Source organism: Paenibacillus litoralis (assembly GCF_046244365.1).
Lineage (GTDB): Bacteria > Bacillota > Bacilli > Paenibacillales > NBRC-103111 > Paenibacillus_V.
Map to the genome: position 1 here is coordinate 6413736 of NZ_CP176395.1, position 115343 is coordinate 6529078.

Annotated in this window: 99 protein-coding genes and 1 pseudogene (1 of these 100 only partly in view); 28 read left to right on the forward strand and 72 right to left on the reverse strand. The window is 53.9% G+C overall.

What is annotated here, in order from left to right; all coding sequences use genetic code 11:
* The 21 genes from ACKGJP_RS27105 to ACKGJP_RS27205 all read right to left on the reverse strand — a co-directional run.
* Positions 1 to 1760, reverse strand: the 5' portion of a protein-coding gene (locus ACKGJP_RS27105; RefSeq protein ID WP_409341900.1) for a putative baseplate assembly protein. 1288 nt of this gene lie to the left of the window's left edge; the window shows 1760 of its 3048 coding nt (coding positions 1-1760); the start codon lies at positions 1758 to 1760; the stop codon falls past the left edge of the window.
* A gap of 98 nt (positions 1761 to 1858) precedes the next feature.
* Positions 1859 to 2260: a GPW/gp25 family protein gene (locus ACKGJP_RS27110; protein ID WP_409341901.1), complete on the reverse strand. Its 402-nt coding sequence runs from the start codon at positions 2258 to 2260 to the stop codon at positions 1859 to 1861.
* Positions 2261 to 2316: 56 nt separating this feature from the next.
* The gene (locus ACKGJP_RS27115) at positions 2317 to 3042 is read right to left on the reverse strand and encodes a phage baseplate assembly protein V (protein WP_409341902.1); all 726 of its coding nucleotides are present in this window, start codon (positions 3040 to 3042) and stop codon (positions 2317 to 2319) included.
* Complete coding sequence (locus ACKGJP_RS27120; protein WP_409341903.1) at positions 3039 to 4130, reverse strand: phage late control D family protein; 1092 nt, start codon at positions 4128 to 4130, stop codon at positions 3039 to 3041. The genes ACKGJP_RS27115 and ACKGJP_RS27120 overlap by 4 nt, the downstream gene beginning before the upstream one ends.
* A gap of 4 nt (positions 4131 to 4134) precedes the next feature.
* The gene (locus ACKGJP_RS27125) at positions 4135 to 4764 is read right to left on the reverse strand and encodes a peptidoglycan-binding protein (protein ID WP_409341904.1); all 630 of its coding nucleotides are present in this window, start codon (positions 4762 to 4764) and stop codon (positions 4135 to 4137) included.
* A 69-nt stretch (positions 4765 to 4833) separates the two neighbouring features.
* Positions 4834 to 10737, reverse strand: coding sequence for a cell envelope integrity protein TolA (locus ACKGJP_RS27130; RefSeq protein WP_409341905.1), 5904 nt, complete (start codon positions 10735 to 10737; stop codon positions 4834 to 4836).
* On the reverse strand, positions 10734 to 11204 hold the full coding sequence (locus tag ACKGJP_RS27135) for a phage tail protein (protein WP_409341906.1): 471 nt from the start codon (positions 11202 to 11204) through the stop codon (positions 10734 to 10736). Before ACKGJP_RS27135 ends, ACKGJP_RS27130 begins: the two co-directional genes overlap by 4 nt.
* An 8-nt stretch (positions 11205 to 11212) precedes the next feature.
* Positions 11213 to 11389: a DUF6760 family protein gene (locus ACKGJP_RS27140; protein ID WP_409347262.1), complete on the reverse strand. Its 177-nt coding sequence runs from the start codon at positions 11387 to 11389 to the stop codon at positions 11213 to 11215.
* Between the two features lie 20 nt (positions 11390 to 11409).
* The gene (locus ACKGJP_RS27145) at positions 11410 to 11787 is read right to left on the reverse strand and encodes a phage tail assembly protein (RefSeq protein WP_409341907.1); all 378 of its coding nucleotides are present in this window, start codon (positions 11785 to 11787) and stop codon (positions 11410 to 11412) included.
* Between the two features lie 607 nt (positions 11788 to 12394).
* Positions 12395 to 12829: a phage tail protein gene (locus ACKGJP_RS27150; protein ID WP_409341908.1), complete on the reverse strand. Its 435-nt coding sequence runs from the start codon at positions 12827 to 12829 to the stop codon at positions 12395 to 12397.
* Positions 12830 to 13213: 384 nt separating this feature from the next.
* Positions 13214 to 14962, reverse strand: coding sequence for a phage tail sheath family protein (locus ACKGJP_RS27155; protein ID WP_409341909.1), 1749 nt, complete (start codon positions 14960 to 14962; stop codon positions 13214 to 13216).
* 603 nt (positions 14963 to 15565) lie between these two features.
* A complete protein-coding gene (locus ACKGJP_RS27160; protein WP_409341910.1) occupies positions 15566 to 17452 on the reverse strand; it encodes a hypothetical protein in 1887 nt (628 codons plus the stop codon).
* 383 nt (positions 17453 to 17835) lie between these two features.
* Positions 17836 to 19101 (reverse strand): hypothetical protein, encoded by a 1266-nt coding sequence (locus tag ACKGJP_RS27165; RefSeq protein WP_409341911.1) that lies wholly within the window; start codon positions 19099 to 19101, stop codon positions 17836 to 17838.
* Between the two features lie 130 nt (positions 19102 to 19231).
* Positions 19232 to 23356, reverse strand: coding sequence for an S-layer homology domain-containing protein (locus ACKGJP_RS27170; protein ID WP_409341912.1), 4125 nt, complete (start codon positions 23354 to 23356; stop codon positions 19232 to 19234).
* A 331-nt stretch (positions 23357 to 23687) separates the two neighbouring features.
* Positions 23688 to 24593 carry an AraC family transcriptional regulator gene (locus ACKGJP_RS27175; RefSeq protein ID WP_409341913.1) on the reverse strand — a complete coding sequence of 302 codons (906 nt, stop codon included), beginning with the start codon at positions 24591 to 24593 and terminating at the stop codon, positions 23688 to 23690.
* A 36-nt stretch (positions 24594 to 24629) separates the two neighbouring features.
* Positions 24630 to 25427 carry a hypothetical protein gene (locus ACKGJP_RS27180; RefSeq protein ID WP_409341914.1) on the reverse strand — a complete coding sequence of 266 codons (798 nt, stop codon included), beginning with the start codon at positions 25425 to 25427 and terminating at the stop codon, positions 24630 to 24632.
* Between the two features lie 33 nt (positions 25428 to 25460).
* Entirely contained in the window at positions 25461 to 26033 is a 573-nt protein-coding gene (locus ACKGJP_RS27185) for a DUF4255 domain-containing protein (RefSeq protein WP_409341915.1), read from the reverse strand.
* 12 nt (positions 26034 to 26045) lie between these two features.
* Entirely contained in the window at positions 26046 to 28331 is a 2286-nt protein-coding gene (locus ACKGJP_RS27190; RefSeq protein ID WP_409341916.1) for an ATP-binding protein, read from the reverse strand.
* Positions 28332 to 28644: 313 nt separating this feature from the next.
* Positions 28645 to 29412 (reverse strand): sporulation protein, encoded by a 768-nt coding sequence (locus ACKGJP_RS27195; protein ID WP_409341917.1) that lies wholly within the window; start codon positions 29410 to 29412, stop codon positions 28645 to 28647.
* An 84-nt stretch (positions 29413 to 29496) separates the two neighbouring features.
* On the reverse strand, positions 29497 to 30645 hold the full coding sequence (locus ACKGJP_RS27200) for a DUF4157 domain-containing protein (RefSeq protein WP_409341918.1): 1149 nt from the start codon (positions 30643 to 30645) through the stop codon (positions 29497 to 29499).
* Positions 30646 to 31064: 419 nt separating this feature from the next.
* Positions 31065 to 31226: a hypothetical protein gene (locus tag ACKGJP_RS27205; RefSeq protein WP_409341919.1), complete on the reverse strand. Its 162-nt coding sequence runs from the start codon at positions 31224 to 31226 to the stop codon at positions 31065 to 31067.
* 165 nt (positions 31227 to 31391) lie between these two features.
* Here ACKGJP_RS27205 and ACKGJP_RS27210 point away from each other — a divergent pair, with 165 nt between their 5' ends.
* The gene (locus tag ACKGJP_RS27210; protein WP_409341920.1) at positions 31392 to 31943 is read left to right on the forward strand and encodes an ANTAR domain-containing response regulator; all 552 of its coding nucleotides are present in this window, start codon (positions 31392 to 31394) and stop codon (positions 31941 to 31943) included.
* Positions 31944 to 31970: 27 nt separating this feature from the next.
* Here ACKGJP_RS27210 and ACKGJP_RS27215 read toward each other — a convergent pair whose 3' ends face one another.
* From ACKGJP_RS27215 to ACKGJP_RS27240, 6 genes are all read right to left on the reverse strand, one after another.
* Positions 31971 to 32606 (reverse strand): DUF2238 domain-containing protein, encoded by a 636-nt coding sequence (locus ACKGJP_RS27215; RefSeq protein WP_409341921.1) that lies wholly within the window; start codon positions 32604 to 32606, stop codon positions 31971 to 31973.
* Between the two features lie 372 nt (positions 32607 to 32978).
* Positions 32979 to 34127, reverse strand: coding sequence for a metallophosphoesterase (locus ACKGJP_RS27220; RefSeq protein ID WP_409341922.1), 1149 nt, complete (start codon positions 34125 to 34127; stop codon positions 32979 to 32981).
* 60 nt (positions 34128 to 34187) lie between these two features.
* Positions 34188 to 34727, reverse strand: coding sequence for a hypothetical protein (locus ACKGJP_RS27225; protein ID WP_409341923.1), 540 nt, complete (start codon positions 34725 to 34727; stop codon positions 34188 to 34190).
* Positions 34724 to 35845: a nitric oxide synthase oxygenase gene (locus ACKGJP_RS27230; protein ID WP_409341924.1), complete on the reverse strand. Its 1122-nt coding sequence runs from the start codon at positions 35843 to 35845 to the stop codon at positions 34724 to 34726. The genes ACKGJP_RS27225 and ACKGJP_RS27230 overlap by 4 nt, the downstream gene beginning before the upstream one ends.
* A gap of 228 nt (positions 35846 to 36073) precedes the next feature.
* The gene (locus ACKGJP_RS27235; protein WP_409341925.1) at positions 36074 to 37006 is read right to left on the reverse strand and encodes a manganese-dependent inorganic pyrophosphatase; all 933 of its coding nucleotides are present in this window, start codon (positions 37004 to 37006) and stop codon (positions 36074 to 36076) included.
* A 162-nt stretch (positions 37007 to 37168) separates the two neighbouring features.
* Positions 37169 to 37912 (reverse strand): SDR family NAD(P)-dependent oxidoreductase, encoded by a 744-nt coding sequence (locus ACKGJP_RS27240; RefSeq protein WP_409341926.1) that lies wholly within the window; start codon positions 37910 to 37912, stop codon positions 37169 to 37171.
* 239 nt (positions 37913 to 38151) lie between these two features.
* Here ACKGJP_RS27240 and ACKGJP_RS27245 point away from each other — a divergent pair, with 239 nt between their 5' ends.
* Positions 38152 to 39369 (forward strand): MFS transporter, encoded by a 1218-nt coding sequence (locus ACKGJP_RS27245; RefSeq protein ID WP_409341927.1) that lies wholly within the window; start codon positions 38152 to 38154, stop codon positions 39367 to 39369.
* A 97-nt stretch (positions 39370 to 39466) separates the two neighbouring features.
* Here the strand turns inward: ACKGJP_RS27245 and ACKGJP_RS27250 are convergent, their stop codons facing one another.
* From ACKGJP_RS27250 to ACKGJP_RS27280, 7 genes are all read right to left on the reverse strand, one after another.
* Positions 39467 to 40174, reverse strand: coding sequence for a DNA alkylation repair protein (locus tag ACKGJP_RS27250; protein ID WP_409341928.1), 708 nt, complete (start codon positions 40172 to 40174; stop codon positions 39467 to 39469).
* Between the two features lie 138 nt (positions 40175 to 40312).
* Positions 40313 to 40621 (reverse strand): hypothetical protein, encoded by a 309-nt coding sequence (locus ACKGJP_RS27255; RefSeq protein ID WP_409341929.1) that lies wholly within the window; start codon positions 40619 to 40621, stop codon positions 40313 to 40315.
* A 74-nt stretch (positions 40622 to 40695) separates the two neighbouring features.
* Positions 40696 to 42297, reverse strand: a complete 1602-nt coding sequence (locus ACKGJP_RS27260) for a hypothetical protein (protein WP_409341930.1) — start codon at positions 42295 to 42297, stop codon at positions 40696 to 40698.
* A 113-nt stretch (positions 42298 to 42410) separates the two neighbouring features.
* The gene (locus ACKGJP_RS27265; protein ID WP_409341931.1) at positions 42411 to 43298 is read right to left on the reverse strand and encodes a carbohydrate ABC transporter permease; all 888 of its coding nucleotides are present in this window, start codon (positions 43296 to 43298) and stop codon (positions 42411 to 42413) included.
* A gap of 39 nt (positions 43299 to 43337) precedes the next feature.
* The gene (locus tag ACKGJP_RS27270; protein ID WP_409341932.1) at positions 43338 to 44291 is read right to left on the reverse strand and encodes an ABC transporter permease; all 954 of its coding nucleotides are present in this window, start codon (positions 44289 to 44291) and stop codon (positions 43338 to 43340) included.
* Between the two features lie 109 nt (positions 44292 to 44400).
* Entirely contained in the window at positions 44401 to 46110 is a 1710-nt protein-coding gene (locus tag ACKGJP_RS27275) for a sensor histidine kinase (protein ID WP_409341933.1), read from the reverse strand.
* On the reverse strand, positions 46107 to 47705 hold the full coding sequence (locus ACKGJP_RS27280) for a response regulator (protein WP_409341934.1): 1599 nt from the start codon (positions 47703 to 47705) through the stop codon (positions 46107 to 46109). The genes ACKGJP_RS27275 and ACKGJP_RS27280 overlap by 4 nt, the downstream gene beginning before the upstream one ends.
* A gap of 230 nt (positions 47706 to 47935) precedes the next feature.
* Here ACKGJP_RS27280 and ACKGJP_RS27285 point away from each other — a divergent pair, with 230 nt between their 5' ends.
* Together ACKGJP_RS27285 and ACKGJP_RS27290 are read left to right on the forward strand one after the other, a co-directional pair.
* Positions 47936 to 48514 (forward strand): TetR/AcrR family transcriptional regulator, encoded by a 579-nt coding sequence (locus ACKGJP_RS27285; RefSeq protein ID WP_409341935.1) that lies wholly within the window; start codon positions 47936 to 47938, stop codon positions 48512 to 48514.
* Between the two features lie 8 nt (positions 48515 to 48522).
* A complete protein-coding gene (locus tag ACKGJP_RS27290; protein WP_409341936.1) occupies positions 48523 to 49884 on the forward strand; it encodes an MATE family efflux transporter in 1362 nt (453 codons plus the stop codon).
* Between the two features lie 503 nt (positions 49885 to 50387).
* On the opposite strand, the gene ACKGJP_RS27295 is transcribed toward ACKGJP_RS27290, so the two are convergent.
* A complete protein-coding gene (locus ACKGJP_RS27295) occupies positions 50388 to 51281 on the reverse strand; it encodes an AraC family transcriptional regulator N-terminal domain-containing protein (protein WP_409341937.1) in 894 nt (297 codons plus the stop codon).
* A 224-nt stretch (positions 51282 to 51505) separates the two neighbouring features.
* Here ACKGJP_RS27295 and ACKGJP_RS27300 point away from each other — a divergent pair, with 224 nt between their 5' ends.
* A complete protein-coding gene (locus tag ACKGJP_RS27300; RefSeq protein WP_409341938.1) occupies positions 51506 to 52357 on the forward strand; it encodes an aldo/keto reductase in 852 nt (283 codons plus the stop codon).
* A gap of 274 nt (positions 52358 to 52631) precedes the next feature.
* Here ACKGJP_RS27300 and ACKGJP_RS27305 read toward each other — a convergent pair whose 3' ends face one another.
* The 4 genes from ACKGJP_RS27305 to ACKGJP_RS27320 form a co-directional block, all read right to left on the reverse strand.
* Positions 52632 to 53087 (reverse strand): DinB family protein, encoded by a 456-nt coding sequence (locus ACKGJP_RS27305; RefSeq protein ID WP_409341939.1) that lies wholly within the window; start codon positions 53085 to 53087, stop codon positions 52632 to 52634.
* 73 nt (positions 53088 to 53160) lie between these two features.
* Positions 53161 to 53400: a YdcF family protein gene (locus ACKGJP_RS27310; protein ID WP_409341940.1), complete on the reverse strand. Its 240-nt coding sequence runs from the start codon at positions 53398 to 53400 to the stop codon at positions 53161 to 53163.
* A gap of 106 nt (positions 53401 to 53506) precedes the next feature.
* Positions 53507 to 54952 carry an MFS transporter gene (locus ACKGJP_RS27315; protein WP_409341941.1) on the reverse strand — a complete coding sequence of 482 codons (1446 nt, stop codon included), beginning with the start codon at positions 54950 to 54952 and terminating at the stop codon, positions 53507 to 53509.
* Between the two features lie 470 nt (positions 54953 to 55422).
* Positions 55423 to 55917, reverse strand: a complete 495-nt coding sequence (locus tag ACKGJP_RS27320; RefSeq protein ID WP_409341942.1) for an alpha/beta fold hydrolase — start codon at positions 55915 to 55917, stop codon at positions 55423 to 55425.
* Positions 55918 to 56310: 393 nt separating this feature from the next.
* On the opposite strand from ACKGJP_RS27320, the gene ACKGJP_RS27325 reads away from it, so the two are divergent.
* Positions 56311 to 58581, forward strand: coding sequence for a hypothetical protein (locus tag ACKGJP_RS27325; RefSeq protein WP_409341943.1), 2271 nt, complete (start codon positions 56311 to 56313; stop codon positions 58579 to 58581).
* A gap of 111 nt (positions 58582 to 58692) precedes the next feature.
* Here the strand turns inward: ACKGJP_RS27325 and ACKGJP_RS27330 are convergent, their stop codons facing one another.
* The 6 genes from ACKGJP_RS27330 to ACKGJP_RS27355 all read right to left on the reverse strand — a co-directional run bounded on the left by ACKGJP_RS27330 (position 58693) and on the right by ACKGJP_RS27355 (position 67403).
* On the reverse strand, positions 58693 to 59511 hold the full coding sequence (locus ACKGJP_RS27330) for a helix-turn-helix transcriptional regulator (RefSeq protein ID WP_409341944.1): 819 nt from the start codon (positions 59509 to 59511) through the stop codon (positions 58693 to 58695).
* A gap of 168 nt (positions 59512 to 59679) precedes the next feature.
* The gene (locus ACKGJP_RS27335) at positions 59680 to 62022 is read right to left on the reverse strand and encodes a DUF4838 domain-containing protein (protein ID WP_409347263.1); all 2343 of its coding nucleotides are present in this window, start codon (positions 62020 to 62022) and stop codon (positions 59680 to 59682) included.
* A 115-nt stretch (positions 62023 to 62137) separates the two neighbouring features.
* A complete protein-coding gene (locus ACKGJP_RS27340) occupies positions 62138 to 63691 on the reverse strand; it encodes an extracellular solute-binding protein (RefSeq protein WP_409341945.1) in 1554 nt (517 codons plus the stop codon).
* Between the two features lie 50 nt (positions 63692 to 63741).
* Positions 63742 to 64617: a carbohydrate ABC transporter permease gene (locus ACKGJP_RS27345; protein WP_409341946.1), complete on the reverse strand. Its 876-nt coding sequence runs from the start codon at positions 64615 to 64617 to the stop codon at positions 63742 to 63744.
* Between the two features lie 15 nt (positions 64618 to 64632).
* Positions 64633 to 65550: an ABC transporter permease gene (locus tag ACKGJP_RS27350; protein WP_409341947.1), complete on the reverse strand. Its 918-nt coding sequence runs from the start codon at positions 65548 to 65550 to the stop codon at positions 64633 to 64635.
* Positions 65551 to 65585: 35 nt separating this feature from the next.
* Positions 65586 to 67403 carry an FAD-dependent oxidoreductase gene (locus tag ACKGJP_RS27355; protein ID WP_409341948.1) on the reverse strand — a complete coding sequence of 606 codons (1818 nt, stop codon included), beginning with the start codon at positions 67401 to 67403 and terminating at the stop codon, positions 65586 to 65588.
* Between the two features lie 270 nt (positions 67404 to 67673).
* Here ACKGJP_RS27355 and ACKGJP_RS27360 point away from each other — a divergent pair, with 270 nt between their 5' ends.
* Complete coding sequence (locus tag ACKGJP_RS27360; RefSeq protein WP_409341949.1) at positions 67674 to 68321, forward strand: helix-turn-helix domain-containing protein; 648 nt, start codon at positions 67674 to 67676, stop codon at positions 68319 to 68321.
* Positions 68322 to 68362: 41 nt separating this feature from the next.
* On the opposite strand, the gene ACKGJP_RS27365 is transcribed toward ACKGJP_RS27360, so the two are convergent.
* The 5 genes from ACKGJP_RS27365 to ACKGJP_RS27385 form a co-directional block, all read right to left on the reverse strand.
* Positions 68363 to 69199: a PIG-L deacetylase family protein gene (locus ACKGJP_RS27365; protein ID WP_409341950.1), complete on the reverse strand. Its 837-nt coding sequence runs from the start codon at positions 69197 to 69199 to the stop codon at positions 68363 to 68365.
* Positions 69200 to 69228: 29 nt separating this feature from the next.
* On the reverse strand, positions 69229 to 70380 hold the full coding sequence (locus ACKGJP_RS27370; protein WP_409341951.1) for an ROK family transcriptional regulator: 1152 nt from the start codon (positions 70378 to 70380) through the stop codon (positions 69229 to 69231).
* Positions 70381 to 70497: 117 nt separating this feature from the next.
* Positions 70498 to 70716, reverse strand: coding sequence for a hypothetical protein (locus ACKGJP_RS27375; protein WP_409341952.1), 219 nt, complete (start codon positions 70714 to 70716; stop codon positions 70498 to 70500).
* Between the two features lie 529 nt (positions 70717 to 71245).
* A complete protein-coding gene (locus ACKGJP_RS27380) occupies positions 71246 to 71590 on the reverse strand; it encodes a hypothetical protein (RefSeq protein ID WP_409341953.1) in 345 nt (114 codons plus the stop codon).
* Positions 71591 to 71735: 145 nt separating this feature from the next.
* Positions 71736 to 72326 carry a sulfite oxidase-like oxidoreductase gene (locus ACKGJP_RS27385; RefSeq protein ID WP_409341954.1) on the reverse strand — a complete coding sequence of 197 codons (591 nt, stop codon included), beginning with the start codon at positions 72324 to 72326 and terminating at the stop codon, positions 71736 to 71738.
* 221 nt (positions 72327 to 72547) lie between these two features.
* On the opposite strand from ACKGJP_RS27385, the gene ACKGJP_RS27390 reads away from it, so the two are divergent.
* Positions 72548 to 73111, forward strand: a complete 564-nt coding sequence (locus ACKGJP_RS27390) for a hypothetical protein (RefSeq protein ID WP_409341955.1) — start codon at positions 72548 to 72550, stop codon at positions 73109 to 73111.
* 65 nt (positions 73112 to 73176) lie between these two features.
* Here the strand turns inward: ACKGJP_RS27390 and ACKGJP_RS27395 are convergent, their stop codons facing one another.
* The 5 genes from ACKGJP_RS27395 to ACKGJP_RS27415 all read right to left on the reverse strand — a co-directional run bounded on the left by ACKGJP_RS27395 (position 73177) and on the right by ACKGJP_RS27415 (position 77570).
* Positions 73177 to 74193 (reverse strand): aldo/keto reductase, encoded by a 1017-nt coding sequence (locus tag ACKGJP_RS27395; RefSeq protein WP_409341956.1) that lies wholly within the window; start codon positions 74191 to 74193, stop codon positions 73177 to 73179.
* A gap of 188 nt (positions 74194 to 74381) precedes the next feature.
* Complete coding sequence (locus ACKGJP_RS27400; protein WP_409341957.1) at positions 74382 to 75743, reverse strand: anti-sigma factor domain-containing protein; 1362 nt, start codon at positions 75741 to 75743, stop codon at positions 74382 to 74384.
* A complete protein-coding gene (sigI, locus tag ACKGJP_RS27405; RefSeq protein WP_409341958.1) occupies positions 75736 to 76545 on the reverse strand; it encodes an RNA polymerase sigma factor SigI in 810 nt (269 codons plus the stop codon). The genes ACKGJP_RS27400 and sigI overlap by 8 nt, the downstream gene beginning before the upstream one ends.
* 95 nt (positions 76546 to 76640) lie before the next feature.
* Positions 76641 to 76934, reverse strand: a complete 294-nt coding sequence (locus tag ACKGJP_RS27410) for a hypothetical protein (RefSeq protein WP_409341959.1) — start codon at positions 76932 to 76934, stop codon at positions 76641 to 76643.
* A gap of 207 nt (positions 76935 to 77141) precedes the next feature.
* Positions 77142 to 77570 carry a hypothetical protein gene (locus ACKGJP_RS27415; RefSeq protein ID WP_409341960.1) on the reverse strand — a complete coding sequence of 143 codons (429 nt, stop codon included), beginning with the start codon at positions 77568 to 77570 and terminating at the stop codon, positions 77142 to 77144.
* A gap of 196 nt (positions 77571 to 77766) precedes the next feature.
* Between ACKGJP_RS27415 and ACKGJP_RS27420 the strand changes: the two genes are divergently transcribed.
* Complete coding sequence (locus tag ACKGJP_RS27420; protein ID WP_409341961.1) at positions 77767 to 78030, forward strand: DUF2164 domain-containing protein; 264 nt, start codon at positions 77767 to 77769, stop codon at positions 78028 to 78030.
* A gap of 79 nt (positions 78031 to 78109) precedes the next feature.
* Here ACKGJP_RS27420 and ACKGJP_RS27425 read toward each other — a convergent pair whose 3' ends face one another.
* From ACKGJP_RS27425 to leuB, 4 genes are all read right to left on the reverse strand, one after another.
* Positions 78110 to 79447: a hypothetical protein gene (locus tag ACKGJP_RS27425; protein ID WP_409341962.1), complete on the reverse strand. Its 1338-nt coding sequence runs from the start codon at positions 79445 to 79447 to the stop codon at positions 78110 to 78112.
* Between the two features lie 134 nt (positions 79448 to 79581).
* Positions 79582 to 80001 carry a glycine cleavage system protein H gene (locus ACKGJP_RS27430; RefSeq protein WP_409341963.1) on the reverse strand — a complete coding sequence of 140 codons (420 nt, stop codon included), beginning with the start codon at positions 79999 to 80001 and terminating at the stop codon, positions 79582 to 79584.
* A gap of 80 nt (positions 80002 to 80081) precedes the next feature.
* Positions 80082 to 80630, reverse strand: a complete 549-nt coding sequence (locus tag ACKGJP_RS27435; protein ID WP_409341964.1) for a peroxiredoxin — start codon at positions 80628 to 80630, stop codon at positions 80082 to 80084.
* Between the two features lie 317 nt (positions 80631 to 80947).
* Positions 80948 to 82027: a 3-isopropylmalate dehydrogenase gene (gene leuB / locus ACKGJP_RS27440; RefSeq protein ID WP_409341965.1), complete on the reverse strand. Its 1080-nt coding sequence runs from the start codon at positions 82025 to 82027 to the stop codon at positions 80948 to 80950.
* Positions 82028 to 82220: 193 nt separating this feature from the next.
* Here leuB and ACKGJP_RS27445 point away from each other — a divergent pair, with 193 nt between their 5' ends.
* From ACKGJP_RS27445 to ACKGJP_RS27465, 5 genes and pseudogenes are all read left to right on the forward strand, one after another.
* The gene (locus ACKGJP_RS27445) at positions 82221 to 83114 is read left to right on the forward strand and encodes a lysostaphin resistance A-like protein (protein ID WP_409341966.1); all 894 of its coding nucleotides are present in this window, start codon (positions 82221 to 82223) and stop codon (positions 83112 to 83114) included.
* A 226-nt stretch (positions 83115 to 83340) separates the two neighbouring features.
* A complete protein-coding gene (locus tag ACKGJP_RS27450; RefSeq protein WP_409341967.1) occupies positions 83341 to 84540 on the forward strand; it encodes a PLP-dependent aminotransferase family protein in 1200 nt (399 codons plus the stop codon).
* A 455-nt stretch (positions 84541 to 84995) separates the two neighbouring features.
* Positions 84996 to 85223 (forward strand): annotated as a pseudogene (locus ACKGJP_RS27455) (hypothetical protein); the annotation flags it as partial.
* Positions 85224 to 85225: 2 nt separating this feature from the next.
* Positions 85226 to 85663 (forward strand): AAA family ATPase, encoded by a 438-nt coding sequence (locus tag ACKGJP_RS27460; protein ID WP_409341968.1) that lies wholly within the window; start codon positions 85226 to 85228, stop codon positions 85661 to 85663.
* Positions 85664 to 85833: 170 nt separating this feature from the next.
* The gene (locus ACKGJP_RS27465) at positions 85834 to 86223 is read left to right on the forward strand and encodes a hypothetical protein (RefSeq protein ID WP_409341969.1); all 390 of its coding nucleotides are present in this window, start codon (positions 85834 to 85836) and stop codon (positions 86221 to 86223) included.
* Between the two features lie 230 nt (positions 86224 to 86453).
* On the opposite strand, the gene pyrH is transcribed toward ACKGJP_RS27465, so the two are convergent.
* A complete protein-coding gene (gene pyrH / locus ACKGJP_RS27470) occupies positions 86454 to 87194 on the reverse strand; it encodes a UMP kinase (protein WP_409341970.1) in 741 nt (246 codons plus the stop codon).
* Positions 87195 to 87678: 484 nt separating this feature from the next.
* Between pyrH and ACKGJP_RS27475 the strand changes: the two genes are divergently transcribed.
* Positions 87679 to 87858, forward strand: a complete 180-nt coding sequence (locus ACKGJP_RS27475; RefSeq protein ID WP_409341971.1) for an H-type small acid-soluble spore protein — start codon at positions 87679 to 87681, stop codon at positions 87856 to 87858.
* Between the two features lie 110 nt (positions 87859 to 87968).
* Here the strand turns inward: ACKGJP_RS27475 and ACKGJP_RS27480 are convergent, their stop codons facing one another.
* The 5 genes from ACKGJP_RS27480 to ACKGJP_RS27500 all read right to left on the reverse strand — a co-directional run bounded on the left by ACKGJP_RS27480 (position 87969) and on the right by ACKGJP_RS27500 (position 93058).
* On the reverse strand, positions 87969 to 89468 hold the full coding sequence (locus tag ACKGJP_RS27480) for an IMP dehydrogenase (RefSeq protein ID WP_409341972.1): 1500 nt from the start codon (positions 89466 to 89468) through the stop codon (positions 87969 to 87971).
* Positions 89469 to 89708: 240 nt separating this feature from the next.
* Positions 89709 to 90164 carry a chemotaxis protein CheX gene (locus tag ACKGJP_RS27485; protein WP_409341973.1) on the reverse strand — a complete coding sequence of 152 codons (456 nt, stop codon included), beginning with the start codon at positions 90162 to 90164 and terminating at the stop codon, positions 89709 to 89711.
* 215 nt (positions 90165 to 90379) lie between these two features.
* Positions 90380 to 91204 carry an ABC transporter permease gene (locus ACKGJP_RS27490; protein WP_409341974.1) on the reverse strand — a complete coding sequence of 275 codons (825 nt, stop codon included), beginning with the start codon at positions 91202 to 91204 and terminating at the stop codon, positions 90380 to 90382.
* Positions 91188 to 92045 (reverse strand): ABC transporter permease, encoded by an 858-nt coding sequence (locus ACKGJP_RS27495; RefSeq protein ID WP_409341975.1) that lies wholly within the window; start codon positions 92043 to 92045, stop codon positions 91188 to 91190. The genes ACKGJP_RS27490 and ACKGJP_RS27495 overlap by 17 nt, the downstream gene beginning before the upstream one ends.
* Positions 92042 to 93058, reverse strand: coding sequence for an ATP-binding cassette domain-containing protein (locus ACKGJP_RS27500; protein WP_409341976.1), 1017 nt, complete (start codon positions 93056 to 93058; stop codon positions 92042 to 92044). The genes ACKGJP_RS27495 and ACKGJP_RS27500 overlap by 4 nt, the downstream gene beginning before the upstream one ends.
* A gap of 400 nt (positions 93059 to 93458) precedes the next feature.
* Here ACKGJP_RS27500 and ACKGJP_RS27505 point away from each other — a divergent pair, with 400 nt between their 5' ends.
* From ACKGJP_RS27505 to ACKGJP_RS27530, 6 genes are all read left to right on the forward strand, one after another.
* Positions 93459 to 94250, forward strand: a complete 792-nt coding sequence (locus ACKGJP_RS27505) for a TIGR01457 family HAD-type hydrolase (protein WP_409341977.1) — start codon at positions 93459 to 93461, stop codon at positions 94248 to 94250.
* Positions 94251 to 94493: 243 nt separating this feature from the next.
* On the forward strand, positions 94494 to 96086 hold the full coding sequence (locus ACKGJP_RS27510; RefSeq protein WP_409341978.1) for a response regulator: 1593 nt from the start codon (positions 94494 to 94496) through the stop codon (positions 96084 to 96086).
* 35 nt (positions 96087 to 96121) lie between these two features.
* On the forward strand, positions 96122 to 97927 hold the full coding sequence (locus ACKGJP_RS27515) for a histidine kinase (protein ID WP_409341979.1): 1806 nt from the start codon (positions 96122 to 96124) through the stop codon (positions 97925 to 97927).
* 428 nt (positions 97928 to 98355) lie between these two features.
* Positions 98356 to 99216: an ABC transporter permease gene (locus ACKGJP_RS27520; RefSeq protein ID WP_409347264.1), complete on the forward strand. Its 861-nt coding sequence runs from the start codon at positions 98356 to 98358 to the stop codon at positions 99214 to 99216.
* Positions 99210 to 100070: a carbohydrate ABC transporter permease gene (locus tag ACKGJP_RS27525; RefSeq protein ID WP_409341980.1), complete on the forward strand. Its 861-nt coding sequence runs from the start codon at positions 99210 to 99212 to the stop codon at positions 100068 to 100070. The genes ACKGJP_RS27520 and ACKGJP_RS27525 overlap by 7 nt, the downstream gene beginning before the upstream one ends.
* Before the next feature lie 90 nt (positions 100071 to 100160).
* The gene (locus ACKGJP_RS27530; protein WP_409341981.1) at positions 100161 to 101711 is read left to right on the forward strand and encodes an extracellular solute-binding protein; all 1551 of its coding nucleotides are present in this window, start codon (positions 100161 to 100163) and stop codon (positions 101709 to 101711) included.
* Between the two features lie 1237 nt (positions 101712 to 102948).
* Here the strand turns inward: ACKGJP_RS27530 and ACKGJP_RS27535 are convergent.
* Positions 102949 to 103581 carry a YcnI family protein gene (locus ACKGJP_RS27535; RefSeq protein WP_409341982.1) on the reverse strand — a complete coding sequence of 211 codons (633 nt, stop codon included), beginning with the start codon at positions 103579 to 103581 and terminating at the stop codon, positions 102949 to 102951.
* Positions 103582 to 103859: 278 nt separating this feature from the next.
* Here ACKGJP_RS27535 and ACKGJP_RS27540 point away from each other — a divergent pair, with 278 nt between their 5' ends.
* Together ACKGJP_RS27540 and ACKGJP_RS27545 are read left to right on the forward strand one after the other, a co-directional pair.
* On the forward strand, positions 103860 to 104603 hold the full coding sequence (locus tag ACKGJP_RS27540) for a response regulator transcription factor (protein ID WP_409347265.1): 744 nt from the start codon (positions 103860 to 103862) through the stop codon (positions 104601 to 104603).
* A complete protein-coding gene (locus ACKGJP_RS27545) occupies positions 104593 to 106068 on the forward strand; it encodes an ATP-binding protein (protein ID WP_409341983.1) in 1476 nt (491 codons plus the stop codon). Before ACKGJP_RS27540 ends, ACKGJP_RS27545 begins: the two co-directional genes overlap by 11 nt.
* A gap of 133 nt (positions 106069 to 106201) precedes the next feature.
* Here the strand turns inward: ACKGJP_RS27545 and ACKGJP_RS27550 are convergent, their stop codons facing one another.
* The 3 genes from ACKGJP_RS27550 to ACKGJP_RS27560 all read right to left on the reverse strand — a co-directional run bounded on the left by ACKGJP_RS27550 (position 106202) and on the right by ACKGJP_RS27560 (position 108557).
* Complete coding sequence (locus ACKGJP_RS27550) at positions 106202 to 107038, reverse strand: VanW family protein (RefSeq protein WP_409341984.1); 837 nt, start codon at positions 107036 to 107038, stop codon at positions 106202 to 106204.
* 13 nt (positions 107039 to 107051) lie between these two features.
* Positions 107052 to 107462 carry an NUDIX hydrolase gene (locus ACKGJP_RS27555; RefSeq protein WP_409341985.1) on the reverse strand — a complete coding sequence of 137 codons (411 nt, stop codon included), beginning with the start codon at positions 107460 to 107462 and terminating at the stop codon, positions 107052 to 107054.
* A 228-nt stretch (positions 107463 to 107690) separates the two neighbouring features.
* On the reverse strand, positions 107691 to 108557 hold the full coding sequence (locus ACKGJP_RS27560; protein WP_409341986.1) for a sugar phosphate isomerase/epimerase family protein: 867 nt from the start codon (positions 108555 to 108557) through the stop codon (positions 107691 to 107693).
* Positions 108558 to 108759: 202 nt separating this feature from the next.
* On the opposite strand from ACKGJP_RS27560, the gene ACKGJP_RS27565 reads away from it, so the two are divergent.
* Positions 108760 to 108981 (forward strand): cysteine-rich CWC family protein, encoded by a 222-nt coding sequence (locus ACKGJP_RS27565; RefSeq protein ID WP_409341987.1) that lies wholly within the window; start codon positions 108760 to 108762, stop codon positions 108979 to 108981.
* 114 nt (positions 108982 to 109095) lie between these two features.
* Here ACKGJP_RS27565 and ACKGJP_RS27570 read toward each other — a convergent pair whose 3' ends face one another.
* Entirely contained in the window at positions 109096 to 109941 is an 846-nt protein-coding gene (locus ACKGJP_RS27570) for a YitT family protein (RefSeq protein ID WP_409347266.1), read from the reverse strand.
* A 19-nt stretch (positions 109942 to 109960) separates the two neighbouring features.
* The gene (locus ACKGJP_RS27575; RefSeq protein ID WP_409341988.1) at positions 109961 to 110212 is read right to left on the reverse strand and encodes a hypothetical protein; all 252 of its coding nucleotides are present in this window, start codon (positions 110210 to 110212) and stop codon (positions 109961 to 109963) included.
* A gap of 169 nt (positions 110213 to 110381) precedes the next feature.
* On the opposite strand from ACKGJP_RS27575, the gene ACKGJP_RS27580 reads away from it, so the two are divergent.
* The 4 genes from ACKGJP_RS27580 (at position 110382) to ACKGJP_RS27595 (ending at position 114117) form a co-directional block, all read left to right on the forward strand.
* Entirely contained in the window at positions 110382 to 111077 is a 696-nt protein-coding gene (locus ACKGJP_RS27580; protein ID WP_409341989.1) for a hypothetical protein, read from the forward strand.
* Positions 111074 to 112156, forward strand: a complete 1083-nt coding sequence (locus tag ACKGJP_RS27585; protein WP_409341990.1) for an NAD(P)H-dependent flavin oxidoreductase — start codon at positions 111074 to 111076, stop codon at positions 112154 to 112156. The genes ACKGJP_RS27580 and ACKGJP_RS27585 overlap by 4 nt, the downstream gene beginning before the upstream one ends.
* Positions 112157 to 112308: 152 nt before the next feature.
* Complete coding sequence (locus ACKGJP_RS27590; RefSeq protein WP_409341991.1) at positions 112309 to 113211, forward strand: LysR family transcriptional regulator; 903 nt, start codon at positions 112309 to 112311, stop codon at positions 113209 to 113211.
* Between the two features lie 99 nt (positions 113212 to 113310).
* Positions 113311 to 114117, forward strand: coding sequence for a histidinol-phosphatase (locus ACKGJP_RS27595; RefSeq protein ID WP_409341992.1), 807 nt, complete (start codon positions 113311 to 113313; stop codon positions 114115 to 114117).
* Between the two features lie 57 nt (positions 114118 to 114174).
* Here ACKGJP_RS27595 and ACKGJP_RS27600 read toward each other — a convergent pair whose 3' ends face one another.
* A complete protein-coding gene (locus tag ACKGJP_RS27600) occupies positions 114175 to 115263 on the reverse strand; it encodes a GGDEF domain-containing protein (protein ID WP_409341993.1) in 1089 nt (362 codons plus the stop codon).
* Positions 115264 to 115343: the final 80 nt, after the last annotated feature.

Sequence of the window (115343 nt, forward strand, 5' to 3'; positions counted from 1 at the left end):
TGCAGCGTGCCGCTCTGCGTCAGCCCGTTCGTTTCGTCATACACCTTCAGAGGGCGCCATTCCTTTTCTCCCTGCCGTCCGCCGAAATATTCCCACTCGAAGAACGGGGCATGCGCTTCCGTCACCTTCATCGATTTTATCGAAACGTAAAGATGGATCGGCCCTTTGACCGGAGGCGAGGTGAAGCCCAAGTAAAGCGAAGGATACTTACAATCAAGCTGATGGAACGGCCGGATGGTCGTGCCCTCGCGGTTCATGCCGGAGCTGGCGTCAAGCAGCAGCGTATTGTTCAATGCGGCCAGCCGTTCGGGCGCCAGCAGCTTATTCCCGTAGCCGTATGCGAGCGCAACGCCTTCGATCCACGGCGACAAGTAAGCGGAGCCGGGATTGTACAGGTTCTCGATTTGCAAAATGCGCGCGCGAATCCAATAATTGTACTCGCCGTTGACATACGTTTCCTCGAGATCGGACGGGCATTCGAATTGCAGCGTTCGCTCGCCTTCCTCCGGACGGTAAAACATCGTTTCTTCAGGCTTGCCTACAGGTAAACGAACCCATGCGTTCCCGTTCCAGTACTCCCAGAGGACGTTCGAAACGGATACGGGCTCGTGCGTTTGCTTATCGAACTTCGACTTTTTCATGATCAGCTTCCACTCGATTTGCGGTTCCTGCTCGGGAGAGAGCCGATTCTCGACCGCCTTCATGCGAAACCGAACCGTAATGCGTCCCTCTCTTTTGCTGAACGCTTCGCGGCTGGCCATATAGAAGGTACCGTACGGCACGAAAAACTCCCCGAACGGATACATACCGGCTTGTTCGCCTTGCACGTCGCCTGCAAAGAGCCTGTCGGGAGCGAAACCGCCCTCCGCCTCCAAATCCGTATACTCCGCTTTGGCTTTAACCGTATCGAAAGAAACATTCCCCGAAAGAATCGCGGAAGCGGCCGGCTTCAGCCGGCAAGCGATCCAGTGTGCGCGGAAGCCCGCAATCTCCCGTTCCGCGATAGCTCCGATACTTTTTTTGCGCAGGATGATCCGGTTGTCCAAGCAAACGCTCTCGTCAAAGGGCGTCCAGCCGGTTGCCGAGGCGTATACCCATTCCGCCAAATGCGGATCCGTCATCAACCGGCACATTTCCTGTTCGCGGTAGCGCATGAGCGAATTGCCGAATACAAGATCGACGGTTGCCGCATTCTCGATCAAGAACAACCTTTCGTGTCCGATAAACAGGACATGCTCCTGCAAATTGTCCGTGCCGTCAAACCGGAACAATGCCGTCGGCTGATCATCGCCGCGCTCGGATGCTTCCAGAAACGAATCCGGCAGCTTGCGGATGATATCGTGACGGTTGCTCACTTCATAGACCGCGGCAAGCTTGGCAGGCGTAAGCAGTACGCTTCGTTCGGTTTCGAACACGATCTCGCCGTCATCCGCGGCTGCCGCAAGCTGCGTCCCGGATGCTACCCACACCGGTTCCTTGACGCCCTCGCTAAGCCGAAACGTCGCTTGGGCACGAGCAGGCCGGGCAGGAAGCTGAGATACGTTAAGCATATTGAGAAAGGCGATAAAGTTTTTGTAAGGCACCCGGTTCAGCCGCTGCAGATTGTCTTGATACATGTCGGCAAACAGCAGGAACATCGCCGTTCCCGGATCGGGATCTTCAGGCGTGAAGCGCCATTCCGGCGTATAAAAAGGCGCCATTTCTTTCATTTGCTGGATGAGCGCTTTTTCGTCGCGCCGGTCGATCTTGGGAGGCAACACGCTTGAACCCCCTCCGCAATGGAATTGGAATCGGAATTGCTGCTAGTCCAGTCAACGGCGAAAGACGTCGTCCCTGTTGACATGGAAGCAAACGAAAACTATTTCGAGCCTTCGTATAAATAGAACGGATACACCTGGTTATACAAATTGTTCGTCGTCCGGACCGCGTAACCGACATGGATAAACAGCTTGCCGGGCTCGCGGGCGTCGGGCTCGGCACGAATGTCGAGCTCATGCACGCGGGGCTCCCAGATGCGGATCGCCTCGGCGATGCTCGCTTCCAGCAGCCGGAGCGTCGTATCGTCGGTTTGTCCGAAGACGAATTCGTTCGCTCCGCAGCCGAAGTCCGGCCGCATCACCCGTTCGCCCTTCGACGTGCCGAGGATAATCCGAATCGCTTCGGCGATATCCTCCTCGTACTCGGACATTTTGATCCGTCCCGTCGTCGCGTCCACCTCTACGGGAAATTTCCAGCCCCGTCCCAAAAAAGCTTCGCTCATGCCGCCACCTCATCCCGTTTCGCGCAAAAAGCCGGTACGTCCGGCCGCACGACATGTCAGTTGATTTTGACCATGCTGCCTTTTATATTGATAATTCCGTCCGATTTGATATCCAGGGTGGCGCCGGCCTTCAGGCCAAGCGTCGCCTTCGCTTCGATATTCACCTGTGTGGACGAAATTTTGATTTCCTTGTTGCTCGTAAGCGCGATATCGCCCTTAGCGTTCATCGTAATGGTCGTTGCCGAGCTTTTTACCGTTATTTCGTTGGCGCTGCCGCCTTTAATTTCAATGGAATTGTTGCCGCTTTGCTCGGCGATCGTAATCGAATCGTCCTTGTCGGCCATCTCGATTTTTTGGCCCTTTTTGGTCTTGATCGTAATGGTTCCTTGGCTGTCGTTGTCGTCGAAAATAATTTCATGCCCGGAGCGCGTCTTGATTTTGCGAATATCATTCTTGTCGTTGCCCTTCGGCGCAGCCTGCTTCTGGTTCCACAAAACGCCGATGACGAACGGCTCCCGCACCTCGCCCAAATGGAAAGCGACGAGCACTTCGTCGTTTACCTCGGGGATGAAGAGGCTTCCCATGTCCTTGCCCGCCATGAGCGTCGCGATGCGTACCCAATCGGTCTCCGTTTCCACCTCGCGCAACGGCAGCTTCAGCTTGACTCGGCCGAGGCCGTCCGGATCCTTGTTGTTCGTCACGATGCCGACCATTACCCCGTTTACGGACGGATTCATGCCGCCGGAGTAGGACGGAGCGAAGCGATCCGAAAAATTCATCATATCGCATTCCCCTCCAGTTGAAATCGCGTTACGTACCCGTCCTTGTCGATCAAATGCGTCGCCGAAACGATATAGTAGGGTTGGCTCAGCTTTTTGCCGACGCCCGCCAGTTTGATGTAGCGGCCTGCCCGAATTTCCGGGATCCCGATGCTTTCCCCGCTCCCCGTAATCAGCTGCATGGAGCGCTTATTCATCAGTGCGTTCGCCTTCCCCTCGGCCTCCGCCTTCGAATCGATGTTGGCCTGCACGAACTCGGTGTACTTGCCGAGCGTTTTCATGATGTCTTGTCCGGTTTTGGAATTGCCCCCGAGCTTCGCAATCGAGCCGGACTCGCCGATGACCGTCTTCTGTTCCTTCGGATCCCAGCCGCGGACGGTTACGCCGGTGATTTGCTCGGCGATGTTGACATCGACCGTCAAGCTGCGCAAGGACTGTCCCCACTGCAGCGTGATGACAGGCGTCTTCTCGGTCAGCGGCTTGCGAAAATACAACGTTTTGCCTACGACGAAAAAGTCGTAATTGACGATCCCGGCCAAATGCTCGATAAAGTGGTAATCGTCGATTTGATTTTGCGCAATCGTGCCGATGACCTCCGCCGTAGCGTCGACCTTCGTCTTCGCTCCGTGCTTTTTGGCGATTTCCGAAACGACGTCGCTGTACTTCTTTTTCTCCCACGAATTCGACTTGGCGCCCTTCATCATCAAAAAGGACAAGTCCATGCCGCGGACGATAATGACGGGCATTCCGTCATCCGGAAAGTCGCAAACGACGGATGTGATGTAGCCGTTGAACACCGGAACAAGCTTATCCAAATACCCCGTCTTAATGAGAATCGTTAGGCCGGCGTTGAACGTATCCAGCCATTTGAACTCGCTCTTGTCCAGCTCGAAAGCGTTCGTTACCTGGAAGGAGAAGGACTCCGACTTCGATTCAATCGTCGTCTCCACCCGCAGGTCGGTTATCGCGATATCGTCGCTGATTTTACTGCCGTTCACGCTGATTTCAAATATGGGGGCAAAAAATTGGCTGTATTTGTCGGCCATGCTTTCAAACTGGTATTCTTTCGAATCGAGAATGACGTCGCTCACCTTATCACTCCAGCCTCGGTACGGTTATTTTGCGTCCGCCCTGCAGCTTGCGCGGATTGTCGATGCCGTTCGCACGGGCGATTTCCCGCCATTTGCCCGGATCGTCGTACTCCTCCGCCGCTACCATCCATAGCTCCTCGCCCTGGTTCAGCATTTTTTGCTTCGTGCGGTCGGCGGAATGGCGCGGAATGTGCTGCAGCTGCTCCTTCTTCGTGTACCAGGATTTGAACGATACGCGCAGCGTGGCGCGGACGGGAATGCCCGATTCGAGAAACATCGTATATTTGGACGACACCTTCTCCACGACGCCCTTGAAATTAAGCGATCCCCAGACGAACTGGCAAACCGGAGGCGCGTGCAGCTCTTTTTCGATATCGAGCAGACCGACGATTTTTTTCGTATGGTCGCGAACGTCCGTCCCTTTCTCGTACGTATCGAAAAACATGTCCATCGTCAAGGTCGAGGACTCGCCGTTGACGAATTGCCCGATCGGATAGGAAAGGCCGGGTATTTTTTTCCACCTGTAATAGTTCCCGCTTTCCAGCGAGTACTCGTTCGGGTTGAACATCACGTCGATCGTCTCTTTTTTGCCTTTGCCCTTGTCGATGATGATCATCGCCTTTTTCAGTGCCACGCTGCATGCTCCTTCCGTGCCGACATGTCTTTATCGCCAAGCAGGTACAAAAACGGAAAACCTATATCGCTACAAACCTCTGCGCTGCTGTTCGAATTTCAGCCGCTTTTCGATTTCGCGGTACACCTTGTCGGTCATCCGGCCGACATCGAATTGCGGCAGCTGTTCGATCAGCTCCTGCAGCTGCTCGATGTTGATTTCTTTCAAACCGGAGCCGTGCTCGATGCGGACCGGAGCGGCTTCTTCAACCGCCGCCTGCACGCGCTGGCGCAAAAAATCGAGCTGCAAGGCGTCATCGTCCCCGAAATCGCGCATTTGCGGCGCGGCATCCTCGGATGACTCCTGGCGCATGAACGGCAGCTTATGCGCGAGCTCAACCTCCGGCTGCGCCATCCATTCGGGCTCCTCGCCAGCCGCAGTCCGTCCGGCGGCAGCCGAAACCGACATGTCCGCTTGCAGCTGCGTCATCGGCAGCTTAGCCTGAGCAGGCGCTTGGACGGGCCAAGCGGCCTCGGTTGTATGCTCGCCGGCTGTGCCAGCGGGACCGGGACGCTTCAGCGCGGCCGGCCTTGCCGTCACGCGCGTGCCCGTATGGGCGGCCGATCGTTCGCCGCCGCTTGACCGCGCGAGCGCTGCCGCATGTGCGGCGCGAGCCGGCGGCTGCGCGACGGCGCCTGGCGCGCTTGCCCGGCGCTGCGCCGGCAGCGCGGCGGCCGGGCCGGCGGCTTGCGCCGGGCCCTCAGCCGCCGCAGGCGCTTGCGCAGCGCGGTCCGCGGTGCGCTGCTGCGCTGCCGCCAGGCGCAGGCCGGGCGCAGCTGCGGCGCGCCGGACGGCTGCGCTTGGCGGCGCGGGTGCGGCCGCTTGCGCGGCACGGGCCGGCGCCTGCGCGGCTGCGCCGGGCGCGCTTGCGCGGCGCTGCGCCGGCTGCGCGGCTGCCGGGCCAGCGGCTTGCGCCGGGCCCTCAGCCGCCGCAGGCGCTTGCGCAGCGCGGGCCGCGGTGCGCCGCTGCGCTGCCGCGAGGCGCAGGCCGGGCGGCGCTTCGGCGCGCCGGGCGGCTGCGCTTGGCGGCGCGGGTGCGGCCGCTTGCGCGGCGCGGGCCGGCGGCTGCGCGGCGGCGGCGGGCGCGCTTGCGCGACGCTGCGCCGGCAGCGCGGCGGCCGGGCCGGCGACTTGCGCCGGGCCCTCAGCCGCCGCAGGCGCTTGCGCAGCGCGGGCCGCGGTGCGCCGCTGCGCTGCCGCGAGGCGCGGGCCGGGCGCAGCTGCGGCGCGCCGGGCGGCTGCGCTTGGCGGCGCGGGCGCGGCCGCTTGCGCGGCGCGGGCCGGCGTCTGCGCGGCGGCGCCGGGCGCGCTTGCGCGGCGCTGCGCCGGCAGCGCGGCGGCCGGGCCGGCGGCTTGCGCCGCAGCCGCAGGGCCGTTTGCGGCGCTGGACGCGGTGCGCAGCCGTGCCGACGCTCGCGGCGCTTCCTGCGGCAGTCCCGCGTTTGCCACACCGAGTCCGCTAACTCGGAAGCGTGTCAGCTGCCGAGCGGATCCTTTCGCCGCCCGAGCTCTTCCTTCGTCCTCCCCGAGCTTGCCGGATATTGTGTCGGCGAAACGCATTTGGGCTGTCGGGTCGCCAAGGGAGCCGGTGACAAGAGTTCCGGCTCGAACGGCCGTCGCAGATCCGGATAATGTGCCGAATGACTGCTTTTCTTCGAACTCCCGATCCGCTCCAACCGTTTCGAAACGTTTGCTTCGCTCATTCCAAATCAAAGGCATGCGATCCGAACGAAGCCTTTGCACAGCATGCGCTCTGACATTCACCGCCGCACTTTCCGTATAAGCGGCATCCTGTATCGGTTCCGATCCACCGTTATCCGTTCGGCTACTTTGCACGTTTGGCAAAGCGCTTTGAACGGCGGACCGCCTAGCAGGCAAACGGCCTATTGTACGGCCGCTCCTTTCGCCCGCGAAGGCTTCTGAACCGGAGCTTATTTCCGCCGTCCCGTCAACGGCCATTTGTACGGCTGTTCGACGTGCAAGCCGCTGTGCACCTATTTCAGCATAGTTTTCGTTGCGACTGATGACCGTTGCCGTAGCTTTCATAGGAAAACCCGATCCTGAAAAGGCTTGTCCGTCCCTTTCAATTTCGCGTTGCACGATCCCATTGGAAATCCGTTTTGCCGCCGGTGTATACAAACTCGCTCGACTGTAGGCCGGATCGGAAGCCTTGCCGTTCGCCTCAGCTTGAAGTTTGCCGGCATACTTTTGACTAACAAGGAATGCCTCCGTCTTACGATCATGCCCCCTTCGAAGGAGGCTTCCCGTCGACGAAACGCTTTGCTGCATGGTTCTCAACCTTGCATTCCCGGGATAGGAAGCTCGCTCTCCGTCATGCCATCTGCCTGCCTCTTCTTGTTCGGTAAGAGTTGCGTTCCCCTTCGAAGCCGCTCTTCTGCCATGCACGGGCTTCACGGCATCCTCACGGAGAACCGCCGTACGCGTTCCTTGGACAAGGCTCGGATTATAGGCTGGTCTCTCAGCTTCCTTAGACTCGGAGGCGCCGGCAAAAGCCTGCGCGACACGAGCAAGTCCCCCGACATTCGACGGCAGCACTGTTGTGCCGCTCCGAATAACGATAGTTTCGGCCGGAGAAGCTTGCGCTTGCTGCACCAAGATTCGCGATCCCTCGGCTTGCGTTTGACTTAACTGTGCGAATGGAATGGAAGTCCATCCCAACTCTCCGTCTCCTGTATCCGATGCTCCACTTTTCCGCTGAACGGCCTGCATAATCAGGGTGGGAAAGCCCCGTTTAACGACTTTTGCCGGAAAGCCGGGTATCTGCATTCCCCTAAAACGATCCTGCACATTTGGGCCACTCTCGCCGGACGGTTCCCCGACAAATGATTTTCTCCATAGCGGAGCTGACCTGCTGAACGCCGCTGCCGTTTGCCTCGGTACGTTCTCCCTTCCTTCATTGCTCGAAAAAAAGCCAAAGGAGGTACGCTTACCTGCTTCATCCCGGGAATCCCCGGATCTTACGTTCCCGGATGCTTTCCCGAGCGGGTTAACGGCTGGAGCGAAACGACCGGAGGCGCCATGGCCGTGTTCCGACTCATAATCGCCGGTTGCGAAACGATCCTTCCCGTTAGCCGGCCGCCGTGTACTTGGCATTTCGAGACTCGGTTCTGCAAAACGAGAAGCAATTGTACGTACAAACGACTCTTTACTCCCCATTGGGCTTGAGCTTTGAAGCCATTCGTCTGCCGGATTTCGAGCGACATAAGCTGAAGCTGACTCCGATTGCTCTTGCCGGGTCGCATTCTGACGCCTTCCCGCTCTCCCCAAAAACATCGAAGGGGCCGTCAACCTGCTCGGCTGGAGAAACGACTGCGCCTCCGAGCTTCCGTCAAACCGTTCGTTCCAGTGCTTTGGCCCAAGTAAGGGGCTAGCCATTCCTTTGACACGGGTATCGGCTGTATGTAGGGAACGCTCTGCCACATAAAGCAAAAACGGCTTCTGCTTCTCTGTCTCCGAAATTGCCTTATGGCTAGCGACTCTTTTCCGGGTTGCATTTCGGATAAGGTTCGGCTCATCGGTTTCTTTATCGGATAAAGAAGACCAAGTTTCGCCGTTAAGCGGCTCGAAAGCCGGTCTTGCCGAATGCTCGGCAGCCATTTGGTTTGAAGCAGTTATTTCACCCGTCCTACCGGCAGAATCAGATAGCTGCTTTGAGTTGGAAGCACGGGTTTCGAATCGCTTGTCGCTGTCGGCTGCTTGCGTTGAAGGGAATGCCGGCTTATGGACGGATGAACCGTCTGACTCTCCGCCCTGCGAACTTCTTTTTACTGCCAACCGATCGGTTGTCGTCGGATCGGCAGCAGTCGATCTAAGCGCAGGCTGCTTGTTCTCAGCAAACGTATTGACCTTCTCGATGCCTTTTTCTCGAAGCCTATCTTGCCTCAACTGCAGACGAATCGACGCCCATGTGACGGGAGAATGGGCAGCATCCATCCCGCCCATCGCATACTGCCGTGACACCGCAGCTTCGCCATTTATGGTCGAACGGCCGGCGACCGGCTTTGGCTCTGCTTTAACGACCGGTTTGCCGATAACGGACCGAGTCGTTCGGAGGTCCGTATTCTCTTGCCCTGTTCCAGTCTCGCCAGCCTCCGGCAAACGACCGGCTGCATCTATTGCTGCTGGAACTTCGCGTAACCTTCGATGCGCAAGGGCGAGATCCCGCAGCTGCGGATACTGCGGCACTCCGAAATCCATAGGATCTTCGGATATGCTTGGAGATCCGGGGAGCTGCGGCAAGCTTGCTTTTGCAAATGCAAGTATCGCGTCGCGCTTTTTAAAAAAGCGTTTCGAGCTTTTAGGTACAGCTTTATGTGGAAGCATGACGCCGGAATCCGAATTTTGCGATTGCAGCGAGCTCGCTTCCAAGGCCTCGGAAGGAACGCTAGCCGCAGCCTGACCGGAACGTTTGGATGAACGCCTCTTTGCTGCGCCCTCTGCCTGAACGCTCCGGTTCGGCAGCTCGAACATGCCGTTCGCTTCTTCGCTCCGTCTCTTACGAAAATGCCGCACTATAGGCAGCACGTCCTGAATCGTTCGGTAAGACGGGTCGTGATCGCGCGCATTCGCCCATTCCGGCGCTATGCCGTCTTTTCTAATTTCAGGATTAGTCCGAGCCGAAGCTAGCTCCTTCGGTCCCAACCTCGAGTCGTCCACTAGAGCGCCTGCTAGATTCGAAAAAGCATGTTGATCATCAAGCCGGCCTTTTCGTTCGCGTCCTGCCTCTCTGGCAGTCGTATTCCCCGTGTCGGAGGACAGCAGACGATCAGACGGCTTTTCTACAGTTGAATTATGCGCTGATGACTCATTTCTTTGATGCACATGCCTAAATTTTTGCTCTTGCTCTAGGGAGAGTTCCAAAGGCGATCTTTTACCTTTAGCACTTCGTTCACTGCCGGTAAGATTGGCTTGGGCCGCTTTCCTTGCGGTTGTCTCACGCGCTTGCGGTCCAGGACCTGCGGCGTGCTTCATGCCTCTGCCGCTCATTTTCGCTAACTGATCCAACAAAAAACGTTTACTTGCAAGTAATCCTGCTTGCTCGCTCTGAAGCGTTCTTACTTGTGCTTCCAGACTCGTCCACCCAAAAGCTTCATCGTCTTGATTCTCGGCTTGATCTTCGCCCATGCGAAAAACTAGCTCCAGCCTGCCCATAAACGCGTTCCGAAAAAAGCCGTATTTGCCTAAAATACGATCGGCAAACAACCGGTTTTCTCCTGTCACCATTGCCGCCGGCGGTTTATCCGCTTTCACCTGCAGCATCGGCTTCGTCGCGCTTGCTTCGTTCACGCCCGCGTCCTCGCGCGACGCTCCGCGCTTCCGCTTCGCTCCCGCCTCCGGCTTCGCCGCGCTTGCTTCGCTCACACCCGCGTCCTCGCGCGACGCTCCGCGCTTCCGCTTCGCTTTCGCTTCCGACTTCGCCGCGCTTGCTTCGCTCACGCCAGCGACCTCGCGCGACGCTCCGCGCTTCCGCTTCGCTTTCGCCTCCGGCTGAGCCACGCTTGCTTCGCTCACGCCCGCGTCCTCGCGCGACGCTCCGCGCTTCCGCTTCGCTCCCGCCTCCGGCTTCGCCGCGCTTGCTTCGCTCACACCCGCGTCCTCGCGCTGCGCTCCGCGCTTCCGCTTCGCTCCCGCCTCCGGCTTCGCCGCGCTTGCTTCGCTCACGCCCGCGTCCTCGCGCTGCGCTCCGCGCTTCCGCTTCGCTCCCGCCTCCGGCTTCGCCGCGCTTGCTTCGCTCACGCCCGCGACCTCGCGCGACGCTCCGCGCTTCCGCTTCGCTCCCGCCTCCGGCTGCGCCGCGCTTGCTTCGCTCGCGCCCGCGTCCTCGAGCGACGCTCCGCGCTTCCGCTTCGCTCCCGCCTCCGGCTTCGCTTCGTTCCCCTTATTATCGCCGCGCCGCGAATCGCTCTTTTTCATTCCAACAACCCCATTACCTTCCACAGCTTGCTATGAATTGTTTTAAGGCCGTTATGCACGATTTCGATCGATTCGATCGCCACATTATTGTTGGCAGCATGAAAGTCCGGGCCCATCCACTTCACCGGATAAGCATCAAAAAAATTCCACCGGCAAACCTCATGTCCCGAACGGCTGTACATAATAACGGAGCCGTTTTTGCGTTTTACTTTCCCGGCGACAACGCCCTCGTACCATTCCCAAAGCTCGCTCGAGCCCGTCAATCCGCGCTTTAGAACGATTTTCGGAAATTTCGTTTGTTTGGGCAGCTGATGTATATAGTTGTTCACGCCGCCTTCCTGATACTCTTGGAGGGTCGTTTCCGCTTGCAGCCCCGATACTTCGGAAAAACCGCCGACCAAAAGCCCGTCCAGTTCGACCTTGAAACGAAATGCGCCGTTTACATTATGAAATTTGGAATTCAACATTTGCGTTGTCACCTCTTGCCGAACACGTCGAACGGATTATCCGACCTATTTCCATCGTCGTTTAAGCTGCGGTTGATTCTAGATATTTCTTCGCACCATTTGCGGCGGTCGCGATGCTCCATTGACATGATTTCGTCGTGCGGCCAGTGATAATAGTAGGCGATAAAACCGGCTTCCTCATAAATCTTATCAACGGGATAACCGACTAGACCACCGCTGTTTCGGTTAAAAAAGGCAGCTCAACCTCGTGCTCATGCTCGCATTTAGGACAGATGACGTGCGCCTTGAGCGGCTCGATATCGTTGATATGCCGATAATAATTTTGCAGAAACGCCAGGTCCGCCGTAAATAAACGTTCCACTACACGCGTGTCGATCGCGCGCAGGTCGCCAAGCTTCGTAATGACGCGGGTTAACAAAATGATCGTCAAATATCCAGGATTTTGCTGCACCCGTTGATCCCGCATCGGCAAAATTTCGTCCGCAGCCGTCGCCAGGCGCATAACGCCGCGCTTATGCAGCGTCCCGTTTTCGTCCACATATCCTCTTGGAAGCTCGAATTCGAATTCCGTCGTAAAAGCCACTATAAACCCTCCCAGCGTACTTAAAAACCTATTAGAAAATGTGCTTCGATAGCCGACATTCTGCATTCTAGCTAATATATTGAATTTAGCTTCACTATTAGTGAACGTAAATTCACTAAAACGATTGGTTATAGCCTTTTTGTTCTCAATAGTGAAGTTAGATTCACTATTAGTGAACCTTAAGTCCAAATAGTTACCTCTAGTTCACTAAACGATGTAAAAATGAAAAAACAGAAGTAATAGTGAAGTTTGGTTCATTATTAGTGAATCAAAGTTCACTATTCCGTATCTCAACAAAAAAACTACTTCTATTTAATGAAATTACATTTTATGGAATTTGACTATTGATCATTTATACTTAAGTCTCATATTCTTGTGTTCCTGCATTTCCTGCATTTCCTGCATTTCCTGCATTCCCTGCATTCCCTGCATTCCCTGCATTACCCGCATTACCCGCACTCCCTGCACTTCCTACAACTCCCGCTCTTCCATCCGCTCTCATAATCCAGCGTTTACCATAAACTAGCGACATAAGACGAAAACAAGAGATGCGAAAGGAGAGATCCCCTCATCCGTCTCTTGTTTTCAGTCTTGTCGCTGCGGAACGCTACTTCGTGCGGGTCATGCCCTCGTGAGCCAGTTCGAGTACCTCGATGGCCACTTCGGAACCGGTTCCGTTAAAGTTAGGAGCCGTATATTTGGTCGGCCACGCCTCGATGACCTGCCAGGTCGCGACGTCTCCGCCTTCTTCATTGATGGCGATGATGGTTACGGTTTTCCGCTGGATTTTGCCCTGGATCGCTTCCGCAAGCCAGTTGTACATGTCCATCGAATCCGTTACGCCCCATTTGAGCGTAATGTTGCCGTACTTCGTAAGACCGGGCAGCTTGCGCGGCGTAGTCGTTTCGTTGCCTTCCCGGTACTCGATAACCGATACGGAAGCATCGAAGCCGGACACTTCGCTGAAGCCCGCTTGCTGAATGCCTTCCACCTCAACCCGAAATCTAAAATTTCTATATGGATCTCTACGTTCGCCAGGCATACTATTCCCCTTCCCTTGAATCGTTCAAAAAAGTCCCTGCCGTTCGCATCACAGCTGCGTGCGCAGCGCGTCCGAGGCTTTTGCGGATCCCTAGACCCCAGCCAAGCTTTCCTACCGACCGACAGAAGATTCGATTTGAACCCGAATATTATTTAGTGATAGCTCAAAAAGTCACCTTATGATCACGAAGATTATCGAGAAGCAGATTCGACATCGAATCTTGTATACAACTACGAAGGCTTATGCTTCCGATGCCGCTTTCCTAACGAAAAGCGGGGAGATGCTCATTTAGGTTTTACCTAAACTCCGCTCATCCTTCTTCGACGGGATCAAACCTTCTCAGTACGGACAAGTCGACTTTTTGAAGCCAATATTAGTCATTCCCTACTCTTCGCGCGTTTTTTGCGTGATGCGGAAGATGACGAACTCGGCCGGCTTGACCGGCGATACGCCGATAACGCAAATGAGACGTCCGTTGTCGATATCGTCCTGCGTCATCGTGCTGCGTCCGATGTTGATGTAGAACGCTTCGCCCGGGCTTCCGCCCATCAGCGCGCCATCGCGCCAAACGCGGGTCAGGAAAGCGTCGATCGTACGGTGGACGCGAGCCCAAAGCTGTTCGTCGTTCGGTTCGAACACGACCCAGTTCGTGCCGTTCTTGATCGATTCTTCGAGGAAGATGAACAACCGGCGAACGTTAATATATTTCCACAGCCCGTTCGAGGAAAGCGTCCTTGCGCCCCATACGCGAATGCCTTGACCGGCAAAGAAGCGGATCAGGTTGACGCCGAGCGGGTTCAAAATATCCTGCTCGCCCTTGTTGTACTGGACGTCCAAGCCTACGCAGCCGCGAACGACTTCGTTCGCAGGCGCTTTATGTACGCCGCGCGACTGGTCCGAACGGGAGTAAATACCTGCCATCGATCCGGATGGAGGAATGAAAATGTTCCGTTTATCGTGCGGATCGAATACGGAAAGCCAAGGGTTGTACATAGCCGCATATTGAGAGTCAAAAATGTTGCGGTGCGTCAGTACGTCCTGCACTTTCGTTTTGTCCCGCGGAATATCGAGAATGGCAAAGCGGCTGCCGAGGTTTTCGCAGTGCGCGACTAGCGCAAGCTGTACGTTCGGATCGGTAACGCCCGGAATCGCCATGATGCTGACAACGTCGTTGTCGATGAAAGACTGAATGCCCGTTCTTTTTCCCGGGCCGCGGTCCACGCCCATAAAATCGCTTGCAGCCAAATTCGCTACGGAACCGTCGCTGCCGGCGGAAAGGGCGATTTGGAATTTGCCTTCCGTCTCGCTCAAGCCGGAGAGAAGCTCGAATGGCGCAACCGAGCCGAGATCGCCGAGCTCTCTGCTGACGTCTTCAACCTTGATGATGTTGGAGCGCGATACGATCTTGTCGATATGATTGGCGGCCATTACGTTAAGCGACAGACGCTCGAATGTTTCCGCTTCGTCGCCGTAGAAGACGTGCATCGTAAACTCGCAAGTCGTGAGAACCTTGGCCGGCAGCAGGTTTTTGTCGATAACATCGTCTTCGCCCTCAAGAGGAGCCGCCAGCTCGATGATGTTGTCCTGCGAGGAGATGATTTTGTTGTATTGCTTAGAGCCGCCGTTCTCGAAAGCGACGACGTCGCCTACGTTGAAGCCGGCGTTGTTCTTTACTTTGTACTGCTTCGCTTCGCCCGGCGTACCGAGAATTTCATAAATTTGCGTTTTCGCTTTACTTGCCGGCACGATAACCGCGCGAATCTGGTTGCCCCATGCTCCCGGGTTTTTGGCCGTAATGCGGAGAAGCTCGGATTCCTTGTTGCCGGCGTTAACGGCAGGCTTCGCGTCCGATGGCGCTACACGCATGATGAAAGCGCGAGAGCCTCCGTTCAGGAAGAAGTGCTCGATTGCATAAGCAAGAAAACGATAGTCGCCAAAAGCGTTCTCGGACAAATAGCTGCCGTACAAGCGATGAAAATCGGCTACGCTGGTAACAAGCTGCGGAACGCCCTCCACTTCGCCTCGCTGCGCAAGACCGATAAAACCAGCCGTGCTGGTGCTTGCTCCCTCGAGCGGCTGCGCGCCGCTGTCAAACTCTTCGACATACACTCCAGGCGATAAGTATTCAGCCATTGTTCCCCGGTTCCGTTGTTTGCGCTGGGCATAAACTACATGCCGATTAAGGATGCGCAAATCGAAACCAGTTCTCTCCTTTCTGGAAAAGAATATTATGTAGACGCCCATAATACGGCGGTCCGCCCCTCAAACCCCGGATCGGACGCCGCGTCATCGACACCGACTTTCGGTATGCGATAAACATGTTGACCTATGTAAATACAATGAATTGCAGCATGAAACCGCCTTCACAGTTCGGCTAAAGTATCCGAGCAATTCCGACATAAAATCCCGCTCATGTCCAAAAATCGTCGGGAATTTAAGGGAATACTGTCAAATCGCGCATGCTGAACCTATTATACTTCTTATCCCAACGACTGACTACAGGAAGTATAGAAAATACACCTTAAAATTTGTTAAAATTTTTAAAAATATTGCGGAATGATGTCGAAAGACCCTTTTAGCCGCTAGAATCGGCTCCGCGGTCCTATATGTATTTCCCCTTGTAAAAACCCGACTCCGCCTAGTAAAACGAAGAAAAAGCAACAATCTGTCCGAAAAGCTCAAAAAAAGCCTTGCCGTCTGGGACGAAAGGCTTCTTTTGAGTCTGGAATCATCCCGCTATTTCGCGTTCTCACGGTAAATCCCTTGGATCGTTTGAACAGGGTACAGGTCCGTCACGCGCGATTGAGGAAAATCGGCCCATTGCCGCTTATCCGGATCGTATGCTTTCCGCAGCCCGTTTTCGACGTCAGTCTCAGCAATAAGCATGGCGCCGAACGGAACAACGGGTCCCGGCGCTTTAAGCAGCGGCACTTTTTCTTTGCCAGGGGTCCATTCGAACCATTTCGTTTCGTCCTGGTAGGTTGGCTGAACCGAAACGAACGCCCGCTTGCCGTCCGTCGTTACCGGTACTCCCTCCGTCTCGTATGTCCGCCCGTTCCTTGCAACGAATTCCGTCACCGCTTTTCCGCCTTTCGTCTTGGTCCAAAACACACCGTCGGAAACCGGGATGACCGGCAGCCTCAATATAGAATAATGGCTCATCCGAATCGTCGAAGCAAAATCTCGGGCTAAGGATATTTTCCCGTTTGCATCCAAAGTGCGGCGGTCCACCGCTGCTATCTGCTCCTTCTCATCAAACCTATGCGTGAGCAAAATCAGACTGCCTTCCCGTTCATCGTAAGCCATCGAACCAAAGGAGCCCTTCAGCTCGTCCGAGGCCGCCAGTATGCCGGTTTGATTCGCAGAAACGCGGAACAGCTTCCACCCCTCGTAATCGACATATGAAATCCGGTCATTGTCCAGCCAGCGCACCGGCATGTTGACCAGCGCCTCCGGAAAATGTATCGGACTGCGCACCACCAGCGGCGGCTGTCCCTCCCTTTCCAGCACCAGGGCGTAGTATCGGCCTCCTTCATCCGCAATCGGGCCGCCCACTTCGACTAAGCCGAGCGTTCTGCTCTTATCCGGCGAGAAGAGCAAGAAATCGTAATATTTGGCATAGGCGGACTCGTAGGCCGTTTCCCCGGAAGGGAAGCTTCTCCACTCACGATCCGGCACCTTGCGCACATAGACGGTACCGCCCCAAGGCTCTCCGAAGTAGTTTCCGGAAACCGCGAAAACATTTTCCATATTCAATTGAACGCTAGCCGCACCGGCCGGGATGGGGACGGTTAACCGGCGGTCGTCAAGCCACGTTCCGACCAGCGCCTTTTTCTCCGGATCGTTTCCGGAGGCCGTAATTTTCGCTTTGTCCGTACGCACCGGCTCGGAGAATACAAACGTCGCTTCCGTTTCCCCCGCGGGTAGGAGGAGCTGCGCGCCATTCTCATTTCCCGCCAGCAGAAGCGCCTCCTTGCTTGCCGAGCGGGCAGGATCCGCCTCGTAAACGAGTCTGCTGCCGCTGCGTTTCAGCGTGATCGGCGGCATATCGCCGAAGGTGAGCACGACTTCCTCTTTTATCCCCGTAATGACCCCTTTATACCGGATATTGGAGGAATCAAGCTGCGTCCCTTCCTTTTCCAGCTTCATCGCGCCCCCAGCCGCAGCGATCTGCCCGGTTAACCTTGCCAGCGTTTTCTCGTCATTCGTCCCGAATCTAACGAAAAAGTATACCTCCTCCATATACAACGAATATTTTTCCGGCTGTACCGGCATAGGCATAGCGGGCGTGATGAGCCGCTCCGTACCGTAGCTGACGATGCAGGACGACGCCCCGACGAATTCGGTTCCTTGTAGCGGCTTATCCATCTGACAAATCGAGAGCTCGGTCAAGGATGCCGATATTCCGCGCTCGACCACGGGGGACGATGCCGACGGGCTCGGATACTGCGGCGTATTCGAAATCTCCGGCATACTTGGCGAAGCAGGTGCCGCCGATTGCGCGATTTGCCCGTTTGAACTTTTTTCGCATGCCGCAAGAAACATAACCGGCGCTGTCAGCAAAGCAGTCCACAGCAAGCCGTGTATCATTCGTTCGAGTATCCCTTTCTCTATCGTCTCCATTCCATTCCACCTCACCGTTCCAAGCTCTATGCACGAAGAGAATTTTTACCTATTTTATTAGACGCCTTACAATCGTTTTGGTTGCAGCAGGGAAGCACCCGTATTTACAGAACCTGGTACTTCTCCACCTTTCCGCCATGCAATCCGGACATCGCGGCAGCATGACTGCAGGATGTACGCACGCATCCCAAAAAGGAGCCGCCTCTCGGCAAGCTCCTCCATACACGCATCTGCTCAAACTAACCTGCGTACCCGTTCGCAATCATGCCTCTCGCCATCTCCATATCGGACTCATTCCTTCAACAGCCTTTTGCACCATTTGAGGAGCGTTGATTCCCCGTACTCTTGAAAAAGCCGACCGGATAAACCGGCCGGCATGCAAGTTATTTCGACCCGGATGCGGTCGCGAACAGCTCGTCTCCCGCCCAGCCGTAGCAGTAATAAATGAGGTCGTCGGCTGCACTCGCTTTTGCCGCCGTTATCGCATCGGCCAGCTCTTCCGGAGGCAGGTTCCACATCTGAACGCCGCTGTAAATTTGTGTGCCCGGAGCGGAGAGCGCCCGGACCCGGGCATTCTCTTCGCCGATAAAGCGAATCGGATAGCCCTTTTGCTGAAATTCCCCGTAAGATAAGTCGTAGTCGAACCGGAACAAACGCATGAAAGCTTGAAAAGCATTTTCCCGCTCTTCCGTATCCGCCGCGAAATATTCGATCAAGCCCTGCACGTCAGCGCCGCCGCCAAGCTTATGGTACGGAAAATGCTTGAGAACGCCGCACAGCTTGGTCAATGCCGCGTAATCTTGTCCGAGCAGCCACGCGTAGGACGGCGGCCACAAATCGAGCCAGAAGGCCGCGTCGGCATGCTCCTTCGTCGCTGCAATCAAGCTGCCGACGAAGGCGGTAACGCTCTCTTGCCTGAAACGCACCCAGGCTTGAATCAAAAGAGATGCCGACATAGTCTGCTGCGCTTCCCCGAATTTCTTTTGGCCGAGCAAGCCTGCAACATTCTCCATCGCTTCGATCAGCTTACCGGGATTAAGCCCCTGCTCCTCCATTTTAGTTCGGCAGCGCCCGCAAAAGCAGCTAAACAGCCCGCTTGGATTCGTCCGTTTGCCGGCCCAGTCAGGGAAGCGTATGCGATCGATCATAAAGGTCCGGCAGCCATACCGCCGATGCGCCTCGCCGAGCAATCGCGACCACATCGGAACGACGTCTTCCCCGTTCGGGCATAGCCAGTGATCGACCGCGTTCCCGCGGAAATCGACTACGGCGTTCGCTTCCGCCTTGTGGCCCGCAAAATCGCCGTTCAGCACATTAAACCAAGGCACGACCTCATAATCCGTACCGCGCGTTCGTTCAAGAAGCGATCTAAGCGGATCGCTGCCGGTTTGGATCGATTCGTCCACCCTCTGAAACAGCCCCGGGTATAGGGACGCCGTATCGATCGCCAAATGAAACGCCCCCGTGCTCTGCACGAATGAACGCTTCGGATTATGCGGCAAAATGCCTACCGGATAAGGATTGCGCTCAAACATCATGTTTGCAGCCGGAAACAGATGACGAACGTCCTTCAGAGTGCCGATACGCTCCATGATCCGCTCCGGGCCTTCGTCCAGAATGTCGTGAGGATGAATATGGATGCCTGCCATGCGAGTGTTTCCCCCTCTTGCTATTCATCTTACATGTCTCTCATTCTCTCACGCTTACGAAAAGAATCCCGCCGGCAGCGCATTTGCTGATGCGTTTCCGGCGGAATGCGAATTTCATGCCCGTTACCGTTTAGTTGATAAACCGAACGCTTTGCAGCATACGCTTCAGCATGACGGCCGCTTGGGCACGCGTAACGGCGTCTCCCGGAGCAAATACGCCGTCAGCCACACCATTCGCGATTCCTTCCCGAACCGATTGCGCTGCTGCGACCTTCGCCCAATCTGCGATGCTGTCGCGATCGTCGAATGTCGATAACGATTCGCCGGCTATATCCGCAGCTTCGGACTTTTTGCCCGCAAACGCAAGGCTTCTTGCGATCATGACCGTAAGCTGCTCTCTCGTAATCTCGGCATTCGGCCTAAACGTCTCGTCTTCGAAGCCCTCGATCAGTCCCGCTTTCGCTGCGGCTCCGACGGAACCGGCGAACCAATCGCCGGAAGCGATGTCCTTAAACGAGGCTGCACCCGCCTTATCTTCGGAAAGTCCGAGAGACCTGGCCAGCAAGACGGCAAGCTGCGCCCGCGTCAGCCTCGATTCGGGTTCGAACGCCGAGTCCGTCAAGCCTTGAACGAGCAGCTTGGAGGCAAGAAGCTCGATATCCGCCTTCGCCCAATGTTCCGCAATATCCGCAAACGTTCGATCGGATGCAACGACCATATAGATGCTGTTCCCGTCGCGCTTGATCGTAACGTCGGTAACCCCGCCGCGGCTCTCGAAGCGAGCCGGCACGAACGTCATGGCTCCCGACTCCGGATCGTACACGACAGCCGTCACTGCGGACGGATTCAGCGGTTTCGGCACGACGATCGTTCTATCCGCATACGTGCCGGCAAAATGGCGAAGCTCCCGCTTCTCCTTACCGTATTCCACGGAAACGGTAAAGTCAACCGCTTCGGATATCGGCGTAAGTCCGGCGGACAACGCTTGCCGCTTGATCGATTCGAGCGCCGAACCCGTTATGGTTTCCATAGAAATCCGGATGCTGAAGCTGCTTTCCGCCGTACCGAGTTGAGCCGTCAGCGCCTTCAAATCAAGCAGCTTCACCGGCAAGCTGTAGCTGGCACGTTCCGTCGCGATGACAAGCTTGCTCTCGGGAGCCTGCTTTAACCATTCCTGCACGGCGGAAGCCGGAATGACCGCATCGGCGATTTCCGCCGTTCCCGGAACTTGAATCCGGACCGACTGATCGGCAGAAGCTTTACCTTCCAACTGTTTCACCGCTTTAAGAAGCTTATCGGCGTCCACAGCGACTTGGCTAACTTTTTTCCCGGCGGCATTCGTCTCCAGTGAGACGGCCCCCAGCGTACTTTCACCGGCCGGCGTCGGCGATGGCGCAGTCGACGCCGCAGGCGATGGCGTAGATGCCGGCGCGTCTGTCGGCGCCGAGGTCGACGACCCTCCTGTCGGCGATGGCGTCGGTGTCGGTGTCGGCGTTGGTGTAGGCGTTGGATCCGGCGTATACGTAACCTCGAAACTGACTTCGTTCGTCTTTTTGTTATCGACGTACGCTTCCAATTTAAACGTATTGGCATGTTCCGCCAATTGAACGGTTTTCTCGAAATTGCCGTCCGTCAGATTAAGCTCTTCCCCGTTCAAGAGCAGTTTGGCCGTCCCCGTTCCGAGCACTTCGAGCGATCCTTTAATCGGGAGCTGGCGATTTTTCGTAACGAGCTTGTCGTAATCCAGATGTCCCCGCAGCATGGCTGCACGAATGTCGTCATTCGCGCTGTATGAGCTGGCAAGCAGCTGCCGGAGCGTTCGCACGCCGTCCTTATCCAGCGTAGAGATGACGAAGCCGCCGCTCGGAATGACGCTGTTATTCGGCAGGTTCCCCGTCCATTTCCATTCCATGGCTTGCTTCTTGTTCACGACGTTCGTTACCTTGCCGTCAGGGCCTACGACAACTTCGACCCCGTAGCTGCCGGTTGTACCCGTCGTTTGTCCGAAGCTGTCCGAATATACGCCCATCGTGCCGAGCGCTCTGTTCTGATTGTAATAATCCGCCTCCAGGAAGCCTTTGGCGATGTACGGTTTTAACGCGTCCGGGAGGGATATCGCATCCGGAATGCTGATCCCGAGCTGGAACGGCTTGACATACGGGCGATCCTCCAATGCGGCCTTTTGGATGTCCCAATTGATCTGAGACAAATCGAACAGCTTCAGGCCGTTCGTATACGTTAAGGCCGCTTGAAACGACTCCCGCTGATCTTCGGGCTGAGGCAGCTGCTCCAGCTGGAATCCGGCGTATAGCGGAAACTCCTCTTGAGTAAGCACATGCATGAGCGCGATGCCGCGTTTGACGGCTGCCGGGGTGTTATAGTACGTGCCTAGAATCATGTAATCGAAAATCTCTTTCGTCCCGAAGGCGGTTTGAGCGTACTCCTCCGTATAGAGCTCGCCTAACGTAAATCCGAGCCTCGGATCGTAGCGGAATTTCGGATTGGCCCAGTTCTGGCCTACCTCGTAATAGGACGTATACCAGGATCCCATCGAGATCGCAAACGGAATCCGCTTGCCGGCCTCGCCGTTTACCTTGTCGATCATTTTCCTGAATTTCACGAACATCGCTTTCTCTCCCGCGGAACGGTACGTCAGCCAATCATAGAACAACGGCCCGTTCACGGTCTTCACGAAATTCCCCGAAGTATCGTATTGATGCTCGAAAATATCCTGCGGCCATCGTTGCAGCGATTTCCCTTTCCCGGCCAAGTAAGCTTCGAACTTCCGCTTGGAAATATCGCTGAAATCGGCATAAATGTTGTCGTAGCGCGCCCGGTCCAACACAACGCCGTCGACGTCGTAATTGCGCATGACCTCTTCCATAACGCGCATCTGGTACTGCTGATTGTCGTCATTGGCAGGATTCATAAAATAGACGAGCGGCTTGTAATTGCTTTTGCTGATCGGCACGATCGCGCCTTTATCCTCCGGACGGTACACCCATTCCTCGAAAGCGGCAAATTGCTCCTTGGTTAGGCCCGTATCCACGCTCGAGCCGGCGCCATACAAATTGAATACCGCGTCGATCCGCAGGCCCAGCGCATGGCCGTGACGGATGAACTCCTGCAAGACGTCCAGGTCGGCAGGCACGCCCGCTTTCGTCGCCTCGGTGATTTTGCTGATATGCGGCATGCCCGACAGGCTGTTTTTCAGGTATGAGCCGAAGCCTTCGCTCCCTTTGACCGGGAAAGAAACGGCCGTCACGCCCGCCGCCTTCGCTTTGACAAGCAGCTTGCGGATCGCCTCGGAGCTCGGATATTTGTTCAGGTTCGTCGACTGTTCAATCCACAAATACACTTCCCGCTCCTGATGAAGCTTCATGTAGCGATATACGGTAACGGTGCTTTTCTTGCGCAGGGAGTCTCCCCGGTACACATCGATGTCGATGATATTGGTCATCGGCTGGAGGGTAACCTCGCCGGCAAACGATCCGTCCGCCTGGATCGCAACCGTTTTTCCGTTGACCGCAATGCGGTAATTACCGTCACTCCTGTAATTGGTCAGCTTGCCGGACAGGACGGTCTTCTCCGTTTCCTTGGACACCGTGAGCATCTGATCTTGATCCATCAGCAGCACCGACGGCTCGGCTATCGACTCCGTTTGCCGTATAAAATCGGCTATGGAGACGCTCTGCTCGCCGACGATCAGCTTCACCGTATCGCCTACGTTAAAGTTTTCCGCGGCAAACTTCTTATAGCCCTTCTTCTTGTAATCGTCATCCGAGGCAAGCAGCACAAAGCCGTTTGCCGGAATGCTCAAATCGGGCGAATCCTGCCATGTCGGGGTCCCGTTCACGGGCGCTTTGTTGGCCACTTTGGTTACTTTGAAGTTCTCGTCCACCTGTACGGCGACATTGTATTTATTCGTATTGTTCGTTTTGTCCCCATAACGGCTTGTCAGAACGGCCAAGTAATCCCCTTCGCCTTGCGCGTCGACGATATTGATCAGCCTTTTTGCGCCTGCCGCCGTTTCGATGTAGACGGACTCCGTGACCGACGAAGGCTCGTAGACGGAGCCGGCGACCGTTTCGCCGCTTCCCGCGCTCGCTTGCGCTTCGTTCGCCGCTTGAAGAGCCGATCCCCCGGGATTTGCTCCCGCCGCACCCAAAGCTGCAGCAGGAAAAGATGAAAACGCGATACAAAACATGTACACATAGATCAAACCGACGTTCAACCATTTCCGCTTGCTCCTCATCCGTGCACCATCCTTTTCTCATCATGCTCCTCTATGTAAAGCGCTTGCAAAATCACTATACGTTTTTTTCGTGTAGGTGTATTTATTCGGACATGCGAAATCGTTGTACATTTTATGCAATTGCGCGCCGCCTCTCAACGCGCAGAACGGAACAGGCTTTTACTGCGGAAGCTGACGATTCGTCAAAACCGAAGATAACCGACTACCGGCATCTTTGACTCTGACTGGCGTTTACCGTAGGGGTAGCGCCGGACCTGAGGATATACTTGCTGAACACGCAAAAAAACCGGAGCCTCTAAAGGCTTCCGGTCCCGTCTTACGCGCGCGGCGACTATTTCTCGCAGTGCAAACGAATATATTCGGTCGGCGATAAACCGACGGCATTCTTGAACGCTCTGCTGAACGAATGGATCGACTGGTACCGCATAATCGAGGCGATTTCGGTAATGGTATACTCCCTGGACTGAAAGAGCTCGATCGCCTTTTGCAGTTTTTTCTGGGCATAAAAATCCCTTAACGTAATGCCCGTTTCCTCCGTTACGATATGGGACAAATGGGAGTAGCTATAGCCCAGCGCATCCGAAACCTCCGTCAAATCCTTCATTTGCAGAAGATTGTTGTCGATATAGCTGATCGCGTTATAGACCGCTTCCTGGGAGCCGTCTCTTGCGCGTTGATGGATTCGGTACGCACTTTCCCAATCGGAGAAAAAATTGCGGTACGTCAGCACAATAATTTGGTCCAAATACGTCTGGCTCATCATTTGCGAATACCGTTCCATCGTCCGGAATTCCTTAAGCGCGTTGATAAACGGAGACAGCACGTCGAGACGGTCCTTTTTGCGGGGCGTCTCCTTGGCGTCCATCATTTTTTGGATATGGAGAAACGGGCTTTCCCCTCCGGCCGCTTGCTTGAACTGAAAGCCCAAATAAACGAACCGGAAAGGCTCCTTGTCGTCCGCGCCGCCGGAATGAATTTCGCCGGGCGCATTGACGTATAGATCTCCGGCCTCCACCTCATACCGGCTACCGTTTGTCGCAAACCAGCCCTTCCCGGAAATGATGTAAGAAATCTCGTAGCATACCTGTTTATGTTCCCGCAAGACGTATCCGGTATTGCAGCTCAAATCGCCGATCTGGTAAAGCGAGATCAAGTCGTACGGCTTCGGATCGAGAAAAAATTTTTTCTCGAATTGGAATCGCTTTTTGCTCGCTTGCAGCAGCTGGGAAGGTTTCATCGCTTCATTCCCTTCATTTGAGTACATGCCTGAGGCCTATAACCGCAGCGTTCCCATATTCAACGTGCTTCCTTCGTTCATTAGCATCTGCCGGACGTCCGTCCGCTTGCCGTCCTCGATCCGCAGCTCGGCCTCGAACGCTTTCACCCGGCCGGGCGGAAAAACGACCGCAATCTCCCCTCGTTCGTCGCTTCGCGTACGGACGACCGGGAGCAGCATGGCGCCGCGCTTATGACCGTGCTTCAGAGGGGAAACAAGCCTGTAACGTCCCGGCTCTTTCAGCTCGGAAGCGATTTCGCAAAGCTCGCTCTCCTTCGCCGTTCGCCCCTGCAGCGTGAAAGCATCGCCGGATCGAACCGGCGAAGTCAAATTGGCGACCGCTATTTCGGTCTTCCCCTTAACCGCCTCGTCCTCCGCCACGCGGGCGCGGCAGCAATCCTCCGAAAGCAAGCTCGCCGTAACCCGGGCGCCTGCAAGCGGCCTGCCGGTCTCATCGCGCAAGCATGCCCGGAACAGGGTGGCTCCCGGCGGAAACGGATAAAGCGGCAGCGGAATAAGGGGCACAGCATGGACCTCGCCCACACCTGCGCCGCCGGCCGTCACTTGAAGGCTTTCCGCAAAATAGACGTCCGATTTCACCTCTAGCGTGTAGACGCCTTCTGCGATGTCCGTAAAAACAAACAATCCGCCTTCCTTGCGAACCGGCTTGCGAAGCGCACCGGCCAGCGCGACCTCCGTCCCGCTTCCAAGCGGGGCGCCGCCCGTAAACGCATCGATCAGCCTAATGGCCAGCGAAAAGCTTGAGCGGATTTTGACGACCCGTTGCAGCTCCATCCTTGCACCTCCTCAGCCTTGACTTATCATGACTTACCCTTGAATGCGGATATCCCGCTCGAGCACCGGCTTCGTAGTCTTGATCCGGTTCGAATCGATCGTGACCGGCCCTACCGTATAACTGACGGCCAGCTTGTACGGATTGTCGGCGAAATTCCACATCCGGGTGAGCGTTTCCGCCGGAATATTGTCCATGACGATACGTACTTCCTCGTTGTTTTCCGCCAGCGAGCCCTGAAGAAAAGAGCCTCGCAGGATGGCATTGTCGTAGATGACCTGCATCGCGCGTCCCAAGATGCGATGCTCGTCGAGCGCGCGAACCTGAAGCTCCGCCGTCGAATGGGGAATGAGCAGATAGCTCAGATCGATCGTCATCGGCGGGAACTGAATCGAATCCTGCCCCCGCTTAATCATGTGGGTTTGCCGGTGATCTCCGTTTTCCTTGATATTGTATAAGAAAAGAGACAGCGACAAGTCCCCCTTGTCCGCCGGCGAAGCGAGTCCGATCAGCTCCGGCTGCCGGATCGGCTCGGGCGTCATCTGTTCGCGCAGCAGCTTCAGCAGCGATGCGCCCACGTCGGCTATTACGGTATAGTCAGCCATCATAATCCCCCTTGTTTACCCTTCAAGAAGCAAATCGTTGTACACACCGAGCTGCTCCTTCAGCACCATCGCCCCGGATTTGGCGATTTCATGGATCGCCGCCTTCAAAATATGCTTCATCCCGATCGGCGTCCGGTGCTCCGCCGCTAAAAACGCGGCCGATACGACGGTGTTTTTGATATTGCCTCCGGCAATCTGGAACGTTCGACCGAGAAAACGAAAGTCCACGTCGTCCGCGAGCGGAGCTTCCTTCGGAAACATGGAGCGCCATATTTTTTCGCGGTATTCGGCATCCGGAAACGGATACTTGATCACATAGTTCAGCCGGCGCATGAACGCCTCGTCGATGTTCTGCAAATAGTTGGTCGCAAGCACCGAAATGCCCTCGTATTCCTCCATCTTTTGCAGCAAAAAGGCTACTTCCACGTTCGCATATTTATCATGCGAGCTTTTGACCTCGGAACGCTTGCCGAATAAGGCGTCCGTTTCGTCGAAGAAGAGGATCGCATTGCTGAGCTGCGCCTCCTGAAACACTTCCTGCAGGTTTTTTTCCGTCTCGCCTATGTACTTGCTGATGACCTGCGAAAGGTCGATTTTGTAAATGTCCAGCTTAAGCTCGCTTGCAATCACTTCCGCGGACATCGTTTTCCCCGTGCCGGGCGGACCGGCGAACAGCATGCTTAGCCCTTTGCCGTACGACAGCTTTCGGTCGAAGCCCCATTCTCCGTACACGACGTGCCTGTATTTCATCTGGTTGCAGGCATTGCGAAGCTGTTCCTTCTGCTCGGGCGGCAAAATGACGTCATCCCACGCGTATCGCGGCGTCAGACGCACAGCCTTCTTCTCGAGCTTGTGCTGAACCTGCAAATAACAGGCGCGGTACAGCTCGTCCTCGCCGATCTCCGCACCCGGCCCTTTGTTCCACTCGGATAAATCCCGGGCAGTTTCGAGGGCGGATCGAATGCTGCCGGGCGTAAGCCGGAATTTCCCGGACACGACGCCCCAGTCCACCTCGGACGCGGCCGGGTACGCGGCGCCGAACGTTTCCCATAGCGACTTGCGCGAGAGCGCATCCGGAATGGCGAACGGCACTTCGATAAAGGCTCCTTTCCCGGTGAACGCCGCAGGCCGCCAAGCTTTTTCCGAGAGGAGAAAAACAACCCCGTGAAAGCTCCCCATCCCGCTTGCCAGATCGTCCAGCCTCGACCACGAGCCGCGTACGAACGAAGCTTCCTGCTCCTCTGCCGTATGCTCTTCCGGCATTAGCGCGTGAACGTTCGTGAACGCAATGACCGCCTGAAGCAAAATCGCTTCGCGGAACACAAGGTCGAGCCATTCGTGAAACGGCTTGCTTTTCGCCGCTTCGTCCGCCAGCTTCTTGAGATCGATTAGCAAGAGCGGCTGCTCGTAACGATTGCAAAAATGTTTGACCTGCAGCTTTTTGCCCGCTCCGGCCGGTCCATGCAGAAGAAAAACGGTGTCACGCTCGTCCGCGCTCCGGCGCGCCCCCGCCATGAAGCCGACCAAGCGCTCTTGTATGCCGGCATCCAGCAGCAGCTCCGGCACCGGCTGGGACGGGTAGTGCATGTTCGCGAACGAAGCCATCGTTTCGTCCAAGCTTCCCTGCTGCGTCAGAAACCGGACGATCCGCTCCTCCAACTGCAGAGGTCTTGTCAGCGCCGGTCTCGATTCCGTTTCGGCAGCCGTTCTGAACAGGTACCTCATGAGCGGACGCTTCGGCGAAAACAGGCTGCGCGCGTCAAGCTTCTGCTCCTCCGTAAAGCCGAGCAGTTTGAAGACGAGGTCAATCGTCGGAAACTTGCTCGTCACGTCATCCTGCAAAAAGCCGTACAGCTTCTCGTATTTACGGTCCAGCTCCACGGCCAGGCTAAATACGATCGCCTGCACCTCCAGCCGGGACAAGTCGAATACTTCCGCCAGAAACGGCAGCGGCAAATAGATGCCTTCCCTCGCGCTTATCCCGATCCGCCGGTCGATTCGGTCGTCCAGCGAAGCAAGACGCCGTTCCCAAACGCCGTCGGTTCGGTCCGGCAAGGCTTGTTCCCTATGCTTTCGATCCGCCTGCAGCAGTCCGGCGACTTCCTCCTCGGTAATGACGAGTCCGCGAAAAGGATCCATCGCCCGGTCTTCTCCCCGTTCGCCATTCCGCTCCCAAGCCTGCCGTATGTATAGATCGATCCGCTCCAGCTCGTCCGCCGTGTGCTCCCATCCGCTTGCGTAGCCCGGACTATCTTGTAACCCTGCCGCTTTCGTTAGGGGATCGGTCAGTTGTTTTGCCATATCATCCCGCCTACATCATGACGATTTTCGTTAAACGCGCGCTCCATCCGATACGCGGAAGCTTCTCCGATATCCCATTCTCGAATGATGAACGCCTAAGCGCTTAGCTCGTTAAAGCCCCTCTTTGAAAAGCGCTTCTGTCCCTTCAAAAAAAGCCCAGACCTAGTCCGGACTTTTTGTAAATACTGCTATATATTAGTAATCGTAGCGCCCTGCTCTGCCCGCGTCAAGCGTTTTTGAAGGCTGCCGCGGGCTTTTAACCGATTAACGAGCGAACGCGCGCGCTCACTCCCTGATTGCAATGCCGCGAAGTCTACAAATTCTCTTCGATGGCTTCGACAATCCATCGGTAAAGCGCATCCGAATCCGCGATGTCATCCTTCGTAACCGTAACCTTGATATGACGCTCGTTCATATCGAACGCTTCCTCCAGCAGTCCGCCAAACCCTTTTGCCCTGCGGTCGATTTCGAGATAAAACTCGACGTGATCGCCGTGGCACACGTAGAAAACCTCCAGCTCCTCCAGCCTGGAGCGGCGCTGCGGCTTCAGCTCGAACTCCTGAAGAAACGGAAAATCCAAGCGGAGATGCGGAACATGCAGCAGCGAAACTTCATACATGCGCAAGCCGTAACGCTCCATCACGTCAAAGAAGGCGCCGACGATCGGATGAGCCATAACTTGCACGTAATCGCGGTCGGTTTTGTCCATCGCCATTTCGATATCCAGCTGAGTGTCCACCCAAACCTTCGTTTTGCCGAGCGTGATCGGGGTAGAATTCGGCAGGGGAAACGAAAATGAAAATTCCCGTTCGTCGCCGGGCTGCAGCGAAAAGCGCTCGTTCAGCCTGTAGCGGTAAATTTGATCGCGTTCCTCAACGACATGACCGTCGCGTTCCCTGAAATAGTTGGCGTACAAGCACAAATCGATATGGTTTACTTCCTGCGCGACGTTCCCGGCGCGAATGCTCACCCGTCCGTACAGCTCATCGCCAACCCTTACGCCGCTAGCGTTCTCGATGACCGTATCCACCTTAGCCGCGCCGATTCCTACGCTTGCCATCATCTTTTTGAAGAAAGACATTTTCCCACCGCTCCTGTCCGCATAATCGGGCACAACAAAAAAGCATCTCCCGCTTACTTCCTACGGAAAGATGCTATCGGCGTTTCAACTTTTCATACGGGAAAACGATTTGCGCTGCACGGATTCGCCGTCGCTTTTCTTACCCTGCAGCAGCGACGCCGCATGAGCTTGATGAGAGGCGTCCGGTTTGCGCTGCACGCCCGCTGCGGACGGCGCCATCGCAAAAGACGCGGCCTTCCTGCCCATGTCGTCGGCCTCCTGCTCCAAGCCGCGGTCGTCATTTACCGGCACGCCGCTGACCTGCGTCGTCGGCTTCACCCTGCCTTGCCGCTGCTGCACGACATGCGCCAGCTCGTGGCCGAGCAACTCTTGTCCCGGCTGGGAGAACGGGTCGTATTTGCCGGGGGCAAAGTGAACATTGCTGCCGCGGGTGTAAGCGAGGGCTCCGATGTTGGAGGCTTCGCTGCCCTCATGAATACGAACGTCCGAGAAGTCCGCCCCCATCGCGGATTCCATTTTCGTGCGGATCTGCTCGGGCATTCCCCCGTTCGGTTCTTTACGCTGAACCGCCCCGTCGCGCTTCATCTGGAGCTCCTCTTCCTCGCCTTCAGCGCCCTCGAGATCCATGCGCTGAACCGCTCCGTCCCGCTTCATCTGGAGTTCCTCTTCCTCACCCTCAGCGCCCTCGATATCCATGCGCTGAACCGCTCCGTCACGTTTCATCTGGAGCTCCTCTTCCTCGCCCTCGGCGCCCTCGATATCCATGCGCTGAACCGCTCCGTCGCGCTTCATCTGGAGCTCCTCTTCCTCGCCCTCCGCGCCTTCGAGCTCCATACGTTGAACCGCTCCGTCCCGCTTCATCTGGAGCTCCTCTTCCTCGCCCTCGGCACCCTCGATATCCATACGCTGAACCGCTCCGTCGCGCTTCATCTGGAGCTCCTCTTCCTCGCCCTCGGTGCCCTCGAGATCCATGCGCTGAACCGCACCGTCGCGCTTCATCTGGAGCTCCTCTTCCTCGCCCTCGGCGCCCTCGAGATCCATGCGCTGAACCGCTTGTCCATGGAGCGTGCCGGCCAGCATCCGCTGTACCGCGCGATTGCCCGCGGTCTGCTGCAGCTGCATGAATGAAGCGTGGGGGCCGGCTGCACTCGTCCTCCCCTCCCCTGCGCTTCGTCCGCTTACCGCCGGCAAACTGCGATGAGCTCGAGCTATTTTACGATCGTATTGGTGCACGGATCCATCCTCCAGTGAGCGGTCACAGCCGTTGCGGTTTCCGGCACGGTAAATCCACATACATGGGTTTACGGAGCATTTGCCGCTATCATCATCCAATTCTTTCCGCCGCGTCGATTTTCTTTCATCGTAGCCCGTACGAGGATTCGCGTCAAGAGTCAACTCGGCCGTCCGTAAAGTTTATCCTATAGATGAAGGTATGATCATCGATCGGCGATTCGGCTCAACCGTCACTTTTGCCGGAAAAACTCCAGTTACTCTCCCATATAAAAAAGACCGGCAGCAAATAAATGGATTTCCTCCAGTTATTATGGCGTTATCTTCCTGATTGGCTGTACTTTGATTAAAAGAACTGCAGCTTTTCCAGTAAAGTGGAACAATTAGTGGGGCGGGAGCATTTTTTAATGGAGCTTTTCCATTTAGCGGCGCTTCACTTCTATTTTGCCGTCGATTTGGACCGCCTTCATCCGCTTGCGCGCATTGAAATCCTCCACGCACAGCCCGGGAAATTCCCCGACTTTCCGCTGCATATCCTGAATTACGATCGTGAGCAGACGGTTGAAAAAAATATGGAAATGCAAGCCTTCCGCCCAATCTCAAACAACTCCCGCGATTTTGTGTCAATATACGTAACACAAAACACAAAAACTTCGTTACATTTATCATCCCTATCGACAATTCGACGTTATTATGTTATATTTCATTACATATACATGACGGTGTCAGAACATGACGGAGGAAAACGTATGATCCGATCTCTTCTGCTTATTCAATCGCTCGCAGCGGCAGATTCGAACGTCTCGAATCCCGAACATGCGCTTCGCGGGACCGGAATCCACATTCAAACTCAAGACAGCCCTGCCCCCATCCCGCAGCAAGCCGAACGATTTGAAGCCGTTGTCCTGCATGTTCCTTCCAGCGAGTTAAAGTCCTATTTGCATCCGAGAGTCAAAACCCCCGTTCTTTGGTGGTGCGACGGCCCTTATCCCGATACGCCGCCGTTCCAGTCGGAAATCGAAATCGACGGTATGCTATGCCCGCAGATGAGCCCTGCCGAGTACAAATGGCTCCTTTACTTGGCGGTCGGTCACTACCGGCAGCGCGAGCAACTGCTTCTGAAGCTGGAAGAGCGCAAATGGATCGAGCAGGCTAAAGAAATCATCTGTGAAATCAAGCACATGAACGAGTCCGAAGCTTACGAGTTTCTGCGCAAGCAAGCGATGAACGAACGCAAAAAAATCGTCGACGTCGCCATCTCCATCGTCAACGTCTACCGGCTGCTGCGCAAGAGCAAATGAACCGGCAACTTAAAAGGGACTCTATCCTCATGAGGGAAGAGTCCTATGTTTTTCCATATTACGGTCATGATAGGAGCTGAATAGGATCAGCGCCGCCAACGCCCCGATGAACGCGCACAACATGTCCCACTCGGAGTCCCATATATCCCCTTGGGCGCCTAGAACTTCGTCAGGGCTTTTGCCCATGCTTGCCGCCGCCGCGAATTCCATGATTTCATAAATGGCGCTTACCGATAAAGCGACCGACCATACGATAACGAACAACCATTTGCGGTCGGATACGATTCCGTACCTGACAAGCAGCTCTCTTGCTATAAACGCAGGAACCGCTCCCTGAATCAAATGCCCCAGCCTGTCAAAATGGTTTCTGCTCCAATGGAACGTCTCTTTCAGCGTATCGAATAGCGGAACGTGCTCATACGAATAGTGCCCGCCGATTGCCATTATGATTCCGCTCACGAATATCATTTGGTAGACCGGACTGGAAAACCGGAAATGACGATAGGACCATACCAAAATGGCCGCCCCGACAATCGCAGGACCGACCTCGGCAAACCATGTCCCCCAATAGACCGGGTGCACGCCCGACCAAACCGCCGCCCCGAGGAAGCTTATTAGCATAAGTCCGTGCACAAGACGGTCGTAGCTGCGATCCTTCGCCATCGCTCTCCCCCCGCTTCGACTCCTTAAATACCTCATCATGATTGTTTCCAATCCCGTACCTGCTTAGACCTATTGAGCTCTATAAAACGTTAGGCGCGATTTACGTTCTTACACGAGAAAAAGACAAGAGCCTGCTTTCGCAAACTCTTGCCGTACAGCATTGACGGCTAGCTAATAAAAATGCAAAATCCGCTATTTCCAGCGATGGCGCGCCGGCCGTCGTACGGCATACGCAAACCTTAGTACGCGGTCAACGAGGCGTTGGTCATGTCAAAAAAAGAACGGCCTCCCGTATGTTTCCATACGGATGACCGTTCCTATTTCGTCTACTTCCCTCATGACTATCATTTGGAGAGCGGCCAGCAGCCGGCCTTATCCGCTAAACGCGACCCGAATGTCCAAAACCTCCGAACGGCTGCCCAGCCGAAGCGGCGGTCCCCAGCTGCCGAAGCCGGACGAAACGATGGCGTGCATCGCTTCTTTCCGCAGGTACCCCCAATCGAGCTCGAAAATACGCCCCGTTATGAAATGGTTCGGCACCATTTGGCCTCTATGCGTATGCCCGGACAGCATCAGATCGACGCCGGCCTGCGCGGCAGCGCCAAGCTTGTGCGGCTGATGATCGAGCACGATGACGGGGCGCGTCCGGTCGACGTCCGACAGCAGTTCCTCTACCCCGAGCCGCCCCTGCTTCGTAAAGCGCTCCGCCGCATAGTCTTTGCGCCCGACTACGTAGAAGCTGTCCGCTACGTTTACCGTCCGGTCGACCAGCACCTCAATGCCGATCTCTTGCATCCGCTTGACATACTCTTCGATATGTCCGCCGATATATTCGTGATTGCCGAGCGAGGCGTAAACGCCGAGTGGAGCGCGCAAGCGTCCCAGCACCTCCGCCATATTTTCCCGAACGAACGGCTCGATGCTGTCGTCCAGCACATCGCCCGGAAGCAGGATGAGGTCGGGCTTCATCCCGTCGATCCGTTCCACCAATCGGGCAAGATGCCGTTTGCCGACGATCGTGCCGAGATGCAGATCCGAAGCGACGGCGACCCGCAGTTCCTGCATGGCGCCCGCTTGCTTGTCGATCACGATATCGTACCGGCGGACGACCGGGCTCCAGGCGTTCCAAGAGCCGCGTATGAGCAGTACGGCGAGCAGAACAAGAACCGCTCCTCCTACCCCGGTCACGACCGCATCATGGTCCGCCCCTCCCAGCTTGAGCAGCCAACCGGCAATATCGGCGATCGGCAGCAGCAGAACACTAAAGAACAGAAGCCCGAGTCCGTAGGAGCCGATCCATTTTATCCCCTTATAAATCCGGTAAGGCAGCGCCTTCCGCAAAGCCATCGCCAGCAAATAACCGAGCGAAACGAATAAATAGACCGTCCAATAAACCGCATCGGACAACCCCGGCGCCAAAACGTTCCAAAGCAAGCTGCCGTTCCAGCCGATATATCCGATCAAGCCGGCAAATAAGCATAGAAACGCGGCGATCATGAGCAATGTGCGCAATTTCATCATGCAGCGCTCCTTAAATAGAATGTTGGATACCTCATTTAACGGGTGCCTCAAGCCCCCGGGTTACTTCGCGTAAACGTGGATGTTGCGGATATACTCGCCTACCATCGTTTGAAGAGCGGAGATCGCATCGTCGATTGACGCCTTGCTGGCAAGCTTGTCCATCACCAGCCGGACGTAGCAGTCGCATTCGTTCTTGAGCGAAGGCTGCACGCGGCTGAAATCTTCGAGGTATGCGGGAATAAAATAACAATCCAGCGAGCTCATGACATAAACGAAAGGCAACGACCTATCCTCGCCTTCGTTCCAGGCCTTGAGCAAATCGTACAACTGGCTTAGCGCAATGAGGCCGAGCCGGTACGTTCTCCTCGCATATTCGTATTGCGCCGGTTCGATCAACTGCTTCTCGTACCGCTTCTTGTTCGTTTCATCGAGCAAATAAAGCGCGCCGCCCCACTCGGAAGCGAACTTCAACCAAAACTCGGCATCTTCCCCCGGGATGTCGATCCGAATCCGCTCATCGAAAACCAAGTCCGGGTTTGCCGCCAGCATCCGTGCCGCTTCTTCGGCAAGCCGTTGTTTATCCGAAAGTTTCTCGTTCATTTCGATGTCTCCTTAACGCTCGCAGCAAATTGGGCATAAAGCTTGTCTTGATAATAAAAATTGGGCGATTCCTGCCGGTCCGTATAGTGACGGTGAAAAACATGCGTCGTCGCAGGAGAAACCGGAGGAATCAGCCATGTCCATTCTCCCGAAACGGGACGGCCGCAGGCGTGCTCCTTCTCCTCGAACCGGGCGAACTGCTGGGCGGCGGTATGATGATCGACGATCGAAACGCCGTGCCGCTTAAAGGAATGCAGCACCGCCACGTTCAGCTCAACGAGCGCCCTGTCCCGCCACAGCGACGTCTCCCGGCTAGTGTCCAGCCCCATCAGCGACGCCACCTTCGGCAGCATATCGTAACGGTTCGTATCGGCCAAATTGCGCGCCCCTATCTCCGTCCCCATATACCAGCCGTTGAACGGAGCGGCCGTATAGGAAATGCCGCCGATCTCCAGCCGCATGTCCGAAACCATCGGCACGCCGTACCACCGCAGCCCCAAATCCGCAAAATCCGGCATATCCGGATGGCCGATCGGCACCTCAAGCACCAGTCTCTCCGGAATGTCGAACAGCTGCGGCTCGCGTCCGTCCATGCTGAGTACGAGCGGCAGCACGTCGAACGGCGTGCCCCTGCCCTTCCAGCCGAGCGACTGGCAGAGCTTCGTCAAGGAAAGCGAAGCGGGATCGCCGAGTACGCCATGCTCCGTTTCGTAGCCTGCGTACCGGATCAGCTGATGGTTCCATATGCGCGCTTCCCGGTCCGCGCCGGACGAAGGCTTGAAAATCGTAATGACCGGACGAATTTTCCCGCCGTTCGTCGCCGTTTCGATATGCTGCAGCAGCGCTTCCGCCATTCCGGCTTCCGTGTCCGCATGACGCGCGTCGCTAACGGTCAGCGACTCCCAGAACAACCGCCCGATGCAGCGGCTGCTGTTCCGCCATGCCATTTTGGCGCCGTGCTGCAGCTCCTCCACCGTATGCTCGTAAATGCCCCGTTCGGCAATCGTCCGTCTGATTTCCGTCAGCCGGCTTGCCGTTTCTTCCGGGTTTTTGCCCAGTTCGGCGTAACATAATCGTATAAACGTTTCCGCTTCTAGCATCAAATGTTTGCAATCCATGATGTCCGTTCTCCCGTCCCTGTCTCCAAACCGCTAAAGACTCTCGAGCCCCATTATAACATGACCGGACGGACAGCATATCATTGCCGCAAAATCGTCGAAAAGTCTTAACACGGTCTGCCCTACTATTGCCAAACGAGCTTCGCCGCGCAAGCCAGTCCCCAATAGAACGAAAAACCTCCAAACCGCTAAGCGGATCGGAGGTTACGTTCAGCTCTTTTTACAAGCTTACAGGCTGTTGAACGTCTCGGTCAGAACCGGAACGATTTGCGATTTGCGCGAAACGACGCCTTTCAGAACGGCCTTGTTGTCCGCCAGCGTTACGTTGTACGCTTTCTCGACCGCGTTCGCGGCGCGGCCCAGCGCAAGACCGACAGAGTCGTTGTTCAAGATGTCCGTCACGACGAACAGGAACAGATCCAGCCCTTTTTGCTCGATGATCGCGTTAAGCGCCGCTTCCACTTCCGCTTGGCGGGACAGCACGTCATTCGTATCGACCGCGTTGACTTGCGCGATTTCGACTTTGTAGCTGCCCATCGAAAATTCTTTGGCGTCGAGGGTAATAAGCTGCTCGATCGTTTTGTCGCTCAGGTCGGCGCCGGCTTTCAGCATGTCCAGACCGTAGGTTTCGGCGTTCACGCCTGCGATTTCCGCGAGCTCGCGGGCCGCAGCGACGTCTTCCGCCGTGCACGTCGGCGATTTGAACAGCAAGGAGTCGGAAATGATCGCGGAAAGCATCAGTCCTGCCGCCTCTTTGGAGATGGCGACGCCGTTTTCTTTGTACATTTTATTCAGAATCGTCGCCGTGCAGCCTACCGGCTCCGCACGGTAGTACAGCGGATGGCTCGTCTCGAAATTGGCGATACGGTGGTGGTCGATAACTTCCAGCACGCGTACTTTATCGATGTCGCTTGCGCTTTGCTGGCGCTCGTTATGGTCGACGAGAATAACGCCGTTCGCTTCGTTCGCTACCGTTTCCACTTGGCGGGGAGCTTCCGTCTTGAACGTATCAAGCGCAAATTGCGTTTCGCCGTTCACGCTGCCCAAACGGACCGCTTCGACGTTCGCACCCAGCTTGGTTTTCAGATCGGCATAAGCAAGCGCAGAACAAATCGAATCGGTGTCCGGATTTTTATGTCCGAAAATAAGTACTTTTTCCATCGAAATTACTCCTTTGTCGTCTATTGATCGGGTTGTGGCCCATTATCCATTGTACTGTAAAATAGTATATCGTTAAATTCTATTTATTCCAATGCTTATACTGTGAATAATTTTTGAAAACGCAAAAAAGAGGGTTCCCCCCCTTTCCGGAGCCCTGCCTCCTTACTGAGCCGTATACCCGCCATCGACCAACAAGCTCGCGCCCGTCACGAACGATGCGTCGTCGCTGGCGAGAAACAACACCGTCTTGGCCACTTCCTCCGGTCTGCCGAGGCGTCCCATCGGATGCAAACCGATCAGATGCTCGTTGATCGCTTCGTTGCGGCCGGCGATTAGCGGCGTATCGATATATCCCGGACAAACGGCATTGACGCGGATGCCCGATTTGGCGTAGGTGATGCCCAGCGTTTGCGTCAGAAGCTTCACGCCTCCTTTAGCCGAGGAATAGGCGGTTACCCCCGCTTTGCCCACATGACTGTGAATGGAGCCGCAATTCACGATGGCGCCGCCCGTTCCTTGCTTGAGCATTTGCTCGATGGCGTATTTGTCGCAAAGGAAGACGCCGGTCAAATTGATATCGATCGTCCGCTGCCAGGCCTCGAAGCTCAGTTCATGCGCAGGCGCATCTTTTGCAATGCCCGCGTTGGCGAATAAAATATCGACCTTGCCGTATTTAGCCGCCGTCCCTTCGATCATCGCTTTCACTTCGTCCTCTTTGGTAACGTCGGTTTTGACAAAGAGGGTGTCGCCGCCTTCCGCATTCAGCCGGTCCGACAGCTCTTTGCCGCGCTCCGCGAAATCCGCAATGACCACCTTCGCTCCTTCCGCCGCAAACAGCCGCACCGTAACCTCGCCGATCCCGCTTGCCCCTCCCGTTACGATCGCGACTTTATCCTTGAATCTCATCGTATCGCTCCCTTTTTCCGTTTTTTTTGCGCGACAAAATGTCCGCCAAGTTCCCGCTGCCGGTTATTTTCTGCCATTCCGCTTTTTATTATTTACCGCTTATGGAAAAGCCGTTCGATCATAGGAAGACCGGCAGCCGATCACTTCCTTTTATTGAACCGAAAACAACCCTTTATCGGAAACGGCCGCTCAATGGTGGTATGATGAAAAGGAAATAACGAAAAGGAAGTGTTTTGCTTGTGGACTATTCGTGGAAACGGAATCTTTTCATCCTGTGGGTCGGATGCTTTCTCGTTAGCATGGCGTATTCGGTCTCCATTCCCTTTATGTCCATTTTCCTTCAAGACGATTTGGGCGTAAACAATCATTTGGAGGCTTGGACCGGGGTTATTTTCGCCATCACCTTCTTGGCGGGGGCGCTGATCGCACCGTTCTGGGGCTCTCTGGCGGACAAATACGGTCGAAAACCGATGATGCTGCGGGCCGGGATTTGTTTGTCGGCCTGTTATTTTTTGTATTATGTCGTAAGCAACCCTTACGAGCTGATCGCCGTAAGAATCGTCGAAGGCTTGCTCGCAGGCTATATCCCGTCGGCCGTCGCGATGGTCGCCACCAACACGCCGGAGAAGCACCTGGGCTATGCGCTCGGCACTATATCGACATCGAGCGCCGCGGCCACCATCATAGGCCCTTTGATAGGCGGAGTGGTCAGTCATTACGTAGGGCCCCGCGACACGTTCATGCTTTCAGGCTGCATGGTTTTCGTCGCATTTATCATTGCCTTGCTCTGGGTTAAAGAGCCCTCCTTCCAAAAATCGGCGGCCAAGCGTTCTTCGGTTGTCCGCGATTTGAAAGAAGCGGCTTCTAACCGCACCCTCATGGGGGCGCTGCTGATCGTGTTCATTACGTCCACTTCCATCATGCTTATCGAGCCGCTGCTTACCATTTATGTACTGAAGCTCGGATCCAGCCAGTCTTCCGCGTCGCTCCATGCAGGCATCATCTTCTCGGCGGTCGGCGTCGCCACCTTGATAGCCGCTCCTCGCTGGGGAAGGCTCGGCACCCGGATCGGCTACGAAAAAGTGCTATTTATCGGCCTGCTCGGCGGCGGGATCGGAAACCTGCTGCAAATTCTGTTTCACAACCTGATCGGCTTCGGTTCGCTCCGGTTCGGCTACGGCTTGTTCTTTGCAGCGGTGTTCCCGGCGCTTAACGCCTTTATCGCGCAAAACACGGATCCGAGCTTCCGCAGCCGCGCATTCAGCTTGAACCAGTCGGCGAATCAAATGGGACTTTTGTTGGGGCCGCTGCTCGGGGGCTTCATGGCTACGCAAATCCCGATTCCGATCGTTTTTGCGATTACCGGGGTTATGCTGCTGGTCGTCGCGGCCATGCTGAAAATCCCGAGATTCTCGATTTCCAAGAACAAAACGGCCGTGAAGGAAACTTCCGTCTAATCGTTCCGCCTGCGTGTGCGACTCGGCTGCGCCGCTTTTTTCATGGCAGGAATAAGTACTAAAAAAGAGGCGACCCCTAAGTCGCCTCTTTCCTTTGCTAGCAAATGCAAGTCTTTTTCTTAATTCCCGCTCTACCCGATTCTTCGATCTTGCGGATGTAATCGTAGGCCATCGGCACCTTGCAAGCCGTATCGCCCATATCGACGTGGACTTTGCCGATCTCTTCGGCAATTTCCTTCGCTTCTTCGCGGAGCCCGTCATAGTAAGCGCCGACGGAAATGACGAAGCCGTTCATCGTGTAGCGGACGCGGTTGCGCTCCGTATGAATCGTTCGGCGCACCCGTTCCAGCAGGCCGCGGATCTCCGCGATATCGAGCTGCTCGTCCGGCGTTATCGAAACATAGTTCGCATAGACGCTCCAGCCGCAGGTGGCAATCATTTCCTCCGGCGCTTCGATCCACTCCATCGCCAGCTCGCGCGCATGCGGACTCTCGCCCGTTACGCCCGCGACCGTATATTCCGCAAGCGCATACCAATAGGCTTTACCGACCCAGTCCTGCAGCCGTTCTTTGGTCATGCTTTGGGGATTGACGGTCAGCCCCGCCAAATACATCGCATCGTAAACACCCGATTCGTACAACGAAAGGGCCAATTCCTGATCCTTCTTGACCGTTTTCACGAGCTTCTTCATATCCCCGATCTTCACGCCATAGAACGGTTCCTGCACGCCATGGCGCAAATACGTCTTTTTCGTTTGCTCGGAGCCCATTTCCTTCAGGCTGTTCAACACTTCTTCGTATGTCATCCGGATCACCTGCGCTATCGTTTTCCTCTATTATACCTGATGCGCCTACCTCCGCCTATGGCAGTCCTTTCATATGCTTGTCCTCCACAGCCTGAAAAAGAAAGCGGCGCCTACAGGTGACGCGAGACGTCCCGCTCTTTACGCCTTGTCGTCCTTTCGGCCCGGCGGCCGCAGCGCTTTGTTCTGCATTTGTCCGGCTCCGGCCGCGACCAGGAACGCGTTTGCGAAAGCGAGCCCGTACACCCGCCAATCGTAAGGATTCGCGCCAACGGCCATCTGCGCCATGATCAGCACGGCGAACGCCACCGCAACCGCATACAAGTCGGTAGGCAGCCAGCGCGCCACCCGGTCCATCAAGCCTTTCGTATATTGCACGATGAAGAATGTAAGCAAAGAAGCTCCCCCCATGGCGGAGAGAGCTTCCCACGTAAACAATTGTCCTTCCATATGGATCACCCTTTCCCCTATATCCTATGTCGAAAGGGAGTCTCCGGAAACGATCAAACATCTACCGCATTCTATTATTTTAGCTCTTTAAACTTGAGCTGCGCTTCTTCCAGCACCTTGTCCCCGCCCATCTTCTTCCACTCCGCCACGAAGCTGTCGAACTCGCTGACCGGCTTGCGGCCGGTTATAAAGTCGATGAACGTCTGCAGCGTGAATTGGTCCAGCCGCTCCTTGTATTCGTTATAAACCGGCCGCTGCGTCGGCGACAAAATATCGTATTTTCCCGTTCCTTTGGATTCCGCCGCCTGACGTACGGGAATCAGACTCTTCTTGGTCATGAACTTCGCCTGCATCTCGTAATCGTTGAACGACCTCGGAATGGAATACCACGGCCCGACTCCGTACTTGATCTGTTCTTCTTCCTTGTCATACGGCGGAATAAACTCGTACGAGCCGTCCTCCGACACCTTGAACGTCTTGCCTTTCTCGCCGTAGTTGGTCGCTTCGAACGTGTCCGGATTGGAGATCGTATCGTCGAACACCTGCAAATATTTGATCAGCTTGTCGCGATCCTTTTCCATATGCTTGCCGAACACGACGCCCGTCGCCGAGAACGGCGTCGACTGGATCATGCCGGATTTGCCGGCCGGCCCTTTCGGCCCGCCGATCGTCACCCATGCGGCGCTCGGATTTTTCTCGCGCGTCTTCTCGTAGTAAACGCCGCTGAAGAACGCAGCTTGCGGAATGAACGACCACCAGGCGGCTTCGGCAACTCCCGCTTTGCCGTTGATCATTTTGTCGTCCTTGTTCGCTCCCTTGTTCGTGACGAATTCCGGATCGATCAACTCGTTCTTGTACCAGCGCTGCAGCACGGTAAGCGCATCTTTGGCCGCAGACTCGATTTCGCCCAGGACGACTTTGCCGTTGTCCTCCGTGAAGGTGCCCGGATACACGCCGAACGCGCCGAATACGGAGGAGAAAATGCCGGCTACGCCGATCGCCGTGCCGGTTATGCCGTACGTGTCTTTCTTGCCGTTGCCGTCCGGATCGTCGTTGCGGAATTTCGCCAATGCCGTTTCCATCTCTTCGATCGTCTCCGGCGTTTTGGCGATGCCGACCTTCTTCAGCCAGTCGTCGCGGAACCCGACCACGGTCGATTTCGGTCCGATCGTCCACATGTCCTGCATTTGATACACTTTGCCGCTGCGTCTTACGTACCGGAACGGATCGCCGCTGCCGGTGTTTTTACGCAGCCATGCCATATATTTCGGCGCATACTGCTCAAGCAGGTCCTCCGGTATTTCCGCGACGAGTCCTTGGGATACGTACTTGTCGTAATCCGAATAGCTTTGCGGTTTCCACCAGTCCGGGATATCCTTGGACGAGAGCATCAGCTGCAGCTTTTCTTTAAGCGTTTCGTTCGGTACGGCATAGAAGTCGATGTCGATGTTGAACTTTTGCCGAAGGAAATTCATCCCGTAGCCTTGAAGATTCGTTTTGTCCGGCGTATACGACCAGAACTTGAGCAGCATTTTTTTATCGGCCTTCGGGCTTTCCGAACCCGCCGCCCCCGGCTTGCTCTCTCCATCCGCACAGCCTGCGAGCGCCGATACGACCAGCGCCGTGCCGACAAGTGCCGATACCCCTCTTTTCATCGCGCTTCTCTTGTTCCCCATCCTCACAACCACCTTTTCGATAGTAGTCTCCTCCCCCGCACAGGGGCTTTATCGTTACGAAGTTCAATCCCTTCGGGGAGTTCCGGCACCGTTACCTGCCTAATAAAGCGTCCCTATCCCTTTATTGCGCCGATCATGACGCCTTTCACGAAGAATCGCTGGATGAACGGGTAGACGACCAGCATCGGAATGACCGAGAACATGATCATCGTGGCCTGCAGCTGCCTGCCGGTCAGCTCCGTCCGGTTTTCCATCTGCATTTTGAGCGTGTTCAGGTCGGTCATCGCATTGTCGATGATGATTTTGCGCAGGACCACCTGCAGCACCTGTTTGTTCGGATCGGATATGTAAATCATGCTGTCGAACCAGGCGTTCCAATGGCCGACGCCTTCGAACAGCGCGATCGTCGCCAGCACCGGCATGGACAGCGGAATGACGATTCGCCAGAAGATACGGAAGTATCCGGCTCCGTCCACTCTGGCCGACTCCTCCAAGCTATCGGGCAGGGTGCGAAAGAAGTTGCGCATAAGCAGCACGTGGAATGCGCTGATCATCCCCGGCATAACGAGCGCCCAAACCGAATCGAATAAATGCAGCTTCTGAATCAGCAGATAATGCGGGATGAGGCCGCCGCCGAACAGCATCGTGAACAGAATGAGGCCGGTATATACGCCGTTGTAAGGCAGATTCCTCTTGGACAGCGGATAGGCCGTCAGTGCGGTAAACGTGACGCTAAGCGCAACCCCCAGCAATGAGCGGATAATCGTATTCCCGTACCCGATCCACATCATCTTGTACTCCAGCGCAAGCTTGTAGCTCTCCAGCGAGAAATGCGTAGGGAAGAAAACGACGCCGGTCGAATAAGCGCCCGCCCCCGATTCGAAAGACAGCACGATCTGATTCCAGAACGGATACAGGGTAATGAACAAAACAAACGCCATGATGGCATAAAGCAGGCAGTCGAACAGTCTCTCGCTTACATTCTTCTTAACGCGCGGCATCGGGCATGCGCTCCTTTCCGAAAGCTGATTGCGCTATGTCTACCATAAGGTGTAGTCTTTGCCGCCCACGATTTTGACGATGCGGTTGACGGCGACGATCAGGACGATGCCGACAGCCGATTTAAACAGCCCTACCGCGGTGGAATAGCTGTAATCCATGTCGAGCAGCCCCTTGCGGTAGACGTACGTGTCGATAATATCCGCGACGTTGTACACTTTCGGATTGTACATATTGAAAATCTGGTCGAAGCCCGCATTCAAGATGCCGCCCATCGAAAGGATCAGCATAATCGCAATGACCGGCACGAGCATCGGCAGCGTGATGGCGAACATCCGCTGCAGCCGCCCGGCGCCGTCGATAATCGCGGCTTCGTAAAGCTGCGGGTCGATACCGGAAATCGCCGCGAAATAGACAATCGAACCCCAGCCGAACCCTTGAAAGATCGACGTAATCACCAGAATGGTGCGAAAATAGCGGGGGTCGCCCATATATAGGATGGGATCCGCGCCGAACAGCTTCAGCACGAGGTTTACCGGTCCTTCCAACGAAAAAATGCTGATGAATATCCCCGCAAGTACGACCCATGAAATAAAATGCGGCAAATAAGATACCGTCTGTACGGCTTTCTTAAACCGCATGTTCGTCACTTCGTTCAGCAGAAGCGCGAACAGAATCGGGACGGGAAAACCGAAGGCAAGCTTGTAAACGCTGATGACGAGCGAGTTTTTCAGAACCATATAGAAATACGGATCGTGAAACGCCCGTTCGAAGTGCTTGAAGCCCGCCCACGGACTCCCGAGAATGCCTTCGGTAATTTTGAAATCCTTGAATGCCAGAACGACCCCGTACATCGGAATGTAATGAAAAATGAGGTAGTACAGCATGCCGGGAACCAGCATGAGCACGAGAACCCGGTACTCGTTGCGCTTTTTGCCCTTGGCTGCGGGGAGAGCCGCTTCCGCCCTGCCGATGGCCGTCGATCCTTTCTCCATTCCGGATGTCCCTCCTTCTCACGCTTGTAAGCGGTTACCTTTGCTTGCTTATAAGATAGCACAGGAGATCTTTCAGTTATCTTCGAATCCCTTTCAGATTTGTTTGAAGTTATCCCGGCTCGGCCGGCAGCGGGACGGATATGTTCATCGCGGTTCCTTGGCCGGGCGCGCTCTTTATGGCAATGCCGAACGCCGAGCCGAACATCAGCTGTATCCGTTCGTTTACGTTTTTGAGCCCGTAACCGCCGGAAGGCGAATCCAACAGGCTCTTCAGCTTCTCTTCGGCGATTCCCGCCCCGTTGTCCTCGACCGTGAACGTCATCGCGGATCCGGATATGCCCGCCGTCACCTTCAATAAGCCGCTCCCTTCCTTCATCCGGTTCAGGCCATGCTTAATCGCATTTTCCACAAGCGGCTGCAAAATAAAATTGATCGTCGTGCGGTCGCAAACGGCCTCGTCGATCTCGAAGACCGCCTGGAAGCGGTGATCGCTCATCGCGAGCATAATTTCTACATACGATTTCACATTCTCGATCTCGTCCCGCACAAGGATCACATTATCTCCTTTGTTCAGCGCCGTACGGTAAAATTTCGACAGCGTCGTCACCATATGGCTGATCCCGTGCGCTTTGCTTCTCACCGCCTTCCAGTTGATGAACGAAAGCGTGTTGTATAGAAAATGCGGGCTGATTTGCGACCGCAGCGCCTTCAGCTCCGCCTCCCGCTGAACGATTTTGTTCGCGTAAGCTTCCCGGATCAGGTCGTTGATGCGCGCCAGCATATGTCCGAACCGGTTCGTCAGCTCGCCGATTTCATCCTGGGACGTGCTGTGCACCCGCAAATTCAAATTGCCGGCCTCCGCTTCCTTCATCCATGAATTCAGCTGGAAGATGCGGCGCAGCATCGTGTTCGAGAAGATCGAAATGATCAATAAAAGGATGACAATGCAGACGGCGATAACGACAAGCGTCGCATTGAGGATACGGTCCGCTTTCCCGGTAATTTGTGCGGCCGGCACATAGCAATATATCGTCCAACCCGCCTCCGGTATGGATTGTTTGATCAGGAACGTCTTCGTACCGCGTATGCTTACAACCCCTTCTTTACCGGCGACGTCGCCATATTCGAATGCCGTTCTCATGGCGTCCGGAGCACTTGCAAAAAGCACGTCTTCGCTGTCGTCGGCCGCAAATACGCCGTAATCGCGCGACAACGCGGCGAGATTGCCGAGAACGTCCACGTCTTGCAAACGGACGTATAGCACATTGGCCGTAGGATCGTCCGCTATCGTCGAAAAGCGGCTTGCCGCATATAACCTTTTGTTGTCCGTCGACCAGGTGATGCCGCCATTCCCCGCAAGTGCCTGCTCATACCACGGCTCCCCTGCAATGCGCTCGCCCGCCAGGATGTAATTTCCCCGCTCCGGCATGCCGTTCCGGGTATAGATCGTCATTTGCTCCAGCTCCTTGTTCAGCAGCGATAGCACGTTAAACGTCGGATCCAAATAGTTGGTGTAATCGCGGGACAGATTGACGAGGTCGACATACTGATTGGCCAAAATGCGCTGAATCACCGTGTTGTACAGCACGTAATGGATCATCTGGTTGTACTGGCCGATTTTGCCGTTGATGCTCCCGGCCGTCGTCGCGACGTTCTTCTGAATCCCCTCCGTCGATTGCCGGTAAAGCAAGTCTTTCGTTTGATCGAACGAATAGACGCCGAGGATGCCGATCGGAATGAGGATGACAAGCAAATACGAGAGAAACAGCTTCTGCTTGAACCGGAGCCGGTTGAACCGCCTGTATACGAATCGCTTCATAGGCCGAGCTCCTCCCTGAACCGGGTCGGCGTCTTCTCGAAATACGTTTTGAACAGCGAGCAAAAATACGGAACGTTCGAATACCCGACCATCTTGCTGACATCCGCAATACGCCGGTCCTTGTCGGCAAGCAGTTCCTTGGCTTTTTCCAGCCGGAACAAAGTCAAATATTTGACAAGGCCGACCCCCTTGCGCTTCGAGAACAAGTGACTCAAATAGTTCGGCGACAAAAAAACGCGTTCGGCTAAGCCCTCCACCGTCAGCTCACGGTCGAACTCGGTTCTGATGATCCGAATCACCTCTTCGATTTCTTTGCGGTTTTCGTCGCCTGAGGCCGCCTGCTTCGCTTCCGTATCTTCAATCAACCGATCCATGACGCTTTTCAAATCCATCATACGATTCGTTTTGTAGATCAGCTCGAGCCTTTGTTGAAACTCGTCCACCTTATCCCACATCGCATTGCCATAAAGCGCTTTCAATAATTCCACGCATAAATATTTGACGTAAACGACCGAAAACTGGCCCCCTTGATGCAGCGCTTCGAACAGCTGGCCGAACCGGATGCGAACGGCGCCGGTTTCTTTGCTTCCCGCATAGCGGACGAGCTCGGCCATCGTGTCCTCCACGAACTTGGACATGTCGGTATTCACTTGGAGGGATGCCTGATTCGTAAGCTGTACGGCGGTCTGCTCGAAGAACGACCGGTGCTCGAGCATCGCCTCCAGATCCCGGTACTCCCGTCGCACCTGATTCATGCTGTCGATACGGCCGCTGATGAGGACGCCCGCTTCCTCCCCATATTGCTCCTTCATCCAATGAACGAGCCGGTTCCCGGTATGCAGCAGCTCCTCTTTCCCGTCCGCGCCGGCCGTATCGATAAAGACGAGGCTTTGAAACTCGTTAAGAGGAACAACGTCGTTCCAGCAGTCAAGCGTCTCTCCTAACCGCCGCTCAAAATCGGTATCGATGCGGTCGAAGAAGCGGTCGGTCGTGCAGATCATCGCCATCCGCATGGAACGGCCGCCATCCAGATGCTTGATAATAACGTCCTGATCCCGCGTTTCCTCCGCTTCCGCCGCCGGTCCGTTCAGCATTTCGGCGACAAGCCGCTGCTTTTCGTACCTTACGCCCTTCAGATACAGCCGGCGCATATGTTCCTGCGATTGCATGTCCTGCCGCTCCTCCTTCAGGAGCTGAACCGTTTGCGAGATGACCTTCAGAAATTCGTCAATCTGCACCGGCTTGAGCAAATACGTAACCGCATTCAAATCGATCGCTTTTCGTGCATATTCGAATTCTCCGTAAGCGCTCATGAAGATGACCTTGACGGGGCGGCCTGATAATCGGACGTGCTCGGCCAGCTGCAGCCCGTCCATTTCCTGCATTCGGATATCGGTCAATAAAATATCGATACTCTCGGACTGCAAATAGTCGAGCGCCGCTTCCGCGCTGTCCGCCTCCGCCAGCTTGATCGGCAGGCCGTATTCCTCTACCAGAAAGCGTACGCCTTCTCGTTCGAATCGATCGTCGTCCACTACAAGCATGTTCACCATAAGCTTTTTCGCCTCGCCTTCCTCAACCGTATTGCAGGCCAAAAGAATGCCCTCTATTGTAATACGACCGAAGCGGGTTGTATTTATAAATAATCCAGATTTTCATATAAATTAAACATTTAATGGAAAACATAATTTTAAAGCGCCGGATATAAAGAACTGACTATTGTCAGTTGAGGAATTGTAATTATCTATGATAAATGATAATATACTGATTATCACAACCTGACTACGGTAAGGTAAATAGCATGGAACAACGAAGGGGGAGCCTGATGAACCGCAGAGAAGAGATTAAAAAAATCGCGGTCGGCCATCTGCTGCAGTACGGCTACGAGGGCACGAAGCTGGCGGATATCGCCCATGAGGTCGGCATTAAGAAGCAGTCGATCTATGCGCATTTCAAAGATAAGAAAGAGCTCGTCGTCGAAATCCACGAGGAAGCGACCAAGCAGGAAATTGCCTTTCTGACCTCGTTCTTCAGCGAACACAAAGGAAAGCCGCTGCAGAAGCTGCTTCACATGTTCGTTCTCGAGATGAGAGACCGGTATGCCGACAACCGCAACGTCAAACTGATGTTCCTGATGGCGTTCATGCCGCCGGAACAGCTTCAAGAACTGTTTATCACGATGTACGAGCTCTATTCGCATCATCTGCTGCATCTGCTCGAGCTCGCTTTCCAGCACGATCCGTCGATCAAGGCAAATCCGAAGGACGCCGCGCTTGCCGTTCACACCATTTACGAAGGCCTATCCGCAAAGCTCATATTCGGCAGCCCGGAATATTTCATTCAAGCGTCGGATACGACTTTTTCCTTGCTCTGGCAAGGGCTGCTTCATAGAGAGGAAGGGTAAGAAGAGTCATGCATACCGCTAATCAAAAGCTTTCTTCCTTGGAAACCGATTCCGTAGGAAAAGTGTTCTTCCGTTATTTGATCCCGTCGCTCGTCGGCATGCTGATGATGTCCGTCAACGTCGTCATTGACGGCATCTTTGTCGGGCACCGCTTCGGCGAGGTCGCATTGGCGGGGGTCAACGTCGCTTCGCCAGTCTTTTCGATCTATTTCGCCGTCTCCCTATGGATCGGCATCGGCGGGGCCGCCCTGTATTCCAGGCATCTCGGCGCCAAGGAATATGCCCAGGCGCGATCCGTGTTTACGCATTCGCTGACGCTTATTTTCAGCTTGACCCTTATACTCGCCATATTAGCGTACACGTTCCGCCAGAAGCTCGCCGTATTTCTCGGGGCGAATGACGAGACGATGCCATACGTCATGGAGTTTCTGAACGTACTGCTGGCCTTCGGCTTCGTCATCACCGTGCAGAACGCGTTCAGCGTCTTCGTCCGCAACGACGGCAATCCGAATCTCGCGATGATCTCCCTGCTCGTTACCGCAGGCTGCAACGTCTTGCTCAACTATATTTTCTTGTTCGTCTTGGACTTCGGCGTCGCCGGCTCCGCCTTCGCCTTGGTCGGCGCGGCCGGGATCGGTGCATGCGTCCTGTTTACCCACTTCCTGCGCAAAGACAGCATCCTGCGCTTCGTCAAATTCCGGTTCTCGTGGAAGCTGGCCAAAAGCACGTTCACGATCGGCTTTCCAAGCTTCGTCGCGGAAATCGGCATCGCCGTGTTTACGGCAGGGTACAATATGGCTATGGTGCGCTGGGCCGGCACGGTCGGCGTTTCGGCCTTCTCGATTCTCAATTACGTGCACAGCGTTATGCTCATGATGTTCATCGGCATGGGTTCCGGCATCCAGCCGCTTATCAGCTATTACCGGGGCGCGAAGCGGCACGACCGCGAGCGTCAAACGATCCGCATCGCCGTCATTACGGCGGTAGGCGTCGGCATGGGCGTATTCCTGATCGGTCTGATTGCCGCGGACGGCATCGTCTCGCTGTTCGGGACGTTTACCGGCGAGGTGCGGGCCATGGCTGCTACGGGTATTCGGCTGTTCTTCATCGCTTATTTGTTCATGGGCGTCAATTTCGTCATGATGACCTATTTCCAAAGCACCGATCAAGTCAAAATGGCGACCTGGATCACCGTAGCCAGGGAGATGCTGCTGATGGTCGCCATCCTGTTCACGCTGCCTTATCTGATCGGCACGACCGGCGTTTGGCTCGCAATCCCGCTCTCGGAGCTGATCGTCGTCGTTACCGTTTATGCGTACATTCGCCGCCGATTGCGCGGTTCTCCCTCAGCGGTCCCGGCCGTGGAGTAAGGGAATAGCTGCCTTGCAGCGCGTCGGGGAAACGATCCGATCAAGGGGCTGCCCCTGAAACGAGCAGTACCTAATCGACCAGCCCCAAATAGGAATAAACCTCCAAAACCACAAAAGTGGCGTTGGAGGTTTATTTTTTAGCCTGATCATCCTTCAAAAGCGCGGGCTCCCGATTCCCGTTCCGGAGTAGGCTAAAGAACAGTTAACCGAAAAAAAACGTTTTTGCATTCTGAAAATTCCTAAGATCAACCCGAAAAATGGCGGTGAGCTATGTAAACGATGACCATTACCTCTTTTGTAAAAAATGCTGGGTTATATTATTTAGATACTCTTCGTCAACCGTATTTTCCTTCATACTTATGAGCATCTTTGCATCTTCTCCAACTAGCAGGTGTACGAAAGATTTTTTCAAAAACAATCACGATATTGCCGCAGATTAAAAATAACCCGCGTCCGAACTTGGAGCATATGATTCTTCATGGGCTCATCCTTCGTTTTTTTCTTTATGCTTTCAGGCGCTTTATATCCTGTCTAGGCGGGAATCCAAACATTCGGGAATACTCACGGCTGAATTGCGAGGGACTTTCATAGCCTACTCGAAATGCCACATCAGTGGCATCTTCTGACTCCGTTAATAATAGGCGACGGGCTTCCTGAAGCCTCAGTTGTTTTTGGAACTGAATCGGGCTCATGGCAGTTACTTCTTTAAAGTGTCGATGAAACGAAGAAACACTCATATTCGCTATTTCGGCAAGTTCTTCAATCCGAAATGAACGAGCATAGTTATTCGTGATGTGGTCGATCACGTCTTTGATTTGACGGGCGGAGCTACCCTCTATTGCAATTTGTTCAAGCGTAACCCCATGCTGTCCATGCATAATCCTATACAGAATTTCCTTCGTAAACAACGGGGCAAGGATCGGGATATCCTTCGGTTCGTCCAGCAAACGAGCTAACCGGATGACTGCATCCAACAAAGGCATCTCCATCCGACTGACAAACATACCTCGCTTCGCGTTTTCTCTCGGTCCTACACGAATTTCTGAATCACACAAAACCTCTAGGATTTGTTTCGCCGAAAATTCAAGTTTGAAACCAAGATATGGAACATCAGGGGTAGCTTCAGTGACTTGGGCGGTAACTGGCAGGTGAACGGATGCAACAAGGTAATCGGCAGGACTATACCTAAACCGCTCTTGTCCCAACCATACCTCCTTCGCCCCTTGAACCACAATACAGAAGGAAGGTTTGTAAACTCCATGGTTTGGTACGGACGCATTGGAGTCGCGCATAAAAAACAAGGACGGAATAGAAGTTTGGTGAACACCGTCCTTTATTGAGTAACGCTCAATTATTTTGGCGAGCTCATTCTGCTGTTTTGTGATTATTTCAGACATTTAATCCTCCTGTTCAGTCTTTCTTTTAGTTCGATTATAGTCCATATTTATCTGTTTCATAAGTGGTAGTGAGAGGATTAGGCAAACATTTGGTACGAATGGGATAACGGTCGCTTTGTCATCCGGTGCATAATAAGGATGTGAAGCGCAGCGACTGAGTGAGCTTGGTACGGTTGATAGGATTACGTTGATTTACACATAATAATAAAATCAGGAGGATTTGCATGAAAAAAGTAGTATTGAACAATGGTGTTGAAATGCCAATTATCGGTTTTGGTGTTTTTCAGATGGCTGATCTAAATGAATGTGAACAAAGCGTTTATGACGCCATTACGGCAGGCTATCGGCTGATTGATACAGCTGCCTCTTATATGAATGAAGAAGCAGTTGGCAAAGCCATCAAACGGAGTGGCGTGGCGAGAGAGGAATTGTTTATCACCACGAAACTTTGGGTACAGGATGCCGGTTACGAGCGCACAAAGAAAGCATTCGAAACATCGCTGCAAAGATTGCAGTTGGAGTATTTGGATTTGTATTTAATCCATCAGCCGTTTGGCGATGTGCACGGTTCTTGGCGCGTAATGGAGGAACTGTATCGGGAAGGAAAGATCCGCGCCATCGGCGTTAGTAACTTCCACCCGGATCGCCTGATCGATTTGATCATTCATAATGAAGTTGTTCCAGCCGTAAACCAGGTGGAAACGCACCCGTTCAACCAACAAATCGAAAATGCGGCATTCATGAAAGAGAACAATGTTCAAATCCAGTCCTGGGCGCCTTTCGCCGAAGGCAAAAATAACTTGTTCCAGAACGAGGTATTGGTGTCCATTGCCGAGAAGCACAAGAAATCCGTCGCACAAGTGGTTTTACGGTGGTTGACGCAAAGAGAAATCGTTGTGATTCCGAAGTCGGTTCGTAAAGAAAGAATTATTGAAAACTTCAATATCTTCGATTTCGAACTAAGCCAAGAAGATATAGAATCGATTGCTACTTTGGATACAAAAGAGAGCCTGTTCTTTTCACATCGTGATCCTGTAATGGTGAAGTGGATCGGTACCCGCAAACTTGATATCTAATCATCTTTTGGATAATAAAACAGATTCCTCAAAATATGGAGCAGACGGCACTTGGCCGTCTGCTCCATATTTCGTTTGCAGTATCAAAACATTTATTAGGCAAATCTGCCCATTACTTCAACAGGTACGATATTCCGTCAGCCTGCCGTCATGATGCTATCGTAGAAAAGACTGCCGATCTGTCGGCAGCCTTTGAAGGTGTCTATTAAGCAAACGTTACCCGTTAGAGTTCAATGCCAATCCCATTCCGAGTAATGGTGATTACTAGGCCCTGTTAGAGCCTCGCGAACGTGATGTAATCGACTTGGACAGGCTCTGCCGATTCGATCCGAAGTGCCCGGTTGATCTGTCCCCGGTGATATTGCCCATGTAAGAGGACCTGCAACAGGATGTCCCGGACGCACGTTCGGAACGGAACCCCACTCTGGTTCGGATAGTCGATCATCTCGTCCAACTCGGATTCCTCGAGCCCTTCGATATAGACGCGATATTGCTCGGCGTTTTCTTCGAACATCGTCCGGATCGCCGTCAGGTCTTCCGCTTCCTCCCACAACGAATATTGCGCGCTGCCCTTGCCCTGCAATCGGGACAGCCAGACTCGTTCCGCGACCGCGACGTGCCGAACCAGCTTCAGAAGGTCCTTGTTCTTCGTCTCACTCTCCTCTAGCGCGTCCAAGATGCGTCCGTCCGCCCAGTACAGGTGGTCCATCATGCACTTGATCGTCTTCATTTCGGTTTCCCCCTCTTCGTCGCATCGATTACTTGAACCTACTGTTATCCGTTAGTTTAATCATTTGAATGAACTATAACAACCTTTTTGGGTGAATTCCTTGTTGCTGTAACACTTCCAAGGAGAAACGTGCATTTTCAAAGGTGTTAGTTGCTTTATCTTCTTTAAGTAATGATTCTGAAGGTACTCCTAACGCTCCCCCGACATTTTTAAGAAACTCCCATTCGGTTGTTTCTACATGAGGGGTCGTACCACCAGAAGGTAGAAGAAATTGAGCGATACCGTTAGGGTACAATGTTGCGGCTCTTTCCATTAATTGAGGATGACTTGAATGAAACGATTTCTTAGTATGAAAATGTATATACCTTAGATAAAAAGGTGCTCCGGCCAAAGGTTATTTGGCTGGAGCACCATTCCAATTACATGGCTACAGGCCCACTTGATTCTCCCTTTTTGGGAGATCGGACAAACAATAAAGATAAAATTGCACCTGCAAATGCTACGATACCTGACCAAAAAAACGCTTGATGGAACCCCTCGTTTAAAACAGCTGCCGGATCACCAACAGTTTGGGACGCTGACGTAGATGCTGCGATTGCAACCATAATAGCCAAACTAATTGCCGACCCAATCTGATAGCTCGTATTGGCTAGGCCGGATGCGAGTCCGGCTTCTTCCGATCGCACTCCAGACATGGCGGCCATAGTTGCCGGAATATAGGCAAGTGACATTCCGAGAGCGCCCAATAGCGAAGCGGGGAGAACATTCATTACGAAATTTCCGTCCACAGGCGTATTTTGAGAGAATAGCAGCATCGATCCTCCAAGCGCGATCATTCCGATTACTAAGTTCGCTTTCACTCCGAGCTTTGCGATTAGTTTTCCTGTAACCAAAATCATGAAGACGGCAATGAGTATTGTCATCGGAAGCAAACCAACCCCACCGGCGAAGGCTGAAAATTTTAGTACTTGCTGCAAATAGAGGTTGAGGAAATACCATAGCGGTATCCACCCGCCAGAAAGCATAACGAGAGCGATATTACCCGCAGCTAGATTCGGCGATTTAAAGATCCGGAGAGGTACAAGCGGTTCTTTTTTAACAGCCTGTATAATCAGGAACAAGATGAACAATACAGCCCCTAAAATAAGTGGCCATACGGTGGACGGAGCCCCCCATCCGTTGTGCTCTGCAGTAACAATTCCGTACACAACCAAAACCAAAGCAGTTGTAACGAAGATCGACCCTACTACATCAATGCTGCCTTTTCTGCGCATCCCTTTTGTCAAAAGTCCGGTGGAAATGAGCAAGGCAAAAATTCCCACAGGTACGTTGATCAGGAATGTCCATTGCCAGCTAAGCCATTCGGTAATAACACCTCCCATAAACACTCCGGCCGACCCGCCCGCAGCTGCGGAAGCGCCCCAGAAGCCCAAGGCCTTACCAAGCTCTTTTGGATTGCCGCTAAATAACATCATGACGATTGTAAGTGCCGAAGGGGCAATCAAGGCGGATCCGAATCCTTGTAGAGCCCGGCCGACGTTCAGTGATTCCTCGCTCCAAGCCAAGCCCGCAAGTAAAGAAGCTAGTGTTAAAATGGAAAATCCCCACATAAACATACGTCGTTGACCAAAAAGGTCGGATAATCGACCACCCAAAAGCAGCAAACCGCCAAAGAAAATGACATAAGCATTAAATACCCACTGCAAGCTTTCTTGCGTATATCCGAGAGATTCTTTGATGGCAGGTAAAGCTACTCCGATAATCGACGTATCCATGATCACCATAAAGTTCGCAAGACATAACAAAGCCAGAGCTTTCCACCGTCTTGGGTCAGCTTGTGAAAGAGACTGTGCTTGAGACGACATATTCAAAACCTCCTTATTTTACGAAGCATCCGGTTGAATCGAGAAGATAAGGATTAACAATCGCGACGGCCGTCCTGGAACGAAGTTAATCTGTCCCCATAATTTACCGGATATTCGATATCGACATAGTATACCCCCCTACCCTATATTGTCAAGTGTGGATTCGAAATAAAATAATTTATCGTCCAGAAAAAACCGCTGGAGAAAATCACTTCCAGCGGTCCTTGTAGGTTTGGTATACAATTGCGCTTTTGGGGGTTGGTAGCGCGTAGAACGCTTTAAGGTCCAGTTTTTCGAAAAGCGGTTTTGCCGGCTCCGGAGCGACACTTGTATAAAAAAACTTTGCATCTTCTGTGGAGGCTGTATTTACGAACAAGGCCCGAAATGTCTCAAACGGAAGCATGATTGTATCATCATTTGACATCTTTCTGAGCTCTTCAAAACCTTGTCTCGTTTGGGGCGGCAATTCGTCAGCAAGCGATTCTCCGTCTTTTAATATCTTTTAATACAAACGCATCCCAGAAGACCAAGCGCTTTATACGTTCGGGTACCTGTTCGGCAACTTTTTGAATGACTGTTCCACCAAAGCTGTGCCCAACGAGAATAAAGTCGTGCAGGTTCAGCTGTTTTATATAATCAACGACTGAATTTGTAATCATTGCATGCGTGACTTTTTTATTTGGATCGGTTCCGTGACCTGCGTATTCTGGAGTGTAGACTGTGTTCCCTTGACTACCCAATACTGCAGCTACGCCGTCCCAAAAATGAGAATCAGCCCACGAGCCATGCACAAGAACGAAGGTAAGCCGCTGAGGTGCAGTTAGTCGGTAGCTGCCTCCAGAATCTTGAGGAGAATGCCACCAAACCCACCCCGGTTCGGAATAAGGGTTATAATACTGTCCCTGTGGTATGAACCGATAATTAGGATTTGGAATTTGATAATTCTCCGAAGAATAAGGAAACACGAACAACATCCTCTCATAGACGACATAATTGAGCATATGCCTACGGCGTCTTAAAGATTCACGTTCCAATATATATCAACGCCCGATTCAATGTTCTTCTATTTTCCGCATATTCCTTTCCAATTATTAATTAAAGAACATACGCGGGTAGCATGAAGTGTTTTAAAAGGAGACTTATCTTGCCTAAGCACTAAGAAAATACTTTATTTTATTTCAACTAAAAAAATGAAAGAAAGTGCTGTGCCGCATGCAAGTATGTACATTTCTATTCAATTAAATAGATACTATTATTTTACTTGAATGGTCTTCATTCTTTATACACCTTAGACATGTCGAATGGCTAAAACGCTTACAAAAAGTCGAAATCAAAAAATGATTGAGGGAGGATTCGGTATGCCGGAGAAACGGAAGCAAGGCAACGCGAATGTGCAAGATTGCGCATCCGATCATGCAAGCAGCGATGCATATCCAAATCGGGAACATCGTGAGACGGCGGTAGCGGGTGAGCAAGCGTGCGCAAGCACCGAGGAAAGGGAAAGAGCGGAAACGGAAGGCAAATTTACCCGCCGGAAACTGATCGCTTCTTTAGGCATGGCCGGCGCCGCAATCGCATTTTCGGGGCCTGCCGCTTGGGGAAAAGCGGCTTCCGGCCCACCGGTGACGTCAGCGGTTTATGGGCACCCGGGCAACGGATTACCCTTTTTCTGCAAAGTTGTAACCGTCGATTCCATTGATGCATTGCTGGATCAAACGGCAGACGAACAAATGTTGTATTGGGTAAAAGCTTATTATGACGGCGAACGGGTTGGCGGCGGCGAATTTTTCTACAAGCCGGATGAGCCGAAGGCGAATCATAACGGCGGCGACATTATCAGCAACACCGTTCCGTGGGACGGGTCGGCGGCAGCGCTGGCCGGCTTTCTAAGCGGCGCAGGCGAGACGAACCCAGGCGGAAACGGCTGCTTCGTCCGCCAAGCTTGCGTATTGACCCCTTATATGTTCGGCTGCCTTGACGGCGTGGACCGCACCGCAGGCTTGCAAGCGTTTGCAGCGCGTGCGTCGACAGTGAAAGGCGAGATCGACTGGGACATCGACACGATCGTTTCAAGTAAAATCGTATTTCGCGGCGGTAGCACGGCATGGCCATCGACAGTCCGCGGCACGCTCAAGCTGCAATCGAATTACGATTCCGACGACTGGATGCTGGAAATCGACCATTTTCCCTATACACAGTTCGACAGTTTTGTATTAAACGGCAAAGGCAATCCGGTCCTCACGTCCAGAAAAAATCATCGCGGCGCCAAGCTTACGGACATCAGCGGTAGCGTTTTCCGCCGGATGGAAGTGCATCATCTGAAGGTACAAGGAATCGAAATCAATCTTAATGCGTATCATGTGCAAATCGAATCGGTTGCGGCGTTTTATTGCGGCTTCGGCATCACGCCGATCATCGGGAAAGTGTTTGCATTCACCGGTCGTTCCTTGTCCGGCTCGAGCGGAGGTCCCGCGCAATTTACCCAATTTACAGGCGTCACCGATATTCCGGACGAAGCGCAAGTCGGCTCCAGCCTTGTCATCGGCAAAAACGAATACACGATTACCGATATTAACCGTACCTCGGGCTCCGTCACCGTCCGGCTGTGGGTGACCAATGACGATTTTGCGTTCGCGAAAGAACCGTATTGGTGCATCGGCTCCGGCTTTAAAGTTGCGGGCGGCACGACAGGACCGCTTTCCGTAACTTCGATGACAACGCTCGGCTGTTCCATCGGCTATTTTATTTCGCAATTGTACCCCGGCTTTGTCGGCAAGCTGAGCGGCGAATCCAATCTCGTCACGGCCAAGCTCGGCTCCGCTCCTTACGGCGGCCATTTGGGCGGTTTTCTCGATACCGTATACGCCGAAGCCGGACGAATCGCTATTTCCAATAACAATGTGATCGGACGGTACGTCATCGGTAACTTGGATCCGGTTACTTGCGACCAGCGAATCAGCCAAGGCGTCGGGCGCTATCTGATCGATTTTGATTTCAGCAAAGGCGCCATTGAAGCGATCGATCTCGATTTCCAGGATCCTTCCGCCGCCACCGCCTACCGCAAACTGGAAGCGCCGGTCGTGGATCCCGCTGTTTATGGGCCGGACGTGCCCGCGACCGTTGTTACCGGCACAAGTGTGACGCTTACTTTTTCGCGCGACGACTTCATCTCATCCGGCATTTCCCACCGGCTGCTCGTGTTTCCGCGAACGGGGACACGAACGGTCACCATCAACGCCGGCGCCGGCACTACAATCGGCAATCCCGCCGTATCCTCGCAATCGTTTATTTTAAGCGGGCCGAGCTTCCTGTTCGCGGAGTTTTACCGCGCCTCCAAAAACTGGCGGATCAGCCGGTTCGACGCGAGCTCCGTACTCGTTGCTACGGCATTGTATAACGCGCCGTCGCTCGCCAGCGGAGACCGCGATCCGGCGCCGACGACGCTCACCGTATCCGGTGCCGCATTCGGCGATTTCGTCGAAGCGTCGCTTAGCGTCAACCCCCAGGGCATCGAGTTGATTCCGTACGTTTCGGCGCTAAATACGGTCACCGTGGAAGTAGTCAACCGGATGCCGACGACGATCGATTTGCCCAATGCCACGTTGACAGTGCGCGTGCACAAACGGTAAACGCAGCCGAATATTTTAGGCCCATGCCAACAACATGGGCCTACTCGATTTGGTGCGCCAATCATGACGATTAACCATCACCGGTTCGATTGGGGCCCGCTCCTGCGCCGGTTACTGCTTATACAAACGGCGGTATTCCGTCGTTTTGATATTCATTTTTTTGAAAAACAGGCGGCATAAGTAGTTGCCGTTCTCAAACCCGCACAGGTCGGCGATTTTTTGCAAAGACAGCGTGCTTTCGGCCAGCAACAGTCTCACCTTGTTCAACCTCTGCTCCATCACATATTCCGATGGCGCCATCCCGAACGCCCGTTTGAATTTTCGGCTGAATTGTATGGGACTGAGCCCGAGATCGTCCAACAACTTCTTCATACAAAAGTCGTAATCATAGAAAGTTTCGTTGATCCTCTTCAAAGCGGCGTTCATCATGGGATCGGGGCTCCATCTCGTTCGTTTCGACTGCTCCGCTTCCTGGCAGCAGAGCAGCCAAGTGTCGGCAAGCAGATGGTTTATTCGAAAGATGTCCGACGGATCGCGCGGATCGATCAGTTGCTTCAAATAGTCGCAGTTGGATTTCAACCGAGCCCGATTGTGCAAAGCGATAATTCCGGCCGGGATTTCAGACAGTAGAAACGGCTCCGTAACGTTACTTTGCCCTACTACGCTTCTCCATCGAAAGTTGATAAAGTGAAACGTAAGGTTGCTTACCATTTTTCGCCGGAAAGGGACGGACGGCGGACAAAGCAGCAGATCCCCCGCTTGACCGATACCGATCATGTCTCCGATTTCATACTCAAAACTTCCCTCCTCGACGATCAGCATGATCCAGTTCGAATACACGTCCACTTCCATATAAAACCGCTCGCGGTTTTTCCAAAATTTATGGTTCAGCAGTTGAGGAAGAACTCCATGTACCGGAAGAGGTTTCATAACGGCGACTCCCTCCTATTGTGAATTTCATAGGCTCTTGGCATACGCTCAAGAAAGGCAAAAAAGGTGAAAAAGCGCCAATCTGGTATACAATGAAAAACCCGTCATGGTACGAATATACCTTGACGGGCTTTCCCTATTAGGTTTAATTACTGGACCAAAAGCAGACTAGTTGGGTGCAACCTCCCAAAGCATCGCCGGCCCCGTAATACCGCCTGTGCCCAATTCATCCAAAATGGCATTGCCTACATCGACAACGATTAAATTGGACTGTCCGAATTTGATTGCGCTTGTTGCATCAAACTCCCATGGCGACGTTAACCCGCTGCCCTTTTTCACCAATGGCAGCTCTTGCCCGTTCATCCACACCCTGGCGGTCTCATCGATGCTGCTGAACCATAGGCGAATCGGATTGCCGTTGTCAAACTTCTTGTCTACCTTTACCTCCGTTCGATACCATGCGTGGCCTTTGTAATAACGAAGTCCCTGGCTGGACCATGTCTCGGAATACGTCTTCAGTTTCATCCACGACTTCGTTCCCAAGCCGGGTTTCCACAAACCTAACAGATCTCCGTTGTCGTGCGGGAACAGCATGACATTCCACTCGTCGGGCATTTGGGCGACTACTCGGTTTCCTCCGGTAACGCGCTGCTCGCCCTGAGTAACCATGTTTTTCCAAAAGATATCGGTGTACAGAAACGATGCCCACGGATTTAAAATGACAGGCGAATGGAGTACGGCTTCATTCCGGAGAGCATAAATTCGGTCAAACTGCTCTTTGGCCTTGACAAAATCCAGGCGATTCATGGAATCCATCATACCGAGAAAATTGTCGCCGAAGCTATAAGCAAGCCGCACCATCGCAACGCGTTTGCCGTAAACCGGATCGTTCGATTTACTCGCTTCCTTCTCGGCTTTGCTTAGCGATTTCTCCATATCCTTCCTGACCTTGTCCGTCAAAATATGTGGAAAATCATAGATGTTTCCGACAAAGTAATCGGCATTTGCAAAAGCCTGCTCCAGCGTTTCAAAATGCTCCCGCATAGACTTGGCCGCGGGGCCGTAAAACTTCGTATAGTAATCGTCCAGCAAAGCCTCGACATCCAGATCCGGATTCCACATCATCTTTGCCGCCAGATAAAGTCCCGGTCCATGATAGGCCCAAGCCGGCAAGTTTTCGGCACGAATGCCGGTGATCCCGTTCTGCTTGTAGTACTTAAACTCGCTGGAAACCTGATCGACCAACGAAAACGGAAGGCCCGGATCGGCAAGATTGTAAAGATACTGGTAAATCTGAGGTTGAACCCCTAATTTCCGCCAGCCGTCGATCATATCTTTCAGGTGACCGCGCTCCCAAGAAAGAGGATTGTCTATGGCATGGTACCGGTCTACCGTAATCGAAGCGATCATCGGGATGAGCCTAGGATGCGGTTTCCACCGAACCGGCGGTTGGTAGTAAGTGTCATAAGCGTAAAAGGAGATGCTGACATCCGGATATCCGGCCTGCTCAAGCTGTTCCAATACAAGATTGATAAATTTCACGTAACGATCCGTTAACGACAAGGTGTCGTGCGTGGCGTCCAAGTCATTCCCATCCCAGTCAGGGTTAGGCTGAAGCACCTTAACAAGACCGTCGTTCGGCCCCATACTCAGTACTTTCAGGTTGGGATCTTTCTGCAATTTCTGTATCGAGCTCTGTACGACACAGGCCAAAACGTCAGGCTTCGTGACGTCAAATTGATTCGTCGGCGTTCCATTCTCGTTCGGCAGAAACAGATCGGGCCGAGCCTTTGAGGTGATGGTGCACGGAATGCCATGCGTTCCGTAAAACTTTTGATTCAGTCTCATATGCTCAACCCAAGGCTTGCCTTCATTCAAATTGACGCCGTTAGGAAGTCCGGGAGGTTTTTGATACATTTCGGTTGCTTGCATCGCCCTGGCCGAAAATCCGGGGTGCTGAATCGTATCTTGCATTGAAAGCGCTATCGTTTTCTTCGACGGGATTACCGTGCCAATGTCGCCGGGCATGAACCAACGTACGCCAAGCTGCTCAAGAAGCTCGAATGCCGCGAATAACGTGCCTTGATCCGAGAGCCCATACAATTGGATGGAATTCGCCGCCGCTGCAAGTCGGAAAGATGCGGGGTCTTCTCCGCCTTGACGGATGGCGTTCAAGTCGATATTGGGGGCTGCCCCTCCGATATAGATTTTCGTTCCGGTTGCTTCTCCCACGTTCGTTACAATAGGAAGCTCCGCCCCGGATATGCTTTTTATGTAAGTCACCAGCTCAGTTGCCGCCTTCTTCTCCAATGCCGAAGCATATACCGTCGTCACAACGGTTGCCGAAGGGTTGCCGTCGCTCACAAGCACTACGCCTTGTTCTACGCCTTGATTCTTTCCTGCCTCTTCCGCCAAGCGCTGTTCATTGGCGCTCGCCTGCCCAGCCGCCATTAACAGCGGAGTTACGGCCAAAACAAAAATCAACAGCAAAACAAACCTTTTTCCTTTCATCAAGCTCAAAATCGAATCCTCCTTTTTTTTGAAGCCTCCCGGAGTGGTCATTCCGGGAGGCTCCAGGTTTTATTGTTTCACCCCCAAAAACGGGAGTGTGAACAATCCCTCCGCATTACTTCTTGCTTTCCATTTGGGCGATATAATCGTTCATTTCCTTCAGATACGTTTTGCCGAATCTCGTATTCCAGTCCTGCAGCACCTTTTTGTACTCGGACGGTTCTGCATTGCCGATAATGATTTTCGTCGTAACCTCGCTGAACTTTTTGTTGAAATCAAGGTAAGGCGGCGTCTTCGCGATCGGCGGCGTGAAGTCGCGGTCCTTGGACATCACGATTCTTTTTACGGCCTTCTCGATATTCGGCACGAGCTTCTTCTTCAACTCCTCCGACATAGCCGGGTTAATGAAGAACATGTAATCGTTGGCGCGGCGAACCACATTTTTGCGGACAAATGTTTCCAGCGGCGGCTCCACATAGGTGCGCTTGTTGTTTTCCACCTTGTAATCATGCCCTTCCACGCCGGTGTAGATGGAATCCCAGCCTTTGTCCGATAGCATGTAATCGAATACGTCGACAACTCTTTGCGGATCCTTCGCATTGCGCGTTACCGCCCAGAAGCCAAACAACCCCGTTCCAAGCCCCAGTCCCTTCATCTCGCCTTGCTCGTTCTTAACGAATACATAGTCAAGATCGAAATTCGGATTGATCTTTTTGCCGGCGTTCATGTGGATTTCGTAATGACCTGCAAAGCCTCCCAATACGCCCGTTTTGCCGCTTTGAAACCGTTCCAGTGCTTTCTGGGCGTCGATCGAAGGCGAATCCGGATCGATCAGCCCTTCTTTGAACAGCTTGGACGATATCTCCAAAGCTTTCGTATATTTATCGGAGTTCACATCATATTGGGGATTCATGTATTTATACTCGCCCCCGCCGGACTCCTGCCAGCCGTAAAGACCAAGCTCGTCCTGGAAAATCGGCTTGAGCGATTTATCGCCGCCTGCGGCCGTTCCATACCCGTACGTATCCTGCTTACCATTGCCGTCCGGGTCTTCCTTCGAAAATTTGCGCATAATCTCGATCATTTGATCCAGCGTAATTTCTTTATTGTCCGGGAGTTTGATATTCAATTTATCGAGCCAGTCTTTTCGGAGCCAGTACCCGTCGGAGCGGATAACGGTCGTCCGCGGAATGCCGTAAATTTTGCCGTCGTTGTTTACCCGCAAGGCGTCCCAGGATATGTCGTACGAATATTTTTTAACGTTGCTGGCTTTCTTCAGATAGTCATCGACCGGGAGGATAACGCCGTCCTTAACCGCTTTCAAGAACCCGGCATCGTTGGTACTCGGAAAATAGACGACATCGGGAAAATCGCCGGTCGTCAGCGATAATTGAAGCCGCTCATTGTAGCCGCTCGACGGCGGTATATCGAATTGGATCTCCGTATTCGTTGCCTTCTCGATGGATTGAAAAAGCAGCTTTTCTGATTCCGACAAGTTGGATGATGCAAAATTGCCCATAATCTTCATACTTACTTTGGCTTTGGCGGTTTCCGCCACCGCCGACGGCTTCGGATCGCCGGTTTCTGCCGGCTTATCTTTGCTTCCGCATGCGGCAACTCCAACGAGCAGCGCCGCAGCGCCTACCCCAGCTAATACTTTCTTAAACATCTTGTTTTAGCCTCCCTTTGAATGTTTATCTATGACAAGGGTCCTTTGGATCAACCTTTTACGGACCCGAGCATAATTCCTTTGACGAAAAACCGTTGAAGAAACGGGTACACCGACAAAATCGGAAGCATGACGATCATGATCGTCGCGTATTTCAACGTTTCCGGCATGACGTTCATATTGCTGATCTCAGCGCTGTTGCCTCCCCCAGAAATTTGCATCATTTGGGCGCCTACTATGACCTCCCGCAAAAACAGCATCAACGGCCAGTTTTCCACGCTTCGGATGTAGATGATCGCCGAGAAAAAGCTGTTCCAATAGCCTACCGCCGCGAACAGCGTCAATGTGGCGATAATCGGCATGGAGAGTGGAACGACGATTTTGAACAAAATGTAAGGCTCGGAGGCTCCGTCCATTTTGGCCGCTTCCTCCAACTCCTCCGGAATGTTCTGCATAAAATTGACCATCAGGATCAAGCTGAACGCGGAGAACAACCCGGGAAACACGAGAGCGGCCAGCGTGTCCAGCATGCCGAGCGAACGAATCAAATAAAAGTTCGGAATGAGTCCGCCGTTGAACAGCATCGTGAAGATGACCAAATTGATCAGGATCGCTCTGCCTTTCAAATGTGTTTTGGCGAGCGGATACGCCGTAATGATATATAGAAAGATGCCTAACGCCACGCCGCTGACGGTGACAATGATCGTATTGAGATAGCTTCTGGCAAGCACGGGATGCGAAAGGATATCCTTATAGGCGTCGAACGATATTTCGCTGGGCCATATACGCATCGGGTTTTGCAAATACGCGCTGTACGAGCTGATCGAAACCACGGCGACGTTCAGAAGGGGGTACAGCATAACCGCGCAAATCAATGACACGATTAGATAGATGGCGATGTCAAAAAGCTCGATTCTCTTGTGCATATTCCTCTTCACCTCCTACCACAATGACTTTCCGAATAGGCGCGCAATCCGGTTGGCCAGCACGATCATAACCAGTCCGACTACCGATTTGAACAAGCCGACGGCAGCCGTAAAAGAGAGCCTTCCTTCCAATAAACCGACCCGGTACGTATAGGTTTCAAACACATCGGCCACTTTGTAAGTAGCAGGATTGGATAACAAGAAGATTTGCTCGAAGCCGATTTCCAAAACACTTCCGACCCGCAAGACCAAAATAATGACGATCGTGGTCGCTATGCTGGGAAGCGAAATGTACCATATTTTTTGCAGTCGGTTGGCCCCGTCGATCGTTGCCGATTCATAGAGGGACGGGTCCACTGACGTAAGCGCGGCCAGGTAAATAATCGTTCCCCATCCGAGCTCCTTCCATATTTCCGCGGAAACCAGTATAGTCCGGAAATATTCGGGCTTAAGCAGAAAATGAATCGGCTCTCCTCCAAAATCGATAATTAACCGGTTAACCCAGCCTGATGACGGGGACAGCATGTTGATAATGATGCCGGATATGACTACCCACGATATGAAGTGCGGCAAATACAGCACCGATTGGGCGACTCTTTTGAAAAGCAGATTTCGAATTTCGTTCAGCAGGATAGCAAGCAAAATCGGCGCGGGAAATCCGAATAGAACTTGATAGAAGCTGATGATTAACGAATTTCGTAAAATCGTGAAGAAATCGTCCGACTGGAAAAGATAGCGGAAATTTTCGAAGCCGACCCATTCGCTTCCCCATATGCCTTTCAGCAAATTGAAATCCTGGAACGCAATGACGATGCCGAACATCGGGATATACTTGAAAATAAACAGATAGACAAACCCCGGTATCAGCAAAAAATACAACCACTTGTTTTTTCTCATATACAGCCAGACAGGACTTGCTTTGCCGTTATTCATCACATTCTCCTTCCGAGAGCGCACCGCAAGCCAGGTTACTCGCAAACGATTTCAACCACTCGCGCATGGTCCAAACCGTTCGTAGAGATGACCTCCAGCCGGAGTGTCTTCAGATTTTTCAGCGTTACCGGCAGATGGATCATGCGTTGAAAATTGTCTTTTATATGTGCGATTTCCATCCTCCCTCGTTCGTCATGCGCGATCAGCTTAAACTCCTTCAGCGTTTCGGCTTGCGGCCGCCCCCACTGCATATACTTTTGAATCACGTCCAAATGGCATAGCATGAGCAAACGGTGAAGACCGGTATCCAGAACGATCGTAATCCGGGAAACCGTTACCGGCTCCTCCCACTCCAGCTCCAGCCAAGGACTGCCGTCTCCCGGCTCCGACATCCAGCGATGCGTGCCGGCTGACGTCAAGTCGGGACGTACCCCCTTCTCCCCATGGACCGCGCGAGTATGCCCGTCCACAACATTACTACATTTTCCTTGCTTTTGCTCGGACGATGCGGAAATCCGGGCAAGCTTCGCGAGATTTCCTTCCTGCTTCATGCCAGGCAAAAAAGCCCCCTGCCGAAGCAATTGCTGCTGAGCCTCCTTCACGACGCCGCTTTCGCGCCACGCTTGTTCCAGCGGAAGCTTGCGCTTCACCGCCGTTGCCGCGAACGTTCCAAGCCCTTCCCCCATGACCGCGCATGTCGCCATGACCCTGGTGCTGGAGAACGCGATATGGGTAGCGGATAAATTACGGCCGGCGAACATCAGATTCGAAATGTTCCCGCTAATCATCGAACGCAGCGGAATGCCGTACAGATAAGGCGTAAACGGCTGATTGCACGGCTCCTCGTCTTTCGCATCGATGCCTTGGGGAGGATGAGTATCCATCGACCAGCCGCCGTAAGCGATTACATCATCGAAGTCGATAGCCTGCTGAATATCGTTTTGGGTCAGCACGTGCTCACCGATAAAACGTCTGGACTCTCTTTTGCCCGGAAGAAAGCCGAACCAATCCAGCGCCCAGTTTTCGGAATCGGGGTGATTGCCGCTGTTTTTGATGTGATCCCACACCCCAAGCATGATCGCCAGCAGCTCGTCGCGGATATGCTCGTTATCCTTGATCGTATCCAGCGTGCCGCCAAATTCCACCCACCAATAGCCGAACTCCCAGGTGTCGTGGTTTCTAAACTTCAATTCTTCCTCCGTAAACTTGCGGGCCCATTCCGGCGGGGTAAACGGCATCGGGCGTCCCATGTCCTTCGAGGTGAACAAAAGGGAGGACCCGAGACGATAAGCGTCTCTGTTCAGGTTCGCGCCGGACTCGTTAAATTCATGGGTCGCTTCGCGGCCGGTCGTAAACGCAGCCCCCGCTTCAAATCCCAGCCTGCCGTCGCCCGTACAATCCGCAAAAATGTCGGCCCGAATCGTAAAGCTTTCCTCTGTGCTTTCTCTCACCGCATAAGCGGAACGAATACGGGAGCCCTCAACTTCGGCTGCGACTACCGTCGTATTCAGCAGCAGCGTCAAATTCGGTTCGGCGCGGCATTTCTCGTATAAGATCAAGTCCAGCATACTCGCGCTCCGCTGCGGATTTCTGACCGAGCATTCCAGCACGATTTCTTCGATAATGCCGCTTTCTCTGCGCTCCGTCTCCAATTCCTTCCCGATTGTGGATGAGCCGGATATATTCATGCGAATCTCCGACGAGGCGTTTCCGCCAAGAACGGAACGGTCCTGGCACAAAATGACCCGGGCTCCGTTGCGAGCCGCAGCCAATGCAGCCGCTACTCCCGTCATCCCTCCGCCTGCGATCAAAATGTCCGTATCCAACATTTTCGTATCAGTCTTCCCCATCATCCATTGACTCCTCTGCTTTCTATGATATCTTTAATTACATATTACGATCTTTCATTTACGTATTTGAATTCATAAAATTTCTTTTTCATATCCAAAATTTCACGTCCGACGAGGTGAAGCGAGATGCCCGCAGGCTTGCCCGAAAACGTCTATCATATGTACTGGCTCAAAAAAGTAAAATTCTTATTGGAAACGGATACCTATGTGACTTGGGTCCTTTTTGCGGTGGAGGAAGGAAGGTTTGAATACCAAATAGGAGAAAATTACGGAGTGGCCGAGTTCGGAGACGTGGTCGTGTGCCCGCCCCAGGTTGCTTTCTATCGAAACGTGCTGACGCCCTTAAGCTTTCATTCGATTACGTTCACCCTCCCCGAAGGAGAACCGCAGCAACTTATGCCTCTTTTGGCTCAACGCAAAATAAGGCTGCCGCAAATCCGGCGCCTGTCCGAAAACTACACTAGCTTAAGGCAGGCGGATCAGCAGTTATCCTTTAGCTCCGATAATCAAAAGCTGAAGCAGCACTATTTGGCGGACATATGGCTGATGATCGCGCAGCAGGCGATGGAATCCCCCGATACCGGGCCTTTACTGGAACATGACGAACTCATTCGCGATGTCGCGATATATTTGATTCACCATGCCCATGAAACGATCGAAATCCGGGATGTCGCGCATCAGTTCGGCATGACGCCCGTGCAGCTGATCCGCAGATTCAAAAACGGCTACGGCGTCAACCCTCTGCAATATTTAACGTCGTTTCGGGTAAAACAGGCATGCAGACTGCTGCTGACAACGGAGTGGACGCTCGATGTCATAGCGGGAACATGCGGTTACGAGAACGGCTTCTATCTCAGCCGGGTGTTCCGCAAGGCGATGGGCGTAAGCCCGTCCGAATTTCGCAAGCAAAACCGGTATTAGCGGCGAACGCGGCAATTGACCGGTCGGAGAACAATCGTTCTTTACCTTTTCACAAGCATCGGGAATAGTCTGCGCAGCTGCTCCTCGCTTGGCTTCCCGGCGTTATAGGATGCTATTTCAAACGCTTCGGCGTAATCGACCTTGGCCGCATGTTCCGGTCCGTACCATTCGGCCAGGCTGTCCTTCATGATGTCCTTTACATGGAAGGAACGGGACCAGTCCGTTAATAGATACGTCTTCTTCTCTTCCCACGTCTGCGGCATTTCGTGCAGCTTCCCTTTGGCCCAAAGATTACTTTCGTAAAATTGCGAAGCGTGCGCGTCGCAGGCAAGCAGCTTTTTCTCCAGGACGGGCCCGATGTCGACCGCGATATCCGGCGTATACTTGTCCAGCATCGAATAATCCGGCATCAGCAAATAAAGCGGATACTTCCGCAGGCATGGCACCTCCGGCACGCACAGCGCCACATGCGTCACGAAAGGAGCTGCATCTCTTACGACATCCCCCGTATAGCGGTTATCCGTATGATGGCCGAGAGCGGGGTGGAAGGTTATGACGACGTCCGCATCCCAGCTGCGGATTTGACGGATCACTTCTTTGCGGGTTGCCAGATCGGGCATCAGGTCCCCGTCGTCCGTATCCAAAATTTCATACGCGGCGATCCCCAGCCGTTCGGCTGCTTCCAGCGCTTCCCGCTTCCTCCTCTTCACCAGCTCGGAAGGCGCCATCTCATAATGGCCGCACGAACCGTTCGTCAGCGACAGGAACTTAACCCGGTGTCCCATTTCCGCGAACAAAGCCGCCGTTCCTCCCGCATAAATTTCCGCCTCGTCCGGATGCGCTTTAATGACAAGTATGTTTAACGGTTGTTGTTCCATCGGTAGGTGATCTCCTCTAAGTTAAGATGTTATAGCGATTTTGAGCCGAACAGGGCATCCAATCCGATCGTCGCCGCTCCCACGGCGGAGCCGAATTCCTTCCAGTACGAAGAACGGATCGGCGCTGCTTCGCGCAGCGAAGCCTCGTAGTACGCAATTCGTTCCTTGAGCACATGCAGGTACGTCTCGTTATGCGTAATCCAGCCGTTCAGCACGAGCAGCTCCGGATTAAGCACCTGCAGCGCGCTTCCGCAATAAGCGGAGATCTTTTCCGTCATCTCCGTAAGCAGCAGGGCGAACGGCTCCTCCCGCTGCAAGCCGAGCTCCACGAATTTACCGATCGTCTCCTCGGGAGTTAGCCCCTTGAACGGTTCCGAATGGGCTCGCTGCAAGCTTTCCGCCAGAACCCCCGTCGTATAAGGAACGAAGGCGGACATTCTTCCCGCTTCGCCGCCGGAGCCGCGGTAAATCCGGTTGTCGATCAAAATCCCGGCTCCCACACCGTAATCAAGCAAAATGTAGACGATCGTATGGAACCCCTGCGCCGTTCCGCTGAATCGTTCCGCGAAGCCGTGAGCATCCAAATCGTTAACCAGCTTGACCTGCATGCCGGTGCTGTCCGACAGCCAATGTGCGAGCGGAAATTCTTTCAGCTTCAAATACGTAGACTCCGTCACGCAGCCGCGCTCTTCGTCGATCACCCCGGGTAAGGAAACGCCTAAATGCCGGATCTTATCGGAGCTGACGCCCTGACGCGCCAGAAAGCCGCCGATCAATCCTGGAAGCGTTTGGCGCAGCTGCACTTCCCCGATCAGCAGCGCCGACTTTTCGCTACCGATCACTTCCCCGCGCAAATTGAGCAGCACGATTCGCGCAGCCCTGTAGGACAAATCGACCCCGAGCGAGTACCCGCTATCCGCCTGGATATCGAGAATTATTTGCTTTCTTCCGACGCCGGAGCCGGAGGTCCCTTTCTCATACACGACGCCTTCCCGGATCGCTTCGTCGATCAGGACCGATACCGTTGTCGGGCTTAGCTTGGTTTGGCGCGCAAGCTCTACCCGGGACATCGGACCGTCGTGATACAGAAGATGCAGGAGCAGCGCTTTGTTGCTTTCCTTCATTTTTTGCTGCGTGGCGTTTTTGGCGACCGGCTGTCCGGGTTTATCGATGCTCTTCATAGCTGGGAAACTCCTCCTTTCTATTTAATTATTCCAGTGGACAAATTAATTCATTTCCCAAGATGGTAGCATAGGCTGACAACTACGTCAATCTCCCTATAACGAACAAGGCTGATTTCAGCCCTGTTCGCCCTCCTGATTGCCGATCAGCGCCCTTACCACTTGCTTGACGCCGCGCTCCAATTCGCCGATCTTGTTCAGCAGCTCCGGTTCTCGCTCGTAAGCGTCCACCGCCCGCAAAAATCCGTCCTTATCGATGCCATGCTTGGCCGCGAGCTCATAAGCCGCTTTTCTTAACCGCCTGCAATGCTCGTCGCGAGTCATAGGCCGAGACAATATCATCACCCCATATAGAACGTTTGTTCGTGTAATTTTCTATATTATATGCGAACAAAGCGCAAACGATCAATAAAAAAGATCAGGAAAATATTCCTGACCCGAAGCGGAAAGAACGGCTCATGAAACGGGTTGCGAGCCAGGATAAACGCCTACCGGCGTCTTTTGACGCTGGCGTTTACCGTAGGTGGAGAGCCGCATCCGAGGATATACCTTCTGATACACAAATAAAAGGACTCCTTTCGGAGTCCCTAACGGTGAATTGATTTGGTCAATCTGTCCTGAACCTTTTTTGAATCTCAGGCTTAGCCTTCATTGACTTTATGCAGTACAGGGTACTACATCATGGTCTCTGGGGCACATCCCCTCGCTTCTTTATATAGATTCAACAACAACTTTCCTCGGTAGTATTCGTTAGGTAGCCCAACGGAACCACGCCTCTCTTTTCACCGTTAATAGTATGATGTCCCGGGTAAGCGTCCGTTATGCAAAAAACTTTATTCACGCCGTCAAGAAGCTTCTCCGTTACTTAGGAAGCGTCATTTGCAGGAAATGCGGGAAGGTCTCGACGATCGAGCTGCTTCTTTTCATACACGGCGGCACTTAGATAGCGGTCGAGGTTTTTGCCGATCCGACCGTCCAAGGCGAGCTGCTGAGAGGCATGATTGAGCTGATCGAGCGTGCTCTCCAGGGAGAGCATGACTTGATGCAAATTGCTCCGCACCCCCCGTTCGGCTTTATTTTCCAGCACCGAATAGATCGAAGCATAGGAAACGGCGCCGATCAACGCAAGCGGAATCATGATCGCAACGATCAGCAGGATGGTCAGCCGGTTTTTAAGCGAATATGGAATAAAACGTTTGATCAAGACCATCGTTACTCCTCCATTGCGCATTGCTTCGCCGGTAAAACATTCCGTCCGCACCTTTTGGGAGCGTTTTCGAAAACCGCGAAAAAAAATAAGATTGACCTTCCGGACGAACAACGAAAGAAAGGCGGGTTTTATGCCGCCTTTCATTTTAGTCGAAATCGTACCTCTCTTCTTTCCACGGGTCGCCGTACATGTGATAGCCGTTCCTTTCCCAGAAGCCCGGCTTGTCCTTCGCGATGAACTCGACGCCGCGCAGCCACTTGGCGCTTTTCCAGAAGTACAGATGCGGCACGACCATGCGCACCGGATACCCGTGCTCCGGCGAGAGGAGCTCGCCGTTATGCTTTATTCCGAAAAAAGACGTTTCCGCAAGAAAATCCTCGAGGGGCAGGTTCGTCGACCATCCGCCTTCGGCATGCAGCATGACGAATTTCGCTTCGGGCTTCAGCTTTACCCTGTCCATGACGGTCGACACGGCTACGCCTTCCCATAAGTTATCCAGCTTCGACCAGGTCGTCACGCAGTGGATGTCATTGTGGAATTGCCGCCGTGGCAGCGCCATAAACTCTTTATAAGGAACGGTTTGTTCTTCCTCTATAAGACCGAAGACGCGTAAATCCCATTTGCTCATATCCCGGTAGTACGGCACCTCTCCGTAATGCAGCACCGGAAAGCCTTCAGTCAGCTTCTGTCCGGGCGGTACCCGGTCTTTATGCTGCTGTACGTTTGTTTCGTCCACGGATGCGCCTCCCGCTTCAAAATCATGCATTGACGATATTATAACCGATTTCCGCTGCCTAAACTTATAATTTTCAAGCCGATTCGACACAAAATTTGTTAAATCGACACGCATAATCTTCAAATGACAACATTCAACACTTACAAACCGTGCGGCTCATGTGCTAAAATGAAACTATTATTCTCGCATTCAGATGTAATGACGAAGGAAGGAACTTATTCATGAAACGGAAATCCATTACTTTTTTATGTATAGGGTTGCTGGTTTTCGGCCTGTTGATCGCACTGGCAATCTGGCAGCAATCGGCTTACCTGTTATATGCGGCTAGCGCCGTTCCGCTACTGATCGTGCCGTTCATACCCGATATTCGTTCCAACCAGCATTTGAAAGCTTCCCGCAAAGACAACGTGCAAATTTATAAGCTCGCCACTATAGAAGGAGCGCCGGCCAACCATTTGATCGTACAGTTCGAGCCGGGCAAAGTAAACTGGAACCGCAAAATGCTGTACGTCAGCATGAAGGATGCGCCAACCGTTGCGAAGGACGTTTTCGCGCCGGATTCCGCCTCCGTGCCGGTCCTTACCTTTGATCTGGTGCTCCATAAACGCAAGTCGGATTTGATCGGCATTCTGCTCCAGAACGTCAAGCAGCGGACGTCCAGCTTTTCGTTTACGACGGAAGAAATCACGCGCCTCGTTATCCGGCTCGAGGATTTGGCTGAGCCCGCAGCTCCGGCCCGCTCCATCGCCGCCGCTCAAACGAGAAGCAAACGCATGCAGGCCTAAGCCATACCCGCTATAAATTTCCCAAGACCCCGGATGCTTATCCGGGGTCTTGCCGTTGTCGCCCGTTATTGGAAGTACCCTGCCGCTTCTTGCACAACTCGCTGCATCGGCAAATGGTACGGGCATTTCTCCTCGCACAGCGGTTTCTCCCGGCAAGGCTCGTAATCCGCGCAAGAAAACAGCTTCTCCTTATGCTTAAGGTAAAACGCGTCTCCCTTCGGAAGCAGCCCGAACGTTTGACGTACCTGGCTGGAAATCATGATGTCCGGAATCGGAATTTCCAGCGGGCACGAGCAATAATTGCACCTCCTGCAATTATGCTCCCCAAGCTGTTCAGCCAGACGTTCGAGTTCGCGTCTCTCCGCTTGCTCTACTTCATGCTCGAACGCCGCCAAGTTTTGCTTGACCTCATCCGTGCTCACCATTCCCGAAATCGTAACGTGAACGTCCTGGCTGTAAGGATAGCGCATCGCCTTGTCCACCGGTTGAATAAAGCCCCCCGACAACGGCTTCATGGCGACACGGCCCATATCCAGCTCCGTCAGTTTCGGAATCAGCTCCCTCAGCGCAAAAGGCTGTGCTAAATTCAGATGAAACAGCACCTGATCGAAGCTTCCGGATGCAATCCATTTCGCCAACAGCTCGGGACGATGCCCCGTCAAGCCGATATGACGGATCTTGCCCTGCTGTTTCGCTTCCAGAGCCGCTACATAAGCGCCTTCTTCCTCCATGGCCTTCTTAAACTCATGAACGTAATTGACATAGTGAATTTGCAGCAAATCGATCGTATCCGTCTGGAGCCGATTCAAGCTTCTTTCGATTTCCTCTTTGGCGGAAGCATAATCGCGCTTGCCCGTCTTGGTCGCCAAGAAATACTCGTCCCGGCGCTTGCCGATGCAAGCCCCTACGATTTCCTCGCTCTTGCCGTACGCGGCGGCCGTATCTATGTAATTAATGCCTCGATCGAGCGCATAATGGAGCGCAGCATGAGCTTGCTCGAAGGGCACATGCGGCAGATTCATCGCGCCAAAGCCGAGCGCCGAAACCTTGTAGCCGATTTTTCCGAATGTCCGGTATCGCAAAAAGCTTCCCTCCCCATTTGAAGCCGCAGGATCGCGCGGCTTGCCCTAGCTCTCCCTGCGGTCATTCCGCAGCTCATGTATTTTCCTCCCTCATTATATCACGGGAGAAACGGCCTTACGACAGCCCTGCGCACGGATGAAAGCGGCAAAACCCCCGCCGGCGTGCAGGCGGGGGTGATGGTGAACCGTTACCGGTTGTCTCGGTCTCTGCGATCGTCGTTGTTTCTATCGCGATTGGAATCATCGTTCTTTTTGCGATCGTCAGCCTGCTTTTTCTCGTCTTCCTTGCGCTTCTCTTCTTCCTTTTTCCGGTCCTGTTCCTTCTTCTTCTCTTCTTCTTTCTTTTTCTCTTCCAGTTCTTTCTTTCTCTCTTCTTCTTTTTTCTTCTCCTCTAGCTCCTTGCGCTTATCGTCTTCCCGTTTTTTTTCATCTTCCTTCCTTTTATCTTCATCCTTTTTTTTTCGATCGTCGTCATCGTCTTTCTTCTTGTCATCCTGTTTTTTCTGATCGTCGCGCTTGTCGTCGTCTTGTTTCCTAGGATCGGTTGTCGGACGTTGATTTATCGGTTTGAAGGATGGAGTAGGAGTTGGGGTTGGCTTGGCGGTTTGCTTGCCTGGCGTTGTGCTCGGCTTCGGCGTAGGCGTCGCTTTTCCTTTTTTCTTATCGTCCTCTTGCTTCTCTTTCTTTTTCTCTTCCTGCTTCTGCTCGTTCTTCTTGTTCAGTTCGCCTGATTTCTCTTCCGTAACGAGCGCTTTCAGACTGTCCTTGCTGAGCTTGTTCGTATTGATCAGCTCGCTTAGACCCCCCGCTTCTTTCGCGATTTCATGAACGGACGTCTGCTTGAGCTTCTCGATCGTAACGTTCTGCCCGTTCTCCTTGGCGCTCAGGTAAACGGAATATTTGCCTGGAGAAAGATCCGCCGCCTTCGCCGTTTCGCGCAGCTCCTTCGGAACCGGGAACGACTTGACTTCGTATTTCTCGGACGTATCCGGATGCGTCTGTTTGATATGATCGGACACTTCCCGGCGCATTTGCTCGCTAATGATCGAATCGTTCAGCTTCGTCGTTTCGCTGACGAGCGCGCTCGTAATGATGATGTCCCCTTCGCCCTGCTTCATGGCCTCGAGGTTCTCCGCTTTGCTGAGCACGGCTTCCGCTACCTTATCGAGCTTCTTGCCGTTATACTCGATGCCCGCGATCAGCTTTGCCCCGTCGTCGTTCAGGCCTCTCATCTCGCGCACCTTCTGCTGCTCGTCGATCCCGAGCTCGATGCTGGGATTGATATCGATGGATACATACGCCACGACCGTTTTATCCGCGAACCAATCCGACCAACCTGCAAACAGCACCACACAGAACAAGACAGCAGCAGCGGCTGTGGAAGACAGTGCAATTATCGGAGCCCTTCTCCCTATTTCTCGCCTGGCAAACATAATTTCTTCGCCGACCTGGCAATTCCGACCGTTTCGCCGTATTTTCTCGAACGAACCTTCCGGCGTCATCACGATCAGACTGTCGTCTGTCAGCTCCATGACGACTCCCCTACTCATCCCGCTCACTCCTGTTCACTACGATGTCATCGATATGTAAGTAATCCCGTAAATACGGATACGGACCGTTGATGATGAGCGCTACGGCGATGATGAACTTCCTGTTTCGCTCCAGCGTTTTGCGGGATACGCCCGCAATTTCCATCAACTCCTTTATCGGCATCATCCGTTTGCTCAGCAGCGTCCGCATCATCTGCGAATCGGTGGCCAGCATAAAGCCGATCGCCATTAGCATTTGGCGGGAATCCGAATGCTTGGGCGACATGTCGACCAGATCGGCAAACCGGATGTCGAATTGCGAGAGCACGCCGCTTAAATCCGCGATTTCGCTCTGCCTTTCTTCCATACCCTTCTGTTTCTCGTACTGCTCGATTGCCTGATGGATCTCAACCGGGTTCACGATGTTGTCTTCGTCGTCATAAGCATCGAACGAGCTGTAAGGCACATTCTGCGCAAAACGCTGTTCCTTGCGCACATGGTCGATCAGCCGTCTGCGAATGACCGTTTCGGCGAAGCTGAGAAAAGATCTCCCCGCGCCGGAAGAAAACTGGTTGACCGCTTCGTTGAAGGCAACAAGCGCAATGCTGAACTCATCATCTCTTGCGGGATCGATGTATCGTTTACAGAAGCGGCTTGTTACTTTTGCCACATAAGGCTGGTAATCGGTAATAAATTGGTTGCGCAAGCGCAAATCGCCCTCTTGAATGCGTTCCACCTGCTGCTCAGGCGTCTGCACATTCGATGTATCCGGACGGTGAGACTGGCTTCTTCCCAAAAATCGTTTAAACAAGACCAGTAACAAAAAATCCACCTCACACTATAGGTTTCGCGACTCAATAGCTCGTTGCGGGGGTACGGAAACCGTCGGAAAAAATATGTTTAACTAGGCCTAAAGCCTCAGCTCATCATTCGCGTCTCCAAGGTGCCGTTCGCCCCTAAAAATATCCGTTTATTCGCGTTGTTGTTCAGCTTCACATTGCACATTTTCAGCTTGTGTTCATCCAATTCGTACGGCTCCCAATCCGCCGTGCTATCCGCCAATCCGCGTTCCGTCAAAAAAGCAACGTATGTATCCGCCGCTTCTTCAAGCTCGTCCCAGCTTTTGGTCCCGTAATAAGGGATGTCGTAACGGTTGATCAGCGGGCATGTATATATTTCCGATGTATGTTTATGCTTCAGTACGAATGGCATTGTTCCCATCCTTTATCGCCGAATTGGATGATCTATCATTCCGGCTAGCGACAGCCTCTATCATTATAGCATATCCGTGCAAGCAACCGTACCCATAAGCGGATAACGGAGGAAAATCTCCTGTATTCCCCCGTCTCAGGCGAAAAAAGAAAACGTCCCGTTAGGGACGTCCCTTGAATGTTCCGTTGTCCGAAAATGCCGGGCATGTTAGTTTCCCCGAGCCGGAGCGTTCTTTTGCAGCAGCTTGTTTTGTCGTTTGCCGAGGATGTTCAGCCGTTTCTTCAGCTGCTCCTCCCACTCGGCATCCCCGATCTGCTTGGCGACCATCATCAGGTCGAGCGACATATCGATTTGACACCGCACGACGTCGAGCGGGTCTTGGTCTTCGTTATTCACGCAGTTTTCAAAAAGCTGAGTGCCGTCCTTGCGGTCCGCGTACTCGTGAAAATCGACTTCGGTTGCTCCGTCGCCATGGGCGTATTCCGCCAATATTTCAAATTCGGCCTCCACCAGATGGTGTACTTCGATGCGATGACATACTGGGCATAGCAAAATCGGCACGTTATGGATGTGCGTCCGGATATGCTTAAGCGTGCCCTTCGTTCCAATCATGCTGGCTCCGCAACAAAAACTCATCTCACAACCTCCCCGTCGTCTTCTTTTCTGGTTTACTTACTTCGCTTCCAGGGACGCGAATTCCTCCTTTTGCCGCAGGTTCCGCAGCTGAAAGTTCATTCCTGCATTAACAAATCTAAACAATACTTTAGCCCGCTTGCCGAACCGTGGTAAGATGAACACAGCATCCATACCAACAACCGGAGGGGGATAACCGATGAAATCGCCGATATCGAAGCTGCCGCTGGAACAAAAAGAGCTGATGATCGCGCATATCCGCCACTTTTTCGAGGAGGAGCGAGGCGAGCAAATGGGAGAATTGGCCGCAGGCCAAGTGCTTGATTTTATGTTCGAGCTGGTCGGACCGGTCGTCTATAACCAAGCGCTGCAGGATGCCAAGACCGCGTTGACCGAGCGAATGCTGTCTCTGGAGGACGATCTGTACGCCATGGAGAAGCCGATGTATAAAGTCAAACGCTAATATCCCCGCTTGAGAAGCACCACGCACAAAAAAGGCCTCCGCCGCTACTAAGTAGCGGCGGAGGCCTTTTTTGTGCGACTTATTTAATGCCCTTGCTGTAAATATAATCCTTCGGCGCGTCGCCCGCCTCCGTCTTCCTTCCGGTCTCCAAGTCGAGCACCCATAGCCTGACTCCAACCTCAACATCGCTTTCCATGCCGCGGTACAGGACGTAGCGTCCGTCCTTCGATAGCGCGTCAAGATGTCCGTTCACCTCGTGCTTGCGAACCGCTCCCGTCAAGACGTCGATGTCGAGGACGGAACGGTCTTTCCCTTCCGCCACCAGACGAGTACCGGCGCTGTCCAGCAAAATGGCGTAGCCGCCGTATTTCGCCCCGTCGAGCAGCACCTTCTCGCCGGAGCCGTCGGGATTCACGAGATGAATGTTGAACGCCTGCTTGGGGCTCAGTACGGAATCCTTGTTCGACTCGAACGCGATCGCCCGTCCTTCGTTGACCGGCGTCGGCCGCGACGCCCAATAAAGGATCGTTTTCGCCTCGCCGCTACCCGGATTTTCCGTTTGAACGCGTTTAAGCAGGCTCCCGTAGGCATCGGCCGGAAACAAGCTGCGCTGCGAGTTCCCGTCACGCGAAACCAGCGTGATATTGTCGGTCGAGCCGTCCTCCTTGATTCGCTCCCCGGTAGCCAGCGTCATCGCGCTGCGCGGGAGCGTAAATTCGATTTCTCCTGCCCGGAACACCGTTTTGCGCGGTTCGGCCAAATAGTAAGCGAACTCGGCCGGCACCAGCTTGGTGTTCCGGTCATGCCAGTAGAATCGAAAGCCGTCGTCGTAAATGACGTTCGAATACCCGATCGATTTCCCCGTATCGAGCACGAAGCGGTACATCTTCGAATCCCCGTACAGGCGGCTGGGCGTATAGTTCTCCCCATCCTCGCCGCCCTTCAGCAGCGATACGAAGAACGATGCGCGGCCTCCATGAAGCTCGGCGAGCGGCTTAAAATCCGCATATTCTTTAAAGATTTCCACTTCCTTCACCGTCTGTTCGTTAGGTTCGAGCGACGCGTAGAGATCCATCTGCTTCCGGTCGTCCGCATACAGCCGGTATCCGTTATACGCTTTCACATCTTTTACGGCCACTACCTCATGATCCGGGTAACCGTCGATCGCATAAACCGGCGTCCCTTTCTCCAGGAAGGCGGCGTCTCCGTCCTTCGATTTGTAGTTCGACTTATGAATGTTATCGGCAACGTTAAATGTAACCTCTCCGATCTTCTCGCCTATTTTCGTCGGATCCGTTACGGCCGCATGCCAGTATCCGCTATACGAAATCCCGTTCAACTTAAGAAAATCGGCCCAATCGATGATCGTTTGCCCCGTGGTGATCCGGCAGCCGGTCATCAGCACGATCGATAGCAATAGCCCAATCCCCGCATTCCTAAGCCTGCTTATGGCCGACACCCCTTTATCAAAGCTTTCTTGCTTCCATAGACGGAATATACAGGAAAAAGTTTCAAAAAAAAAACCGCAAAGGAGAAATCTCCCTTGCGGCGTTAACCGTCATCGCCTTCATCATCTTCCGGGAATACCGGATAAGACCGTTCGTACTCGTCCGCCGGTAGAAGCCCTTCTAGCTCGGACGGATCGCTTAGCTCAAGCGAAACGAGCCAGCCGGAGCCATAAGGATTCAGGTTCAGCGATCCGGGCATCTCGCTTACCGCGCGATTCACATTCGTTACGACGCCCGAGACCGGGATACTCAGCTCCAGCTCGGATTCTTCCGGAAGGGCCGCTTCGATAAAGACGAACAAGTCGCCTTTATGCAGCGTTTCCCCCGTCTCCGGAAGCCCGATATATACGATTGAGCCGGCAAGCTCCTGCCCGTAATCCGACAGACCGAGCATAGCGCGGTTTCCTTGTACGTCAATCCATACATGCCCTTCGCTAAAGAGCAGGTGCTTGGGTGCAGTCAACCTCTTTCACTCCCATCCGCAAAAAGCCCTTCGACCGCCGAAGCGAGCCGAAGGGCCGTAATCGTTATCTCGTATAGAACTTACTTCGCTACGAGGGTGTTGTCGCCCGGTTTCCAGTTCATTGGGCACAGACCGCCGGATTGCAAAGCTTGCAGAACGCGAAGCGTTTCTTCTACGCTGCGGCCTACGTCGTTATGGTTAACGACTTGGTATTTCAGTTCGCCTTCCGGATCGATGATGAACAGACCGCGCAGCGCGATGCCTTCTTCTTCGATCAGAACGCCGTAGTCGCGAGCGACCGATTTCGTCAGATCGGCTGCAAGCGGGAAGTTCAGTTGGCCAAGGCCGTTGTCGTTCTTAGGCGTGTTGATCCACGCGCGGTGGGAGTGCTTGCTGTCCGTGCTTACGCCGAGAACAGCCGTGTTCAAGCGCTCGAAGTCGTTAGCCGCGTCGCTAAGCGCTGTGATTTCAGTCGGGCAAACAAACGTGAAATCGAGCGGGTAGAAGAAAAGAACGAGCCATTTGCCTTTGTAGTCGGACAAAGATGCCGTACCGAAATCTTGTCCATTTCCGTATGCGATGTCCATTGTGAAAGCTGGTGCCGGTTTACCTACCAAACGTTCTGCCATTGTTCATTTCCTCCTTTAAATGTAGTTACCTGTAAGGGTAACAGATGTCCATGTTCGAAAAACTCACAGGTAAAATCGTATCATCACGAAAATTGAAAGTCAATAATTAAACTCATTTCTTCTTTAAAGTTACTATAAATAAGTGTGACGATTGTCACACCTCTTCCTGAGAAGAGCTATTCGAGCTTCCTTAACACCGTTAGATCAAGATTTGCTTCATTAAAGTTGCGGTTGCCGCAACTATTCGACTCGAAAATCTGACCCTAACGAAAAGAAGACCAACCGAATGGCTCCGGTTGGTCTTGCTTGAGAAAGCATTATTTGCGAATCGCTGCGATGATCAGATCGCCCATAGCGGTCGTACCGATCGCTTTGCTCTTGTCGACTGCGATGTCGCCCGTACGGTGGCCCGCGTCAAGCACTTCTTTGACGGCGCGCTCGATAGCGACTGCAGCATCGTGGTAGCCGAACGTCAAACGGAACATGAGCGCTACGGACAGAACGGTCGCAATCGGGTTAGCGATGCCTTGTCCGGCAATGTCAGGCGCGGAGCCGTGCACCGGCTCGTACAAGCCGAAGCTGCCTTCGCCCAGCGATGCCGAGGACAGCATGCCGATCGATCCCGTCAGCATGGCCGCTTCGTCGCTCAGGATGTCGCCGAACATGTTCTCCGTCACGATTACGTCAAAGCTGGAAGGACGGCGCAGCAGCTGCATGGCGCAGTTGTCGACGAGCACGTGATCAAGCTCTACATCCGGGTAGTCCGCAGAAACGCGGATTACCGTTTCGCGCCACAAGCGGGACGTTTCGAGCACGTTCGCTTTGTCGACGGACGTAAGCTTTTTGCGGCGTGTTCTGGCGATTTCGAAGCCTTGGCGCGCGATGCGCTCCACTTCGTTTACGTTATACACGCAAGTATCGACCGCTTCTTGGCCGTTCGCCGTTTCGCGGCGGAATTTCTCGCCGAAGTAGATGCCGCCCGTCAGCTCGCGCACGACGATCAGGTCGGTGCCGTCGAGAACTTCAGGCTTCAGCGTGGAAGCGTCTTTCAGACAATCGAAAATAACGGCCGGACGAATGTTCGAGAACAGTCCGAGCGCTTTGCGGATGCCGAGCAGGCCGGTTTCCGGGCGAAGCTCCTTCGAGTTATTGTCCCATTTCGGTCCGCCTACGGCGCCGAGCAGGACGGCGTCCGCTTTTTTACAAATGTCCAGCGTTTCTTCCGGCAATGGCGTGCCTTTCTCGTCGATCGCGATGCCGCCGAACAAGCCGTGCTCGGTTTCGAATTTGTAGCCGAACACTTCCTCGGTCTTCTTCAACACTTTTTCCGCTTCGGCAATTACTTCGGGGCCGATACCGTCGCCGGAAATAACGGCGATTTTTTTCACTTCTGCCATGTGTCGTTCACCTCACCATGTAATTATCTTTGTTTTATCATAAACCCTCTCATTTTACAAAGATATAAAAGCTATGGAACTGATAGTCTCTGCCTATCGCGTAAACGAATCTTACGATTTGAAACGTTTTCTTCTGCAACTCGTACAAAGCAGGGGATACTCAGCCTATTACCCTTGTCCACGGAGGAATGGCATGCAGACATTCAAAACGGTTTGTATCATTGCCGGCAAAATCGTGCTGACGGTCGCGATCGTTCTATTGCTCGTGCTCATCGGATTTTTGCTATATGCCGCCGTAACGGTTGCGGCCGGGAAGAGCGTCGACGACATCCTATCTTTCACTACCGTCAATTTGACCCAAATGATCATTCAAGGAGGCGCGTTCATAGCCGGCACCTTGATTATGTACGCCGCTTTCGAGCGCAAACGCGGGTGGAACCTCGGCTTCAAACAGGGACGCGTCCTCCGGCGGACGATCGAAGGCTTGCTGGCCGGTATTGTTCTCATGACGGCTGCCGGCCTGCTCATTTGGGTTTGCGGGGGAATCTCCGGCATCGGCATCGCCTTCGACCGGAACGTGCTGGCCTCGATGTCTACCGGCTTGCTCATGTTTACCATCGTATCTGTAAACGAGGAGCTCTTTGCGAGGGGATACTTGCAAGGGCTAATCGGCTATCATTTCGGCCGAACGGTGGCTGTCATCGCCTCTTCCTTGCTGTTCGCCGCGCTCCATCTGCAGAACAACAGCGTGCTCGACAATCCGCTGCCGCTGCTCAATCTGTTTCTGGCAGGCATCATCCTCGGCGTCAGCCGGGAAGCAAGCGGGGGATTATGGATGCCGATCGGTCTTCATCTGACTTGGAATTATTTTCAGGGCTATGTGTATGGCTTTGAGGTGTCCGGAACTACAGTGGACTCGCTGGTGCATCTGACACGCCGGGGAAGCGATACGATTTCAGGCGGCTCGTTCGGAGCGGAAGGAAGCGCATTGACCACGCTAGTCCTTCTTCTCGGCATCTTTGCGATCGTGCACTATTACAGGTCTCGCGGTCGTTCGGATCATGACCGGGCAACGCTTCGGCCGTAATCTTCGGCCAGAGGGCCGGGAGGGTGTTTGCCGAGCAAACGAACGGCTGACGGGGGCTATTCCCGCGTGAAGGCATGGGTTCCCGCCGGGCTTTGCTGCCTCTTTCGCCGGTCGCATGCACGGGCATCGCGGCCGTTTCGACAAGCATCGATTTCTTTTGCAATGAGACGGAAGCGAGTGGTAAGATAAAGAAATGACACTTCTATCCGAGTAAGGAGAACCGACTATGAACTATACCTTTTCGAGCACGATGCAGGCGTTTCAATCGAGCGCGGTTCGGGAAATTTTGAAGTTGACGCAAGGGAAGTCGATCATCTCGTTCGCCGGAGGACTTCCGGCCGAGGAGCTGTTTCCGATGGCTGCGATGCAGGCGGCGTTTAACCGCGTATTCGACATGGGCAACCGTTCGCTGCAGTACGGCTTGACCGAAGGCTTCATTCCTCTGCGGGAAGCGATTGCAGAACGCATGCAGCGCAAAGGCATGAACGTAACCAAAGACGAGATGCTGCTTACGACGGGCTCCCAGCAAGCGATCGATCTGCTGACGCGCGTTTATATCGATCCGGGCGATGTCATTCTGGTTCAGCAGCCCACTTATTTGGCGGCCCTGCAGGTATTCCAGGCGCGCGGCGCCAAAGTCGTTTCGGTAAGAGGCGACGAAGAAGGCATGGATCTTGGCGATGCAGCGAGCAAAATCGCCGAGTACAAGCCTAAGCTGCTGTACGTATGTCCGACATTCTCCAACCCGACGGGCTACGTCTGGAGCTCGGAACGCCGCCAAGGCTTGCTCAAGCTGTGCCGCGACAACAATGTGCTTATTCTTGAAGACGATCCGTACGGCGAACTGAAATACGACAGCGGCGAATCGTTCCCTTCGATTTTCTCCTATGAAGACAAAGCGGAAGGCTCTGCCGTCGTGTACACAAGCACGTTCTCGAAGACGGCCGCCCCGGCGCTTCGCACCGGCTGGGTCATGGGCGATTCGGAGGTCATCCGCAGCATGGCGAAGGCGAAGCAAGCCTGCGACCTTCATTCCAGCACGATGGACCAAATGGCGCTGTACCAGCTACTGAGCGGCTTCGATCTGGACGGTCATATCGAAACGATCCGCGGCCACTATCATGCGCGCATGAAGCTGATGACCGAGCTGCTCGAAGGGCTGCGCAAATACGGGCTCAGCTGGAACAGCCCGAAGGGCGGCATGTTCCTGTGGGTCGATCTGCCGAAAGGGCTGAAGGCGGAAGAGCTGCTGAAGGAAGCGGTACAGCAGGGCGTCGCTTTCGTGCCGGGCTCGAGCTTCTTCGCAGACGAGCCGAAGTACAACACGATGCGGATGAATTTCACGCACGCCGACCGCGAAACGATGACGCTCGGCATGCAGCGCCTCTCCGCCGCACTGGAGCTTGTGCTTAGCAAGCAAGCGTAACACGGCCTATTTCTATAGAAGCGGCTTCGCTTCGTATCATGGCTTCGGCCGGATGCGGCGGGTCCGCTTCTTTTTGTCTTGGCGAGCGGCCGCGATGCCGGGCGATACTCGCTGGAAGTTAGCGGTCGATAGTGAAGGACAGAATGCGGCTATGCCATGCTATTATTGGAAGGCACAAAGCGGCTTTTCCAGGGGATAGTGAACTCAAGTTCATTATTTGTGAACCTCACTTCACTATTGGAGGCACAAAGCGGCTTTTCCAACCGATAGTGAACCATATGGCACTATTCGGCCACTCACGTTCACTAATAGTGAAGCTAGCTTCACTATTTCGCTTTTCAGCCCCTTACAACTTATTAATAGTGAATATAGGCTCACTATTAGTGAACTAAAGTTCACTATTGAAGCATGCATGCACCCAACGCCCATAAAATCAGAACACTGGCTTCAAATCAGTCCAAGGCTTAGATGGAAAGAAGCTTCAGGACAAGTTATTCTTAGAGAAGGGAATCAACTGGAACGATCTCCTTGTTTGGCAAAAACGAGGTGTATGTATTACAAAGCAGTATTATCAAAAGGGAATGGCAACACTAAGTAAGTGGGGTGTTGATTTCGACACGCCAATTTTTAGTCAGAATCGAGAGTACATCAATCAATATGTCTATCTGGACAAGGATGAGTAGAAATGGAATGTGTAATTTTCATCGGGATTCAAGCATCAGGAAAATCAACCTTCTATAAAGAAAAATTCTTTAATTCGCATATGCGAATTAACCTTGATATGCTTAGGACAAGGAACCGAGAGGATATATATTTAGCAGCATCGATCAAGGCCAAACAGTCATTTGTTGTTGATAATACAAGCCCAACAATCGATGACAGGAAGAAGTATATTGATATTGCAAAAGAATATAAGTTCAAGGTAATTGGTTATTTCTTTGAGCCTGATTATGATTTGTCCCATGCGAGAAATGAAAAGAGAGAAGGGAAAGAGAAAGTGCATGAGGTTGGCATTAAAAGCACTTTGAAAAAATTACAGGTACCTACATATGCTGAAGGTTTTGACGACTTGTACATCGTAAGAGCAGCCGAAGGGAAGTTTCGGATTGAGGAAATGGAATGAAACGAGTCCTTTTATTAGGAGTTGATAATATGGGTATGAATACAAGCTTTCGCTGTAAAGTGAGATTAAAAGAGGAGTTTGTACCCGTCATTGTTAAGATGTGAGATCAAGGTGTTTTGGGATTCTAAGAATTGATATGAAATCGAAGTTTCATGGGGAGTGGATAATACATGATAAAGCATAGCGATATGGAACTTATTCAACGAAGGATTGAAGACGGAGACACATCTTTGGTTGATGGCGATATTATCGAAAATTTTCTTGCTTGGCTTCCTAGTTACAATTGCGAAACAGCTGCGGAAGGATATTTCTCGTTTCTTTCATCGATTGCAAAATACAAACCAAAATTAGTTGAGTCGCTTTTAAAGAAAGCAATCGAACCCGTTTGCTTTTTGGGTTTCGAGCGTTCAGAGGGCATTATTCGTTGGGCAACTTATTTTGCCGAGAGCGCGGATGCCGTCTATAAACCATCAGAATCAGGAAAGCTTTGGTTGACTCAAGAATTACCTAACTACAAGGAATTGATTGAGAAATGTCTGATAGAGCATATGTCAGAATGAAATTGAGATTGGTAACAGTATCCAGAGCCCACAATTCCTTCTGCATCTTGCCTGCACTACTTCCTCCCTCTTCCCTCTTCATAACGCCCGCATTTACTTTCAGCAGCTTGACCGCCAATTACACTTTCTCGCCTAACCGCCTCCTCACGCAAAAATCAAAAAACCGCAAGCATAGGACCGCTTCCGGTCGTTGCTTGCGGTTTTTAGCTCCAAGTAAACGCCATACCCGTCTACTCGTCGAACTCCAACACGGAGTCGCTGCTGATCATCGTTCCGTTGTTTTTACCCTCGCACACTTCTTTCATCGAACCCGGTTTGTCAAAGTTGAACACGTGAATCGGCAAGCTGTAATCCCGTGCTAGGATAAATGCGGACTGATCCATGATCTGCAGATTATGACGGACGACATCATTATAATGGAGGGACTTGTATTTTCGGGCTTCTTTGTTGTATTTCGGATCCGCGCTGAGCACGCCGTCCACCCCTTGTTTCGCAACGAGCAGCGCTTGGCAGTTTACCTCGATCGCTCGCTGTACGGAAGGATAGTCCGTCGTCACGTAAGGCTGTCCGTTGCCTCCTGCAAAAATGACGATATATCCTTTCTCGAGATGATGGATCGCGCGCAACCGGATATACGGCTCCGCGACGGAAGCGAGCGGTATCGCCGTCATGACGCGTACTTCCTTATCCGTCTTCGCCTTCATGGCTCCCCTTAGCATCAGGCTGTTGATAACGGTGGCCAGCGTGCCGATATTGTCCGCTTCCGCACGCTCGATCCCCCAGCTCTCCGCCATGCTTCCGCGAAAAATATTGCCCCCGCCGATAACAAGCGCCACTTCCACGCCCATGTCCACGACAGACATGATTTCGTTCGTAATGTGGTCGAGCTTGCCGGGCTCAAAGCCGAATTCGTTCCGGCCCGCAACCGCTCCGCCGCTTAGCTTGATGAGAACCCTCTGGTATCGTTTCATCCGCATGCCCTCCTCCTCTAGATAATCCCCGCTCCCTGAAAAGAACCGGCGATTCCGACGAAGCATTTGCTCAAAACCGCCATTTTGCCGGCATAATCCGGATTCCAGACTTTTTTACGGTTACGGGGAACACGGAAATAAAAAACACTAAAGCCATAAGCGACTTTAGTGTTTGAACGGGATGGAAACGGGAAGAACGGGAAAACCGGCAAGACCGAAGTTCCGCGGCATTCTCCTCATATCCCCACCCCTTCCATTTTGTGACGATCAATTCATTGTATCCTTCCCGTCGTGCAAATACAACCGAAATATGCAAATTCCTTGCGGAAACTTGAAAAATGGCAACATGCTCACCTGCCACCCTGTAATCCTTGAGCCGTTTCATTGTTCTACCGACCCAAGTCACCGAGCAACCGCGTATATTTTTTTCGGTTTGCGCACACCGTATAACTGTTATCACGACAAAATTTGGAGGTTACCGCAAATGAATACATTCCGCGCCAAAGAAATCGCCGCTTCGCCCGTTATGGCGAATGTAACGTATAATGGAGCGCTCTGCTATATTCAACAGGTGAACGATTCGAACGAAACGGCCCGCATCTACCCGCTCGACCAGCCCGAGAACGAGTTCGAGGTGGCGGTAAGCCAGCTGGTCGAGCAGTAAACGGCAAAGCAACAAGTGCTGCTCAATCGGGCATTTACCGCGTATAGCCCTAGCTCGAAACGAATAAACCTCCATCCCCTTGCGGGTATGAAGGTTTATTTTTTGCCGGATCAGTCCTCGGACAAGCTGCTTTCCTTCAAAATAACGTCGTGCGCGCCGCCTTCTACGAGGCTTGTCGCGGACACGAGCGTAATTCTCGCGGTACGCTGCAGCTCTTCGATCGATTTGGCGCCGCAGTTGCACAGCGTCGATTTGATTTTGCCGATCGTCTTGTCCAGGTTCTCGCGCAGGCTTCCCGCATAAGGCACGTAAGAATCGACGCCTTCCTCGAACAGAAGTCCCTGCTTGCCGCCGCTGTCGTAACGCTGCCAGTTGCGCGCGCGATTGGAGCCTTCGCCCCAAAACTCTTTTACGAAGTTGTTGCCGACCTTCAGCTTACGGGTAGGGCTTTCGTCAAAGCGTGCGAAATAGCGGCCCATCATGACAAAGTCGGCCCCCATCGCCAGCGCGAGGGTAATATGGTAATCATGCACGATGCCGCCGTCGGAGCAGATCGGTACGTAAATACCTGTCTTCTCGTAGTACTCGTCTCTCGCCGCCGCCACCTCGATAAGCGCCGACGCTTGCCCTCTGCCGATCCCTTTTTGCTCCCTCGTGATGCAGATGGAACCGCCGCCGATACCGACCTTCACGAAATCCGCACCCGCTTCGACCAGATACAGAAAGCCTTCGCGGTCAACCACATTCCCCGCCCCGATCTTAACGTCGAAGTTCGCCTTCACGTATTGAACGGTTTCGCTCTGCCACTCGCTGTAGCCGTCCGAAGAATCGATGACGAGCACGTCTACGCCGGCTTCAACCAAAGCAGGCACCCGCTCTTCATAATCCTTCGTATTTATGCCTGCGCCGACCAAGTAGCTCTTGTTGGAGTCAAGCAGCTCGGACGGATATTCCTTATGCGCCTCGTAGTCCTTGCGGAATACGAGATACTCCAGGTTCTGCTGCTCGTCGACGATCGGTAGGCAATTCAGCTTGTGCTCCCAAATCAAATCGTTCGCTTCCGACAGCGTAATCCCCGACTTGCCGTAAATGAGCTTGGAGAAAGGCGTCATAAATTCGCTGACCGGCTTCTCCATGGCGTCGCGGCTTGTTCGGTAATCGCGGCTCGTCACGATGCCGAGCAGCTTGCCGTTCGCTGTACCGTCATGCGTAACGGCAGCGGTGGAATGGCCCGTTTGCTCTTTCAATGCCAATACTTCCCTAAGCGAATGCGATGGCGTCAAATTGGAGCGGCTTACAACGAACCCCGCTTTATAACCTTTGACCTTACGCACCATCGCGGCTTGATTTTCCGTAGACTGCGAGCCGAAAATGAACGAAATGCCGCCGCACCGGGCAAGCGCAACCGCCATCCCGTCGTCGGATACCGACTGCATGACAGCCGAGGAGAACGGAATGTTGAGCGAAATCGCCGCTTGCTCGCCTTTCTTGAACTTCGTAATCGGCGTGCGCAGCGTCACATTCGCCGTCGTACAGTCCTTCGTCGTCAAGTTGGGCAGTAGCAAATATTCGCTGAATGTCCGCGACGGTTCGTTGTAATAAAATGCCATCGAATTCAACCTCCCTAATATAGTCCTTAATCGTAATGCGAAACTCGCAAAGCCCCGGATTCGTTAATCCGTTCGCCATGTTCCGGGTAAATTTTTACGATCATATCACCGATGCGAAGGGGAAGTCAACTACTATTTGCACAGGAGGACATTCCGCCCATTCTCCGGTTAAAAAATAAAAATACGGAGCATCCGTTTCCCGGATCTCCGTATTCCTTCACCTTATAATCGGCTATCGCATTAAGCTACCAGCACTTGAATATCCATCTCGCCGATGCCGTCCATGATGAGCGGGATCGTCAATGCTTTCTTCGGACCGTCCGCCGATCCTGCCGATTCAATTACTTTAGGCGGCGTTATGTCTACGCGCACCCCTTGATTGAACAACATCGTGCTTGCGTTGCCGGAGATCATGTTGCCAAGCTCCGAAATTGCGCTGCGGCCCATGTCGTCCATTTCGTTCAGTACAAAGCCCCCCATCATCGCCGAAACGAGCTTAAGCGCCACTTCTTCGTGCAATTCGAACATGATGACGCCGTTCATTTGACCGGTTAGTCCGATTTCAATCCACAAATATTTTTCCGCAAACTTCACTTCCTTTACGCCCAGCTGGCCTGTTGTCGGACGAATCGCGATCATCTGCTCGATCACGATTCTGGCAGATTCCAAAAAAGGATTGATGTACTCCGCTTTCATGACTCTGGTCCCCTTCTCGACAAAATCCCAATTATGGAAAATAACCTTTCCCCCATTATAAACGAAACGAGTAGGTCTCGTATACTGGTTTGCTCGGATTTTGGCGAATAACCGCGAAAAACGTCCCAGAGACTTGTGTTTCATCGCCTATTGCACAGTCCGAATCCGAACGATTTCAGGCCCTGCTTATGGTTCGTTCGTCGTTTAAAATCCCGCTACATCCGCATGCCAAGCGCGTTTCCGGAGCTGTACCGACGAAGGCCGCGGTAAAAAAGTCCGATCCCGACGGCCGCAAGTCCCGCCGCCGCGCCCACTGCGCCGAGAGCAAAAGCCGGCTGAAACTCGCGGATCCAGCCGATCGGCAAATAGCTGACGAAGCCGGCGGGCACGGCGGTAAAGAGCAAAAGCCTGGCAAAGCCGCGAAAAATATCCGTCGGATAAGTCGAGAACGTAATAAACGTGATGAACAGCTGCTGCCCAAGCCCTTCCGCATTGCCGATATAGAAGGCCAGCGATTGCGTCGCTACCATAAAGAATAGGAAGATGACCGTGCTCAGCAGCGCAGCCGACACGAATTTCAGCACGCCGGCCGGCGTGCCGTCACCGAATATCGCGTACAGCAGGAGTCCGAAGACAAGATCGCCGATCGCCGTAACCGACATACGGCTGACCAGCACGTTAAGCAGCACCGGCTTCGGCTGGGACAAATACAGATCGAGCTGTCCGGTCGCCACGATGTTCGCAATACGCGTCATATTGCCGAAGAAGATGGCGGCGAGCCCGTAACCCGCCGTACCGACCGCCCACATCATCATGACGTCGTCCTGCTGCCAGCCGTTCACGATCGGGAATTGCTTGAAATAAATGCTCCAGAAAAAAATCCATACCAGGTTGTTAATGAACATCATGCCTGCCGTCATCATAAAGCTCATGCGAAACTCCATCGCGCCGGCCGCATTCAGCTTCCAGGACGTCCAGCAAAACCGCAGCCAGCCCCTGTATCCTTTATCCGCTTTTACCGCCTTATCCGCCGTTGACATTGAGTCTCTTCACTCCTTTCCGGTAAATGAAAGCCAGAAGCACGGCAAGAACCGCCCCCCAAACGAACTGCACGGCAACCATATGCTGCAAGGCGGCCGCATCGAAGCGCACGGCCGTTTTGGCCGGGAAGTAGACGACCGCCTGGAAGGGCAGCCATTCGCATACGCGCCGCAGCGCTTCGGGAAACAGCTCGAGCGGAAGCAGCATGCCCCCGATCGTAAACAGAAGCTTATCGTACACGAGCGTCAGTCCTTGCGTCTCTTCGACCCAGAACGCCGTCAACGCAAGCGACATCCGGATCAGGAAATTAACCGTGAACGCCAGAACCGCTACCGGCCAAAAAGCGATCGCCCCCCAGCCGAAGTCCGGCACGCCGATAAGCGTAAGCCCCAGCAAGCTGCCGAGCGTCAGATTGATCAGCAGCTTCACGCTCGCCTCGCCCATATATGTCGCATACTGGTAGCCGATATAGCTGAACGGACGCGTCATCAGATAGGCGATGCCGCCCGTCTTCACTTCCTCTTCCACAGTCGTCGTAACCCGGGGCGAGGCCATGATGATCGATTCCGAAACGATCAAATACCAGATCATCTGCGAGAACGTGTATCCTGCGATTCTCTCCGTCCCCATGCCGCCGTACGTCACCTTCCACAGCTGGATCAAAATATACAGAATGACGAGCAGAAACAGCGAGCGAAACAACGCATCGACGATATAGGCGAATTGGTTGCGCACGGTAACTTTGCCGATCGCCGAATACTTGGCCAGCTTGCGCCCGCTCCCGAACGCCATTAAGCCGCCGACGAGGCTTCGTCTCTCTCCTTTATCGATGCCGTTCATGTCACCGCCTCCTTCCGCTCCCCGCCTGCGGGCGTTTCCCGCTCCGCCGCATACAGCTTGGCGATCGTCTCCTCAAGCGGAGGATCTTGAATCGTCACGTCCTCGATGCGGCATCTCGCGGTGAGGAAGCCAAGCACCTCTTCGATCGACGCCGCCGTCGTATCGACGGAAAGCTTCAGGGCCGTTCCGCTCTGCACAACCCGGACTCCCGGCAGGGAGATTCCGGCGGCCGGCTCCTTCAGCTTGAGCTCGACGGTCTTGTATTTGAGGAAGCTCGACTTCATGCTTGCAACCGTATCGTCAAGCGCGATTCTGCCGTGGTTGATGACGATCGCCCTGTCGCACAGCTGCTCGATATCGCCTGCATCGTGCGTCGTTAGAAAGATCGTACAGCCCTCGCGCCGGTTCATCTCGAGAATGACCTCGCGAATCGTCTGCTTTACGACGACGTCGAGTCCGATCGTCGGCTCGTCGAGAAATACGACTCGCGGCCTGTGCAAGAGCGCAGCCGCGATTTCGCAGCGCATCCGTTCGCCGAGCGACAGCTTCCGTACCGGAATCGGCAGGAACGGCTCGAGTCCGAACCGGTGAACAAGCTCGTCGCGCCGGTCGGCGAAAGCCGTTTTTCCCAGCTCATAAATGCTGCCCATCAGCTCGAACGAATCCATCACCGGCAAATGGTACCACAGCTGCGACTTTTGGCCGAACACCGAGCCGATCCGAAACGCAAGCCGGCTGCGGTCCTTCCACGGACAATAGCCGAGAACGTCCGCGGTGCCGCTGGTCGGATGCAAAATGCCGGTAAGCATTTTGATCGTCGTCGATTTGCCTGCGCCGTTCGGACCGAGGAACGCAACCTTCTCTCCTTCCTTCACTTCAAAATCGATTCCTTCCACGGCCCGCTTCTCGGCATAGACAGGGCGAAACAGCGATTGCACGCTGCCCTTCAAGCCGGGCGGCTTCTTTTTGACCGCGAACGATTTACATAGTCCTTCCACTTTAATAACCGCCATCGTGATTCTCCCCCTACTGAAATGTGCTGCCAAACAAGCCGTAAAGCGGCACGGCCGTTCAAACAGCGGTTGGACAGCGTTACGGGAAAAACAAAAAAACTCGCGCAGCTTCGCCCCGGGAGGCGGAACTTGCGCGAGGTCTTTTATCCCTACGGTGTAGCCAGCTATCGCTGCGCCGGCTTCGCTTGGTTCGGCCGTAAACACGCCGGATCCCTAGAAGCCCTTCCACTTAATTGCTATATGCTATCATGGCAGGAAGCGGCTGGCAATCTTTTTTTCCGGCGGTTTGTCCGCTTTCGTCGCGTCCCGTTCGTTAAACGTATGGAGTTGCCGTCCCGGTTCGTGTAAAATGCTGTTCATGCAGCAACGATTCGTTGTCAGACGGAAGGAGAATCACAAGATGCCAGGATTTCTAATCGATTTGGACGGAACGATGTATGCCGGGAATAGACAAATCCCGCACGCAGCCTCCTTCATCCGTGAGCTGGAGCGGCGCGGATGGCCTTATTTATACGTCACGAACAATTCGTCGCGCACGCCGGAGCAGGTCGCCGCCCATATTAGCGAGGTCGTCGGCATCGAAGCGCGCAGCGAAAACGTGCTGAGCTCCGCGCAGGCAGCGGCCGCCTATATCGCCGAACGGCGGGAAGGGCGCCGGGTCTATGCGATCGGGGAAGCCGGCCTGCGGCAGGCGCTAACCGATGCCGGCCTGGAGCTGGTCGAGGAGCAGCCGGACTATGTCGTGCAGGGCATCGACCGCCAGTTCACATACGCCAAGCTGGAAGCGGCCGTCCGCCATATCGCGGCAGGAGCGGTGTCCATCATGACGAACCCCGATCATATGCTGCCGGGCGACGGCGGACTAAGCCCCGGCGCGGGTTCGCTAGGCGCTGCCATACGCATGGCATCGGGGATCGAGCCGGTCGTTATCGGCAAGCCTTCGCCGATCATCATGCGCTACGCCGTCGAGCGGCTCGGGCTGCCGACCGCGCATATTTGGGCGGTCGGCGACAACATGCGCACCGACATCGGCGGCGGCATCGCGGCCGGCTGCCGGACGGCGCTCGTGCTGACCGGCGTGGCTACGGCAGCCAACGTCGAAGCGCAGCTATCGGAAGCCGGCTGCAAACCGGACCTCGTCTGCGGCGATTTGGCCGAGCTGCTGGAACGGCTTGACGGCGCCGCGGGATGACGCTGCTGTCGCTTCCGGTTTCTCCCTCGGCTATCCTCTTCCAGCCGCTTTGCCGTGCTGCGAGAATCATACTCGCGTTTTCGTCCGGAATTCATACAAATTAATCGTTTTTCGGTATATTCCGATACTCGAAAATTTGATAACATTTTTAGTATGCACGCTTTCCTGGGAAGCCCTGTTGACGGGTATGACGGAGGGCTTGCGCAAGAAGAGAGGAAGCGCGCAACCAAAGGGGGACGAAACATGCCGAACGAACCGCTCACCGTACTTGTTGTCGATGACGAACTGCTTCTCCGCGACGAGCTTCGCCGGTTTCCGTGGGAAGCCCACGGCATGGAGCTGATCGGCGAAGCGGAGAACGGCGAGGAAGCGCTCCAACTGTGCCGCGCCTCGTCGCCTGACATTGTGATTACCGATATCACGATGCCCGTGATGGACGGAATCGCGCTGTTCCGTTCCTTGAAGGCGGAGCTTCCTTATACGCAGGTCATTTTGCTGACCTGCCATTCCGACTTTACCTACGCCAGAGAAGCCGTAAGACTCGGCGCGATTGAATATTTGGTCAAAGTGACGATGGACGACGAAGATTTGGCTCGGGCGCTGTTCAAGGCCAGAGAAGCGATCGGCCGTGATCGGTCGCTGCGTCAGAACGAGCGGGATAATGTACGCTGGGAGCTCTCCGAACGGCTTATGCCCCTGATGCTGGATTCCGCTGACGTTAGGGATGAAGAATCTGCCTTTGCTTCCGCCATGTCCGCGTTTCGGCTCAGCGCGCCGGTCGGCGTGAGCATGCTGCGTACAGCGGCGCGCGGCAGCAGCGGTCTGTTCGTGCGGCGTGAAATTCGCCAAACGCTTCTTAAGCTGGAGCATCCTGTCCTGCCTTTCCACTGGGTGCCTGTCGAAGATAACGCCTACCTGCTGCTCGTTCGGGAAAACAGCCTTTCCGCCTCCGCCTTCAGAACCTTGCTCGAATCGATCATCGCGGAATTGTACGGGACGCTGAACCGCCATACCCCGTTTCTCGGCGATACGATGCGCATCTACGCCGTCATCGGCGATACGGCATGTACGGCAGGTCAGTTTGCGGCAAGCCTCAAAAATGTTTTCCCCGAACGGGCGGAATGTTTTTACGACGGCGAGAGCCGGGTGTTTTACGGAAAAGGCCGTCAGCCTGCCAGGTTGACCGAAACCGTTGCCGACGAGCTGGCGGAGGCGCTGCGCAAATGCCGGATGAACGAAGCACCGCTATACGAAACCGTGCGTACGGCGCTGACGGAAGGTGCGCTCAAGCATACCGTATCGCCCGACGATTTGAAAACGCTGTCAATGAACTGGCTAATCGGCTGGTGCCGGGAGCTCGGCATCCTCAAAAACCGGAGGGAGCTTCAGCCGGTCGAAGACGCGGCCACCCTTCAGGAGCTTATCGCCGTTCTCGCCCACGAAGCCGAGTCGATCGGCCGCGGCAAGAAAAGGATGCGCAAGGAGATCGCCGATGCGAAGTCGTATATCGACGAGCATTTGGAGCAGCCCGTCACGCTAACGCTGGTTGCCGATCACGTCGGGCTGAGTCCGCATTATTTAAGCCGGCTGTTCCGCGAGGAAATGGAAATGACGCTCAGCGATTTCGTTACGAAGCAGCGTATGGAGAAAGCCGTCCATCTGCTCAAAACGACCTCCCTCAAGGTTTATGAAGTCGCCAATGCCGTCGGCATTCCGAGCTACCGGTATTTTACCGCCGTATTCAAGGAATGGGTCGGGGTGGCTCCTAAGGATGCAAGGGCAAGCGCCGCCCGGCTTCCCGTATTCGCAGACGACATCGGGAGCAAACGCATGTAACGCCAGACTGACATTACGCTAAAAGGATGGTCCGGATGAACGTGAAAAGATGGATACGCTACAGGAGCTGGAGCTTGGCGACAAGGCAGTTCCTGTTTTTGTTTTTTGCCACTTTAGCGGTGTTTATCGTGCTCGGCTATACGAATTACTATCGTGCGGCCGACCTGTTCAAGGAGCAGATTTTGGACGATACGAAGCTGATTGTCGCACGGACCAACCTGTTTCTGGATTCCTACCTCGATACGAGCCAGAATATCCTACTCCTCCTCTCCGCGCGGGAAGAGCTGCTCGAGTACGGCAAGGAAAAAGAAATGGAGGACTACATGCGCTCCATCGCGCAGAACAACAGCACGATTATCAAGACGCTGTATATCGTGGCGGACGACGGAAGGGTGTTCTGCAACACTCAGATTTACTATGAAATCATGGGCAATCCGATGCTGCCCAAGCTCTACGACCTCGCGCGGCAAAATTACGGCGCCTCCATCATCAGCCAGCCGTACGACTCTCCCTTGTCCGGCCGAACGGTCGCTATTACACGCCCGATTTCGAACAAACAGCGCAGCGTATCCGGCATCGCCGTCGTCGAGCTCGATCTCGATAAGCTCAATCAGAAGCTGTCGGAGCTTACCGCCACGAGCAACCAGTCGTTCGTCCTGCTTTCGGATAAAAATTTCGTCGTCACCTTCGACAGGGAAAGCGACCTGCTGCCTCATAAGCCGCATATATACCGGGCGGAGCTGCCGGACGATTTCGTCGCCATTCTGGCGGACATGCCGGCGCGGGACAACCCGCTGGACAGCCCCGGAGGACCGCTTCTTACGGTCAAATCGGGCATGAACCGGCTCGGCTGGACGATGATCGCCTTCATGCGCGAGCAATACGTGTATCAGAATATTTCGATTCTGTATGACAATTACCGGAACGCGGCCATCGTCTGGATTACGATCCTGCTCTTTATCGCTTTCATGATGTCCCGGCATTTGACGAGACCGATCCGAACGCTTGTCGCCAAGATGGACCGCGTGCGGGATATGGAGATGGTGTCCAGCCTGCACGTGAATCGCGACGACGAAATCGGGCGGCTGGCCCGCAGTTACAACGCCATGATGGAGCGGATCCGTAACCTGCTGATGGAAACGAAGCGGATGGAGACGCGCAAAAAGGAGCTGGAGCTGAAAATGCTGCAGAGCCAAATCGCGCCTCATTTTCTGTATAATACGCTGGCTTGTATCGGAAGCCTGGCGAAGCAGCATAGGACCGAGGAGGTCAAGGAAACGATCCGGGCGCTTGTCGGCGTCCTTTCCTTCAGCTTCGACAAGACGAGCGAATTCGTTTCCGTTGAGAAGGAGCTGGAGGGGCTGGAAATGTATTTGTATATTCAGAAAACCCGTTACGCGGACAAATTCGACGTGGTTTGGAAAATCGATCCGAAGGCGCTCTCCTGCTCCGTTCTCAAGCTGACGCTGCAGCCGCTCGTGGAGAACGCCATTTTTCACGGGATCGTGCCGAGCCGCCGCAAGGGCGAGCTGCGTATCGGAGCGGCTCTGCGAAACGGCTTCTTGTGCTTAACCGTCCGCGACAACGGCGTCGGGATCAAGGCCGAACGGCTCCGGTCCGTTTTGAACGAACGAAGCCCCGCGGTATCTTTTTCGGGCGACCGTTTTACCGGCATCGGCTTGAATAATGTTAACGACAGGCTGCGCCTTCATTTCGGGGAATCGTACGGCCTAAAAATTCGAAGCCCCCAATCCGGGGGAACCGTCGTGTTTATTAAAATTCCCGCAGCGCCGATCGGGACGAACAGGTCGGACGGTACAAGTCTTTCGAATCCGGAATGATGACAAGAAAACCGAATCTGCTATTTTCAAGTTTGGGCAGAGAGGATGCAGCCGCTTTGATCCAAGAGAGACTGGACAAATAAACGTATCCTTCGGTCGCTTTGGAAGCCCCCCTTAGCCTGTTATTGTTCTCTTGTGCGAGTTAAGCTAAGCTGCTTCGCGCTTTCCATCCGTTTCTCAGCATAAAGATGACAAATTATCTTACATTATTGTCTGTTTTATGTATATTTGTTCCCATTTCCCTCTTGTTATAATGAACATGTTATCAAAATGTATGCGGTTACAAACACACGCGGCATGCGTAATAAGAGGTGATCGATCTGGAACAGAAACCGGCCTTCCTTCAGTCCCGGGCCGCCGCGGTCGGCAAGTCGTCCGGCATCCTGCAGCTGCTCGTCCGCATTTGGCGGTTCAAGCCGCTGTATGTGATGCTGCTGCCCGGCGTCGCGTACTATGTCATTTTTCGTTACATTCCGATGTACGGAGCGGTTATCGCCTTCAAGGATTACAGCATCGTCGACGGCATCCTACGAAGCCCGTGGGCGGATCCTTGGAACAAACATTTCCTCACCTTTTTCAACTCGCCTTACTTCAGCCAGCTGCTGACCAATACGTTCCTCATCAGCCTGTATAAGCTGATCTTCGGGGTCGTGCCTCCGATCATCATGGCGCTGCTCCTGAACGAATGCCGGATCCGCTGGTTCAAATCGCTCGTGCAAACGCTGACCTACATGCCCCATTTCTTATCCTGGGTCATCATCTACGGCATTATGCTCGCGCTGCTTTCGCAAAACTCCGGCCTCGTCAATCACTGGATCAAAGATTTGGGCGGCCAAACGATACCTTTCCTGACGTCGACAACCTACTTTCGCTCGCTGCTCGTCGGCTCGGAAATCTGGCAAAATCTCGGCTGGGGCGCGATCATTTACTTGGCCGCGATGGCCGGCATCGATCCGACGTTGTACGAAGCGGCCCGGGTCGACGGCGCAAGCCGGCTGCGCATGATTTGGCACATCACGCTGCCCGGCATCCGAAGCGTCATCGTGCTGCTGCTTATTCTCCGGCTGGGGCACATTCTCGACGCCGGCTTCGAGCAAATCTATATTTTGTACAACATTCAGGTGTATCCCGTCGCCGATATTATCGACACTTGGGTATTCCGGACCGGCATCCAGCAGTTGAACTTCAGCGTCGCCTCCGCCGTCGGCCTGTTCAAAGCGGTGATCGGCTTCGTACTCGTCATTGCAGCTAACCGGATCGCCAAACGTATGGGGGAGAGCATATGGTAAAAGGAATCGAAGACAGGCTGTTTAACGCTCTGGTAGTCGTCATTTTGCTGCTGTCCGCGGTTGCCGCTCTGTTCCCGCTTCTGTACGTCTTATCCGTTTCGCTTACGCCGTTCAGCGAGGTACTCAAAAACGGAGGCTTTCTGCTCATCCCGAAGTCGATCACCTTTGACGCCTATCACAAGCTGCTGACGGAATCGAACATTCCGGACGCCTTCTGGGTCACGATCATCATCACCGTCGGCGGCACGATCTGCAACCTGCTCGTCACCGCTTTGATGGCTTATCCGCTGAGCCGCAAGCAGCTGCCTGGCCGGAGTCTTTTCCTCCTTATGGTCGTGTTCACGATGCTGTTCAGCGGCGGCATTATTCCGACCTACTTGACGGTCAAATCCGTAGGCTTGCTGAATTCGCTCTGGGCGATGATCATACCGAGTCTCGTATGGAGCTTTAACGTCCTGATCATGAAAAGCTTCTACGAGAATCTTCCCGAGGAGCTGTTCGAATCCGCCCGCATCGACGGGGCCAAGGAATTCCGGATTTTATGGAGTCTTGTCGTCCCGCTTTCCGTGCCGGTTACGCTCACGGTCGGACTGTTTTATGCGGTCGGTCACTGGAACGAGTTTTTTCAAGCGATACTTTATGTGACCGACCGCACCATGTTCCCCTTGCAGGTCGTCGTCCGCGAAATCTTGATTCAGACGCAGCAGCCGCTCGAGAACGCCGAGAACATGACCCCTACCGAAACGCTCCAGATGGCTTCCGTCGTGCTCGCGAGCTTGCCGATTATCGCCGTGTATCCGTTCATCCAGAAGCATTTTACGAAAGGCATGCTGCTCGGCTCCATCAAAGGTTGATTCCGGAATCCGCCTGACGTTTACCTGCAGGAGCGTCCGCGGCCGGTTCAATATAGATCAATATTCCTAAAGAATAGAGGGGTTTACGCTATGAAAAAAGGGAAAGCGCTAACTTCCGCAATGATCATTCCGTTCCTGGCAACCGGGCTGCTGGCAGGCTGCTCAAGCGGCGGGGAGAAAACGACAACCGGCGGCACGACGACCGAAACGCCCAAAAGCTCGGTGCCGGCCAAATCGAGCGAACCGGCCAAGCCGGTGAAGCTGGACATCATCGAAACCGGCAACAACCTCCCGTCGCAGGACAAAGATTTCATCAAGCAAGAGCTGGATAAAGCTCTGAATACGGATATTAACCTAACGGTATACGCATCGGGAGACGACTATAAAAACCAGCTGAACGTACGGCTCGCATCCGGCAACTTCCCCGATATGTTCCAGGTGTCCGACCGTGCGATGCTGAAGCAGTTCGCCCAGCAAGGGCTGCTGCTCGACTTGAAGCCGTACTTGGATAAGCTGAAGCCGGCTAAAGACTTTATCGGCGAGGACAGCATCAAGAAAGGAACCGTCGACGGCAAAATCGTAGCGATCTCGAAAGCCCCGAACATTCCATACAACACCTACTGGATTCGTAAGGATTGGCTGGATGCGCTGAAGCTGCAAATCCCGACGACGCCGGATGAGCTGCTGGCGGTTGCCAAAGCTTTCGCCGATCGGGATCCGGACGGCAACGGCAAGAAGGATACGCTCGGATTGACCGGCGGCAAGCTGGGAACGTTCGCACCGATTTTCGGCGCTTACGGGGTAACCGATCCCGGATCGTTCTCGGTCAAGGACGGCAAGCTGGTCAATTCGCTGTACGATCCGGCGATGAAGGATGCGTTGGCATTCATCAACAAGATGATCGCCGCAGGCGCCGTAGATCCCGAAATTATGGCCAACAGCGGCTTGCAGCATCAGGAAAAAGCGATAAAAGGACTCGCGGGCATCGTCTACATCGACTGGCCGAATATGTCGAAGGAGCAGTTCACCGAGCAGATTAAGAAGGTCAACCCGAACGCGAACTGGGTGCAAGTAGCTGCGCTCAAGGGTCCCGGCGGACAGTTCGAGGGCAACTACGACATCGGCGGCTCGTCCGGCCTCTACGCCATTCCGAAAGCGCTCGAAAACAATAAAGAAAAGCTGCAAAAGGTTATCGACCTGATCAACTACGTCTCGGTCAAAGACGGCTCGATGCTCGTCCAGTTCGGCGTCAAAGGGAAGCATTACAACCTGGAAGGCGACAAGGTCGTGCCGACCGACTTGATGGGCAAGGAAGCCAGCTACACCTGGCTGTACCAATTTACGGGGCGCCCGGAAATGACTTACTTGCAAACGAAGTTCGCTCCGCAGGCAGCCTTCATCGAATTCGCCAACAAGCAGCCGCGGAAGCAGACGCTGAACGGCTTCCTGACCGTACCGGACGGCTATAATTCGGCCGATGCGAACCGGTTTCAGGAGGAGGAGCTCGTCAAGTTCATTTACAACAAACGGCCGCTCGCGGAATACGACGCCTTCCTCAAGACGATGGAAACGTCCATGAATTACAAAACGTTCCTCGACTCGGCCACCAAGCAGCTTCAAGAGCTCGGGTACGGCAAGTAAAGAGCTTTTGGAATAGAAGTGAACTTCGCTGCAGCATTTGAAGCATCATGGCTAGGCATACGAGTTAAAGCAAGGCCAGGCATATGAACCAAGCAGGCTAGACGTCCGAACCAAGCAAAGCTAGGCATCCGAACCAAGCAAGGCTAGGCATCCGAACCAAGCAAGGCTAGGCATCCGAACCAAGCAAGGCTAGGCATCCGAACCAAGCAAGGCTAGGCATCCGAACCAAGCAAGGCTAGGCATCCGAACCAAGCAAGGCTAGGCATCCGAACCAAGCAAGGCTAGGCATCCGAACCGTTATCGGCTCGGATGCCTTTTTTCGCCGAGGCTCTTTGTGGGGAGGGGCGAGACATTCCCACCACCGCTACTCCACTCTCCGCATTCACACTTCCCCACCATCGCTACTCCATTCTCCGCATTCACACCTCCCCACCAACACTACTCCTATCTCCGCATTCACACTTTCCCACCACCGCTACTCCTCTCTCCGCATTCACACTTTCCCACCAACACTACTCTACTCACCGCATTCACACTTCCCTTCCATCGCTACTCCTCTCTACGCATTCACACTTTCCCACCATCATTACTCCACTCTCCGCATTCACACTTCCCCACCAACACTACTCCTCTCCCCTCATTCACACCTCCCCCCCCCCTCGCTACTCTACTCTCCGTATTCACACTTTCCCACCACCGCTACTCCGCTCTCCGCATTCACACTTCCCCACCATCGCTACTCCTCTCCCCTCATTCACACCTCCCCCCCTCGCTACTCCTCTCACCGCTTTCACACTTCCCCACCATCATTACTCCACTCTCCGCATGAACACTTCCCCACCATTGCTACTCCACTCACCGCATTAATACTCCTTCGTCGACTATCCACATTACGGCGTATATTGTACTTTCTACAACAATTTGGCTTAAAAATTTGCCTTTCCCCTTCTACTGTTGTATTTTTTACAACATTTCCGGATGAAACGGTCGTTTTTAGCGAGATTTCACCTAAAATGCTGCTAATTTTACAACATAAGTAACAAAAAATGCACCACCCGAGCTAAAGTATTGTACACAATACAACATAGCGCTGCTCCAATGGACCTTCCCCCCTCACGATAAAAAACAAAAAGAACCCGCATCACCACATTTACAGTAGTGTTGCAGGTTCTAATTGTTCTACATCATTTATGCTCTGCTCTGACGAGCATTGGAATCCTCTTCCTCAAGCGAATGCTTATTTCGCTTTCTTCGTCAGCGCTACTAGCAGCGCCAAGGCGCCAAGCACTAGACCGGCAATCGACAAGTACAGCGGCAGTTGCGATTCCGCTTTTTCCTCGGCTGCGCCCGCTGCCGGTGCCGCCGTCGTGTTGCCGTGGCTGTCGGTAGCGCCGCTAGCAGGCTTCGCTTTCACGGCCGTAACCGAAGCAGGCGTCTTCGCATCCGGAGCGCCCGTCCATTCGACGACGGTGCCGTTCTTATACGTTTGGTACGCTTTCCACGTGATTTGCGAAGCGGTGTCGCCCACTTTGCCTTGTACGTTGAACTCCACGAATTCGGTCGCCAGGATGCCGGTATCCGTCGCTGTCCAAGTGATGCCCGTTACTTTGCCTTCCCCGTCCTTGGCGATTTCGTATTTCCAGCCCGGCTTCGGTTCTACGCGGGAAACGGCTACATCGTTGGCGGCAAACTTAAGTTCCACCTTCGTCGTCGGGCTTTCTTTATCCTCGCTTGGGACGCGTACCGTGAACTTCTCGTACGCCCCTTGCGTGGCATCCTTCGGAAATACGGTGACGTGTGCGCTTACGGCGCTTGCCATCAGCATCATCGCGAGCAGGCTGGCAAACAATAAAACAGGAAGCTTTCTCATTCTACATCAGACCCTTCTTTAACTGGTGTTGGCGGACGAAGTCGTTCTTTCCATGTTCCCCGTCCTCGGCTACAATCAGCATATCGGAAAGCGATACGTGCAGCATGACTCGAAAGGGCTATTTGTGCTACGAAATTGTGAACATTCCCATCTATTTCGCTCGGAATTTAAGTTATTCAATTAAGATAAGTTTAAGAATTCTCTCTCCCATTTGTTAAGAACTGCGCGTTATACTAAACGATATCTTCACAATGAAACGCGGTAGCTTTGCCGATTACATGCGGGGGCCTCTACCGTTTCTAAACGAAAGCGAGTGTGAGCATCCTTTGGCTAACGAAACGATATTGCTGGTCGACGATGAGAAGGATATCCTCGATCTGCTCGACATTTATTTGAAGAACGACGGCTATCGCACGATTCACGCCCTCAACGGCTTGGAAGCGCTCGATATTTTGCAGAAGCAGGAAGTCGATCTGATCATTCTGGATATTATGATGCCCCGGATGGACGGTATTCAGGCGTGTCTAAAAATCCGCGAGCAAAAAAACATGCCGATCATCATGCTTTCCGCAAAGAGCGAGGATATGGACAAAATTTTGGGACTCAGCACCGGAGCCGACGACTACGTAACCAAGCCTTTCAACCCGCTTGAGCTGCTGGCGCGCGTCAAATCCCAGCTCAGGAGATATACGAGATTGAACGTCTCCGCTCCGCACAAGGAGCATGAGATCGAAATCGACGAGCTGACGATCAACACGGCCACTCATGAGATAAAAGTCGACGGGCGGGACGTCAAGCTAACTCCGCGGGAATTTGCCATCTTGGAGCTGCTTGCTCGCAACCGCGGCATCGTGTTCAGCATCGAGCGCATTTACGAGAACGTATGGGGGGAATCGTTCTTCGAATCGGACAATACCGTCATGGTGCACATCCGCAAAATTCGCGAAAAGATCGAAGAAAGTCCGCGCAAACCGAAGTATATCAAAACCGTTTGGGGGGTCGGCTACAAAATTGAAACTTAATATTTTTCCGTTCAACTGGTTCGGTGACCTCACCCGGTTCGCCGTCCGCATAGTCAAATCGGCGAGAATCAACATGCAGCGAAGCGTCCGGCTGCAGCTTATTTTTACGTTTGCGGTTTGCGTGGCGGCTACACTGCTCGCTTACTCGATCAGCAACTCGTTTTTGCGCCAATTCAACGCGACGTCGACGATCCAATACAATACGTTCGAAGTCGAAAATATGGCGAGGGAGCTCGCGGATTATATCCGCTGGAACAACAGGACGGCGCAGGAATTGCAGGAGTACATCAACAGCCCCCGTTTCGACGATTCCTACAAAATCATGTTCATCGATCCCGAAGGAAAAGTCGTCTTCAAGAACGGCAAAGCGACGGAGACCCAGGTCGACGTTCACTCGCTTGTCCGCAACGCGATGGAGAGATCGAATTACGGCACGTGGTCGCGCGGCAAGGAAGTGACGAGCTTCTATCCGGTCGAGGTTCAGGGGCAAAAGGGCTACATGGTGATCAGCGGCGTTCCGGAGCCTTATTTGTCCACTCGCCACGAGGACTCTTCCCTTGCATTGCTTGCGGCAGCGGCAGCCTTCATCTTCCTGTTCTACTGGATGACGAAACGCAAAATGCGCTACATCGAAGAGCTGGCACAAGGACTGATGGAAATCTCGCGCGGCAATCTCAACTACCGGGTGGAGCAAAGAAGCAAGGACGAGCTTGGAACGTTAGCAAGCCATATCAACCATATGACAGGGGAGCTCCAGCGGACGATCGAGGAAGAGCGGCGAGCCGAACGGACCAAAAACGAACTGATTACGAACGTGTCGCACGACCTGAGGACGCCGCTTACGCTGATTATGGGCTATTTGCGGCTGCTGAAGGATAAAAACTTCGAAAACGAACAACAAGCCGATGCTTATGTAAATATCGCTTTCGGCAAATCGGAGAAATTAAAAGGACTTATCGACGACTTGTTCGATTATACGAAGCTGTCCAATCACGATATCCGGATGCATCAGGAACGCGTTTGCTTGAATGAGCTGCTGGAGCAGCTGTCGGAGGAGCTGGTCGGCTACGCGGAGGAGAACGAACTGAAACTGCGCCGTATTTTGCCTTCCGAGAAGCTGATGGTCACCATCGATGCGGACAAAATGATCCGCGTCTTCGAAAACCTGCTGACGAACGCGGTCAAATACAGTTTGAAACCCGGCGTCGTCACGGTCGCCATGACCCGGGAAAACGAGTACGTCAGGGTATGCGTAACCAATTTCGGCGATCCGATCAGCAAGGAGGAGCTCCCGAAATTATTCGACCGCTTCTACCGGGTCGACGCGTCCCGCACTTCCGCTACCGGCGGCACGGGCCTCGGCCTTGCCATCGCCAAAAGCATCGTCGATGCCCATAACGGCGAAATTTGGGCCGAAAGCGAAGCCAGCGAAATCCGCTTTTGCGTCCGCCTCAAGCTTGCCTGATCCACAAAGCCCCGGCTCGACATGCTCAATGTCGGCCAGGGCTTTTTTCATCAGGGCTTATGAACCCGATGCTCGCACGAAACCTGCCGAACGATTCGCCGCGAGCGAACAACGAGGGCAGGGACGCATGGGATCAACCCCGCTTCTCCTTATCCGAGCCTGATGCGAGCAGCGACGAATACATCATGAGCGCATGATTTTCCGTCACGTACTCGTCGCGTACCCGTTCCCCGCCGGCGCCGAATACGCTGCGGTGCAAGACGTTATGCCGCGTGTAGCCGCCCCAGGACTGCTGGGCGATCCGATGCTCTTTTTCGTAGATTTCATACGAGAACGGCACCGTGCTTTCGCTTCTCCACTCGCCGGCCAAGTGCGTCTCCGATAAAGCGACGCATAGCTGAAAGGCCTGCTTGGTCGGGTTGTAGATTTGCAGATCGACGTAATTGTAATAGCAGGTCGCCCCGCTCCCGAACGGCTGCGTCCGGTTGGCGTCGGGAAACACGTCGTAGCTGTGCCGGTGCCTCTCGGTCACGGCTAGCGGCGTATGCAGCGTCATCCAATAGATCAAATTGGACAGCTGGCACAAGCCCCCGCCCGTTCCTTCCGTAACCCGGCCGTTGGACAGGATCATCCCGTCCACATAGCCTTTGCGGCGCGTCGGCTTGCCGATCAGCCGCCAGTACGAGAACGTTTCTCCCGGCTTGACGACGATCCCGTCCACCGCCCGCACCGCGATCAGCAGATTGCGGACTTTGTTATGCTGCAGCCGCATGTCGACCTGGCTCAGCTTACGGAGAAGCGGCGTTTGGTGCCGGTAAGCGACAAAAGCCATTCTGGAGGAACCCCGCTCCCTAGCAAACCGGGTGCCGCCGGTTATCCATTTCGCATAACGCCTAAGACGAAAATAGCCGATTCCGAGCCAAAGTCTCAGCTTTCCCCGTTCAATCGGCTGTTTGGCCGTTTTGCCCATGCGCGGCCTCCCTTCAGACGCAATGCCTTTCCTCGAGTACGCCTAGCAGGAACGCCAGATCCTCCGGGAAGCAAAGCGGCAGAGTCCGCAGGTCGTCCGCCGATTTCCAGGCGATTTCGTGGATAAGCCCGTCCGGATCCTGGATGGTCGGCGTGCCTTCGACGATTTGACATTCGAAATAGCGCACCGTGTAGGCGATTCCGGAAAACTCGCCGCTTTTCTCATGAAGCCGCTTGCCTACCGCGACACGGTAGCCGGTTTCCTCCCACGCCTCGCGGGCGCAGCATTGCTCGAACGTTTCTCCCTCTTCCATGCCGCCCGACGGAACCGACCAGCGCTTCTCCTCCTCCGGCTTTCCCTGCAAAATCATGAGCATCTGCCCCTGCGCATTTACGCATACGGCTGCGGCGCCCTTCCACATCATCGCTACCACTCCTTCCCAATAATTCCATTATAATCGACCGAGAACCGGTTCTCTCCAAAACGTTGTGACGAAAAAAAGAACCATGCCGGGTTACCGTGCACGGTTCGCTTTATACTTGACCGGCTCATGCCGGTCTTCTTCCCAAGCTGCGGGACGAGTCCTCTACCGTTTACAACCGTTCGATCTGCTCATGATAAACCGGGCGTCTCACGGATTAGCCTCGGTTCCTTACAAACTGCGCAGCAGAGCCAGCGAAGCTTTCCCTTTGACGCGCAGCTCGTTCCAATCGGCGTACAGGCATTCGAGCGAGAGCCTTCCCTCGTAGCCCGAATCGCGCAGCGCTCCGATCAGCGCGGCAAAATCGACGCCTGGCGCGGCTTCCTCGACTTCGCCGCCAGCCTCCGGCCCGGCGGCTTCCCCCGGAAACTTCCGGTCCCGGTCGGCCAGATGAACATGCGCCAGCAAATCCATATCGACCGCCTCCGTAAGGCTGTCGAACTCCTCCCGTTCGATAAACATATGGTAGGAGTCGGCCAGCGCCTTCACATGCGGCGAATACTGCTTGGCGGCAAGCTCCGTCGCTTCCTCCAGCGTGCGAACCATGTTCGTCTCCTTGCGGCTGATATGCTCGACGGCAACGACGATGCCGTTATCCGCCGCATGGCGTTCGCACAGCTGCACGAAGCGCTCGATCTGCTCGAGTGCCGCATCGCGGGCGAATCCTTTCGGAGCGAAGCGCTGCTTGGCCCCGCCGAACACCGCAACCTCGCCGCCGAAATCGCGTACGGCGCGCATCGTTTCCTTCAGATGCGCGTCCAGCGCTTCCGGATCGGCATCCGGCCCGGCCAGCATCGCTCCCGGCGGAACAATGCTGTTAAACACGGGAGCCCGTAATCCGCTTTCCGCAAGAAGCCGCTTCGCCCGTTCCGTTTCGCCCGGCGCAAGCCGCGATACCGCCCATGACGGCAGTTCGATGAAATCGAAGCCCGCTTCGGCCGCCGCGGCAATTCCTTCCTCGAGCTGGCGCAGCAAGACCGCGCTTTCGTCCGCTTCTCCGTCCGCTCTCTTCATCAACAGGCAGCAACCAAAATTCATAACAAGTCCTCCCCAACCGATCTATATGAAACCGTCCATGATCCGATTACTATCGCCAAACTCCCCTTATTATAGGGCCCCTGTAATGAAAATACAAAGCGAAATGCGGCATCGGAAAGGTTCGTTCGCGGCTTGCGGCTTATAAAGGAGCCCATACCGATGCTATAATGGAAACTACCCTAATCGAAAGGCGGTGCTGAACGTGACGGATCAGACCGAACAAGCCAAACGCTGCCCGCTATGCGGTAGAGACAACGGCTGCGCCGTTCTCTCGGGCAAGCCGGTTGAAGCCTGCTGGTGCAGCACGGCGGGCTTTCCCCGCGAGATTTTCGAGATCATCCCCACCGAAGATCGGCGGAAAGCATGCATTTGCAGCGATTGTCTACGCGCTTTCAAGGACAAACAAGCGTCCCGGCAGCCATAGCAAAGTCCCCGCAACCCAACTCCAATATGGATTTTGTACATAGCCGCAGCAAAAAAGAAACCGGCCAATACGATTTCGAAAAACCGTACTCGCCGATTTCTTTTTGGCAGGTGATTAGTGAATATCTTTCTTCTTGAAGCGTCCGCCCTTGACGTCGTGGATATTACCCACCGCCATGAACGCATTCGAATCGATGTCGTCGACGATCGACTTCAGCTTCGCTTCCTCCAGACGGGTGATGACGCAGAATATAACCCGCTTGCTGTCCCCGGAGAAGCCGCCTTCGCCATGGAAATACGTAACGCCCCGGCCAAGCCGGTCAAGCAGCGCATCGCCGATATCTTTATAGCGTTCGCTGATGATCCAAACGGCCTTCGACTCGTCGAAGCCTTCGATCGTAAGGTCGATCATTTTGAAAGCGATATAGTAGGCGATCAGCGAGTACATCGCATGATCCCAGCCGAAGACGAAACCGGCGCTGCCCAGGATGAAAAAGTTGAAAAACATGACCACTTCGCCGACCGAGAACGGCGTCTTCTTATTCAGCAGAATAGCGACGATCTCCGTACCGTCGAGCGATCCCCCGAAGCGGATAACCATCCCGACCCCGATGCCCAATATGACCCCGCCGAAAACGGCGGCCAGCAGCGGATCGATCGTAAGAGGCGCAACCGGATGCAGCAATGTAGTGCCGACCGACATGATCGCTACGCCGAACAGCGTCGATATCGCGAACGTTTTCCCGATTTGCTTATAGCCAAGAAATAAGAACGGCAAATTGAGTAAAAATAGAAATAGGCCGAGCGGTAACCCGCTTAAATGAGATACGATAATCGAAATGCCGACAACGCCGCCGTCGATAATATTGTTGGGCACCAGAAAGATTTCCAGTCCGACCGACATGAGGGCCGCTCCGATCATGATGAAAAGCGCCCGCCTCGCAACCTGGGAAATACCCATCCTTTGGTGTTGAATCGGTTTATTCTTCTTCACTTGCAACGATTTCGACGTCATGCTCCCGCTTCCCTTCCTCTTCCGAATTCACCCCGCATAACCCGAACTCCGCCTTCAATTCCTTGATAATGAGTTCGTTTGCGGAAATTTGACCGAGCAGAAATTGACGCACCTCCTTGAATTCGGTTAGCTCCGATTGTTGGCAGTATGCCTTGCTTCGCACTCGAAGCCGTTCCAAATAATGCTCGATTTTGGCCTTGCTATAGGTTTGAGCCAAGACATTCATCCTTTATAACTTAATAATTATATATCTATCTATACTTTATTATATATTACTATGCATCTAATTACAAAATAAATCTCCCCCTAATCCCATCGCCTTTCATCCTGTTCTCCTATAGGGTAAAATTGGTACGAGAATCCGTATACGAAAGGAGTCCGACTACGTGCCGCTAACCATAGGCTGCCTGCACGCCCATTATTCCAATGCGGGATATTTCGAAGCGGCTGCTTCGCCTTCTATCCGCTTCCTCCACTTCGTTGAACCCGGCATAGCCGAACGGCTGGCTAACGATCCCGGCTTCGATCTAGAACAGGCCAGTGCCGGGCTGGCAAGCGCGCTCGCCTGGATCGCCTCCTGCGGTGCGGACGCCATACTTGTAACCTGCACCGAATATTGCGCGCTGCTTCCCGCTGCAGTCTACAGAAACATACCGCTCCTGCGTCTGGACGAGCTTTTCTTTCGCTCGCTTGACGCTGCCGAGAGGCCCGTTCACTTGGTCTTTACGAATCCTGGGACGGTCGAGTCCACGATGGCCAGACTGCTGGCATGGCATGAAGCGAAAGGCACCCGGCCGGATGCGACATTCGGCTTGATCGAAGACGCCTTCGCGCTGCTGATGGGCGGACGGCGCGAAGCCTACGCCGAGCGGCTGGCGGAAGGCCTAAGAACGGCGGCCGGAGTCGTTAAAGAAAACGGCGCAGACGGGAATGCGCGGCAGCTTGCCGTCGCGCAGCTGTCAATGTCGGCCGCCGGACAAGCCTTCGAACAGGAGTCCGGCATCCCCGTGCTGACCCCTCTTGAAGCCGTGCTCCACGCAATTTCCGAACTCGATTCCCTACAGGCAGGTGATCAACGATGAGCCTGGCGCTGTATACCGAATTGTGCCGGAAGCTGGGTATCCGGCTTCCGATCCTTCAAGCCGGGATGGCCGGCGGACCGACGACGCCGGAGCTTGTCGCGGCCGTTTCCGAAGCCGGTGCGCTCGGAACGCTCGGGGCGGCCTATATGAAGCCCGAAGATATCCGCACGGCTATTGCGGAGATTCGCAAAAGGACCGATAAGCCGTTCGGCGTCAATCTGTTCCTCTCCTCGATGAAGGACGACTGGAGCCGTTCCGCCGCCGTTCAACCGGTGCTGGACGGCATCCGGCGGACGCTTTCGCTGAAGCCTGCCGAGGGCGCTGCTCCTCCCGTGACGCCAGACTGGGTCGAAGCGCAGATCGCCGTCGTGCTGGAAGAGCAAGTGCCGGTCATCAGCACGGCTTTCGGCGTCTTGCCCGAGAGAGAAGCGGCGGAAGCGCACCGGATCGGCATGAAGATCGTCGCGATGGCGACGACCGTTAAAGAAGCCCGGATCGCCGAACAATCGGGTGCGGACATCATCGTAGCCCAGGGCTCCGAGGCCGGCGGCCATCGCGGGACGTTCGACGTATCCGCCCGACCGCTCGGCGCTAACGTCGGCACGTTCGCTTTAGTGCCGCAAATCGCGGATGCGGTACGCGTTCCCGTTGCCGCTGCCGGCGGAATTATGGACGGGCGCGGCCTTGTCGCCGCTCTCGCGCTTGGCGCGCAGGGGGTACAGCTGGGCACCCGGTTCCTTACCGCGGCGGAATCTGGCGCCCATCCCGCTTACCGGGCAGCGCTTCTTGCCGCCGACGAGGAAAGCACCACGATTACGACCGCCTTCTCGGGCAGGCCTGCGCGGGGCATCCGCAACGCCTTCATCCGAACGTTCGAGCAAGCAGGCGTAGCGCCGCTGCCGTTTCCGTCGCAGAACACCGCGACCCGCGATATCCGCAATGCCGTCGCCGAAGGGCATAACGCCGAATATATGTCGCTATGGGCCGGCCAAGGAACGCCGCTTTTGACCGACGGACAGTCCGCCGGCGAAATCGTCACGGACATCATGGAGCAAGCGCAGCGCTTGCTCCGGGGCTGACGCCTTTTATTGAACCGAGTCACAGTAAATGTTTTTTTGCCATTCACGCAAAAAATCGTTCTTAACGTTGCCTGCCCTTTTCGCTTGTCATATAATGATCTACAACATTACCGCGTTAACGGAACCGCTATCGCGAAAGGAGGCAACGGCGAATGAACATCAATCAGCTGGAAACATTCATTACCCTTTCCAAAACCATGAGCTTCCGTAAAGCGGGAGAGCTGCTCAATCTGACGCAGCCTGCCGTCTCTGCACAAATCAAAAGTCTCGAGGACGAATTCCAGACGACGCTGATCGACCGCAATCAACCGGTGACGCTGACGGACAGCGGCCGCGTTTTTCTCGATCATGCTTACAAAATCGTCCGAACCGTCGAAGATATGCGACAGCGGCTGGCGGATCTGGAGAACACGCCTCAAGGCCATATTCATCTCGGGACGACGACGTCGATCGCCATGCAAATTTTGCCGCGGGTGCTGTCGTACTTCCAAAATCAGTTCCCGATGATCAAGACGACAATCCATTCGATGCCGTCCTCGCAGATCATGACGAGCGTCGAGAACGGCGCTATCGATATGGGCATCGGATATTTATTCGAAAAGCATCCCGGACTCGAAACGTCCGTTCTCTACTACGACACGTTCGAGCTGGTCGTCTCGACGGATCACCCGCTCTCCCGTTACTCGCATACGACCGTAGAAGAGCTGCGGTACATCCCCTTCATCATGCTGTCGCCGGACACGGCGGGCAGACGGTTCGTGGATCAAATTTTCCAGAGGCTCGGCATCGTCCCGCAGGTCGTCATGGAGCTGTCGAGCAGCGAGGAAGTCAAGCGCATGGTGGAGCTGAACCTTGGCGCGGCGATCATCTCGAAGCTGTCGGCGGCGAACGAGGTCCGTCTGGGCACGCTCAAAATGATCCAGGTAAGCGAGCTCGAAATCAGCCACCCCGTCGGCGTCATTTACAAGTCGGGACGTTATTTGAACTCTGCGATGCAGCAGTTTTTGAGCGATCTGAAAGGAATGCCGGAAACCCATTTCATCGGCTCGGAGTAGCAGCCCGGAACGGTTGCCGGCATACGGTATCGGTTATACTAATTCGGTACGTTAGACGAACGGACATCATTTCCATTCAACGAATAGCGGAGGATTACCATGAAATTCGATCTCCATACCCATCACGAGCGCTGCGGTCATGCCGTCGACAGCATCCGCGATTACGTCGAAGCCGGAATCAAGCACGGGCTGCAGGTGATCGGCATTTCCGATCATTCCCCTTATTTCGCCCGGAAAGAAGATCATGCGGAGCCATGGATTGCGATGGCCAAAAGCGAGTTTTCCAAATACGTGGATGAAGTGCTGCGGCTGAAAGAAGCCTATAAGGACAAAATCGAGGTGCTGCTCGGCGTCGAATCGGACTTTTTTCCCGAGCATGCGGATGTATACCGTGCCGTATACGACAAGTACCCGTTCGACTATATTATCGGTTCCGTGCATCAGACGAACGGAGTCAGCATTTTCAATAAGAACCGCTGGAAAGGCCTGTCCGAGGCGGAAAAAATCGGCGTCAAAGAAACCTATTACGACCAGATCCGGCAGTCGGCGCAGTCCGGGATGTTTCAGATACTCGGACATATCGACGCGATGAAAGGGTTCTATCCGTCTTTCTCGTCCATTCAGACGAAAGCGGTCGAGGATACGCTGAAAATAATAGGCGAATGCGGCATCGCGATCGAAATCAATACGTCCGGCAGCACGAAGGATTGCGGCGGCTGGTACCCGTCCGACGACATTCTTGAGCTGGCTCTTCGTTACGGCGTCAAAGTGACGTTCGGCTCGGACGCTCACAAGCCCGGCCGCGTAGGCGACGAATGGGAGCTGGTAGCCAAACGGCTTAAAGAAATCGGATACCGCGAATGGGTATTTTTCCGCCAAAAGCAAGAAGTCGTCGTCCCGCTGTAAGGTTTCCTGCGCAAACGAAAGCCAGCTTGTCCTCCTCCGAGGACCGGCTGGCTTTCGTTATTTGCGTCCCTTCAGCGCGGCGCTGCCGCACACCCGGTTCCGGCCGAGCCTCTTGGCTTCGTAAAGCGCTTTATCGGCTACCGCCAGCAGTTCCCCGGCCGAGGTGTTCGGATAAGAGGCTACGCCGACGGATACGGTCACGATCATGCGTTTTCCGTCCTGCAGCCGAAAGTCGGACGACTCCGCCGCTTGCCGAATGCGTTCGGCAATGTCGAGCGCTCGGTCATGCGGACAATCCGGCAGCAAGACGGAAAATTCTTCGCCCCCTATGCGCGAAATCGTATCCTGATTGCGCGTCATACCGGAGAGCATGCGTCCGAATTGGGAGAGTACCGCGTCCCCTGCGCCATGGCCGTACGTATCGTTGATTTGTTTGAAATAATCGATGTCGAGCAGCAGCAGAGAAAGCGGTTGCCCGCCCGCATAAACGCGCGCCAGCGCCGCCTGGTACGCGGTGTTGAACGAACGGCGGTTGTTCAAGCCGGTTAAGAAATCTTTCCCCGAAGCATCCTTCAGCTTCATCAGCGTAGCCGTGGAACGGTTCAGATGATCGATCAAATAAGTCGTGAAATAGCCGCCTCCGACCCCTACCAGCAAATAAATCGGGAGGTAGTCCATGCTTTGGAAACCGAACGAATACGTCAGGCTTGCGCTGACAACGACTGCGAACACGGCCAAAAATATCGTCCAGCGGCGCCATAAAGACTGCACGCGTTCGGCGACCGCGCCGGCAATCAGTCCGTATACGATGATGCTGACGCCTCCCGTAAGAGCAGGATGGCTTAATCCCCCGAAGAATAAAACCCTGCCGAGCGCGACGACAAGGCCGGCAGGAAGCGCTGCGGCAAAACCCCCGTACTGGGCAGCAACCATGACGGCCAAATAACGCAGATCAAGGCGCGTAAATCCGTCAAGCTCTATGCTGTAGCTCATCAGCACGATTCCGAAGCCGCCGCTCAGCAAGCCGAAAAACAGCTTCCGCGGAATCGAGGCGTCCCGGTCAATCGGGCGGCTTCGAAAAAGCTGGCTGACCACAAACAAATACGCGGTAAGCAAAGCTACATTGGCAATTAAATTTTTGAGCACGTTCCACCTGCCTGTTCAATCGCTTTCCCGGATGACTGACTCTCGTTAGCAGAATGTTAAAGGTGGGCCTGGACTAACCG

Coding starts and splice junctions, on each gene's coding strand:
- ACKGJP_RS27590 (WP_409341991.1), top strand. CDS start 112,309: ATGAACATCAATCAGCTGGAAACATTCATTACCCTTTCCAAAACCATG.
- ACKGJP_RS27300 (WP_409341938.1), top strand. CDS start 51,506: ATGAAAAAAGTAGTATTGAACAATGGTGTTGAAATGCCAATTATCGGT.
- ACKGJP_RS27525 (WP_409341980.1), top strand. CDS start 99,210: ATGGTAAAAGGAATCGAAGACAGGCTGTTTAACGCTCTGGTAGTCGTC.
- ACKGJP_RS27445 (WP_409341966.1), top strand. CDS start 82,221: ATGCAGACATTCAAAACGGTTTGTATCATTGCCGGCAAAATCGTGCTG.
- ACKGJP_RS27570 (WP_409347266.1), bottom strand. CDS start 109,941: ATGGGTATTTCCCAGGTTGCGAGGCGGGCGCTTTTCATCATGATCGGA.
- ACKGJP_RS27210 (WP_409341920.1), top strand. CDS start 31,392: ATGATCCGATCTCTTCTGCTTATTCAATCGCTCGCAGCGGCAGATTCG.
- ACKGJP_RS27170 (WP_409341912.1), bottom strand. CDS start 23,356: ATGAGGAGCAAGCGGAAATGGTTGAACGTCGGTTTGATCTATGTGTAC.
- ACKGJP_RS27185 (WP_409341915.1), bottom strand. CDS start 26,033: ATGATGGCTGACTATACCGTAATAGCCGACGTGGGCGCATCGCTGCTG.
- pyrH (WP_409341970.1), bottom strand. CDS start 87,194: ATGAAACGATACCAGAGGGTTCTCATCAAGCTAAGCGGCGGAGCGGTT.
- ACKGJP_RS27310 (WP_409341940.1), bottom strand. CDS start 53,400: ATGGAAAGAGCCGCAACATTGTACCCTAACGGTATCGCTCAATTTCTT.
- ACKGJP_RS27460 (WP_409341968.1), top strand. CDS start 85,226: ATGGAATGTGTAATTTTCATCGGGATTCAAGCATCAGGAAAATCAACC.
- ACKGJP_RS27490 (WP_409341974.1), bottom strand. CDS start 91,204: ATGTCAACGGCGGATAAGGCGGTAAAAGCGGATAAAGGATACAGGGGC.
- ACKGJP_RS27350 (WP_409341947.1), bottom strand. CDS start 65,550: ATGAATAACGGCAAAGCAAGTCCTGTCTGGCTGTATATGAGAAAAAAC.
- ACKGJP_RS27335 (WP_409347263.1), bottom strand. CDS start 62,022: ATGAAAGGAAAAAGGTTTGTTTTGCTGTTGATTTTTGTTTTGGCCGTA.
- ACKGJP_RS27390 (WP_409341955.1), top strand. CDS start 72,548: ATGAAACGGAAATCCATTACTTTTTTATGTATAGGGTTGCTGGTTTTC.
- ACKGJP_RS27285 (WP_409341935.1), top strand. CDS start 47,936: ATGAACCGCAGAGAAGAGATTAAAAAAATCGCGGTCGGCCATCTGCTG.
- ACKGJP_RS27485 (WP_409341973.1), bottom strand. CDS start 90,164: ATGAAAGCGGAGTACATCAATCCTTTTTTGGAATCTGCCAGAATCGTG.
- ACKGJP_RS27530 (WP_409341981.1), top strand. CDS start 100,161: ATGAAAAAAGGGAAAGCGCTAACTTCCGCAATGATCATTCCGTTCCTG.
- ACKGJP_RS27515 (WP_409341979.1), top strand. CDS start 96,122: ATGAACGTGAAAAGATGGATACGCTACAGGAGCTGGAGCTTGGCGACA.
- ACKGJP_RS27150 (WP_409341908.1), bottom strand. CDS start 12,829: ATGCCTGGCGAACGTAGAGATCCATATAGAAATTTTAGATTTCGGGTT.
- ACKGJP_RS27255 (WP_409341929.1), bottom strand. CDS start 40,621: ATGGAAGGACAATTGTTTACGTGGGAAGCTCTCTCCGCCATGGGGGGA.
- ACKGJP_RS27450 (WP_409341967.1), top strand. CDS start 83,341: ATGAACTATACCTTTTCGAGCACGATGCAGGCGTTTCAATCGAGCGCG.
- ACKGJP_RS27480 (WP_409341972.1), bottom strand. CDS start 89,468: ATGGCATTTTATTACAACGAACCGTCGCGGACATTCAGCGAATATTTG.
- ACKGJP_RS27410 (WP_409341959.1), bottom strand. CDS start 76,934: ATGCCATTCGTACTGAAGCATAAACATACATCGGAAATATATACATGC.
- ACKGJP_RS27240 (WP_409341926.1), bottom strand. CDS start 37,912: ATGAGATTCAAGGATAAAGTCGCGATCGTAACGGGAGGGGCAAGCGGG.
- ACKGJP_RS27585 (WP_409341990.1), top strand. CDS start 111,074: ATGAGCCTGGCGCTGTATACCGAATTGTGCCGGAAGCTGGGTATCCGG.
- ACKGJP_RS27370 (WP_409341951.1), bottom strand. CDS start 70,380: ATGAAGAGCATCGATAAACCCGGACAGCCGGTCGCCAAAAACGCCACG.
- ACKGJP_RS27520 (WP_409347264.1), top strand. CDS start 98,356: ATGCTGCTGCCCGGCGTCGCGTACTATGTCATTTTTCGTTACATTCCG.
- ACKGJP_RS27500 (WP_409341976.1), bottom strand. CDS start 93,058: ATGGCGGTTATTAAAGTGGAAGGACTATGTAAATCGTTCGCGGTCAAA.
- ACKGJP_RS27295 (WP_409341937.1), bottom strand. CDS start 51,281: ATGTCTGAAATAATCACAAAACAGCAGAATGAGCTCGCCAAAATAATT.
- ACKGJP_RS27225 (WP_409341923.1), bottom strand. CDS start 34,727: ATGAACGAGAAACTTTCGGATAAACAACGGCTTGCCGAAGAAGCGGCA.
- ACKGJP_RS27540 (WP_409347265.1), top strand. CDS start 103,860: ATGCGGGGGCCTCTACCGTTTCTAAACGAAAGCGAGTGTGAGCATCCT.
- ACKGJP_RS27495 (WP_409341975.1), bottom strand. CDS start 92,045: ATGAACGGCATCGATAAAGGAGAGAGACGAAGCCTCGTCGGCGGCTTA.
- ACKGJP_RS27110 (WP_409341901.1), bottom strand. CDS start 2,260: ATGAGCGAAGCTTTTTTGGGACGGGGCTGGAAATTTCCCGTAGAGGTG.
- ACKGJP_RS27420 (WP_409341961.1), top strand. CDS start 77,767: ATGAAATCGCCGATATCGAAGCTGCCGCTGGAACAAAAAGAGCTGATG.
- ACKGJP_RS27505 (WP_409341977.1), top strand. CDS start 93,459: ATGCCAGGATTTCTAATCGATTTGGACGGAACGATGTATGCCGGGAAT.
- ACKGJP_RS27315 (WP_409341941.1), bottom strand. CDS start 54,952: ATGTCGTCTCAAGCACAGTCTCTTTCACAAGCTGACCCAAGACGGTGG.
- ACKGJP_RS27215 (WP_409341921.1), bottom strand. CDS start 32,606: ATGGCGAAGGATCGCAGCTACGACCGTCTTGTGCACGGACTTATGCTA.
- ACKGJP_RS27330 (WP_409341944.1), bottom strand. CDS start 59,511: ATGAAACCTCTTCCGGTACATGGAGTTCTTCCTCAACTGCTGAACCAT.
- ACKGJP_RS27290 (WP_409341936.1), top strand. CDS start 48,523: ATGCATACCGCTAATCAAAAGCTTTCTTCCTTGGAAACCGATTCCGTA.
- ACKGJP_RS27160 (WP_409341910.1), bottom strand. CDS start 17,452: ATGGAGACGATAGAGAAAGGGATACTCGAACGAATGATACACGGCTTG.
- ACKGJP_RS27340 (WP_409341945.1), bottom strand. CDS start 63,691: ATGTTTAAGAAAGTATTAGCTGGGGTAGGCGCTGCGGCGCTGCTCGTT.
- ACKGJP_RS27270 (WP_409341932.1), bottom strand. CDS start 44,291: ATGGAGAAAGGATCGACGGCCATCGGCAGGGCGGAAGCGGCTCTCCCC.
- ACKGJP_RS27550 (WP_409341984.1), bottom strand. CDS start 107,038: ATGGGCAAAACGGCCAAACAGCCGATTGAACGGGGAAAGCTGAGACTT.
- ACKGJP_RS27355 (WP_409341948.1), bottom strand. CDS start 67,403: ATGATGGGGAAGACTGATACGAAAATGTTGGATACGGACATTTTGATC.
- ACKGJP_RS27135 (WP_409341906.1), bottom strand. CDS start 11,204: ATGTTGAATTCCAAATTTCATAATGTAAACGGCGCATTTCGTTTCAAG.
- ACKGJP_RS27305 (WP_409341939.1), bottom strand. CDS start 53,087: ATGAAGACGATCAAGTGCATGATGGACCACCTGTACTGGGCGGACGGA.
- ACKGJP_RS27400 (WP_409341957.1), bottom strand. CDS start 75,743: ATGAGTAGGGGAGTCGTCATGGAGCTGACAGACGACAGTCTGATCGTG.
- ACKGJP_RS27230 (WP_409341924.1), bottom strand. CDS start 35,845: ATGGATTGCAAACATTTGATGCTAGAAGCGGAAACGTTTATACGATTA.
- ACKGJP_RS27510 (WP_409341978.1), top strand. CDS start 94,494: ATGCCGAACGAACCGCTCACCGTACTTGTTGTCGATGACGAACTGCTT.
- ACKGJP_RS27180 (WP_409341914.1), bottom strand. CDS start 25,427: ATGGAGCTGCAACGGGTCGTCAAAATCCGCTCAAGCTTTTCGCTGGCC.
- ACKGJP_RS27190 (WP_409341916.1), bottom strand. CDS start 28,331: ATGGCAAAACAACTGACCGATCCCCTAACGAAAGCGGCAGGGTTACAA.
- ACKGJP_RS27535 (WP_409341982.1), bottom strand. CDS start 103,581: ATGAGAAAGCTTCCTGTTTTATTGTTTGCCAGCCTGCTCGCGATGATG.
- ACKGJP_RS27175 (WP_409341913.1), bottom strand. CDS start 24,593: ATGAAACCTTCCCAGCTGCTGCAAGCGAGCAAAAAGCGATTCCAATTC.
- ACKGJP_RS27265 (WP_409341931.1), bottom strand. CDS start 43,298: ATGCCGCGCGTTAAGAAGAATGTAAGCGAGAGACTGTTCGACTGCCTG.
- ACKGJP_RS27345 (WP_409341946.1), bottom strand. CDS start 64,617: ATGCACAAGAGAATCGAGCTTTTTGACATCGCCATCTATCTAATCGTG.
- ACKGJP_RS27560 (WP_409341986.1), bottom strand. CDS start 108,557: ATGAATTTTGGTTGCTGCCTGTTGATGAAGAGAGCGGACGGAGAAGCG.
- ACKGJP_RS27165 (WP_409341911.1), bottom strand. CDS start 19,101: ATGGCAGGCATCCATATTCATCCTCACGACATTCTGGACGAAGGCCCG.
- ACKGJP_RS27415 (WP_409341960.1), bottom strand. CDS start 77,570: ATGAGTTTTTGTTGCGGAGCCAGCATGATTGGAACGAAGGGCACGCTT.
- leuB (WP_409341965.1), bottom strand. CDS start 82,027: ATGGCAGAAGTGAAAAAAATCGCCGTTATTTCCGGCGACGGTATCGGC.
- ACKGJP_RS27130 (WP_409341905.1), bottom strand. CDS start 10,737: ATGAAAAAGAGCGATTCGCGGCGCGGCGATAATAAGGGGAACGAAGCG.
- ACKGJP_RS27235 (WP_409341925.1), bottom strand. CDS start 37,006: ATGGAAAAAGTACTTATTTTCGGACATAAAAATCCGGACACCGATTCG.
- ACKGJP_RS27155 (WP_409341909.1), bottom strand. CDS start 14,962: ATGGCTGAATACTTATCGCCTGGAGTGTATGTCGAAGAGTTTGACAGC.
- ACKGJP_RS27195 (WP_409341917.1), bottom strand. CDS start 29,412: ATGTCTTTCTTCAAAAAGATGATGGCAAGCGTAGGAATCGGCGCGGCT.
- ACKGJP_RS27555 (WP_409341985.1), bottom strand. CDS start 107,462: ATGATGTGGAAGGGCGCCGCAGCCGTATGCGTAAATGCGCAGGGGCAG.
- ACKGJP_RS27365 (WP_409341950.1), bottom strand. CDS start 69,199: ATGGAACAACAACCGTTAAACATACTTGTCATTAAAGCGCATCCGGAC.
- ACKGJP_RS27595 (WP_409341992.1), top strand. CDS start 113,311: ATGAAATTCGATCTCCATACCCATCACGAGCGCTGCGGTCATGCCGTC.
- ACKGJP_RS27250 (WP_409341928.1), bottom strand. CDS start 40,174: ATGACATACGAAGAAGTGTTGAACAGCCTGAAGGAAATGGGCTCCGAG.
- ACKGJP_RS27275 (WP_409341933.1), bottom strand. CDS start 46,110: ATGAAGCGATTCGTATACAGGCGGTTCAACCGGCTCCGGTTCAAGCAG.
- ACKGJP_RS27115 (WP_409341902.1), bottom strand. CDS start 3,042: ATGATGAATTTTTCGGATCGCTTCGCTCCGTCCTACTCCGGCGGCATG.
- ACKGJP_RS27435 (WP_409341964.1), bottom strand. CDS start 80,630: ATGGCAGAACGTTTGGTAGGTAAACCGGCACCAGCTTTCACAATGGAC.
- ACKGJP_RS27325 (WP_409341943.1), top strand. CDS start 56,311: ATGCCGGAGAAACGGAAGCAAGGCAACGCGAATGTGCAAGATTGCGCA.
- ACKGJP_RS27260 (WP_409341930.1), bottom strand. CDS start 42,297: ATGGGGAACAAGAGAAGCGCGATGAAAAGAGGGGTATCGGCACTTGTC.
- ACKGJP_RS27220 (WP_409341922.1), bottom strand. CDS start 34,127: ATGATGAAATTGCGCACATTGCTCATGATCGCCGCGTTTCTATGCTTA.
- ACKGJP_RS27465 (WP_409341969.1), top strand. CDS start 85,834: ATGATAAAGCATAGCGATATGGAACTTATTCAACGAAGGATTGAAGAC.
- ACKGJP_RS27475 (WP_409341971.1), top strand. CDS start 87,679: ATGAATACATTCCGCGCCAAAGAAATCGCCGCTTCGCCCGTTATGGCG.
- ACKGJP_RS27380 (WP_409341953.1), bottom strand. CDS start 71,590: ATGGTCTTGATCAAACGTTTTATTCCATATTCGCTTAAAAACCGGCTG.